The organism is Pseudomonas paracarnis, from assembly GCF_904063055.1.
GTDB classification, from domain to species: domain Bacteria; phylum Pseudomonadota; class Gammaproteobacteria; order Pseudomonadales; family Pseudomonadaceae; genus Aquipseudomonas; species Aquipseudomonas paracarnis.
Genome location: NZ_CAJFCN010000010.1, coordinates 113,942 through 200,581, shown reverse-complemented (window position 1 = coordinate 200,581; position 86,640 = coordinate 113,942). Strand labels below are relative to the sequence as shown.

Sequence of the window (86,640 nt, the reverse complement as noted above, 5' to 3'; positions counted from 1 at the left end):
GACCATAGAGCATTGGAACCACCTGATCCCATCCCGAACTCAGCAGTGAAACGATGCATCGCCGATGGTAGTGTGGGGTTTCCCCATGTGAGAGTAGGTCATCGTCAAGATTAAATTCCGAAACCCCAATTGCGAAAGCAGTTGGGGTTTTGTTTTGCGCGCTCGAAAAGTGTCCGCCTTGTCCCCGCACGCCTGTCAGGCTGTGCCCGCCCCGTGCGCCACAGTGCTAAAGTCCACCCCTCGATTTTGCTTTTCCCAAGGAAGCCGTTATGCCGGACGCGACGTCCCTCAGCCCTGGATTCATGGTGGTTCACGGCAACCGCCTGGACGAACTGCGCAGCCTGGTGGTCAGTTGGATGCGCCGTTACCCACTGGCGCCTTTGGAAAACGAAATCGCCCTGGTACAAAGTAACGGCATCGCCCAGTGGCTGAAGCTGGCCTTGGCTGAAGATCCGCAAGAAGATGATATGGGCGGCTGTGGCATTGCCGCAGCCATCGACGTACAACTGCCTGGCAGCTTTATGTGGCAGCTCTATCGCATGGTCCTGGGCCGCGACGAAATCCCGCCCAAGTCCCTGCTTGATAAAGCCCCGCTGACCTGGCGCCTCATGCGTCTGTTACCCGAGCTGATCGACCAACCGCACTTCGAACCTCTGCAACGCTTCCTGACGCAAGACACCGACCTGCGCAAACGCTACCAACTCGCCGAGCGCCTGGCTGACCTCTTCGACCAATACCAAGTCTACCGTGCCGACTGGTTGGAAGATTGGGCCGCAGGTCGGCACCAACTGCGCAATGGTCGAGGTGAGTCCAAACCGCTCAACCCAGCCAACTGCTGGCAAGCCGAGCTGTGGCGCGCGCTGCTGCTGGATGTGGGTGAAGCAGGCATGGCCGAAAGTCGGGCCGGTGTACATCAGCGTTTCATCGAGCGCATCAACAGCCTTGAACAAGCACCGCCCGGCTTGCCTCCCCGGGTGATCGTCTTCGGCATCTCATCGCTGCCGGCCCAGGCGCTGGAAGCCTTGGCGGGTCTGGCCCGTTTCAGCCAGGTCCTGCTCTGCGTGCATAACCCCTGCCGCCATCATTGGTCGGACATCGTCGCTGACAAGGACTTGCTGCGTAACGAATACAAACGCCAGGCGCGCAAAGCGGGCATGCCCGTCACTATCGACCCACAAACTTTGCACCAGCACGCCCATCCGCTGCTCGCTGCCTGGGGCAAGCAGGGCCGTGATTACATCAGTCTGCTGGACAGCTACGATGATCCCAACAGCTACCGCGCCGCATTTCGCGACGGTCGTATCGACCTGTTCAGCGACAGCGAACCCACCACGCTGCTCAACCAACTCCAGGACGATATCCTTGAACTGCGCCCGTTGAATGAAACCCGTGAACGGTGGCCCGCTGTCGACTTGCAACGCGATACTTCGATCCGTTTCCATATCGCCCACAGCGCCCAGCGCGAAGTAGAAATCCTCCACGACCAATTACTTCATCGCTTCAGCGCCGACCCCACCTTGCGCCCTCGGGATATCATCGTCATGGTCCCCGACGTCGACAGCTACGCACCGCATATTCGCGCGGTCTTCGGCCAGCTCGAACGCCATGACCCACGCTTTATCCCCTTCACCCTCACAGACCAAGGTCAACGTGGCCGCGACCCGCTGTTGATTGCTGTGGAGCACCTGCTCAAACTCCCCGACAGCCGCTTCCCCGTCAGCGAAATCCTCGATCTGCTCGACGTCCCGGCCCTGCGCGAACGCTTCGCCATCAAAGAGCGTGACCTGCCCACCTTGCATCGCTGGATCGAAGGGGCCGGCATCCGCTGGGGCCTGAATGCCGAGCAACGCGCCGGTTTGGGTCTGCCCGCGGAACTGGAGCAGAACAGCTGGCGATTCGGCCTGCGCCGTATGCTGCTGGGCTATGCCGTCGGCACCGGCACGGCCTGCGACGGTATTGAACCTTATGACGAAATCGGTGGCCTCGATGCGGCCTTGATCGGCCCGCTGGTCGGCTTGCTCGACGCCTTGCACGATGCCCATCAAGCGCTATCGGAACCCGCCGCGCCACAGGCCTGGGGCGAGCGTCTACAACGGTTGATGCAGCTGTTTTTCCTGCCCAGCAGCGAGCACGATGACTACCTGCTGGGCCAGCTCGAACAGCTAAGAGAAACCTGGCTGGAAACCTGCGAATCCGTCGGCTTGCAAGACGAGTTACCCCTTACGGTAGTACGTGAGGCATGGCTTGCCGGATTGGATCAGGGGCGCCTGTCCCAGCGCTTCCTGGCGGGAGCGGTCAATTTCTGTACGCTCATGCCCATGCGTGCGATCCCGTTCAAGCTGGTCTGCCTGCTCGGCATGAACGACGGCGATTACCCGCGGGCCCAGCCACCCCTGGATTTTGACCTGATGGGCAGCGATTACCGCCCCGGCGACCGTTCTCGCCGTGAAGACGACCGCTACTTACTGCTCGAAGCGCTGCTGTCAGCCCGTGACCAGCTGTATATCAGCTGGGTAGGCCGCAGCATCCGTGACAACAGTGATCGCCCGGCCTCGGTACTGATCGGCCAACTGCGCGACCACTTGGCCAGCGGCTGGCAGCACGCCAACAATGATCAGCCGCTGCTCGACGCAATGACCCAAGAGCACCCGCTGCAACCCTTCAGCGCACGCTACTTCCACGAAGGCGATTCGCTGTTCAGCTATGCCCGCGAATGGCAATTGCTGCATCAGGCACCGGCGGTCATCACCCAAGAGCAAGGCTTGACCCCTCACCAACAGGAAGAACCCCTGAGCCTTGGCCAGTTACAGGACTTCCTGCGCAATCCGGTCAAACACTTCTTCAGCCAGCGCCTGAAAGTATTCTTCGAAGCCGCTGAAGTGCCCCTGGCTGATGAAGAACCCTTCGTGCTGGACGCATTGCAACGCTACAGCTTAAGCGACAGCCTGCTGAACGCGGCACTCACCCAACCCGACCAACTCGATCAGGCGCTCAACGCCCAGGCCCTGCGCCTGCAAGGCAGCGGCCTGCTGCCGATGGTCGGTTTCGGTGAATGCCTGCGTAACGAGTTGATCGAGCCGTTGCCGGACCTGGTGCAACGCTATCAACACCTTCTAGCGCTGTGGCCCACCCCGCATACTGGCGCTGAACCGATCAGCTTTGCGTACCAAGGTATCCAGCTGGAAGGTTGGATCAGCGGTCTGCACCGACGCAGTGATGGCGGACTGTTAAGCGTCACCACCATCCCCAACAGTATTGGCTCGATCAAGACACGCAAGTGGCACCGCCTCATCCGCCCTTGGGTCAATCACGTGGTGGCCTGCGCCTGTGGCCTGCCCTTGAGCACCGGCCTGGTAGCCAGTGACGACACCTTGTTGTTGGCCCCACTGGACAAGGCCGGCGCCGAGGACATCCTCGGTAACCTGCTGTTGGCCTGGCACACGGGAATGAGCGCGCCGCTACCGGTCGCGGTGAAAACCGCGTTCGCCTGGCTCGGCCAGACTGACCCCGCCAAGGCCCAAGCGGCAGCGAGCAAAGCCTATGAAGGCGATGGCATCACCACAGACGGCGAACGCCGCGAAACGCCTGCCCTTACGCGGCAATTTCCCGACTACGCGGCCCTGGTCGCCAGTGAAGAGTTCGAAGGCTGGTGCGAAACCCTGTATCGCCCGCTGATCAACGCCCCCTGGCGATCGCTTTCCAGCACGGAGGCTGACGCATGATCGGCAAACCCTTGGCCCTGGCGTTCCCGCTCAAAGGCAGCCAGTTGATTGAAGCCAGTGCCGGCACCGGCAAGACCTTCACCATCTCCGCCTTGTACCTGCGCTTGGTGCTCGGCCACGGCGGCGGTGAGTCCGGTTTCGGCCGCGAACTGCTGCCACCGCAAATCCTCGTGGTGACGTTCACCGACGCCGCCACCAAGGAGCTGCGTGAACGCATCCGCATCCGCCTGGCCGAAGCCGCGCGCTTTTTCCGTGACGAAATCGAGCAGCCTGATGCGCTGATTGCCGACCTGCGTGAGCAATATGAACCGCAGCAATGGCCCGCCTGCGCTAACCGGCTGGACATCGCCGCCCAATGGATGGATGAAGCCGCCGTCTCGACGATCCACAGTTGGTGCCAGCGCATGCTGCGCGAACATGCGTTCGACAGCGGCAGCCTGTTCACCCAGACCCTGGAAACTGACCATAGCGACCTGCTGGGCGAAGTGCTGCGCGACTACTGGCGATTGTTCTGCTACCCAATGCACGACGATGCCCTCAACTGGGTGCGCAACCATTGGGGCGGCCCCGCGGCGCTGATGCCACGGGTGCGTGCGTTGTTCGGCAGCGAGCGGCCCACCGACGAAACCCGCGAGCCAGCCGAACTGATCACCGCCTGCCTGCAAGAACGTCGTGCCGCGCTGGTTGCTCTCAAGGCACCCTGGCAACAATGGGCCGCCGAGCTGCGGGATATCTGCCTGCAAGCCGTGGCCGCCAAGGCGGTCGATGGGCGCAAGATGCAAGCGCGCTACTTCGAGCCCTGGTTCGAAAAGATCAGCGCCTGGGCCGCTGACGAAACCCTGGAACAACTGGACATCGGCACCGGCTTCACCCGCCTGACGCCTGACGGCATGGCCGAAGCGTGGAAAGGCGAGCCGCCGCAGCACCCTGGCATCGAGGCCATGACCAGCCTCAAAGCCAGCCTCGACGCCTTGCCAACGCCCGACGCGGCGGTGCTGCAACACGCTGCCGGCTGGGTCGGCAAACGCTTCGAGGAAGAGAAACGTCGCCGCGCCGAGATGGGGTTTGACGACATGCTGATCCGCCTCAACGCCGCCCTCCAGGCAGACGGTGGCGAGCGCCTGGCCAGCGTGATCCGCGAGCAATTCCCGGTGGCCCTGATCGATGAATTCCAGGACACCGACCCGGTGCAATACAGCATCTTCGACAGCATCTACCGCATCGAAGAAAACCACCTCGACAGCGGCCTGTTCCTGATCGGCGACCCCAAGCAGGCGATCTACGCCTTTCGCGGCGCCGACATCTACACCTACCTGCGCGCCCGGCAATCCACCACCGGCCGTCATCACACCCTGGGCACCAACTTCCGCTCCAGCCATGCGATGGTCGAGGCGGTGAATCACGTGTTCCAGCGTGCGGAAACCGGTCGTGGTGCGTTCCTGTTCCGTGAGCCCAATGGGGATAACCCGGTGCCGTTTCACCCGGTGCTGTCCCAAGGCCGCAGCGAACACCTGCAGGTCGACGGCCAACCAATGCCGGCCATGAACCTTTGGCACCTGCCCACCGACCAGCCGATTTCCAACGTGGTTTACCGTCAACACCTGGCCGCCGCCTGCGCCACGCAAATCGTTGCGCTGCTCAACGGTGGGCAGCAAGGCACGGCGGGCTTTGTAAAAGAGGGTAACCTCAAGGGCGTGTTGCCGTCAGACATCGCCATCCTCGTGCGCGATGGCAAGGAAGCCCAAGCCGTACGGGCGGAACTGGCCCGCCGTGGCGTGCGCAGTGTGTACCTGTCGGATAAAGACTCGGTGTTTGCCGCCCAGGAAGCCCATGACCTGTTGGCCTGGTTGAAGGCTTGCGCCGAACCCGATGTCGAACGCCCGCTGCGTGCCGCCCTGGCCTGCGTCACCCTGAACCTGTCCCTATCGGAGCTGGAGCGTCTGAATCAGGACGAACTGGCATGGGAATCACGGGTGATGCAGTTCCGTGGCTACCGTGCCATCTGGCGTACCCAAGGCGTGTTGCCGATGCTGCGTCGCCTGCTCCACGACTTCAAGCTGCCGCAAACCCTCATCGCCCGCAGTGATGGCGAGCGGGTGCTGACCAACCTGTTGCACCTCAGTGAATTGTTGCAACAGGCCGCCTCGGAACTGGATGGCGAGCAGGCGTTGATCCGTCATTTGGCCGAGCATCTGGCGCTGTCGGGACAGGCCGGTGAAGAGCAGATCCTGCGCCTGGAAAGCGACGAGCAACTGGTCAAAGTGGTGACCATCCACAAATCCAAGGGCCTGGAATACGACCTGGTGTTCTTGCCGTTCATCTGTTCGGCCAAGCCTGTGGACGGCAGTCGCTTGCCGCTGCATTACCACGATGGACAGGGCAAGTCCCACGTCAGCCTGCGACCCACGGCCGAGCTGATCGCCCAAGCCGACGATGAGCGCCTGGCCGAAGACCTGCGTTTGTTCTATGTGGCCTTGACCCGCGCCAAACACGCCTGCTGGCTAGGCATCGCCGACCTCAAGCGCGGCAATAACAGCAGCTCGGTCTTGCACCTGTCGGCGTTGGGCTATTTGCTTGGTGCTGGCGCGTCGTTAGGCGAATCAGCGGGTCTGGCGCGCTGGTTGCTGGACTTGCAGCAAGGCTGCGCGGCCATCGGTTATGACCATGTGCCGGACGCCCAAGACATCCTGTTCCACCCGCCGCGCAATCAAGCGACCCTGCTCGCACCATTGCTGCCTGAACGTAAGGCCACGGAAAACTGGTGGATTGCTTCCTACAGTGCCTTGCGCATTGGCGACAGCATGAGCGCCGCCAGTCTTGAAGCACCGGAAAGCCCCCAGGCCCAGAAACTGTTCGATGACGAACGCCTCGACCCCGATGCGCCACGGGAAGTGGTGGCGTCCGGCGGTGATATTCATCGTTTCCCACGCGGTCCTAATCCAGGCACCTTCCTCCACGGCTTGTTGGAGTGGGCCGGTGAAGAGGGTTTCAACGTGACGCCCGAGGCCATCGAAAAAGCCGTGGGCGCACGTTGTAACCGCCGCAACTGGGAAGGCTGGATCGTCACCCTCAGCGGCTGGCTGGGTCATCTGTTGCAAACGCCGTTGCCGCTGTACAACGACCACGTGACCTTAAGCGGCCTTCAGCAGTACCAGATCGAAATGGAGTTCTGGTTCGCCAGTCACACAGTCGATGTGCTGGCCCTCGACATACTGGTGTGCCAGCACACCCACGGCGGTGTTTCCCGTGTGGCCGCTGAGCCGGTGCTGCTCAACGGCATGTTCAAGGGGTTTATCGACCTGACGTTCGAACACGATGGCCGCTACTACGTGGCGGACTACAAATCCAATTGGCTCGGCCCCGACGATTCGGCCTACACCCAGCAAGCCATGGAGCACTCGATTCTTGAGCATCGGTACGACCTGCAATACGTACTTTACCTGCTGGCCCTGCACCGCCAGCTCAAGGCGCGCCTGCCTGATTATGACTACGACCAGCACGTCGGCGGCGCCCTGTACCTGTTTCTGCGTGGCACCCAGTCGGTGAGCCAGGGGGCGTATTTTACCCGGCCGCCCCGCGAGCTGATCGAAAGTCTGGATCTGCTGTTCCAGGGCAAGCCTATCCCGCCCAAGGTCGAGCCCGTCTGGGAACAAGGAGTGTTGCTATGAGCCTGTCGCCGTTACCGCTAGAGGAGCTGGCACCGCTGAGTCGCGCCACCGACCTGGTGCAGTTGCTTGAGCGTTGGGTCGAGCGTGGCTGGTTGCGGGCCCTGGACAAAGCCTTCGTCGGCTTCCTGCATGAGCTTGACGCCCAGGCCGACCCCTTGGTCTTGTTGGCGGCCGCCTTGACCAGCCATCAACTGGGCCATGGTCACGTCTGCCTTGACCTGTTCGAAACCCTCAAGGCGCCGGACTTCGCCCTGTCATTGCCGCCCGAAGGCGACCTGCACACTGGCGCCATGCTGCTGCCGTCGCAATTGCTGCACGACCTGGACGGTGCCCATTGGTGCCATGCCCTGGCGTGCAGCCCATTGGTAGCGCTGGCGGTCGATGGCAGCGACGCGGCCCAGAGTCGTCCGTTGGTGTTGTCTGGCAAGCGCCTGTACCTGCGCCGCTACTGGACCTACGAGCGACGTATCGACCGCGCCCTGCGCCTGCGCCTTGCGAACGTGGAGCCCGCAGCTGCCGATTTGCCACAACGCCTCAACCGCCTGTTCGACCAACCGGCGCCCGACGGTGTAATTGACTGGCAAAAGCTTGCCTGTGCCCTGGCAACCCGCGGCGCCTTCAGTATCGTCACCGGCGGCCCCGGCACCGGCAAGACCACCACCGTGGTGCGCCTGCTCGCGTTGTTGCAGGCACCCGCTGTGGAGTCCGGCAGCCCGTTGCGTATTCGCCTGGCTGCGCCCACCGGTAAAGCCGCTGCGCGCCTGACCGAATCCATCAGCCAGCAAGTGCTGTCACTGACAGTGCCCGACGACGTGCGGGAAAAAATCCCGACCCAGGTCACCACGGTTCATCGCCTGTTGGGCAGCCGTCCGGGCACCCGCCACTTCCGGCATCACTTGGGTAATCCATTGCCGCTGGACGTGCTGGTGGTGGATGAAGCCTCGATGATTGACCTGGAAATGATGGCCAACCTGCTCGATGCCTTGCCGCCCCATGCGCGTCTGGTATTGCTGGGCGACAAGGACCAGTTGGCGTCGGTGGAGGCCGGTGCGGTACTCGGCGATTTGTGCCGTGACGCCGAAGCCGGCTGGTACAGCCCGCAGACTCTGCAATGGCTGCAAGCGGTCAGCGGCGAAGACCTCAGTGCCAGCGGCCTGCAAGAAGACCTCGATGCCCGTCATCCCCTGGCCCAGCAGGTGGTGATGCTGCGCTATTCGCGTCGTTTCGGCGAAGGCAGCGGCATCGGCCAGCTGGCGCGCTGGGTCAACCAGCAAAATGCCGAAGAGGCACGTCAGTTGCTGGCCGCGCGCCGTCATGACGACCTGTTTTGCCTAAGCCTCAAGGGCGAGCATGACCACGGCCTTGAGCGCTTGGTGCTGGACGGGCAGGGCGACGGCGCCCAGGGTTATCGCTACTACCTGAACCTGCTGCAATCGGCACGTCCACCTCTGGATACGCCGCGCGATGACCCGGCCTGGACCTATTGGGCGCAACAATTGTTGCAAGCCTTTGATGCGTTCCAATTGCTCTGTGCCGTGCGCAAAGGGCCCTGGGGGGTTGAAGGGCTGAACCAGCGCATCACCGCGGCCCTGCGCAAAGTCCGCCTGATCGAAGGCGACGAGCAGTGGTACGAGGGCCGTCCGGTCTTGATGACCCGTAACGACTATGGCTTGGGCCTGATGAACGGGGACATCGGCATCGCGCTGAAACTGCCCGAAAGCGATGGCGGCCCCCACGTGCTACGCGTGGCCTTCCCACGTAACGATGGCCAGGGTGGCGTACGTTTCGTGCTGCCCAGCCGCTTGAATGATGTCGAAACCGTGTATGCGATGACCGTACACAAATCCCAGGGCTCGGAGTTCATCCATACGGCGCTGATCCTGCCGGATGCTTTGAACCCGGTGCTGACCAAAGAACTGATCTATACCGGTATTACCCGCGCCAAGCGCTGGTTCAGCTTGATCGAGCCCCGGGGTGGCGTGTTTGAAGAGGCGGTACGGCGCAAGGTCAAGCGTTTGAGCGGGTTGATGCTGGAGTTGGACGCCGCACCGGAAAAAACTGACTGATAGGTCATGAAATATTTCTGATTCAGATGTCTGATTTTTCTGAAAAAATAGTAGGCCCCGTGCCAGCCATGCTGCGCGGGGGTTCCCGCCGCTGTGCTATCGTTGCGGCATCACCCTGGAAAATACCTGAGAGAAGTGCTGCATGAACGTGGCTGTCTCGCCCACAGAGCGCAGTTTGAGCTGGAGACGCATGTTGCGGGTGGCGGTTCTGTGCCTGCTCGCGCCGCAGGTATGGGCGCAGACGCCCAGCCTCGCCGAGCAGCGCGCCCAGGCGGTCACCCAGGTCGTGCTGGGTATTCTCAGCTACGCGCGGTGGCCGGTGGAGCCTGCGCAATTGCGGCTGTGCATTGTCGGGCCGACTCAGTACACCGATGACCTGGTCAAAGGCACTACCCAGGCCACCGGTCGTCCGGTGCGGGTGCGGCGCCTGCTGGTCGATCATCCGGATATCGTCAATGCCTGCGACGCCATCTACATCGGCAAAATCACGCCTGACGAACGCAACCGCCTGTTTACTTCGTTGATTGGCCACCCTGTGCTCAGCATCAGCGAAGGGGGCGACCAATGCACGGTGGGCAGCCTGTTCTGCCTGCGGGTCAGCGATGAGCAGGTGTCATTCGAGGTCAATCTGGATTCCGTCGCCCGCAGCGGCGTGCGTATCCATCCCAGTGTGTTGCAGTTGTCTCGCCGTCGAGCGCCTGGCTCATGAGCCGCGATAAAGTGCGGCCGACCCTGCGTTCGGTGATTGCCCGCGGGCATATGATCCTGGCGCTGGTAGCTGTGACCCTGGCCAGTGTTTCCCTGACCCTGCTCGGCGTGCTGGCCCTGCGGGTTTACGCCGAGCACAACCTGCACCTGATCGCCCGCTCCATCAACTACACCGTGGAAGCGGCCGTGGTGTTCAACGATAGCGCGGCGGCCACCGAAGCCCTGAGCCTGATTGCCTCCACCGAAGAAGTGGCCCAGGCAGAAGTATTTGATATCAACGGCAAGCTGCTGGCGCGCTGGGTTCGCCCGGAAACCGGCATGTTGTCACGGGTCGAGCTGCAAATAGCGCACGCCCTGCTCGAACAGCCCATCAGCCAGCCGATTCTGCGCCAGGGGCAAACTGTCGGCAGCATCCACCTGGTCGGCCACGGTGGCAGCCTGTTGCGCTTTTTGCTCAGCGGTCTGGTCGGGATTTTGATCTGCACAGCGCTCAGCGCCTGGGTGGCATTGCACCTGTCGCGGCGTCTATTGAATGGCATCACCGTGCCATTGCAACGCTTGGCCGCCGTCGCCCACGCCGCCCGCAGCGAACGAGACTTCGACCGCCGCGTACCCTCGGCGCAGATCGCCGAGCTCGACAGCCTGGGCAGCGACTTCAATGCCCTGCTCGGTGAGATGGAGGCTTGGCAAAGCCACCTGCAAAGCGAAAACGAAACCCTGGCCCACCAGGCCAGCCACGACAGCCTCACCGGCCTGCCCAACCGCGCGTTCTTCGAAGGCCGGCTGATCCGCGCCTTGCGCAGCGCCGCCAAGGTCAACGAGCGGGTGGCGGTGTTGTTCCTCGACAGCGACCGCTTCAAAGACATCAACGACAGCTTCGGTCACGCCGCTGGCGATGCCGTGCTGGTGGCCGTTGCCGACCGCGTGCGGGCGCAACTGCGCGAGGACGACCTGGTGGCGCGCCTGGGCGGTGATGAATTCGCGGTATTACTGGCGCCCCTGCACAAGGCCGAAGACGCCCATCGCATCGCCGACAAAATCATTGCCAGCATGGACATGCCGATCCCCCTGCCAGGTGATACCCAGGTGTCGACCTCCCTCAGCATCGGTATTGCCATTTATCCCGAGCATGGCGCCACTCCCGGCACCTTGCTCAACGCCGCCGACGCGGCGATGTACCAGGCCAAACGATTGTCCTCGGGCGGCCAGCAAACGGCGGAGTCGGAGCATCCCGTCGTCAACGTTCAACACAGGAGTTGATTCCCTTGTTCGCTAACACACGCATTTTATTTGTTTCTTTACTCGTCGCTTTCCTGGCCCTCAGCGGCTGCCAGACGCCACCCAAAGGCCTGACCCCGGCGCAAGTCGCCGTGCTCAAACAACAAGGCTTCGAGCTGACCGATGAAGGCTGGGCCTTCGGCCTGTCCGGCAAAGTGCTGTTTGGCAGTGACGTCGAAACCCTCAACAAACCCAGCACCGACATCGTCGAACGCATCGGCCAGGCCCTGGTAGGCGCGGGTATCGAGCGTGTGCGTGTCGACGGCCACACTGACGCCTCCGGCAAAGAACCCTACAACGTGGCACTGTCCCTGCGCCGCGCCAAAAGCGTGGGCAAGGTGCTGACCCGCGTGGGCATGAAAGAAGAAAACATCCAACTGCGCGGCCTGGGCAGCAGCGAGCCGGTGGCGCCGAATACGACCACAGCAGGCCGCACCGAGAATCGCCGGGTGTCAATTGTAGTAATCGCAGACTAAGCGGGTTCTGCTTCCCCCAGCTGAAATGCATTCAATATGTGGGAGCTGGCTTGCCTGCGATGGCGGTTGATCGGTAGATATAGCTTTTGCTGATGCACCGCTATCGCAGGCAAGCCAGCTCCCACATTCAGTCTGCAAACCTGATCTCCCGCGTCTCCCCCATCAACAACCCCTGATTCTGCTCCGTCACTTCCCGGATGTAATCCCACAACAACGTAATCCGCTTCAACTTCCTCAAATCCTCCCGGCAATACATCCAGAACTGTCGCGTAATCGCGATCTGCTCCCCCAGCACCGGCAACAACCGCGGGTCCTGCGCTGCCAGAAAGCACGGCAATATCGCCATCGACCGGCCTTGCTGCGCCGCCACGTACTGCGCGATCACGCTGGTGCTGCGCAAACTCGCGCTGGCGCCGGGCACGACGTTGGCCAGGTACAGCAGCTCCGAGCTGAACGCCAGGTCATCCACGTAGCTGATAAATGGATGCTCGGCCAAGTCCGCAGGTGTGCGGATCGGCGGGTGTTGGTCGAGGTAGTCCTGGGTGGCGTACAGCTGCAGTTTGTAGTCGCACAGTTTGCAGCACACATACGGTCCGTGTTCCGGGCGTTCCAGGGCGATGACGATGTCGGCTTCGCGCTTGGACAGGCTGATGAAGTGGGGCAGGGGCAGGATGTCCACCGAGATCGCGGGATAAGTGTCGACGAAATGGCTCAGTTGCGGGGTGACGAAAAAGCTGCCGAAGCCTTCGGTGCAACCCATGCGCACATGGCCGGACAGTGCCACACCGGACCCGGACACCTGTTCGCAGGCCATGTGCAGTGTGCTTTCGATGGATTCGGCATAACCCAGCAACCGCTGGCCTTCGCTGGTGAGCACGAAGCCGTTGGTCCGGGATTTTTCGAACAGCAGCGTGCCGAGGGACACTTCCAGTGAACTGATGCGTCGCGACACGGTGGTGTAGTCCACCGCCAGGCGCTTGGCGGCCACGCTGGCCTTGCGGGTGCGCGCCACTTCGAGGAAAAACTTCAGGTCATCCCAGTTCAGGGCGCCCAGTGAGGTGATGTTTTTTTGCATATTGGACCGGCTTTTATGTACGTTCTTATTAGAGATTTGCACATCTATACTCCAAAAACAGTCCGAACGCCTCATTCTTCAAGGCGATTCAACGCCTTGGTTCTCTGCATAACGACAAGATTCTGGAGACCATATGAACGCATCTGCCGATATTTCCGTGCAACAGGTCAAGTTGCTGATCAACGGCGAGTGGGTCGAGTCCAAAACCACCGAGTGGCAAGACATCGTCAACCCGGCCACTCAGCAAGTGCTGGCCAAAGTCCCGTTCGCCACTGCCGATGAAGTCAACGCCGCCATTGACGCTGCCCATCGCGCTTTCCAGACCTGGAAGCTGACACCGATCGGCGCGCGCATGCGCATCATGCTCAAGCTGCAAGCCTTGATCCGCGAACATTCCAAGCGCATTGCTGTAGTCCTCAGCGCCGAGCAGGGCAAAACCATTGCCGATGCCGAGGGCGATATTTTCCGTGGCCTGGAAGTGGTCGAACACGCCTGTTCCATCGGCACCCTGCAAATGGGCGAGTTCGCCGAGAACGTGGCCGGCGGCGTGGATACCTACACCCTGCGCCAGCCTATCGGCGTGTGCGCCGGTATCACCCCGTTCAACTTCCCGGCGATGATTCCGCTGTGGATGTTCCCGATGGCGATTGCCTGCGGTAACACCTTCGTACTCAAGCCTTCCGAGCAAGACCCGTTGTCGACCATGCTCCTGGTGGAGCTGGCGCTGGAAGCCGGCGTACCGGCGGGCGTGCTCAACGTGGTGCACGGCGGCAAGAGCGTGGTGGATGCACTGTGCACCCACAAAGACATCAAGGCGGTGTCCTTCGTCGGCTCGACGGCCGTCGGCACCCATGTCTATGACCTGGCAGGCAAGCACGGCAAACGCGTCCAATCGATGATGGGCGCCAAGAACCACGCGGTGGTGCTGCCGGATGCCAACCGCGAGCACACCCTCAACGCCCTGGTCGGCGCCGGTTTCGGCGCGGCGGGCCAGCGTTGCATGGCCACCTCGGTGGTGGTGCTGGTGGGTGCGGCCAAGCAGTGGCTGCCAGATCTCAAGGCGTTGGCACAAAAGCTCAAGGTCAATGCAGGCAGCGAAGCCGGCACGGATGTCGGCCCGGTGATTTCCAAGCGCGCCAAGGCACGCATCCTTGAACTGATCGAAAGCGGCGTGAAAGAAGGCGCCAAGCTGGAGCTGGATGGCCGCGATATCAAGGTGCCGGGCTTCGAACAAGGTAACTTTGTCGGCCCGACTCTTTTTTCGGGCGTGACCACCGACATGCGCATCTACACCGAGGAAATCTTCGGCCCGGTGCTGGTGGTGCTGGAAGTCGACACCCTCGATCAAGCCATCGCCCTGGTCAACGCCAACCCGTTCGGCAACGGCACAGGTCTGTTCACCCAGAGCGGTGCGGCGGCGCGTAAATTCCAGAGCGAAATCGATGTGGGCCAGGTCGGCATCAACATCCCCATCCCGGTGCCAGTGCCGTTCTTCAGCTTCACCGGCTCCCGCGGTTCCAAGCTCGGCGACCTGGGCCCTTACGGCAAGCAAGTGGTGCAGTTCTACACTCAGACCAAAACCGTCACCAGCCGCTGGTTCGACGATGACACGGTCAACGATGGCGTCAACACCACCATTAACCTGCGCTGAACCTGGGAGACGATCATGAAGATTGCATTTATCGGCCTGGGCAACATGGGTGCGCCCATGGCCCGCAACCTGATCAAGGCTGGGCACGCGCTTAACCTGTTCGACCTGAACCAGGCGGTACTCAAGGAACTCGCCGAACTGGGCGGCACCATCAGCCACTCACCGCGTGATGCGGCCCAAGGTGCCGAACTTGTGATTACCATGCTGCCGGCCGCCGCCCATGTGCGCAGCGTGTGGCTGAATGAAGACGGTGTACTCGCCGGCATCGGCAAAGGCATCCCCGCCGTGGATTGCAGCACCATTGACCCGCAAACCATCCGTGAAGTAGCGGCTGCGGCAGCCAAACAAGGCGTGGACGTGGCCGATGCGCCGGTCTCCGGTGGCACCGGCGGTGCCCAGGCGGGGACGCTGACCTTCATGGTCGGAGCCAACCCGGAATTGTTCGCCACCCTGCAACCGGTGCTGGCGCAGATGGGCCGCAACATCGTGCACTGTGGTGATGTCGGCACGGGGCAAATCGCCAAGATCTGCAACAACCTGCTGCTGGGTATCAGCATGGTCGGCGTCAGTGAAGCCATGGCCCTGGGCGATGCACTTGGCATTGATACACAAGTGCTGGCCGGCATCATCAACAGCTCCACGGGGCGCTGCTGGAGTTCCGATACCTACAATCCTTGGCCAGGCGTGATCGAGACCGCGCCATCATCGCGTGGCTATACCGGTGGTTTTGGTGCCGACCTGATGCTCAAGGATTTAGGCCTGGCCACCGAAGCTGCACGCCAGGTGCACCAGCCGGTGATCCTCGGCGCAGTGGCCCAGCAGCTGTATCAATCGATGAGCCAGCGTGGGGAAGGGGGCAAGGACTTCTCGGCGATCATCAACAGCTATCGCAAACCCAAATAAAAACCTGTGGCGAGGGAGCAAGCTCCCTCGCCACAGGTTTTGCTGGGTCAGGCAAACACAAAATACTTACGCACCGTCTCGACCACTTCCCACGTTCCTTTCATCCCCGGTTCCACCACAAAGATATCCCCAGCCCGCAAGTGGATCGGCTCCATGCCTTCAGGCGTGATCACGCAGTAGCCTTCCTGGAAATGGCAGTATTCCCACTTCACGTATTCCACGTACCACTTGCCCGGTGTGCAGATCCAGGTGCCCATGATCTTGCTGCCGTCTTCGCTGGTGTAGGCGTTGAGGTTGACAGTGTGCGGGTCGCCTTCGAGCTTTTCCCATTTGCAGGCATCCAGGACCGGCAGTGGGTGGGTGTCGCGCAGTACGGTGATGGGCTTGGTCATGATGACTCCGAGGCAGGGAAGGGAAAGCTCAACCCTAAGGCCTCGGGCGTTGCGCCAGTGGTCTGAACTCGACATTGGGATGCCCAGAAGCGCAGTCACCTGAACACCGCAGTCCCCTGTGGGAGCCGGGCTTGCCCGCGATGACGCTGGCACAACAAGCATCTCCATTGCCTGACACTCCGCTATCGCGGGCAAGCCCGGCTCCCACAGGAGGTCTTGGTGTATCTGAGCGACAGATCTGTGCATCAAACCGCTGTTTCCTCGCAGTAACTGCGAAATATTTCCCGTGGCGCGCCAGAATTCGCAAGAAAATTCAGAGCTGGCCCTCGTATCATTCACCCCAGTACCCCGTGAGAGCCTTGCAATGAAACCAATAAAAACGTGGTGGGATATCAGCCCGCCCTTGAGCACGGCCACCCCGACCTGGCCGGGCGATACACCGTTCCAGGAAGAGCGCGTGTGGCAGTTCGGCCCGGAGTGTCCGGTAAATGTGGGGCGCGTCACCCTGTCGCCGCACACCGGTGCCCATGTGGATGCGCCGCTGCATTACAGCGCCGATGGGGCGCCGATTGGCGAGGTATCGCTGGATGTGTACATGGGCCCTTGCCGGGTATTGCATTGCCTGGGCAGCGGCGCGTTGGTTGAGCCCCATCAGTTGCAAGGGCGTTTGGATAACCTGCCCGAGCGCGTGCTGCTGCGTACTTATCCACAAGCGCCACTGACTGAATGGGATTCGAATTTCACTGCCATCGCCCCGCGAACCATTGAGCTGCTCGCCGGCCTGGGTGTGCGTCTGATCGGTATCGATACGCCGTCCCTGGACCCGCAGCAATCCAAGACCATGGATTCGCACAACGCCGTGGCGCGCCATGGCATGGCGATCCTCGAAGGCATCGTGCTCGATGACGTACCGGAGGGCGACTATGAACTGATCGCGCTGCCGCTGCGCTTCGCCAACCTGGACGCGAGCCCCGTGCGCGCCATTCTCCGCCCGCTCAAGGAGCCCACGCGATGAGCCAATGTCCTTTCTCAGCTGATTACCAACCGCCGGAAGAATGGCATAACGCCGAACTGAATTTTTCCGAGTCCATGAGCTATGGCGATTACCTGGACCTGGGCAAAGTCCTCAGCGCCCAGCACCCGCTGTCGCCGGATCACAACGAAATGCTCTTCATCATCCAGCACCAGACCTCGGAGCTGTGGATGAAATTGATGCTGCACGAACTCAAGGCCGCCCGCGAACATGTGCGCCTGGGTGAGCTGCCACCGGCGTTCAAGATGCTGGCGAGGGTGTCGCGGATCTTCGATCAACTGGTGCACGCCTGGGCGGTGCTGGCGACCATGACCCCGTCGGAATACAAGGCGATTCGCCCGTTCCTGGGGCAGTCGTCGGGGTTCCAGTCGTTTCAGTACCGCGAGATCGAATTCATCCTCGGCAACAAAAGCCCGGCGCTGCTGCGGCCCCATGCCCATCGCCCGGAGTTGCTGCAGCAATTGCAGGTGGCGATTGCCACGCCGTCGTTGTATGACGAGGCCGTAAACCTGATGGTCAAGGCGGGGTTGGCGATTGATCCCAAACGCGCCGAGCGCGACCCGACCGCCGCCACGGTGCACGATGACTCGGTGGAAGCTGCCTGGCGCGAGGTATATCGCGACCCGAGCCGTTACTGGGATTTGTATCAGTTGGCCGAGAAGTTTATCGACCTGGAAGATTCGTTCCGCCAATGGCGCTTCCGGCATGTCACCACGGTGGAGCGCATCATCGGCTTTCAGCCGGGTACTGGTGGTACTGAAGGCGTGGGGTACCTGCGCAAGATGCTCGACACGGTACTGTTCCCTGAACTCTGGCGAGTACGTTCCACGCTCTAATAAAAAAGCCCCGGATTACCGGGGCTTTTTTCTAGGTGAAATACAGTCAATTGTGGGAGCTGGCTTGTCGGGTCGCCGCATCGCTGCGATGGCGGTGTATCAGTCGGCTCATCCATTGGCTGACACGCCGCAATCGCGGGCAAGCCCGCTCCCACAGGGGTTACTGCGCCACGGCAACCTTCCCGTTTCTGATCCGAAACCGATAGGCGATGTAGATAATCCCTACCCACACCGGCATCGCATACACCGACTCGCGAATCCCCGGAATCGCCAGCATCACGCCAATGATCATCACCATGAACGCCAGGCACAGGTAGTTGCTGAACGGGAACCAGAAGGTCTTGAACGACGGCGTCACGCCTTGCTCGCCCATGGCCTTGCGGAACTTGATATGGGTCAGGCTGATCAATGCCCAGTTGATCATCAACGAAGCAACCACCAGCGCGAACAGCAACTCCAGTGCACTGTGCGGCGCCACGTAGTTGACCACCACGCACAGCATGGTCACCAGCGCCGAAATCGCCAGGGCCCGCAGCGGCACGCCTTGTTTGTTGAGCTTCATCAGCGCCTTGGGCGCATCCCCTTGTTCGGCCAGGCCGAACAGCATGCGGCTGTTGCAGTACACGCCGCTGTTGTACACCGACAACGCCGCGGTCAGCACCACGAAGTTGAGGATGTGGGCGGCGGTGTCGTTGCCGATCAGCGAGAAAATCTGCACAAACGGGCTGCCGCTGTAGGCATCGCCCGACGCGCTGAGGGTTTGCAGCAGTTGATCCCACGGGTACAGCGACAACAGCACGGTCAGCGCACCGACGTAGAAAATCAGAATGCGGTACACCACCTGGTTGATCGCTTTGGGGATCACCTTGCGTGGTTCGCTGGCTTCGGCGGCGGTGATGCCGACCAGTTCCAGGCCACCGAACGAGAACATGATGAAGGCCATGGACATCAACAGCCCCATGCCGCCATTGGGGAAGAACCCACCGTGGCTCCACAGGTTGCTGACCGAGGCTTGCGGGCCGCCGGTGCCGCTGAACAGCAGGTAGCAGCCGAGCACGATCATGCCGACAATCGCCACCACCTTGATGATCGCAAACCAGAATTCGGCTTCACCGAAGAACTTCACGTTCAGGGTGTTGATCAGGTTCACCGCGACGAAGAACACCAGCGCGCTGACCCAGGTTGGGATCTCCGGCCACCAGAACTGGATGTACTTACCCACCGCCGTCAACTCGGCCATGCCCACCAGCACGTAGAGCACCCAGTAGTTCCAGCCCGCCAGGAAGCCTGCGTAACCGCCCCAGTATTTATGTGCGAAGTGGCTGAAGGAACCGGCCACCGGCTCTTCGACGATCATCTCGCCGAGCTGGCGCATGATCAGGAACGCGATAAACCCGGCCACCGCATAGCCCAGGATCATCGACGGCCCCGCCGACTTGAGTACCCCGGCCGAGCCGAGGAACAAGCCTGTACCAATCGCACCTCCCAAGGCGATCAGCTGAATGTGCCGGTTCTTCAGGCCTCGCTTGAGGCCCACCGGGTTAACCATGTCATCCGCCATTAACATTCCCTTCTACTTGTTTTTCTCAAGGGTGATTGCACGCCGCATCGGCCCCTCAGAACTGCTGAGGGTCAGATATTACTCTGCGTAAACTTTTCGTAATACAGCTGAACGCCATCAAGTGTCTGATCCGCCAGCCATTGTTGGATGGATTCGACCATTGGAGGGGGGCCGCACACGTACATATCCGCCGATCTGTCCCGCAATTCGGCCAGGTCGAAATGTTCGGTCAGGTAGCCGCGTTTGCCCGTCCACTCGGCTGAGGCGTCGCTCAGCACTTCGGTGTAGCGAAAGTTCGGGATTTTCGTCGCGTAGGCTTGGATACGTGCCGCTTCACATAAGTCTTCGGCGCCGCGCACGCCGTAGTACAGGTGCACAGGTTGTGTGCAGCCGTTGACGACCAGCTCATCGAGCATGCCCAACAACGCCGACAACCCGGTGCCGCCCGCCACCAGTACCAGCGGTTGGGTGACGTGCCGCAGATAAAACGCACCCAAGGGCGCCTCCATCAGCATTTCATCACCTACCTGGCAGCGTTCACGCAGGTAGTTGCTCATGACTCCGTCGGGCAGCAGGCGTACCAGGAACTGCAACTGATTACCCGGCCGGTTGGCGAAGGAGTAGGAGCGCCAGCTATCGGTGCCGGGCACTGACAGACGCGCATATTGGCCCGGCAAAAAATCCAGTGGCTGGTCCAGTTGCACCTGCAAGATGGCGGTGCTGGTCGAGACCTGCTGCACCGCGCTCACCGTGCCGCGTACCTGCACGGGCCCGGGGGCGTTGCACAGGCTCGAATCAAAGTCGAAATAAAAGGTGGCGTCGGACTTCACCCGAGTCTGGCAACTGAGCATCTTGCGCTGTTGCAGGTCGAGGCTGGAGAGCGCTTCCTCGTCGACGTAGTCCTGGGTGTACTCACCGGATTCGCAACGCCCCTGGCAGGTGCCGCACACACCTTCGCGGCAATCGAGCGGGATCTTGATGCCGTTGCGCAGGGCCGCGTCCAACAGGATTTCATGGGCGCCCACCGGGAAGAACAGGGTCTTGCCATCGGCAAAGCTGAAGGCCACTTTGTGATTCATTCACATGACTCCGTGGATAGGTATGAGCCCCTTGTAGGCGCGAGCAAGCTCGCTCCTACAAGGGATGCGGCACCATTACAGGTGATAGAAATCCAGCACCGAATTGATGGTGTCGTTGAGCAGCAAGGCGTGCTTGCGCATGATCAGCCAGCTGTCGCCCGCAGGCTTGAGGCGGTACGTGGCATGCCCATAGAACTGCTCGGACGTGGCGAGGCGATAGAAGAGCGTGTGCCAGTTCAAACGCACCTCCAACGTGTCGTCGGCCTGCTCGGCAATGCGTACGTTATTGATCAGGTGCAAGGTGCGCGGCATCGGCGTGGCAGAGGCGGCTTTGCCGGTGCGCAGGCGGAACACACGGTCCTCCAGGCCCGAGCGGTTGGCGTAGTAGATCAACGACATCTCGCGCTTGGGGTCTTGGGTGTAGACGTGTTCGGAATCCCATTGCGGCAGGTGAAACTCACTCTGCGGGTCGAACAACTGCACGTAGGCATCCCAGTCCTGGGCGTCGCACAGTTCGGATTTGCGGTAGAAAAACTGCTCGATCTGGTACTGCAATTGCGCATTCATCACTTCACCTCCCGCAGTGTCAGCGCTTGTCGCTCCAGGCCCTGGAGCAGGAACTGCTGCCAGTTGCGATGCTGGTTGACGTACAAACCTTCGTGGGTGAACTCGGTGCCGGTCATGGCTGGTTGGATGCCAATGGCTTCGCTGTTGGGCGTCGGCCCAGTCTCCCAGCGATGGCTGCCTCGTGAGATATCGCTCCAGCGCTCCAGGCGGCCCTGGAAACCGCGCTGGGCTTCGCGAAACTCCACCAGGTCATCGGGCGTGCCCATGCCCGAAACGTTGAAGAAGTCCTCGAACTGGCGAATCCGGTTTTCGCGGTCGGCGTCGGACTCACCCTTGACCCCCAGGCACTGGCTGATGATCTCGGTCTTGTTCCAGGCCACCGGGCGGATGATGCGCAACTGCGAGCTGATCTGGTCGAGAAAGAACAGGCTGGGGTAGATATTCAGGTTGCGCAGGCGGTGCATCATCCACTCGGCCTTCTGCTGGCCGTGTTCTTCTACCAGACGCGGCATGATGGTGGCGTAGCCGGAGCGTACGCTGGGGTTGGGCATGTCGCTGAACAACACGCTGTGGCCATTGTTGAAGGCGAACCAGCCGTCGTCGGTATTTGCGTCGCCGGCGCCGAGCTTGCTGTAGTCCAGCGTCGTGCTGGAACCTGCGCCGTTCTCGGTGTTGACCTGCTGGCGATGCTGCACGGTGGCCACGTAGTTGTAGTGCACGGTGCTGACGTGATAACCGTCCAGGCCGTTTTCGTTTTGCAGCTTCCAGTTGCCGTCATAGGTGTAGGCGGACTTGCCCGGCAGCACCTCCAACTCTCCGGTGGCCGATTGCGCCACCATCATGTCGAAGAACACTTTGGCGTCGCCGAGGAAATCTTCCAGGCTGTCGGTGCCGTTCACGTCCAGGCTGATAAACACAAAGCCCTTGTAGCTGTCGATGCGCGCTTTTTTCAGGCCGCGGGTGGCCTTGTCGAAACCTTCCGGGTATTCCCCCGGCGCCTTGACCTTCACCAGTCGGCCATCGCTCTTGTAGCACCAGGCGTGGAACGGGCAGGTGAAGGTGGATTGATTGCCCTTGCCCACGCGGGTGAGGGTAGTGCCGCGATGCTGGCAGGCATTGATCAGCGCGTTGAGCCGGCCTTCGCCGTCGCGGGTGATGATCATCGGCTGGCGCCCGGCGCGCATCGTCACGAAGTCGTGGTTATGGGCCAGTTCGCTTTCGTGGCAGGCGTAGATCCAGTTCTTCTCGAAGATCAGTTCCATCTCCAGGTCGAACAGCTCGGGCTCGGTGAACATGTCGCGGGCGATGCGGAACACTTCATCCGCCGGGCGAAAGTCCAGGCAACTTTCGATAAAGGATTTCCACTGCTCGACGGTTCTTGCACCACTCATGGGAGGCACCTTTTGATCATGGCTAAACGGTGAGCCATTAAGCGGCTGCGATGCGGTGGCGGGCTATCCGCTTAATGGGGGAACGCAGGCCGCAAAGTTGGGCAGCAAATACCCATGGCGGTGCGCGCAGGTGACGGCATGCGCTACTGTGATGGTGGGCGATGGTCGTAAACCCCTGGGATTTATCCACATAGTCGACCGTTACTATCCACCCAGTGGTCACGCTGCTGGCGTGGCCTGGAACTTGCTGTCGAGGTTCAACGACGCGCCGCCAGAGCGCGCAAATGCCTAACCGCCGTGGGTGCACCCTGATGAGTAGCCAGACACGCGATATTCATATTCAACGCTTCGACCTGGAAGGCGCGCGCAGCTGGATGTCCGGCATCTGCGGGCCCCATCGCCTGGCGACGGCCACCCCCGAGCGCCTGCGCTTTCACCACAGCGCCAACGTGTTCAAGTCCCGCGCCACCACCCTGGGCGTGATCGAATACGGTACCGATGTGACCATCGACATCGAAGACGCCGAGCACTTTCGCAGCTACAGCTTGAGCCTGCCGCTGGTGGGCGAGCAGGAGCTGAGCAAGAACGGTGAGCGCCTCAGTTCCAACCGCGACCAGGGCGTGATCATTTCGCCCAACGAGCATCAGGTGCTGGCGATTTCCGGTGACTGTCGCAAGTTGCAGGTGGTGATCACACGGGCGGCGATGAGCGAGTCACTGGAAGGCTTGCTGCAACGGCCCATCGATGCACCGCTGCGGTTTGAGTCGGTGATGGATGCTGTGGACGGCGCCCCGGCTTCGTGGTGGCGCATGGCGCGATACTTCATCGCCGAACTGGAATGCAGCAGTGAGTTATACGAGCAGGCGGCGTTTACCCGTGACCTGGAAAGCTCGCTGATCAAGGGGCTGATCCTGGCCCAACCGAATAACTACTCTGAAGAGTTGCGCGAGGTGTTGGGGGTAAAACTGCCGCACTACTTGATCCGTGCGCGGCAATTCATCCATGACAACGCCCGTGAAGTGCTGCACCTGGAAGACCTGGAAGCGGCGGCGGGCGTGTCGCGGTTCAAACTGTTCGATGCGTTTCGCAAGTACTTCGCACTGTCGCCCATGGCGTATCTGAAGAAGCATCGGCTGGGGGCGGTGCGCCAGGAAATACTGGAGCAGGGCTCAATGCGCACTATTTCTGAAATCGCCCTGGGCTGGGGGTTTACGCACCTGGGGCGGTTTTCGGCGGAATACCGCAAGCTGTTCGATGAGTCGCCCAGCCAGACATTGCAACGCAAGCGCCTGCGCATTACTTGAACTCGGGTGAGGATCAACAGGTGGGAGCTGGCTTGCCTGCGATAGCGGCCGGCCGATCAACACGATGCCAACTGATCCGCCGCCATCGCAGGCAAGCCAGCTCCCACATGGAGTATGGGGTGCCTGGAGGATCTCAGATCAACTCCTCAACCAGTTGCAGGCAATGAGTCAGCCCCGGCGACCGGTCATTCACCCGCCGGCTGAGGATGATCGGCGAACTCGCCGTCGCCTCCACCACCGGCGTATAGCCAATATCCGCCCGATGCAGCACCTGCACCGACGCCGGCACCAGCGTCACGCCCATACCGGCGCCCACCAGGCCGATAGCGGTCTGCAATTCGTTGGTCCACTGCGCCACCTTCACGCTCAAGCCATGGGCGTCGAACAGCGCGATCACATGGTCGGCATAACTGGGGCGCGGGTTGCCGGGGTAGAGCACGAAGGGTTCGCCGGCCAACTGGGCGAGAGTGGCCGGAGCGCCCAGCAACGGGTGACCGCTGGGCAGTACGGCCACCAGGCGGTCTTCCACCAGTACGCGCTGGACAATGGCCGGGTCATCGATATGAATCCGCCCGAAGCCCACGTCAATGCGGCCAGCCTTGAGCGCTTCGACCTGCTGCAAGGTGGTCATCTCCGACAAACCCAGCTCCAGCTCCAGGGCGTCGTGGGTGCGCAGGCGCCGAATCAGCTCCGGCAGCACGCCATACAAGGTCGACGGCGCGAAGCCGATACCCAGCCAGGTTTTCTCGCCTTGGCCGATGCGCCGAGTGGTGTCGCAGACCTTGTCCAGTTGTTCGAGCAGTACATTGGCGTGCTCATAGAAAAAACGCCCGGCTTCGGTCAGGCGCAAAGGCCGACTGCGCTCCAGCAGCACCACCCCCAGTTCATCCTCCAGCTGCTGGATCTGCCGGCTCAAGGGCGGCTGGGCGATGTGCAGGCGTTCGGCAGCCCGGGTGAAGTTAAGGGTTTCGCCCAGCACCTGGAAATAGCGCAAGTGACGCAGTTCCATATCGACTCCTTTCATACCTTGAGGGTATCGCACCAGACCAATTCTATATTGGAACCCCAAAAAAATGCGGCACAGAATCGACGCAAATCTATAAAGAACCCAACGGGTATTGCCATGCCGATTTGCGCCATCGAATCGATCGACACGCTTATTGTTGATCTGCCCACCATTCGCCCGCACAAGCTGGCGATGCACACCATGCAAAACCAGACCCTGGTGATCATCCGCCTGCGTTGCGCCGACGGCATTGAAGGCATCGGCGAAGCCACCACCATTGGCGGCCTGAGCTACGGCAATGAAAGCCCCGACAGCATCAAAATCAATATCGACCGCCACTTTGCGCCGCTATTGATCGGTCAGGACGCGAGCAACGTCAATGCGGCCATGTTGCGCCTGGAACGCAGTATTCGCGGCAACACCTTTGCCAAGTCCGGTATCGAAAGCGCCTTGCTCGACGCCCTCGGCAAACGTCTGGGGCTGCCGGTCAGCGAATTGCTGGGCGGGCGGGTGCGTGATGCATTGCCGGTGGCCTGGACCCTGGCCAGCGGTAATACCGAACAGGACATCAACGAGGCCGAGAAAATGCTCGACCTGCGCCGCCACCGTCTCTTCAAATTGAAGATCGGCGCAGGCGAGGTCAACCGCGACCTAGCCCATGTGATCGCGATCAAAAAAGCCCTGGGCGAGCGCGCCAGTGTGCGCGTCGACGTCAACCAGGCCTGGGATGAAGCCGTGGCCCTGCGGGCATGCAAGGTGCTCGGCGACCACGGTATCGATCTGATCGAACAACCGATCTCGCGCAACAACCGTGGCGGCATGGCCCGGCTCAACCTGTCGAGCCCGGTGCCGATCATGGCCGATGAATCTATCGAATGTGTAGAAGACGCCTTTAACCTGGCCCGTGAAGGCGCGGCCACGGTGTTCGCCCTCAAGATCGCCAAGAACGGTGGCCCTCGCGCTGTATTGCGCACGGCGGCGATTGCCGAAGCGGCCGGCATCGGCTTGTACGGCGGCACCATGCTCGAAGGCGGCATTGGCACCCTGGCCTCGGCCCATGCCTTTCTCACGCTGAACACCCTGGCGTGGGGCACCGAATTGTTCGGCCCGCTGTTGCTCACCGAAGACATCCTCACCGAGCCACCGGTGTACCGCGATTTCCAGCTGCATGTGTCCACTGCGCCGGGCCTGGGCCTGACGCTCGATGAAGAGCGCCTGGCGTTCTTTCGCCGTGACAAACACTAAGAGGCCTCTGCCATGTTGTTCCACGTAAAAATGACCGTGAACCTGCCCCTCGATATGCACCCCGAGCGTGCCGCCAGCCTCAAGGCCGAGGAGAAAGCCTTGGCGCAGCGCCTGCAACAAGAGGGCAAATGGCGCCACCTGTGGCGCATCGCCGGGCATTACGCCAACTACAGCGTGTTCGATGTCGACAGCGTCCAGGACCTGCACGACCTGCTGATGCAACTGCCATTGTTCCCCTACATGGCCATCGAAGTGAATGCGCTGTGCCGCCATCCGTCGTCGATCCATGCGGACGACCGCTGAGCCGGCTTGCACCTATAACTACAAGATGAGGAATGCACCATGTCCATCCGCCTGTCCCAGACTGCCCATGCTCAACGCTTTCTCGAAGAAGCCAGCGGCAACCTCAATGACGCGGGCAACCCACGTACCAAGGCGCTGACTTACCGGATCCTGCGCGACACCGTGAACATTATCGAAGACCTGGAAGTGACCCCGGAAGAATTCTGGAAGGCGGTCAACTACCTCAATGAGCTGGGCAAAAACCAGGAGGCCGGTCTGCTCGCTGCCGGCCTGGGCCTAGAGCATTATCTGGACCTGTTGATGGACGCCGCCGATGAGCAGGCAGGCAAGTCCGGCGGTACACCGCGCACCATCGAAGGCCCGTTGTATGTGGCCGGCGCGCCGCTGTCCAAATACGAAGCACGGCTGGATGATGGTCAGGACGACGCGGTGCCGTTGTTCATGCGCGGGCAAGTGCGCGATACCGCAGGCAAGCCATTGGCGGGGGCGATTGTCGATGTCTGGCAGGCCAATACCGGCGGCACTTACTCGTGGTTCGACCCGAATCAATCTGAATTCAACCTGCGTCGCCGTATCGAGACCGACGCCCAGGGCAACTACCGTTTTCGCAGCATCGTACCTTCGGGCTACGGTTGCCCGCCGAGCGGGCCGACGCAACAGTTGCTCGACCAATTGGGGCGCCACGGGCAACGGCCGGCGCATATCCACTTCTTCATCTCGGCGCCTGGGCACCGGCACCTGACCACGCAGATCAACCTGTCGGATGACCCGTACCTGCATGATGACTTCGCCTATGCCACCCGCGATGAACTGATTGCCGAGATCCGCTTCAGCGACGATCCGCAACTGGCGCGGGAATTTGGCGTGCAAGGACGGTTTGCGCAGATTGATTTTGACTTTGAGTTGCAGGTGGCGGATGCGCCAATAGAACAGCAGCGCATGCAACGAGTGCGTGCTCTGGAAGACTGATCAACTCGGTCAACTGTGGGAGCTGGCTTGCCTGCGATAGCGGTGGAACATTCACCACCGCTATCGCAGGCAAGCCAGCTCCCACATTGGTTTTGGGGTGTTTGTGTTATTTGCGCACGACCAGGTCCAACACCTCATCCCGGTCCTTGATCTTCTGCAGCACTATCTCCGAACGGATATCCATCACCCCCGCCGTGCGGTTCAGGTGGTTCACGATAAAGTCCGAAAAGTGCTTGAGGTTACGCGCCTGCACCCGCAGCACATAGTTGCTGGCGCCGGTGATCACATAGGCGCTCGCCACCTCTGGCCAGCCTTGCACCTTCTTGATGAACGTCTCATGCCAGTCCTCCACATCCTGGCGCAACGACAGGTGCACGATGGCTTCCAGCTCGATCCCCAACTGCTCGGCGTTCAATACCGCGCGGTAGCCGCTGATGATTCCCTCGCTCTCCAGCAGGCGCAAACGGCGCAGGCATGCAGACGGCGACAGCGCGACTTTTTCCGCCAATTCCTGGTTGCTGATGCGGCCATCCTGTTGCAGGAAATGCAGGAGGCGCAGGTCGGTGGCGTCGAGAATCATGCTTGGAAGATATCCGCGTGTTTGGAGGTTAAATTCGAATTTCCTACAGCTTAAATAGCCGTTTACCCACCACTTTGCACGAAAATTCTCTAAAAGTTCGTTCATTATTTGGTCCATCCTCACCTATAAAAACCAGGACGACCCATGACCACTCGAAGCCATTGCCAAGCCCTCGACGCACAGGACCCTTTGGCCCCCCTGCGTGCCCAATTCGCCTTGCCCGAGGGCGTGATCTACCTCGACGGCAACTCCCTCGGCGCTCGCCCGGTGGCGGCGCTGGAACGCGCACAACAGGTGATCGCCGAGGAGTGGGGCAACGGCTTGATTCGTAGCTGGAACAGCGCTGGCTGGGCGCAGTTGTCCCAGCGCCTGGGCAATCGCCTGGCGCCATTGATTGGTGCGCGTGACGGCGAGGTAGTGATCACCGACACCACCTCGATCAACCTGTTCAAAGTGCTCAGCGCCGCCTTGAGTGTGCAGCGCCAACGTACACCTGCGCGCAAGGTCATCGTCAGCGAAGCGAGCAACTTTCCCACCGACTTGTACATCGCCGAAGGCTTGGCCGAATTGCTGCAACAAGGCTATTCCCTGCGCCTGGTGAACAGCCCGGCCGAACTGCCCCAGGCCATTGATGCGGACGTGGCGGTGGTGATGCTCACCCACGTCAACTACAAGACCGGCTATATGTACGACATGGCGGCCCTGACCGCGCTGAGCCACGAGTGCGGCGCGCTGAGCATCTGGGACCTGGCGCATTCGGCGGGCGCGGTGCCTGTCGACCTGCATCAGGCCAATGCGGATTATGCGATTGGCTGCACCTACAAATACCTCAACGGCGGACCGGGCTCCCAGGCGTTTGTGTGGGTCAACCCGGCGTTGGTGGATGTGGTGCGCCAGCCGTTGTCCGGGTGGTTCGGGCATACCCGCCAGTTCGCCATGGAGTCCACCTACGCCCCCAGCGCCGGCATTGCCCGCTACCTCTGCGGTACGCAGCCGATTACCTCGTTGGCCATGGTGGAATGCGGCCTGGAGATTTTCGCCCAGACCGACATGGCCAGCCTGCGCCGCAAATCCCTGGCCTTGACCGACCTGTTTATTGCGTTGGTCGAAAGCCGTTGCGCCGCCCATGGCCTGGAACTGATAACCCCGCGTGAACACACCCGGCGCGGCAGCCACGTCAGCTTTGAACACCCCGAAGGTTACGCCGTGATCCAGGCCTTGATCGCCCGAGGCGTGATCGGCGATTACCGTGAACCGCGGATCATGCGTTTTGGCTTCACGCCGTTGTATAGCAGCTTTACCGAGGTGTGGGACGCCGTGGAAATTCTCGGTGAAATTCTCGACAACGCCACCTGGGACCAGCCGCAATTCAAAGTCCGCAACAGCGTTACTTAAGAGCAACACAGAGCAAATGTGGGAGCTGGCTTGCCTGCGATAGCGTCGGTGCATTCACTACCGTTATCGCAGGCAAGCCAGCTCCCACAGGTTCAGCGTCAGCCACTATCACAATAATAAAGGGGCACACCCGTGACCACGCCAGACAACGGCTTTGCAGAGATTACCCACCGTGAACTGGGCCTGAGGCGCCAGCTCACTTCCGGCCAGATGAGCATGATCGCCATCGGTGGCGCCATCGGCACCGGGCTGTTCATGGGCAGCGCCTACGCCATCGGTTATGCCGGGCCGAGCGTGCTGGTGAGCTACGCCATCGGCGCATTGATTACCTTGCTGCTGATGGGCTGCCTGGCGGAGATGACGGTGGCCCATTCCACCTCCGGCTCCTTTGGCGCCTATGCCGAGTTCTACATCAGCCCGTTGGCCGGGTTCCTGGTGCGGTATGCCTACTGGGCGGCGATTGTGCTGGCGGTGGGGGCCGAGGTCACGGCGGTGGCGATGTACATGAAGTACTGGTTTGCCAACGTGCCGGAGTGGGTGTGGATCGTGTCGTTTTCCAGTGTGCTGATCCTGCTCAACGCGATCAGCGTGAAGACCTTCGGCAACTTCGAATACTGGTTCTCGACGATCAAGATCAGCGCTATTGTCGGTTTCATCATACTGGCAGTGTATGTGGTGTTCGGCTCTGGTAACCCCGACTACGGCGTGCAGAACTACACGGCCCACGACGGCTTTTTCCCCCATGGCTTGAGTGGCATGTGGATCGCGGTGATCGTGTCGATCTTCAGCTACCTCAGTGTCGAGATGATCGCCGTGGCCGCCGGTGAAGCTGCCGACCCGGAGCAGGCAGTGAAGAAAGCCTTCCTCGCTACCATCGTGCGGCTGGTGGTGTTCTATCTGCTGACCCTGGCGCTGATGCTCGCCATCGTACCGTGGAACCAGGCCGGCCAGGCCCAGAGCCCGTTTGTCACAGTGATGCAGACTATCGGCATTCCCGGTGCCACCGGGGTGATGAATTTCGTGATCCTGATCGCGGCGCTGTCGGCCATGAACAGTCAGCTCTACATCACCACGCGCATGATGTTCAGCCTGTCCCGCGCCGGCTTTGCGCCCAAGTCCATGGGCGCGCTGAGCAAGAACGGCATCCCGCTCAACGCATTGCTGCTGTCCAGCTCGGGCATTGCCCTGGCGACGTTGCTCAACGTGGTGTACCCGGAAAGTTCGTTCACCCTGATGATGGCGATCTCGATGTTTGGCGCGATCTTCACCTGGTTCATGATCTTCCTCACTCACCTGTTTTTCCGCCGCTATCGCAAGCGTCATGGCGGGGCGAAGTTGTCGTTCCAGTTGCGCCTGTTTCCCTACAGCACGTTGCTGGGGTTGGTGCTGATGGGGGCGGTGATGATCACCACCTATTTCACCGACGCCTTCAAGATGACACTGGTGTTTGGCGTGCCGTTCCTGCTGATTCTGTCGGCTGTGTATTACGGGTTCTTCCGCAAGGGCAGGGCCAAGGCCTCGAACAAAGCCCTGGCATAACCCGGCAGTTGCTCGAACGAGCGTGCGCATAACAGCAACGTGCGGCAGGCCCACTCCTCTTGCAGGAGGTGGGCCTTGAAACGGCGTTCTGACGGCCAGCGGTCCAAGGCGGCCTGAGGCACGATGCCCAGGCCCGCACCGCCGACGACCATGCGAATCAACCCCTCAAAACCGTCGGCGCGAATGCGCGTCTGCAAGCGAAAGCCAGCGTGCAGTGCCTGTTCTTCCAGGTAAACCGCCAACGCGCTGTTCGCCCCCAGGCCCACGTAGTCGTATTGCAGGCTCTCGATAAAACTCGGGTTGGTCAACGGGTGGTCCAGGGGCATGATCAGCACCAGCGGGTCGTCGCGAAACGCCAGGGTCTGCAAGCCGTGGGTGTCTACCGCATCGGAAATAATCCCCAGGTCGGCGGTGCCCTGGCGCAAGGCGTGGGTGATGCGCAGGCTGGGCAACTCTTGCAGGTCGATATCGAGGTTGGGATGCTCGCGCAAAAACTGCGCGAGCAGCTCCGGCAGGTATTCGCTGAGGGCGGTGGTGTTGCACAGCAGGCGTACCTGGCCTTTGACGCCATTGGCGTATTCGGCCAGGTCTTGCTGCAGATGGTCGGCCTGCTGCAACAGCAGGCGAGCATGCCGGGCCAGGGCTTTGCCCGCGGGTGTTGAGGTTACGCCACGGCGGCCGCGCTCGAGAAACGCGACGCCCAGTGAAGACTCCATGGCTCGGATGCGTGCGCTGGCGGCAGCCAGGGACAGGTGGCTGCGGGCCGCGCCGGCGGTGATATTGCCGCTGTCCAGGATGTGCAGGTAGAGGCGCAGGTCGATGAGGTCAAAGTGCATGAAGTTTCCCAGTGACTGGAAGGGCCTCATCGCAGGCAAGCCAGCTCCCACACTTGAATGTATTCACAATTCCAAATGTGGGAGCTGGCTTGCCTGCGATAGCGTCATCAGCCTCACGCAAAACAAGAGGCTGCCTCAGTATATGGCGAATTTTCAGCCACTCTCCAGCCCTGCACAATCGGTGCATGAATACCTTCCTCTCCTTCTACCAAAACCTAGGCCCCGCACTGACAGCGCTGGTCATCACTACCTTCCTGCTGGCCGGTACGGTGAAGGGCGTCATCGGCCTGGGCTTGCCCACTGTAGCCATGGGCATGCTTGGCCTGGCTATGCTGCCGGCGCAGGCTGCGGTATTGCTGATCATTCCTTCGACGGTAACCAACCTCTGGCAACTGTCCTTTGGCGGGCACTTGGGTGCCTTGCTCAAACGCCTGTGGCCGATGCTGTTGCTGATTTTCCTCGGCACCGGGCTGGGCACCTTGTGGCTAGGCATGGGTAGCGGACCTTGGGTGGTGCGTGCCCTGGGCGCGGCTTTACTGGTGTATGCGCTGAGCGGGTTATTCCTGCCGACCTTCAAGGTCGCGCCCCGAACCGAGCGCTGGCTGGGCCCCATGTGCGGGGTGATCACCGGCATCATTACCTCGGCCACCGGTGTCTTCGTGATCCCTGCGGTGCCGTACCTGCAGGCGCTGGGCTTGAGCCGTGACCAGTTGGTGCAGGCGCTGGGGCTGTCGTTCACCGTATCGACGTTGGCACTTGCCGCCGGGTTGGCTTGGCGCGGTGTGCTGGGCGGGGGTGAAATGGGGGCGTCGGTGTTGGCGCTGGTGCCGGCCTTGCTGGGGATGTGGCTGGGCCAGGTGGTGCGTCGGCGTATCAGTGCCGTGTGGTTCAAACGTGGATTTTTTACCGGCATGGCGTTGTTGGGAGGCCATTTGTTGCTGGCTGGTTAATAATGAGCGGGCATTTTTCAGCCGTTAATGAAGGACTGCCCGTGAAAGCCCGTTCCGATGAGCTACAGATCTTCGTCAGCGTGATTGAATGCGGCTCGATTTCTGCCGCCGCCGAAAAGGTCGGGCAAACGCCGTCTGCGGTCAGCCGCACGCTGTCGCGCCTGGAAGCCAAGCTCGATACCACGCTGATCAACCGCACCACGCGACGCATGGACTTGACCGAGGAGGGCAAGTACTTCTTCGAGCAGGCCAAGCTGATCCTGGCGCAGATGGATGAGCTGGAAGAGCGCCTGTCCTCGCGCCAGAAAAAGCCGGCCGGGCGCCTGCGTATCAACGCCGCCGTGCCGTTCATGCTGCATGGGATCGTGCCGTACATCGCTGAATTTCGCAGCCTCTACCCGGATATCCAGTTGGAGCTCAACAGCGATGATTTGATCATCGACCTGCTGGAGCAAAGCACCGACATCGCCATTCGCATCGGCGCCCTTGCCGACTCGACCCTGCATGCGCGGTTCCTGGGCAGCACGCCGCTGCATGTCCTGGCCAGCCCCGACTACCTCAAGCAGTACGGCACGCCGACGACCGTTGCCGAGTTGGCTGATCACACCTTGCTGGGCTTCACCCACACCGAGACCCTCAACCACTGGCCGCTGCGTCACGGCGAAGGTGACCGCTGGCTGATTCAGCCCGGCGTCAGTGCATCCAGTGGCGAAACCCTGCGCCAGTTGGCGCTGCAGGGGCAGGGCATTTGTTGCCTGTCGAATTTCATGACCGTCGCTGACATCGACGCCGGCCGCCTGGTGCCCATGCTGGAGGCGTCCAACAGCGGTTATCGCCAGCCGATCCACGCGGTGTTCTATCGCAACTCGCAATTGGCACTACGCATCCAGTGCTTCCTGGACTTTATTCAGGCCAAGCTGGCGCGCTATGCGCGCTGATTCGTGACCTGAGCGCAAGAGTGAATTGGGCCGCACGGGCTTATTCGGCAGCAGTGGGAGCTGGATACTGGGCGCATCACTTACCCAGTCAGGAGCAACCTCCATGAATGTATTCGTTACCGGTGCAGCAGGGTTTATCGGCGGTTCGATCGCCACCGGCCTGGTCAACGCCGGCCATCACGTCACCGGCCTCGTGCGCAGCGCCGAACAAGCCGCCGAAATGACCGCCCTGGGCATTACGCCGGTGATCGGCACCCTCGACGACGCAACCGTATTGACCGAGCAGGCACAGAAGGCCGATGCGGTGATCAACGCCGCCAGCAGCGACCATCGCGCCGCTGTGGAAACCTTGCTGGCCGCCTTGAAAGGCTCGAACAAGCCGTTCCTGCATACCAGCGGGTCGAGCATTGTCGGTGATGCGTCGGGCGGCAAGGCCAGTGAGGTCATCTACTTCGAAAGCAATCTGCCTGAGCCGACCGTCGACAAGGCTGCCCGCGTGGCTATCGACAACCTGATCCTCGCGGCGGCCACTGACGGCATCAATTCGGCGGTGATCTGCAACACCCTGATCTACGGCCACAGCCTGGGCGTGAAGCGTGACAGCGTGCAATTGCCGCGCTTGCTCAAGCAGGCGCGCAAAAGCGGGGTAGTGCGCCATGTGGGCAGCGGGCAGAACATCTGGTCCAACGTGCATATTGAAGATGTGGTCGCCCTGTATCTGCTGGCGCTGACCAAAAACGTCCCGGGTACTTTCTACTTCGTGGAAAGCAGCGAAGCAGCATTCATCGACATGACCACGGCGATTGCCCAAGCGCTGAACCTAGGCAAACCACAGGATTGGCCATTGGCCGAGGCTGAGGCCGAGTGGGGCTATGAAATGGCCAACTACGGGTTGGGCTCCAATAGCCGAGTGCGCGGCAAACACGCCCGTGAACTGTTGGGTTGGGGGCCCAAGCGTACTTCGGTGGTGGAGTGGATTCGCAACGAGATGATTTGATGTTCGCTTAGCACCGCGGCGTGGCCATCGCGGGCAAGCCCGGCTCCCACATTTTTAAGGTGTGACCCCTATCAAATGTGGGAGCTGGCTTGCCTGCGAAAGAGGCGACTCGGTACCTCGGAGCTGACACTTCACTAGCCCCACCCGCCGCAATTCCGTACCATTCCCCGCCTTATCCCCCGCAACTCCCTGGTACTCCATGAACCTCACCCGTCTGCGCGCCGACGCCCTGGCCGGCCTCACCACGTCTTTCGCCTTGCTGCCCGAATGCATCGCCTTTGCCCTGGTGGCCCACCTCAACCCGCTGATGGGCCTCTACGGTGCTTTCATCATTTGCACCCTCACCGCCTTGTTCGGCGGCCGCCCGGGCATGGTCTCGGGCGCCGCCGGTTCGATGGCGGTGGTGATCGTTGCGCTGGTGGTGCAACACGGCGTGGAATATCTGCTGGCGACGGTACTGCTGGGCGGGTTGATCATGGTCGTCTTCGGCCTGCTGCGCCTGGGCAAGCTGGTGCGCATGGTGCCGCATTCGGTAATGCTCGGCTTCGTCAACGGCCTGGCGATCATTATTGCGCTGGCACAACTGGAGCATTTCAAGAGCGGCGAACAGTGGCTCAGCGGTACGCCTCTGTATGTGATGGCGGGGTTGGTGGCGGTGACCATGGCGATTGTCTACCTGCTGCCACGCCTGACCCGCGCCGTGCCGCCCGCATTGGTGGCGATCCTTGGCGTTGGTCTGGCGGTGTACCTGCTGGGCCTGCCGACCCGCACGTTGGGCGATATGGCACATATCGCCGGTGGCTTGCCGACCTTCGCCCTGCCGCAGATTCCCTGGACCCTGGACACCCTCGGCATCATTGCGCCCTACGCGTTCCTGATGGCGATGGTCGGCCTGCTGGAAACCCTGCTGACCCTCAACCTCACCGACGAAATCACCGAGACCCGTGGCTACCCCGACCGTGAAAGCATGGCCCTGGGCGCGGCGAATATGGTCTCGGGCCTGTTCGGCGGCATGGGCGGTTGCGCAATGATCGGGCAAACCGTGATCAACCTCAGCTCCGGCGGGCGCGGGCGTTTCTCCGGGGTGTTTGCCGGGGTGATGATCCTGCTGTTCATTCTGTTTCTGTCACCGCTGATCGAGCGTATTCCGCTGGCGGCGCTGGTGGGGGTGATGTTTGTGGTGTCGCAACAGACCTTCGCCTGGGCGTCGCTGCGGGTGATCAACAAGGTGCCGCTCAACGACGTGCTGGTGATCATGGCGGTGACGATCATTACGGTGTTCACCGACCTGGCCACTGCGGTGCTGTGCGGTATCGTTATCGCCGCGCTGAACTTCGCCTGGCAGCAGGCGCGCGAGCTGTACGCCGATGAACATCTGGAGGCTGATGGCAGCAAGCTCTATCGGCTGCATGGCACGTTGTTCTTTGCCTCAACCACGCCGTTTTTGAATCAGTTCGATCCGGCCAACGACCCGGCTCAGGTCACGCTGGATTGCCGTCACCTGAGCTTTGTCGACTATTCGGCGATTGCCGCCCTGATGACCCTGCGCGAGCGCTACACCAAGGCTGGCAAGCACCTGCGGGTACTGCATTTATCCGAGCGCTGCAAAAAACTCCTCAAGCGCGCCAAGGTTCATCACGACTGACGCCTTCTTCTGTAGGAGCGAGGTTGTTATTACGGCCCGACCAGGTCTTCCAGCTCCTGGGCGCGGGTCTGGGTCATGTCCAGCACGCAGCCTGAGCCGTTGACCTGATCAAGGGTGCCGCCGGTGGCACTGCCAGCGAAGGCGCAATTGGCGTCGCGGTATTTGATCCACAGGCGCTGCACGTCTTGCAGTTGCTGTTTGCGCGGGCCTTCCTGGGCGGCGAGGGCGGTTTTGTAGGCACGGTTCAGGCGGTCGTCCTGCACCTTGGTTTGCCTGGCGTTGCAATTGACCATGTCGGCGGTGGTATTGGCGCTGTCCATGCATTTTTTCAAGGCAGGGTTGTCGGCGGCATAAGCGCTGCTGCACAAGAGCAGGACGCTGGCGGCAATTGTGGTGCGAATCATGATCGGGTTCCTGGGCAATGGATGCGCATTCTATGACTCAAGGGCAGCGACTGAGTTTCCGCCTTCTCTGATCTTCATGTAAGAACACCCTCCGGATTTTCATCCACCCACGTCGGGCATATCCCCAAGCGACAACGCTTATCCGTGGGCGAAAATTACTTTCATAAAAATTGAAAATGCTCCTCGGGAATGATTTATGAGTTTCACAACCAATTCGACGTGACCCTTTCCGAGGAGTACCGCATGGCCGCATCACCGGGCTTCTGGCTATTGGCATACGCTGCCATCGCCATCATTGCATTGATCGTGCTGATTGCACGCTACCGACTCAACCCCTTTATCGTGATTACACTGGTGTCCATCGGCCTGGCGCTGATGGCCGGAATGCCGGCGGACACCATCATGGGTTCGTACGAGGCGGGTGTCGGCAAGACCCTGGGGCATATCGCCCTGGTGGTGGCGCTGGGTACCATGCTCGGCAAGATGATGGCCGAGTCCGGTGGCGCCGAGCAGGTGGCGCGCACGCTGATCAACCGCTTCGGTGAACGCAATGCCCACTGGGCGATGGTGTGTATCGCGTTCCTGGTGGGGCTGCCGCTGTTTTTCGAAGTCGGCTTTGTGTTGCTGGTGCCGATTGCCTTTACCGTGGCGCGGCGCGTGGGCGTGTCGATCCTGATGGTCGGGCTGCCGATGGTCGCTGGCCTGTCGGTGGTGCATGCGTTGGTGCCGCCGCACCCGGCGGCAATGATGGCGGTGCTGGCCTATAACGCCTCGGTCGGGCAAACGGTGCTGTATGCGATCCTGATTGGCATCCCCACGGCGATCATTGCCGGGCCCGTCTACGCCAAGTTCATCGTGCCGCACATTCAGTTGCCGGCGCAAAACCCGCTGGAGCGCCAGTTTATCGAGCGTGAACCGCGTACACGCCTGCCCAGCTTTGCGCTGACCATGGGCACCATCCTGCTGCCGGTGGTGTTGATGATGATCGGCGGCTGGGCCAACGTGATTTCTACGCCGGGCAGCGGTTTCAACCAGTTCCTGTTGTTTATCGGCAACTCGGTGATCGCCCTGTTGGTGGCGACCCTGGTGAGTTTCTGGACCTTGGGCCTGGCCCAGGGCTTCAACCGCGAGTCGATCCTCAAGTTCACCAACGAATGCCTGGCGCCGACCGCCAGCATTACCTTGCTGGTGGGCGCGGGCGGTGGGTTGAATCGCATCCTGGTGGACGCTGGTGTTACTCATGAAATCCTTGGCCTGGCTCATGCGTTCCAGTTGTCGCCGCTGGTGATGGGCTGGCTGTTCGCCGCGTTGATGCGCGTCGCCACCGGCTCGGCCACGGTGGCCATGACCACCGCGTCCGGGGTGGTCGCGCCGGTCGCCTTGGGCCTGGGTTATCCACACCCTGAATTGCTGGTGCTAGCGACTGGTGCGGGCTCGGTGATCTTTTCCCACGTTAACGACGGCGGCTTCTGGCTGATCAAGGAATACTTCAATATGACGGTCATCCAGACCTTCAAGACCTGGACCGTACTGGAGACCCTGATTTCGCTGGTCGCCTTCGGTCTGACCTACGGCTTGTCCCTGGTGTTATGAGCCTGATTCTATAACCGGAGCCTGCATGGACATCCTCTACCAGATCCGCGCCCGCCAGGACTCGTTCAGCGCCGGCGAAGGGCGTATCGCCAAGTTGATGCTTGAAGATGTGGGCTTTGCCGCCTCGGCCAGCCTGGAGGCGTTGTCCCAGCGGGCCGAGGTCAGCACCGCGACCTTGTCGCGTTTTGCCCGCAGCGTTGGCTGCCGTGACTTGCGCGATTTGCGCCTGCAGCTGGCCCAGGCCAGTGGTGTGGGCAGCCGCTTCCTGGACCCGGCGGGGTTGCCGGAGCAGTCGGCCTTTCATCGGCAAATTCTGGGCGATATCGAAGCGACGCTGCGCCAGCATTTGTCAGGTTTTAACCAGCACAGCTTTGTCGATGCGGTCAGTTTGCTGGGCAAGGCGCGGATGATTCATGCGTTCGGCATGGGCGGCCCCTCCAGCCTGTGCAGCGATGAATTGCAGGTGCGCCTGGTGCGTCTGGGCTACCCGATTGCGGCCTGCCATGACCCGGTGATGATGCGCGTCACGGCCGCGACCCTGGGCCCGCAACATGCCTTGATTGTCTGTTCCCTCACCGGCCGCACACCTGAATTACTGGATGTGGTGAAACTGGCGCGCAACTACGACGCACGGATCATTGCCATCACCCTCGCGGACTCTCCCCTGGCCGAATTGGCGGATGTCCTGCTGCCGCTGCAACCGGCGGAAACCAGTTTTATCTACAAACCCACCGCCGCCCGCTACGGCATGCTGCTGGCCATCGACCTGCTCGCCACCGAGCTGGCGCTGGCCCTGCCGGACGACAACCAGGAACGCCTGCGCCGGATCAAGCTGGCCCTGGATGATTACCGCGGCGGCCCTGACAGCCTGCCGCTTGGAGACTGATATGACGTACGACACGCTGATTCGCCAGGCGCTGATCATCGATGGCAGTAACACCCCAGGGTATGTCGCCGATGTGGGCGTGCACGCAGGGCGTATCCGCACGATTGGCGACTTGTCCACAGCCCGGGCCGAGCAAGTCATCGACGCCCATGGCCGCGTATTGGCGCCGGGTTTTATCGACGTGCACACCCACGATGACACGGTGGTGATCCGCCAGCCGCAGATGCTGCCCAAGCTCAGCCAAGGCGTGACCACGGTGATTGTCGGCAACTGTGGCATCAGCGCCTCGCCGGTGAGTTTGCGCAGCGACCCGCCGGACCCAATGAACTTATTGGGCAAGCGTGAGCAGTTCTGTTATCCGCGGTTCAGCGATTATCGCAACGCAGTGCAAGGCGCCGATCCGGCAGTGAACGTTGCCGCCCTGATCGGCCACACGGCGCTGCGCAGCAACCATATGGATGACCTGCATCGCACCGCCACGCCCTATGAAATCGCGGCCATGCGCGTGCAGTTGCAAGAGAGCCTGGAGGCCGGTGCCCTTGGGTTATCCACAGGCCTGGCCTACGCCAGCGCATTCAACGCCGAGACTGATGAGGTGTTGCAGCTTGTTGAAGAACTGACGGCCTACGGTGCGGTGTACACCACGCATTTGCGCAGCGAGTTCGAGCCGGTACTGGAGGCAATGGATGAGGCGTTTCTGATCGGCCGACATGCCAGGGTGCCGGTGATTATTTCCCACCTTAAATGCGCGGGTGCCGGTAATTGGGGGCGCAGTCCGCAGTTGTTGGCGGCTCTGCAAGCTGCAGCGGAAAATCATCCGGTGGGCTGTGATTGCTATCCCTATGCTGCCAGTTCCTCGACCCTGGACCTCAAACAGGTCACCGACGCGTTTCGCATCACCATCACCTGGTCGACACCGCACCCGCACATGGGCGGGCGCGATTTGCAGGACATCGCTGGCGAGTGGAACGTTTCGCTGTTGGAGGCCGCTCGCCGTTTACAGCCGGCAGGGGCGGTGTATTACGGGATGGATGAAGCCGACGTTCGGCGCATCCTTGCGCATCCGTTGTCGATGGTGGGCTCGGACGGCTTGCCTGAAGACCCGTTTCCTCATCCCCGCTTGTGGGGGGCCTTCCCACGGGTACTCGGGCATTTCAGTCGGGATGTCGGCTTGTTCCCTTTGCACACGGCGGTGCACAAGATGACCGGCTTGTCGGCGGCGCGCTTTGGGCTGGCCGAGCGTGGCGAGATCCGTGAAGGCTACTGGGCTGACCTGGTGTTGTTCGACCCCCTGCGGGTGCGGGATGTGGCGGATTTCACCGCACCGCAGCGCGCAGCTGAAGGGATTGATGGCGTGTGGGTCAATGGCGTATTGAGCTATCGCGATGGGCAGGCGAACGGCGCGAGAGCAGGCCGGTTCCTGGCGCGTAGCGGGGATTTGCGTGGTGGGTTTACGGCTCTATAGTGGGGCTTCTTTTATACGGAGCTGTCGCCATGCACTTAGGAAAAGTCGTCCCCATTCTGCGGATTTTCGACGAGGTCAAAGCCTTGGAATTCTACGTCGACTTCCTGGGGTTCAAGGTCGATTGGCAGCATCGTTTCGAGGCGAATTTCCCGTTGTACCTTCAGGTCTCGCTGGGGGAGTGCGTGCTGCATTTGTCCGAGCATCATGGTGATGCTTCGCCGGGGGCGGCGGTGCGAATTCAGGCCCAAGGGGTCGATGCGTATCAGCAGCAGTTGCTGGGCAAAGAGTACCGATATGCCAAGCCTGGGGTTGAGGACACGCCCTGGGGTTCGCGGGAGATGAGTATCCGTGACCCGTTTGGGAATCGGCTGGTGTTTGTCGAGGACAGCGAGGTCTGAAGGGTAAATGGCAGGCAAAAAAAAACCGCCTTAGTAGGGCGGTTTTTTATTGCAAACCCAGTGAGTGGCTGGGGTTTGCTATCTCAAAGGACGCATTGACCCGCAGGTGGATACTAACTGCCGGTCACGTCGTCACGCAAGACGGAACGATGGCCGGCATGGATCCTTTAGGCATCTTCTCTTGCCTGATTTTGACTGCAAAAGCTTGCAATGAATCTATCGGCGATACTGGATATTTGACCACTGTTAGACACACCTTAGACGGGAATGTTGGTTAGGATCTTCCCCGTTCTGCGTTTGTCGCTTTTGGGGGGCCGGGTACGCGCGCGAATTCTGGACTGACCGCCACGGGCTAGTAATCCGTGCCGGATTGATGCGGAAGGCCTACTAGCCCGGCCACCTCAAAGGACGCATTGACCCGCGTCCAAAGGCTCACGTGTTCCGGTAAGTGCGCTGGAGGTAAGGCCCAACTCTAGGAGGGCCGAGTATGTCTAAGTTTGCACGACGTACGTGGAACCTCGTAGTGAATGCTTTACGTGTTTATCACGTGTGGACATTCCTGCGGGACAGCTTTGATGATCAATAAGGTCTGAGAAGTGGAGCCGCCTCGGCTTAAATTGAGGCGGCTTTTTTTGGTTTTTTAAACCCGGAAATGACTGACCATCTGCTGTAACTGGCTACCCAATCGAGCCAGTTCCACACTCGACTTGGCCGTCTCATCACTGGCAGTCGCGGTCTGCTCGGACACATCCCGCACATTCACGATACTGCGGCTGATCTCTTCCGCCACGGCGCTTTGCTGTTCGGCGGCCGCTGCAATCTGCTGGTTCATCGACTGGATATTCGACACGGTGCGGGTGATGTTTTCCAGGGATACCCCAGCCTTGCGCGTCAGTTCGACGCTGCTGTCGGTGAGGCTGCGGCTGTTGTTCATCACGCTGGCCACTTGTTGGGTGCCGTTCTGCAAGCCGGCCACCAGGCCTTCGATTTCCTCGGTGGATTTCTGTGTACGCTGGGCCAGGCCGCGTACTTCGTCGGCGACCACCGCGAAGCCACGCCCGGCCTCACCGGCACGCGCGGCTTCAATCGCGGCGTTCAGGGCCAGCAGGTTGGTCTGTTCGGCCACCGCCTTGATTACGTCCATCACGCTGCCGATCTTGTTGCTCTCTTGTTGCAGGTGCGTCATGGCGTCGGTAGAGCGGGCGACTTCAGCCGCCAGGCGTTCGATCTGGGCGATGGCTTCGGCCACCACCTTGTCGCCTTCGCGGGCCTGGCCGTCGGCGTCGGAGGCGGCTTGGGACGCCTGCTCGGCATTGCGCGCAACTTCCTGCACGGTGGCGGTCATTTCATGCATGGCGGTGGCGACCTGATCGGTCTCGATCTTCTGGCTGTTTACCCCGGCGCTGGTTTGCTCGGTTACGGCCGATAGCTCTTCAGCGGCGCTGGCGATCTGGGTCACGCCATCGCGGATGCCGCTGATCAACTCGCGCAGGGTCGTGCCCATGCGCTGGATGCCTTGTTGCAGCACGCCCAGCTCATCACGGCGGGTTACCTGGATGTTGTGGCTCAAGTCGCCCGAAGCGATGCGCTCTACCACCGCCAGGGTGTCCTGGATCGGGCGGGTGATCTGTCGGGTGATGACCCAGGCGGCAATTACGCCAACCAGCAAAGCCAGCAAGGTGCTGATCAATTGCAGGCTGCGGGCCTGGGTGCTTTCAGCGTCGCGACGTTCCAGTTGAATGTCGTACAGCTTGTCGCTGATGGTCACGATATCGGCGCCCTGGGTGGTCATTTCGGCGCGGGCGGTGACGATGTTGGCGTTGGCTGCCTTGTAGCTCTGCACGGCGCTGCGGTAGGCACCGAGGGCGGTTTCCAGGGCCGACAATGCGCTTTGCTGACCGGTACCGAACGCCGCGCTGAGGTCCTTCAAACCGGCGACGGCTTTTTCCAGTTGCGCCGCAGCGCGGGCTTCGGTTTCTGCGTTGGGACTATTGGTATAGCCGCGCACTTCGTAGCGAGCTTGCTGGAACTCATTCTTGGCTTGGGTCACGGCCAGAAATTGCGTGAAGCGTTCCGGGCTATCCGGCGCCTGTTGCACACTGGTTTGCAGCGCATTGATTTGCGCGTTGGCGATATCGGCCTTGGCGCCCATGACGTCGCGCGCAGCGTTGCCATTGCGGTAGGCCTCGCGCATTTTGTTCAAGGACTGGCGGTAGGCGGTAATGACGGCTTTCTGGTCATTGAGCAGCTTGAGGTTTTCCGGGCTCTTGAAGCTATCCAGCAGCTTCTGTTGCTGAGCGGCGAAGGCATCGAGGCTGGTCTGTACGTTCTGCGCCACGGCTTCGTCGCCATTGGCCAGCATGTATTGCAAGCGCACGATGCGCAGCTTGGTCAGCGAGGCGTTGAGCTGGGTGATATCGCTCATCCAATTGCTACGGTCGATCAAGCCGCCGAGGCTGGTCCAGCCCGTGAGCGCCAGGACTGAAGTGAGGACCAACACCAGGCCGAAGCCCAGGCCGAGTTTGAGATTGACGCTGATGTTACCGAACCAGCTGTTCATCGAAAGCTCCTTGAAGAGTGATGTCTGTCTGCTGGACGGTGTGTTGTTGTTTGAGCCAGCCAAGATGTGTAGGGCTGTATCGGCGGCAAGGGACAATTCTGAAATACTTTTATTGCCGGGCGACGAAGGGTCATCGGCACGCTAAGGCGATGCCGGGGTGGGGCTGATCATGGGCCGCTCTTGTGTGCTAGTCTGCGGGCCCTTTTAGTTCTGGGCAGCGCGGGAAACCGTGGTGTCCTACAGCGGAGCCTCTTCATGTCCGAAGTTAATCTGTCCACCGACGAAACCCGCGTCAGCTACGGTATCGGCCGTCAGTTGGGCGACCAACTGCGCGACAACCCGCCACCGGGCGTGAGCCTGGACGCAATCCTGGCCGGTCTGACCGACGCGTTTGCAGGCCAGCCAAGCCGTGTTGACCAAGAGCAAATGGCAGCCAGCTTCAAAGTGATCCGCGAAATCATGCAAGCCGAAGCCGCTGCCAAGGCTGAAGCTGCTGCGGGCGCTGGCCTGGCTTTCCTGGCAGAAAACGCCAAGCGTGATGGCATCACCACCCTGGCTTCCGGCCTGCAATTTGAAGTGCTGACCGCCGGTACCGGCGCGAAGCCGACCCGTGAAGACCAAGTGCGCACCCACTACCACGGTACCCTGATCGACGGCACTGTGTTCGACAGTTCCTACGAGCGCGGCCAACCTGCGGAATTCCCGGTGGGTGGCGTGATCGCCGGCTGGACCGAAGCCCTGCAACTGATGAATGCCGGCAGCAAATGGCGCCTGTACGTGCCGAGCGAACTGGCTTACGGCGCTCAAGGCGTTGGCAGCATCCCGCCGCACAGCGTTCTGGTATTCGACGTCGAGCTGCTCGACGTTCTGTAAGACCTGCTGATTACCTGTTGGGACGAACGCGTTCGCCCCAACAGGCATTTGCCAGTTTCTTCATGGATGGAACTTGCCATTCAAGTCGGTCGCCGGGCGCAACGCTCGTGCATAGCAGAACAGAAACAGATTCCTTACCACCTCCTTCAGCACCCCAGGCTCACTGGAACTCAGGCCATTCACGTCCAGATCGCCTTGGTCCTGTAGCTCGTTCAGCGCTTCTTCCTCAAGCACCGCACAGACTTCACCGGTTTCCCGATGCAGGATTCGCAGGTAAGGGTGGGGGCGATCCAGCCAGGCATCTATCAAATAAGTCATGGTCGTTCTCCTTGATGGGTTTCAATGAGAATAATTCTTATTCGTAGAATAGCAAGCGTCTATTGGCAGTTTCTGGGTTTTTCTGTGTGGGTATTGCGTTCGATCAACGCAGAGGGCGAAACGCCATCCCGCGGCGGGCGCGGGATGGAATGCAGCAGGATCAGACTTTGCGTACGAACTCGGACTTGAGTTTCATCGGGCCGATCCCGTCGATCTTGCAGTCGATATCGTGGTCGCCGTCGCACAGGCGGATGTTCTTGACCTTGGTGCCGACCTTGACCACCAGGGAAGTGCCCTTGACCTTGAGGTCCTTGATCACGGTGATGGTGTCGCCGTCCTGCAGGACATTGCCCACAGCGTCTTTCTTCACGGTTTCATCACCAGCCACTTCGGCCTCGCCAGTGGCGGACCATTCATGGGCGCATTCCGGGCAGATCAGCTGGGCGCCGTCTTCGTAGGTGTATTCGGAATTGCATTTCGGGCAGGGAGGCAACGTGCTCACTAAAGCTCCTAGAAAGTCAGGGATGGCTAAAAGTCGCACATTATATAGGGTTTTAAACGCGGATGGGGTTGGACTCGTCCTAATGTGGGAGCTGGCTTGCCTGCGATAGCGGCAGTGAGTTCACTCCAGTCATCGCAGGCAAGCCAGCTCCCACATCAAACAGCGCGGAATCAGTGAGTACGGGCGACCGCAAACTCACTCAGCTCAACCAGGGCATCCCGGTATTCACTGGCCGGCAGCGCTTGCAGGCATGTGATCGCCCGCGCCACGTAGTCACGCGCCAGTTGCGCGGTGTACTCCAGGGAACCCGAAGCTTCTACAGCGGCACGGATGGCTTCCAGGTCTTCGATCCCGCCTTTCTGGATCGCCTTGCGCACCAAGGCGGCCTGTTCCGGCGTGCCTTCGCGCATGGTGTAGATCAGCGGCAAGGTCGGCTTGCCCTCGGCCAGGTCGTCACCGACGTTCTTGCCCAGGGTTTCGGCGTCGCCCTTGTAGTCGAGCAGGTCATCCACCAGTTGGAACGCCACGCCCAGATGATCACCAAAGGTACGCAGGGCTTCGGCCTGTTCGGCGGTGGCGCCACACAGCGCGGCAGCACTGTGGGTAGAGGCTTCGAAGAGCATCGCGGTTTTGCCGCGAATTACTTCCATATAGGTTTCTTCGGTGGTGCTGGCGTCGCGCACCTTGGACAGCTGCAACACTTCGCCTTCGGCGATGATGCGCGTGGCCTGTGAAAGAATCTTCATCACCGGCATCGAGCCCAGCTCGACCATCATTTCGAACGAGCGCGAATACAGGAAGTCGCCCACCAACACGCTGGGCGCATTGCCCCACATCGCGTTTGCAGTCTCGCGACCACGGCGCATGCCGGACATGTCGACCACGTCATCATGCAGCAAGGTGGCGGTGTGCAGGAATTCGATCGTGGCGGCCAGCAGGCGCAGGTCATCGCCTTGGCGGCCCAGGGCCTTGCCGCACAGCAACACTAATAAAGGACGCAGGCGTTTGCCGCCCGCCGACGTAATATAGTCGCCAATTTTGGAGACCAGCGGCACTTTAGACGTCAGCTGCTGTTTGATGATGCCGTCGACGGCGCTAAAATCGTCCGCGACCGCGCGGTAGAAAGCTTGGGGTTGCATCAGCGACAGTCGCTCCAGAAGGGTTGCGCGGCATGCTAGGACCCTGACCCCCGGGTGTCAAGGCGCGATAGACGGCCCCTTGCAAGCCTCCCATAGCTTGCGTACAATCGCGCACCCTGAACTTCCTGGGCAGCACCTGCCTTACGCAATTGCATTCGGGACGTCCATCCCATGCAGCCATGCCAGCCAATACCTCTTCTTATAAAGCGCTGGGTGAGCAGGATTATCGGAGAAATACCATGTCGTACGCAGTAATTGTTACTGGTGGCAAGCAATACAAAGTCGCCCCAGGTGAATACCTGAAGATCGAGAAATTGGAAGTCGCTACTGGCGAATCCGTTACTTTTGATCGCGTTCTGTTGGTCGCCAATGGCGATGACGTGAACATCGGCGCTCCAGTTGTTGCTGGCGCTACCGTTGTGGCTGAAGTGATCTCCCAAGGTCGTCACGATAAAGTCCGCATCATCAAGTTCCGTCGTCGTAAGCACCACATGAAGCGTATGGGCCACCGCCAGTGGTACACCGAGATCAAAATCACCGGTATTCAGGCTTAATTTCAGCCTAATTCCTCACTAGGAGAATTGACTCATGGCACACAAAAAAGCTGGTGGTAGTACCCGTAACGGTCGCGACTCAGAAGCCAAACGCCTTGGCGTGAAGATGTATGGCGGCCAGAAAATCATTCCGGGCAACATCATCGTGCGTCAGCGCGGCACCCAATTCCACGCCGGTTACGGTGTTGGCATGGGTAAAGATCACACCCTCTTCGCTAAAATCGAAGGCGTGATCAAGTTCGAAGTAAAGGGCGCGTTCAACCGCCGTTACGTGAGCGTTGTCGCAGCTTAATTGCGAGATCGCTGGAAAAGCCCTGTCTTGCGACGGGGCTTTTTCGTTTGTGGAGTGAGTCTCTTGCAAAGCTGTCTGTGATGAGCTCAGGCGCTGGTTTGCGGTCGCTGATTGAGGTCGCTGCGCTCATTTTTGCAAGAGTCTTATGTCTTGGTTTCTTAAGCTCGTCCATGCGGCGAGAGGCGTTTTGTTATGAAGTTCGTTGATGAAGTTTCCATCCGAGTAAAAGCAGGCGACGGCGGTAACGGTTGCATGAGTTTCCGTCGCGAAAAATTCATCGAAAACGGTGGCCCGAACGGCGGTGACGGCGGTGACGGCGGTTCCATCTACATGATGGCCGACGAAAACCTCAACACCCTGGTCGACTACCGTTACACCCGGCACTTCGATGCCGAGCGTGGCTCCAACGGCGGCAGCACCGACTGCACCGGTAAAAAAGGTGAAGACCTGGTACTGCGCGTACCGGTCGGCACCACGATCATCGACTCCGCGACCCAGGAAGTGATTGGCGACCTGACCAAGGCCGGCCAGAAACTGATGGTTGTGCAGGGCGGCTGGCACGGTTTGGGTAACACCCGATTCAAGTCCAGTACCAACCGTGCACCACGCCAGACCACGCCGGGCAAGCCGGGCGAGCAGCGCGACCTGAAGCTGGAAATGAAAGTACTGGCGGACGTGGGCCTGCTGGGCCTGCCGAACGCGGGTAAAAGTACCTTCATTCGTTCGGTATCGGCCGCCAAGCCGAAAGTGGCCGACTACCCGTTCACGACCCTGGTGCCAAACCTGGGCGTGGTCAGCGTAGACCGCTGGAAAAGCTTCGTAGTCGCCGACATTCCTGGCTTGATCGAAGGCGCTTCCGACGGCGCGGGTCTGGGTATTCGCTTCCTCAAGCACTTGTCCCGTACCCGTTTGCTGCTGCACCTCGTCGACATGGCACCGCTGGATGACACCAGTGCCGCCGATGCCGCCGAAGTCATCGTCAGCGAACTGACCAAGTTCAGCCCGGCCCTGGCCGAGCGCGATCGCTGGTTGGTACTGAACAAGTGCGACCAGATCCTTGAAGAAGAGCACGAAGAGCGCGTCAAGGAGATCGTTGATCGCCTGGAGTGGGAAGGCCCGGTCTACGTCATCTCGGCCATCGCCAAAGAAGGCACCGAGCGCCTGACCCGCGACATCATGCGTTACCTGGAAGACCGTGCCGACCGCCTGGCGGCCGACCCGGTGTACAAGGCCGAACTCGCCGAACTCGACCAGCAGATCGAAGACGAAGCCCGTGCCCAGTTGCAGGCCCTGGACGACCAGCGCGCCCTGCGCCGCAGCGGCGTGAAGTCAGTCCACGACATCGGCGACGATGATTGGGACGAAGAAGACGTGGATGATGAAGATGGCCCGGAAATCATTTACGTGCGTGACTGATCCGTTGCGATAAACTTGAACGCCGCTCCCTGGAGCGGCGTTTTGGTATCCGGGTATAACGTTATGGGCAGCGCTGGGTCGCGCGGCCCTCACTCTAAGGTTGAAGATGATGCGGAGCAAAGTGACAGGTGCGCAGCGCTGGGTCGTGAAAATCGGCAGTGCGCTGTTGACGGCGGATGGCAAGGGTCTGGACCGCGCAGCCATGAGCGTCTGGGTCGAGCAGATGGTGGCCTTGCATGAGGCAGGCGTTGAGTTGGTATTGGTGTCGTCCGGAGCGGTTGCCGCCGGGATGAGCCGTCTCGGCTGGACCGCGCGACCCAGCGCGATGCACGAACTGCAAGCCGCTGCCGCCATCGGCCAGATGGGCCTGGTGCAAGCCTGGGAGTCCAGCTTTGCCGAGCACGGTCGCCACACGGCGCAGGTGCTGCTGACCCACGACGACCTGTCCGACCGCAAGCGCTACCTCAACGCCCGCAGCACCTTGCGCGCGCTGGTGGAACTCAAGGTCATCCCGGTCATCAACGAGAACGACACCGTGGTCACCGACGAAATCCGCTTCGGTGACAACGACACCCTGGCCGCCCTGGTGGCTAACCTGGTAGAGGCCGACCTGTTGGTGATCCTCACCGACCGCGATGGCATGTTCGACGCCGACCCGCGTAACAACCCCGATGCCCAGCTTATCTACGAAGCCCGCGCCGACGACCCGGCGCTGGATGCGGTCGCCGGCAGTGTCGGCGGTGCCCTGGGCCGCGGTGGCATGCAGACCAAACTGCGCGCCGCTCGCCTGGCCGCGCGTTCCGGTGCCCACACCATCATCGTCGGCGGGCGCCTGGAGCGCGTGCTGGATCGCCTCAAGGCCGGTGAGCGCATTGGTACGCTGCTGTCGCCGGAACGCGGCATGTTGGCCGCGCGCAAGCAGTGGCTGGCCGGTCACCTGCAAACCCGTGGCACCTTGGTGTTGGACGCGGGAGCCGTATCGGCCTTGTCCCAGGGCAACAAGAGCCTGCTGCCGGTGGGTGTGAAGTTGGTACAGGGCAGCTTCCGCCGTGGCGAGATGGTGGTGTGCGTTGCGCCAGACGGTCGCGAGATCGCGCGCGGCCTGGCCAACTACAGCGCTCTGGAAGCACAGAAGATTATTGGACAATCCTCCGACGCCATTGTCGGACTCTTGGGTTATATGGCGGAACCGGAACTGGTTCACCGCGACAACCTGATCCTGGTTTAACCATAGGAAATACACGATGCGCGTGATAAAGGGATTGCTCGGCCTGCTGTTGGCCATGCCGCTGCTGGCTTCGGCCGAAGAAGTCGGCCAGGTGTCGACAGTGTTCAAGTTCGTCGGCCCCAACGACCGGATTGTGGTTGAAGCGTTTGACGACCCCAAGGTCGATGGCGTGACGTGCTACTTGTCCCGCGCCAAGACCGGCGGGGTAAAGGGCGGGCTGGGTCTGGCCGAAGACCGTGCCGAGGCCTCGATCGCTTGCCGCCAGGTGGGCCCGATCCACTTCAAGGGTGAACTCAAAGACGGCGACGAAGTGTTCAAGGAGCGCACCTCGCTGGTGTTCAAGACCATGCAGGTGGTGCGTTTCCTCGACAAGAAGCGCAACACCCTGGTGTATCTGGTCTACAGCGACCGCTTGATCGAAGGCAGCCCGCAGAATGCGGTGACGGCGATCCCGATTTTGCCCTGGCCGACCGCTCAGTAACCTGCAGGCGAGTTTCGTCACCGGCGTCTATGATTGCAGCCTTTCGGGTTGTAAGCTCCGAAGGGCTGCAATGCAAAGAACATGGGATATCTGGAGTTCGTCATGAGTGCTTTCCACGATCTGAAACTCAAAGCCTTGGACGGACAAGCGCTACCGCTGGCGCCTTTCAAGGGCCAAGTCGTGCTGGTGGTGAATGTGGCGTCCAAATGTGGTTTGACCCCGCAATACGCGGCGCTGGAAAACCTCTACCAGCAGTACAGGGACCAAGGGTTCACAGTGCTCGGCTTGCCATGCAACCAGTTTGCAGGCCAGGAGCCCGGCACCGAGCAGGAGATTCAGCAGTTCTGCAGCCTGAACTACGGCGTGACCTTTCCACTGGGCAGCAAGATCGAGGTCAACGGCCCTGATCGGCACCAGCTGTACCGCTTGCTGGCGGGCGAGGGCGCTGAGTTTCCTGGGGATATCACCTGGAACTTCGAGAAATTCCTGTTGGGTAAGGATGGCCGGGTACTTGCGCGTTTCTCGCCCCGTACGCCCCCAGAAGATCCCTCCATCATCCAGGCCATCGAAAAAGCCCTGAGTTGACGCCTACAGGTATTCGGGCGCTTCTATACCTTAATCATTTAGATCAATAGTGCTTTGAGAGACGCTCTGCTCTCCATATTATCCACGTCATAAATTTCTTAGCCGTGGAGCGCTCCATGCCCGTCCAAGCCTTGTTCAAACCCTTCCAGCTCGGTGCATTGCAATTGTCGACCCGCGTGGTCATGGCGCCCATGACCCGCTCGTTCTCCCCAGGTGGCGTACCCAACTCGAAAGTCATTGAGTACTACCGTCGCCGTGCCGCTGCCGGTGTGGGCTTGATCATCACTGAAGGCACCGTGGTCGGGCACCCAGCCTCCAACGGCTACCCCAACGTGCCGCATTTTTACGGTGAAGCCGCCTTGGCCGGCTGGAAGAAAGTGGTCGATGCAGTCCACGCCGAAGGCGGCAAGATTGTCCCGCAACTGTGGCATGTGGGCAGTGTGCGCCGTATCGGCACTGAACCTGACGCCAGCGTGCCGGCTTATGGCCCGATGGAAAAGCTCAAGGACGGCAATGTCGTTGTGCACGGCATGACCAAACAGGACATCACGCAGGTGATCAACGCCTTCGCCCAAGCGGCCAAGGATGCCCAGGCGATCGGCATGGACGGCGTGGAAATCCACGGTGCCCACGGCTACCTCGTCGACCAGTTTTTCTGGGAAGGCAGCAACCAGCGCACTGACGAATACGGTGGCAGCCTGGCCAACCGCTCGCGCTTTGCCATCGAACTGATCCAGGCGACCCGCGCCGCTGTCGGCCCGGATTTTCCGATCATCTTGCGTTTCTCCCAGTGGAAGCAGCAGGACTACACCGCGCGCCTGGTACAAAGCCCTGAAGCGTTGGGTGAGTTCCTCAAGCCATTGTCTGACGCTGGCGTGGATATTTTCCACTGTTCCACCCGTCGTTTCTGGGAGCCGGAATTTGAAGGCTCGGACCTCAACCTGGCCGGCTGGACGCGTCAGCTCACCGGCAAGCCAACCATCACGGTGGGCAGCGTGGGCCTGGATGGCGAGTTCCTGCAGTTCATGGTCAACACCGACAAAGTCGCCCAGCCTGCCAGCCTGGAGAAACTGCTGGAGCGCCTGAACAACGATGAGTTCGACCTCGTGGCAGTGGGCCGTGCATTGCTGGTGGACCCGGATTGGGCGGTGAAGGTGCGCGAAGGGCGTGAAGGCGACATCCTGCCCTTCAGTCGTGAGGCGTTGACGACCTTAGTGTAAGGACTCGGACTCCCTGTGATGGGGCACAGGGAGTTCTGTTGCTTTAGTGATTAATACTCTGGCCGCTTATTCAGCTCTTTGTGATGATCAGTCTTGAGCCCATCTTTGTGCCCAGGCTGGCCGTAGGTTGGCGGTTCTGCACGGGATTGATCCAGCCATTGTTGCTGGCGTGTCCACTCCGCGGTTGGCATGTTGACGCCATTGCGTACACCCATTCCATAAATTGGCATTGTTCATTATCTCCATATTCAAAGGGCCTGCTTGATCGGCAGGTCTCTATGATTGGCGTTACGCAACCGTTGGTTCCCGGTTTAAATACCAGGCAAAACTTGAGTGGCCGGTAGCAGGCTCGCCATGCGTTTGATCATTGACCGATTGTTCAGCGCACGTAAGGTTGCGTTGGAAGGTCAAAACTCTCCCCGCACACCCCACGTAACTGATGCTCGAATTGCTCGACAATCGCTGGCCAGCCTTGGCGGCTTGCGTGTTGACGGGCATTGAGGCGCATACGGCGTAAACCTTCTGCGTCCTCCAGCAGCCAATTGGCGGCATCGCAAAACGCATTTTCATCCCCCGGCATCGCCAGCACCCCGTTATAGCCATGACGAATATGCTGGGTGGCGGCTGCCTGGTCGTAGGCCACAACTCCCAGTCCTGAAGCCATGGCCTCCAAAACCACATTACCGAATGTTTCGGTCAGGCTGGGGAACAGGAACACATCGCCGGATGCGTAATGACGAGCCAGTTCTTCACCGCGCAAGGCACCGCAGAAAATGGCGTCGGGAAGGTCTTTCTCCAGCATGGCTCGTTGCGGCCCATCACCAACGATGATCAGTTTCATCTGACGCAGTGGGTATCTGTCTTGCAAGGTCTCGAAACAGCGCTTGAGCAGTCCCAGGTTCTTTTCCTGAGCCAGTCGTCCTACATGCAGTACTGCGATTTGCTCATTATTCAATGCCCAGCGTTCGCGCAGAGTGCTGTCGCGTTTGGCGGGGTGGAACAGTTGGCTGTCGACGCCTCTGGCCAACATCCCCAAGCGCTCAAAATGCCGACGCTCCAGTTCCAGACGCTGACTGGCGCTCGGTACCAGGGTCAGGCTCGAGCGGTTGTGAAACCAGCGCAGGTAATGGGTGACCACGCGACTGAGCAGGCTCAAGCCGTACTGGTTCGAATACTGCTGAAAGTTGGTATGAAAGCCGCTGACGACGCTGATTCCCAACCGCCGCGCCGCCCGCAAAGCGGACAATCCCAGCGGCCCTTCGGTGGCGATATACAACACATCCGGGCGCTGCCGGCTCCAGCGTCGGAGCAGTTTTCGCATCGACGATTGGCCCCATTGCAGCCCTGGGTAACCGGGTAATGGCCAGCCGCGGCACAGCAGCAGTTGATCGTCACTTGATCGGCTCTTATCGGTGTTCTGACGTGGGCGCACCAGTTCGACCTGATGGCCGCGTGAGCGCAAACCCTCGCACAGGCGGCCAAGGGTATTGGCCACCCCGTTGATTTCCGGCGGGAAGGTTTCGGTAATGAGGGTGATGTGAAGCGAGGCTGTCGTCATGACCCACAGTGTCGGCGTGGGCCATGTCGCCATTGTGTCAGTGCGATGATGGATTTATGACTTGGCCACCGCTTGCTGCGCCATCGCCTCGGCGCCTTGTTCACGCACCCAGAACAACGTTGCGCCGGCCACCGCCGCTGGCATCATCAACAGGTTGACCACCGGCACCAGCAGTACCAGGTAGACAATGCCGCCAAAACTCATGCTCTGCCAGCGTTTCTGGCGCAGCCATGCGAGCATCTCGTTCCAGCCCAGCTTATGGTTATCGGCCGGGTAGTCGATGTACTGGATCGCCATCATCCAGACGCCAAACAGCAGCCACAACGGCGCCGCGATCAGGTTGACCACCGGGATGAACGACAGGATAAACAGGCCGATGGCACGTGGCAGGAAGTAACCCAGCTTGCGCATCTCCCGCGCCAGGGTGCGTGGGACCATGGCGGCCAGTTCGGTCCAACTGAACGGCGGGAAGTCGTCGGTGCCACGTACCACGACCTCGACCTTCTCGGCGAGAAACCCGTTGAACGGCGCGGCGATGATATTGGCGAGCATGGTGAACGTGAAAAACACCATCAGCACCACCAGCACAACAAACAGCGGCCACAACAGGTAATTCAAAAAGCCTAGCCAGTGGGGCAGCGTCGGCATCAAGCTATCGACCCACAGGCTGAACTGATGGCCGGCGAAATAGATCAACCCGACGAACAGCACCAGGTTGATCGCCAACGGCAGCAACACGAACAGGCGCAGGCCAGGGCTCAACACCAGTTTGAGGCCTTCACGCAGGTATTGCGGGCCGGAAAGAGCAGGGGCGGGCATGGAATACTCCGAGCAAAATGGCGAACGCGCCGACCTTACCGGCTTTGCACCTGTTGTGAAAGCGCGGGCAGGTAGGCGACATCCAGGGTTACAAAGGTGTCGATTAACTTAATTGCGCACATAGAGAACACCTATGAGCTGGATTGTTAATGCGTATTTCCTTAATCTTGCCCCCCTCGATACGCTGCACCCATTATTTTCAGGACCTGGCGAGTCAAAGCCTTCCCCAAGTGCTTCGCGGTCCTTTTTTATTCCCGCCGCCCTGTGGTTTGGGCGGTCGGTAGGAGTGAGTCATGTCTGATACCCGTCATTCCCGAGTGATTATTCTCGGTTCCGGCCCTGCCGGTTACAGCGCCGCTGTCTACGCTGCCCGGGCCAATCTCAAGCCGCTGCTGATCACCGGCATGCAGGCGGGCGGTCAGTTGACCACCACTACTGAAGTCGACAACTGGCCTGGCGATGTCCACGGCTTGACCGGCCCGGTGCTGATGGAGCGGATGAAAGAGCACGCCGAGCGCTTTGAAACCGAGATTGTCTTCGACCATATCAACAAGGTCGACTTCTCGAAAAAGCCTTACAGCCTGACCGGTGACAGCGGTGTGTATACCTGCGACGCGCTGATCATCGCCACCGGCGCCAGTGCGCGTTACCTGGGCCTGCCTTCGGAAGAAGCGTTCATGGGCAAGGGCGTTTCGGCCTGCGCCACTTGCGATGGTTTCTTCTACCGCAACAAGCCGGTTGCCGTGGTCGGCGGTGGCAACACTGCTGTGGAAGAGGCGCTGTACCTGGCCAACATCGCCAGCACCGTGACCCTGGTTCACCGCCGCGAGACCTTCCGCGCCGAGAAGATCCTGATCGACAAGCTGCACGCCCGTGTCGCCGAAGGCAAGATCATCCTCAAGCTCAACGCCACCCTGGATGAAGTCCTGGGCGACAACATGGGTGTGACCGGTGCCCGTCTGAAAAACAACGACGGCAGCTTCGACGAGCTGAAAGTCGACGGTGTGTTCATCGCCATCGGCCACACCCCGAACACCTCGCTGTTCGAAGGCGTGCTGGAAGCCAAAGACGGGTACCTGGTGGTGCAAGGTGGCCGTGAAGGCAATGCGACCGCGACCAACATCGAAGGTATCTTCGCTGCCGGCGACGTGGCAGACCACGTCTACCGCCAGGCCATCACCTCGGCCGGCGCCGGTTGCATGGCGGCCCTGGATGCCGAGCGTTACCTCGACGGTTTGAAGGACGCTTCGTTCTAAACCTGTGAAATTGAAAAAACCGGCGAAAGCCGGTTTTTTTATGCCTGCGATCTAGCCGAGACACCGCAAAACAAATGTGGGAGCTGGCTTGCCTGCGATAGCGGTGTGATAGTCACCACCGCCCTCGCGGGCAAGCCCGGTTCCTACATTGAGCGGGGTTGATTATTAAATCAGCGGCGAGTCAGAGGCTGTTCAGCAAACTTCACTGCGGCCAGCCCATGGGCAATCAACGCTCGGATATTGCCATGGTCACTGCCCTCAGGCGTCGCCACCACCGACCGATAATGCTCACCAAACGCTAGCAGTGCTTCCTTATCACTCAACCCTTCCAGCAGCGCCAAACCCAGGGTCTTGCACGAACCTTCGTTCTGTCCGGCAGCGTTTTCCACACCGCCGTTGGTGAAAGCTTGCGGCTGGTAGTTGTAACCGGCCGCGACGAACGCCAGGGTGTCGGCAAAGAGGTGTTCGCCACTGTTGAGGCTGGCGCGCAGGGTGTTCAAATCAGTCATGAGGCTTTCCTTTGGCAAACGCGGCCTGTTGGTCGGCGTTGGCTTCTTGCTGGTATTGGGCTTTCCACTCGGCGTACGGCATGCCGTACACCACTTCACGGGCCTCATCGAGGCTGACCTCGATCTGGCGTTCGTCGGCCTCGGCCTTGTACCACTTGGACAGGCAGTTGCGGCAGAAGCCGGCGAGGTTCATCAGGTCGATATTCTGCACATCCTTGCGGCTGTCCAGGTGGGCCACCAATCGGCGAAAGGCGGCGGCTTCGAGTTCGAGGCGTTGTTGGTCGTTCATAGGGCTCACTTAGTATCAGCGGCTGGCGGCCAGAGTGATCGAAACCGACTCGGCAAAGCGCAGCGCGTGGGGCTTGTCCACTTCGACTTCGGCGTACAGCACCGATTCGTTGCTCATCACCAGGTCCAGCAGTTCCTGGGTCAGGCGCTCCAGCAGGGCAAAGCGATTGCCTTCGACGTGAGCGATGATGGCCTTGGTGATGGTGCGGTAGTTCAGGGCGTGGTCGATGTCGTTGTCACGCACGGCTTCCTGGGCGGCATACAGGATGGTCAGGTTGATCAGCACATCCTGTTTGTTGAGGATTTCGTCCTCGTTGATGCCGATAAAGGTGCGCAGGCACAGGTCCTTGACCCGGATACGCGCCATGCCTGGTTGAAGTTGTGGCATTGCTACTTGCTCCGTCCAATCAGTTGCAGGAACTCCATGCGGGTGGTGTTCGACTCGCGAAAGGCGCCGAGCATCACCGAGGTGTTCATGGTTGAATTCTGTTTCTCCACGCCGCGCATCATCATGCACATGTGCTTGGCTTCGATCACCACCGCCACGCCGGCGGCCTGGGTCACGTCCTGGATGGCGTCGGCGATTTGCCGCGTGAGGTTTTCCTGGATCTGCAGGCGCCGGGCGAACATGTCGACAATGCGCGCCAGTTTTGACAGGCCCAGCACCTTGCCGGTTGGAATATAGGCCACATGGGCCTTGCCGATGAAGGGCAGCAGGTGATGCTCGCACAACGAATACAACTCGATGTCCTTGAGGATCACCATCTCGTCATTGTCGGACGCGAACAGTGCGCCGTTGACGATTTCTTCCAGGTTCTGCTCATAGCCATGACACAGGTACTGCATGGCCTTGGCGGCACGCTTGGGCGTGTCGAGCAGGCCCTCGCGCTGCGGGTCTTCGCCCAGGCCCTTGAGGATCTCGCGGTAGTGGTGGGGCAGGGATAAGGTCATACAACATCCTCGCAAACGGCTTACTTGATATGCCGCCCGCCGTTGACGGTCAGGGTGGTACCGGTGACATAGGGATTGTCCAGCAGGTAACGCACGCTCTGGTAGATCACCTCGGGTCCGGGCTCGATGCCCAGGGCCGACTTGGCCAGGACTTTGGCGCGATAGGCCGCGTCATCGCCTTCGTTGAACATCACCATCGCCGGTGCGATGCCGTTGACCTTGATCAGCGGCGCGAACTGTGCGGCAAACGATAACGTGAGGCTGTCCAGCCCGGCCTTGGTGGCGCCATAGGCGATGTGCTGCCGGCTGCCCTTGCGCACCACGTCGTCGCTGATATGCACGATATCGGCGGGTGTCGAGCGTTGCAGCAAAGGTGAACAATGCAGGTTGATCAGGTACGGCGCAAGCATGTGCACGCTGAACATGTCGATAAAGGCACGGCTTTCGTCGCCCGGGGTTTCGGCGACCCAGGCTGAAGCGTTGTGGATGATTGCTCGCAGGCTTTGAGTATGGGTTTTCACTGCGCCAATGAAAGCCAGCACTCCGGCTTCGCTGGAGAAATCGGCAAACACGCCGATGGCACCGCGCTCACGCAGCGCCTGCACGCCGGGGCGTTCGCTGCGGTAGCTGAAAATCACGGCTTGGCCTTCATCCAACAGGCGCTCGGCGCAATGCAGGCCGACACGCTGGCCGGCACCGGTGATCAGGATCGGAGCGTTGGTTGCATTCATGGGAGGCTCAAGTCGCTGGCAGGCTCAAACTATACCAGCGCCCCGGCCTCCCTGTACTCAAGCGGCTGCTTCGGTGACCTTGCGAGGGGGCGAAGGGTGCAGCCAGTTCGCCAGCAGATGGGTCGACAGCGGTATAAAGAGGTAAACCATCAACGGGGTCAGGGCAGCGGTGCTGACCAGTACGCGGCTGAACAGGTCTAACTCGCTGAGCAGCGAGCCCAGGCCGAAGTTGAACAGCAGCGATACCGGGAAAAAAGCCAACCAGATGGCCACCGCCTGTTTCCAGCGTGGCGGGCGGGCACCCACTGCGCCAAACCAGCCATCGATACCGCTGACGCGGTGTTCCGACGGGTCGGCAAACAGCTCGCTGCCTCGGCTCAGCCACGCGCTGCGCGACGCGGAGAATTCCCAGGCATGCAGGGTTTTTTCATCGGCAAAGCGGAAGATGATCTGGAACTCATCATCATGGGGTGGCGGGGCCAGCACGCCGGAACCCAGGTAACCGGGGAAGTCAGTCGCCAATTGCTCGCCTTCACGCAGCCAGGCCATCAGTTCTTCGTAGCGACCTTTGGCCACGCGGCGCGCAACCATCAAGGTGACGGGTGAGGTAGACATCGTATATCTCCAAATCAGCAAGTGCGCCGAGCCGGGTAGGCTGTGCACGAACGAGGCTGCGGGGTGGTGCAGCGACGCAAAAGAACAGGCAAGGATTATTCCGGATTTGCCCAAATACGCCAGAAACTTCGGATGGATCGCCGTAGATCTTGAATCATGCAGTTCAATCGGCGTTAAATGGTGTTCAAATTCATACAAGTTTTTTGACCGCTGATGCCCGAAATCACTGCGCCTCTTCGCGAAACGACAGCCGACAGCCACTCTGACTGCGAGGGGCTGTTTCCGATTCGTGAAGTGGCAAGACTCACAGGTGTAAACCCGGTGACGTTGCGTGCGTGGGAGCGTCGCTACGGTTTGATCCAGCCTGTACGCACCGAAAGTGGGCACAGGCTTTACTCACGCACCGATATTGAAACCGTGCACCGCATCCTCGACTGGATCGAGCGGGGCGTGGCGGTGAGCAAAGTCGGCAAGCTTTTGGCGCGCGACCCACAGCCCAACGAGCCGGCTACCGCGTCACGCAGCGATACCGAACTGGAGTGGCGCCAATGGCAGGCGCAACTGCGGCAGGCCATCAGTGCTTTTGATGATCGTGAGCTCGACCGGTTGTACGGCCAGATCTTCAGCGTCTATTCGACAACCGTGGTGTTCCAAGACATTTTGGTCCCGCTGTGGCAGCAGTTGTTACGTCACCAAGGCCGCTTTGGCCAAGCCAGCGAGTGGCTGTTCTTCGATAATTTCCTGCGCTCGCGTGTCGCACGGTGCCTGCAAATGGCCTGTGCCTCGCCAGCGCCCAGGGTATTGCTGTCAGCCATTGCCGGAGAGTGCCGTGAGCTGGAGTTGCTGGTGGCGGGCTTGTTGATGTCGAGCGAGAAACTGGCGGTCAAGGTCCTGGGCGTTGGCCAGCCACTGGATGAGTTGACGCTGATCTGTGAGCGCACTCGGCCGCAAGCCCTGGTGCTGTTTTCCAACCATGCCCCTGGCGCAGAGCTGGCGTCGCGGCTCAATCGCCTGGCCTTCACCCTCGACTGCCCGTTGCTGCTGGCTGGAGAGGCGTCAGAGCTGGCAGAACACAGCCTGGAGGGGGCATCGATTGGTTGTCTGGGCAATGACGGGCGCTTGATGCCGCGCCGCTTGCAGCAACTGCTCAGCGGCCATCTGGAGTCTCAGGCATGAACGTGAGGATGAACCAGGCGATGCTGGTGCAGGATGAACTGGCGTAACCGTTCGATCTCATCGGCATCGCTCTGGCTGAGGCGATAAGCGAACAGGCCGCGGGCGGTTTCCCGCTCCAGCGTACCGCGCAGGGCGATGCGTTCGTAGCCGGAAGGGCTGAACCACAGGGAAAACGTCTTTGGCGGTTTGACCCGGCCACGCACTCCTACCAGCACCCCTTTGAATGACACTTCGTGCACCCACAGCGCGCTGGAGTAGCCCTTGATGTTTTCCAGCGCCACCGGCGTTTCAAGCGCCAGGCGCCACGGGCGGATCATCGGCCCATCTTCAAAAATGCTCGGTACGCCCAGGCGCAAATGCACGGCATGAAACTCATCTTCCACCAGGTGCAACGGGAAGGTGAGTTGCTGGTTGTCGAACTGCGCCTGGATGGTGACCTGGTCGTGAGCCGCTAGCCGCGTGAGCAAATCGCGAATCTGTGCGCCGCCATTAACCGTCAGGCTCGACCATGCATCCCGCAGGTTGAGCTGCGGGTTGTGCTGCATGTCCTGGATAAAATCCAGCTCGTCCTGCGTCAATAGCGTGTCGCGTTGCATTGATCTAGCTCAAGGCTGAGGCATTAAAAAGCCATTATCGCTCTAAAGACCGCGTTTTTTACAGTTTGTTAATTCCACTCGTCGCCTTGAGTGCCGCGAGCTCACTTTTGAGCTCGGCTAACTGGGCTTCCAGCTGGGCGACGCGCTGTTGGGCTTTGACTTGAGTGGTGACGTCTTTTTGCACGCCGACGAAATACGTTTGCTTGTCGACCTCGTTGTACACGGTCGAAAGCGACAGTTCGTTCCAGAAAGGCGTGCCGTCTTTGCGAAAGTTGCGCAGGATCTCCCGGCAGGCGCCGCCGCTGTCGAGCGCGTCACGGATGGCGATCAAGGCCGGTTGGTCGCGGTCGCCCGACTGCAGGAAGCGGCAGTCCTGATACAGGATCTCGTCGAGGGTATAGCCGGTCAGCCGTTCGAAGGCCGGGTTGACGTAGATCAGCGGTTTGTCGTTGCCTTCGCGCTCGGCAACAACGATTCCGTCGTTGGACGCATTGACGACCATTTGCAACAGTTTGGCGTTAATCATAGAGCGGTCCATGGCCTGGTTTTGACCTTGCCAGTTTATGGCAAGTCTGGAATGTTGCACGGTGCGCACTGAAATATTGGCACAGGCTGCTAATATCCCACGCTTTCACTCAACCACAGGATCAGATTGATGAAAGTCGCCATCCTCTCCGGCTCGGTCTACGGTACGGCTGAAGAAGTCGCTCGCCACGCGGAAGAAATCCTCAAGGACGCAGGTTTCAACGCCTGGCACAACGCACGTGCCACGCTGGCAGACGTGCAGGCCTTTGCTCCCGATGCATTCCTGGCAGTGACCTCGACCACCGGCATGGGCGAGTTGCCCGACAATCTGCAGCCTCTGTACTCAACCATCCGCGACCAACTGCCCGCCGCCTGGCGCGGCCTGCCGGGAGCGGTCATCGGCCTGGGCGACGCCAGCTATGGCGATACTTTCTGTGGCGGCGGTGAACAAATGCGCGAATTGTTCGCCGAACTGGGCATCCGCGAAGTGCAGCCGATGCTGCGCCTGGACGCCAGCGAAAGCGTCACCCCGGAAGCTGACGCCGAGCCTTGGCTGGCCGATTTGATCACCGCGCTGCGCGGTTGAGCCCCAGGGAGCGCCGTTATTGACGGCGCTTGTTTGACACGTATTTGTACTATTCTCTTGACTGACTCGCTCAGTCATCAAGCTGGCTGCCAAGGAAACTCCTTGCGCCTCGGCGTCTGACTAGACTGGCTCTCACTTTAGACACCATAAGAAGTGCGCCAAGGAGGTCATTGCCATGAGCCTAGCCCCTGCTCCATCGCCACAAAACGTCAAAGCCCAGGTCAGCGCCGCCGAATGGCAAACCCGCGTGGACCTTGCGGCCTGCTATCGCCTGGTGGCCATGCACGGTTGGGATGACCTGATCTTCACGCATATTTCGGCCAAGGTGCCGGGTACTGAAGATTTCCTGATCAACCCCTATGGGCTGATGTTCCATGAGATCACCGCGTCGAGCCTGGTCAAGGTTGACCAGGCCGGCAATAAGCAAATGGAGAGCCCCTACGAGATCAACCCTGCGGGCTACACCATCCACAGCGCCATCCACGAAGTGCGCCACGACGTGACCTGCGTGCTGCACACTCACACTGCTGCGGGCGTGGCGGTGTGTGCGCAAAAGCAGGGTGTATTGCCCATCAGCCAGCAATCGCTGTTTGTACTGTCCAGCCTGGGCTATCACGCCTATGAGGGCGTGGCGCTCAATCACGAGGAAAAGGCCCGCCTGCAAGCGGATTTGGGCCAGAACAATTTCCTGATGCTGCATAACCACGGCCTGCTGACCTGCGCCGGCACCATCGCCGATACCTTCCTGATGATGTTCACCTTCCAGCGCGCCTGCGAGATCCAGGTGCTGGCCCAGAGCGGCGGCACCGAGTTGATCGCCATCGAGCCGCAGATTCTCGCCGGTGCCAAGGCGATGGTGGCAGCTGTCACAAAAAGCGCCCAAGGTATGGGTGGTGCGCTGGCCTGGCCGGCGCTGCTACGCAAATTGGACCACCAGGACCCCGGGTATAAAAGCTGATGCCACTCGCCGAGATACCGCTCAGAGCCTGGCGCAAGCGCGGCCAGGACTTCGTCTTTCGTGGCCACACCGTGCGGTATTGGGTGGCCGGGCAGGGCGAGCCGTTGCTGCTGATTCATGGTTTCCCCACGGCCAGTTGGGACTGGCACTACCTGTGGCAACCCCTGGCCCAGCGCAATCTGGTGATTGCCTGCGACATGCTCGGCTTTGGCGACTCGGCCAAACCCTTGGACCACGACTATTGCCTGTTGGAACAGGCCGATCTGCAACAGGCGCTGCTTGAGCACCTGCGCGTAGAGCAGCCGGTGCATGTGTTGGCTCATGACTACGGCGACAGTGTCGCCCAGGAATTATTGGCTCGGCATTACGAGGGCCGGTTCCCGATGGCGAGTTGTGTATTTCTCAACGGCGGACTGTTTCCGGAAACCCATCGGCCGGCGCTGGTGCAAAAGCTGCTGCTCAGCCCGTTGGGCTGGATGATCGGTCGGGCCTTTGGGCGCAATGCCTTGGCCAGCAGTTTCAACCAGATCTTCGGCCCCCAGACGCGGCCCAGTGAAAGCGTGCTGGATGATTTCTGGAGTTTGATCAGTTGCAACGACGGCCCGCGTATCCTGCACAAACTCATCGCCTACATCCCCCAGCGCCGTCGTCTGCGCGAGCGCTGGCTCACGGCCATGCAGCGAGGTGAAGTGCCGCTGCGGGTGATCGACGGCGAAGTAGACCCGATTTCCGGGGCTCATATGGTCGAGCGCTATCGCCAACTGGTGCCCGCGCCCGACACGATAAGGCTGGCCAATATCGGCCACTACCCGCAGATCGAGGCGCCGGTCCAGGTGCTCAAGCATTACCAGGCGTTTCGTGAGCGCATCAGCCAGCCTTCACCGCGCGCGGCCTATTCCTGATTCCGCGCATCATCCCGCTGCCTTATCAAGCACCATTCAGCCCCGGCCGTCTTTATTGTGACCAAAGGCTGCGTGCGTGACACTCTGCCTATCCCATTGTCGCCAGCGGAGTTCGGTATGAGTGAGTCAGTGCAGTTCCAGGATAAGGTCGTGATCGTCACCGGCGCCGGTGGTGGCTTGGGCCAGGCCCATGCGCTGCTGTTCGCCAAGCACGGGGCCAAAGTGCTGGTCAACGACCTCGGTGGCTCAACCCAAGGCGAGGGCGCCAACGCCTCGGCGGCCGACCGGGTGGTGGCGCAGATCCGCGCGGCAGGCGGTATTGCCGAGGCCAACCATGACTCCGTCACCGACGGCGACAAGATCGTACAGAACGCCCTGGATGTTTTCGGCCGGGTCGACGTGGTGGTCAACAACGCCGGCATCCTGCGCGACAAGACCTTTCACAAAATGGACGACAACGACTGGGACCTGGTTTACCGGGTGCATGTCGAAGGCGCCTACAAAGTCACCCGCGCCGCCTGGCCGCATTTGCGCGAGCAGGGTTATGGCCGGGTGATCTTCACGGCGTCGACGTCAGGCATTTACGGCAACTTCGGCCAGTCCAACTACGGCATGGCCAAGTTGGGCCTGTATGGCTTGACCCGCACCTTGGCGCTGGAAGGGCGCAAGAACAACATTCTGGTCAACGCGATTGCCCCCACCGGTGGCACACGCATGACCGAAGGGCTGATCCCGCCGCAGGTGTTCGAGCGCCTCAAGCCGGAACTGGTCAGCCCGCTGGTGGTGTACCTGGGCAGTGACGCCTGTGAAGAAACCGCAGGCTTGTTTGAAGTGGGTGGCGGCTGGATCGGCAAGACCCGTTGGGAGCGCAGCCTGGGTGTGGGTTTTGATCCCGAGGCCGGTTTTTCGCCGGAGGACGTGGCCGCGCACTGGCAGCAGATCTGCGATTTCGAAGGGGCTGCGCACCCCAAGGACAATATCGAGGCACTGAAGGAAATGATGGCCAACTTGCAGAAGTTCAGCCTCTGATCATTGCCGGTAAATCAATGAATCCCACGGGGCGTCGATGACGCCCCGTTTTATTGCAGGCATAAAAAAGGCCGCTGCATAGGCAGCGGCCGAAGTAAGACGTTGGATCAAGGAGCGACAAATCAACGTCAGTGAACACCGGGAACAGACTGATTACGGGATCAATCCGTTATAAATCAGCTTTTCTCCCCAATGCGGGAGCGGGCTGTTTGCCCTGAAAGCCAGGCTAGAATAGTCGGTTGTAACAAAATGAGTAATAGCGAATCAGGACAAGGACTATTACCAGATCGGCAATAATTACAGGGCGCCATCGATCCTTCTGATAACCCTTCATCCATCGCATGCATGTCACCAAGCCAACGCCCGGCCAGAGAACCCCGTCATCCTTTCGAGCGACAACACGAATACCTCCTTGGTGCGCTTATCGCTCCTCAAGGGCGGCAGTAGGGTGGGGCCTTCTGTCACTCACCGGGGAAGACGCATGACAAAAACAATAATGCGCGCCATCTTCACGCCACAGGCGCTGGCCACTGCGGTTGCGCTGGGCTGCTGTGCCCAGGCGCAGGCTGTTTCGTTCAACATCGGCGAGATCGAAGGGCAATTCGACTCCTCGCTGTCGGTCGGCGCCAGTTGGGGCATGCGCGATGCCGATAAAAGCCTGGTCGGCACGGTCAATGGCGGGACGGGCCAGGCGTCCACCGGGGATGACGGGCGCCTCAACTTCAAGAAGGGCGAGACCTTCTCCAAGATCTTCAAGGGCCTGCACGACCTTGAGTTGAAGTACGGCGACACCGGCGTATTCGTGCGTGGCAAGTATTGGTACGACTTCGAGCTCAAGGACGAAGACCGCGAGTTCAAGCCCATCAGCGATCACAACCGCAAGGAAGGCGCCAAGTCCAGCGGTGCGCAGATCCTCGATGCCTTCGTCTACCACAACTACTCCCTGGGCGACCTGCCCGGCACCGTGCGCGCCGGCAAGCAGGTGGTCAGTTGGGGCGAAAGTACCTTCATCGGTAACTCCATCAACAGCATCAACCCGATCGACGTGTCGGCGTTTCGCAGGCCCGGTGCCGAGATCAAGGAAGGCTTGATCCCGGTGAACATGCTGTTTGCCTCCCAGAGCCTGACCAATCAACTGACAGTGGAAGGTTTCTACCAACTGGAATGGGACCAGACGGTGCTCGACAACTGCGGCACCTTCTTCGGTGGGGACGTGGCGGCGGACGGCTGCACCAATAACTACACCGTGGGCAGCCCGGCGATCCGACCGCTGCAACCGGTGGCCGCTGCCTTTGGTCAAGGGTTTGGCGTGACCAATGAAGGCGTGATCGTGCGGCGTGCCGGTGACCGCGATGCGCGTGACTCCGGCCAGTTCGGCGCGGCCCTGCGCTGGCTGGGCGATGACACTGAATACGGCCTGTATTTCATGAACTACCACAGCCGTACACCGACCGTCGGCACCCTGACCGCCAATACCAACCTGGCCACAATCGGGCGCATCATCAACACCGCCAACGCCCTAGCACCCGGTTCCGGGGGCGGTTTGGCGCAAAGCACCATGCTTGGCCGCGGCCAGTACTACCTGGATTACCCGGAAGACATCCGCCTGTTCGGCGCCAGTTTCTCCACCACCTTGCCCACGGGCACGGCGTGGACCGGCGAAATCAGCTATCGGCCCAATGCGCCGGTGCAGCTCAACACCACTGACCTGACCCTGGCCCTGGTCAATCCCATTGCGGGCCAACTCGCCTCACCCATCCGCAGCAATTTCGGCGATGACAACAAAGGCTATCGCCGCAAGGAAATCACCCAGATCCAGAGCACCATGACCCAGTTCTTCGACCAGGTACTGGGCGCCGAGCGCCTGACCCTGGTGGGCGAAGCGGCGGTGGTGCACGTCGCCGGCCTGGAAGACAAAACCAAACTGCGTTACGGCCGAGACTCGGTGTACGGCGCCTACGGTTTTCAAGGTGACACCGACGGTTTTGTCACCTCCACCTCGTGGGGCTACCGGGCGCGGGCGATCCTTGACTACAACAACGCCATTGCCGGTGTGAACCTCAAGCCCAACCTGTCCTGGTCCCACGACGTGGCGGGCTACGGCCCCAACGGCCTGTTCAACAAAGGCGCCAAGGCCATCAGCGTCGGCGTGGATGCGGACTATCGCAGCACCTACACCGCAAGCCTGAGCTACACCGACTTTTTTGGCGGTGACTACAACACCCTGACCGACCGCGACTTCCTCGCCCTCAGCTTCGGCGTGAACTTCTGATCTGGCTTAAAAGAAGGACAAGACCCTATGCGTAAGATGATTGCAATGTTGGCCCTGAGCGTATTGGCCGCCAACGTAATGGCGGCGGTATCGCCCGAAGAAGCAGCCAAGCTCGGCACTTCCCTGACCCCGGTCGGCGCGGAAAAAGCCGGCAACGCCGATGGCTCGATTCCGGCCTGGACCGGCGGCATCCCCAAGAATGCAGGCGCGGTGGACAGCAAGGGGTTTCTCGCCGACCCCTTCGCCAGTGAAAAACCACTGTTCGTGATCACCGCTGCCACGGTGGACAAGTACAAGGACAAGCTCTCCGACGGCCAGGTAGCGATGTTCAAGCGCTATCCCGAGACCTACAAGATCCCGGTGTACCCCAGCCACCGTACGGTCAACTTGCCGGCGGACATTTACGAGTCGATCAAGCGCAGCGCCTTGAATGTGAAGGCGATCAACGATGGCAACGGCCTGGAGAACTTCACCGGCAACCGTTACTACGCGTTCCCTATCCCTAAAAATGGCGTCGAGGTGCTGTGGAATCACATCACCCGTTACCACGGCGGCAACCTGCGGCGCATCATCACTCAGGCCACGCCCCAGACCAATGGCAGCTACACGCCGATCCGTTTCGAAGAAGAAGTAGCGGTGCCGCAAGCCATTCCGGATATCGACCCGGCCAAGGCCGCCAACGTGCTCAGCTATTTCAAGCAATCGGTCACCGCCCCGGCGCGGCTGGCGGGCAACGTACTGCTGGTGCATGAAACCCTCGACCAGGTGGAGGAACCGCGCCTGGCCTGGATCTACAACGCCGGCCAGCGCCGGGTGCGGCGCGCGCCGCAGGTGTCCTACGACGGCCCAGGCACCGCCTCCGACGGCCTGCGCACCACCGACAACTTCGACATGTTCTCCGGCGCGCCCGACCGTTATGACTGGAAACTGGTGGGCAAGAAGGAGATGTACATTCCCTACAACAGCTACAAGCTCGATTCGCCAAGCCTCAAGTACGACGACATCATCAAGGCCGGGCATATCAACCAGGACCTGACCCGTTACGAGTTGCACCGCGTGTGGGAAGTGGTCGGCACCGTCAAGCCCAGCGAGCGGCACATCTATGCCAAACGCCATATGTTCATCGACGAAGACAGCTGGCAAGTCGCCCTGGTGGACCACTACGACGGCCGCGGCCAACTGTGGCGCGTTGCCGAAGGCCATGCGCAGTTCTACTACGACCACCAGGTGCCGGCCTACACCGTGGAAACCCTGTACGACCTGATTGCCGGACGCTACATCGCGCTGGGCATGAAGAACGAGGAGAAAAGCAGTTTCGTGTTCGGTTTCGCAGCCAAGGCGGCGGACTACACCCCGGCCGCACTGAGGTCGGCGGGCGTTCGCTGATTCCACACTGAAATGAGGTTGAAAATGTGGGAGCTGGCTTGCCTGCGATAGCGGTGGGCCAGGCCGCTCATCGATTGCTGTTGCACCGCCATCGCAGGCAAGCCAGCTCCCACACTGAAGGACGTATACCTTGGTTTTTATGGTCTTCAATCAACCCGCTGAATACTTCTTCAACAACCGCCAACCACAGGTCTAGGGTGACGCAACAATAAAAACAGCAGGATGCAGCAATGACCGCCATGACCCGCTGCCTGGACCGTTCTGGATTTATGCCACGGCTGTCCGCCCACCATGTGTTGCGTGCGCGGCTGACTGTGCCGCTGCTGACGGCGCAGGCGCGGGTAAGGTTGCTGTGCGCGCCGGGTGGCAGTGGCAAGAGCGCGTTGCTCGCCGAGTGTGCGTTGCAGGCGCCGAAGGGGTGTCAGGTGGTGTGGATGCCACTCAACGGTGCCGCGCTCAGCCCCTTGGAATTCTGCGCACGGCTGGCGCAGCAGCTTGGCTTGCCGTTTGTGGATGAAGCCACGTTATTGCTCGACTTGGGCCGTTGGCCACACACCACGTGGTTGTTTCTGGATGATTTCTGTCGCTCACCTGCGCCTGAGCTGGATGCGCTGCTGGACCGTTTGCTCGCCGCTGGCAGCCCGCAGTTGACCTGGTGGCTGGGCGCGCGACGGCGCCCGTTGTGCAATTGGCCACGCCTGTTGCTCGACGATGAGTTGCTGGAGTGCAGCGAGTTGTTTTTCAGCGCCGAGGAAGTCGAGCAACTGCTCGCCCCGGGGCATACCGTCGACAGCCTGATGCAGTTCAGCGCCGGTTGGTGCGCCGGTGTGCGTATCGCCTTGTTGGGCGACGGCCACCCCGACAAAACCCTGTTCGATTACCTGCAGCATGAGCTATTCAACACCTTGTCGGCGCCATTGGCTGAGGCCTGGCGGGTGTTGGCCCATCTGCCGCGTTTCAACCTGAACCTGTGTGAGTACTTGTTCGGTGGTGGTGACGGCGCTGAGCATTTGCGCGAATTGCAGGCACTGGGTGCGTTTATCCAGCCCTGGGAAGACACCAGCGACTGGCTCCACATTTTCCCACCGTTGGCGCGACTGCTGCGCGATGAGCCCTGGCCGGCCAAACGCTCCTGGCACCGACGCGCGTGCCAATGGTTCAGCGCCGAGGGTGACTGGCAGGCCGCGTTCGAGCAGGCGTTGCTGGCGCAGGAATATGAAGTGGCGGTGAGCCTGTTGCAGCACTTCAGTTTCGAGGATTTGTTTCGCCAGCAGAACGCCGTGCTGCTGTTGCGCCTGCATGAACAGCAGGGCGATGAATTGATGTTGGGGTCGGCGCAACTGGTGGGGCTGCTCACGGCCGCGTTGTTGTTTGCCGGGCGCTTCGAACAGGCGGCCTTGTGTATCGACCAACTGGCCCGGTTCGCCCCGCAACCGACGCCCGCCGCGCAGCGCTATCTGCTGGCGCGCTGGCAGGCGCAGTGGGGTTGGTTGCTGCATTTGAGCGGTGATGCCGAGCGTTCCCGCGAACACTTGCTCGAAGCGCTGCAAGCCTTGCCTGACAGCGCCTGGACCTCACGCCTGATGTGCCTGTCGGGCCTGACCCAGCAAGCCCTGCTGCGCGGTGAGTTGGATGTCGCCCAGAGCTTGAGCCGCGAAGCATTGTGCCTGGCACGTGCTCACGGTTCGCTGGTGCTCGAATCCCTGCTGGAATTGGACCACGCCCAGTTACTGGAGCAGCGCGGCGCGCCGTATCGGGCGCAGAGCCTGCTGGAAACGGTGCAGGCGATGCTGGCTCGCCAGCGGCTCAGGGCCGGGCCATTGGTGGGGCGCATCGTCCTGCGCCGTGGGCACCTGGCCTTGCGGCAAGGCCAGGACGCCCTGGCGTGCGAATGCTTTGAGACCGGCTTGACGCTGTGCCTGCAGAGCCAGGACAAGCGCGTGCTATATGGCTATCTCGGCCTGGCGCTGCTGGCGGCCAACCGTGGCGACTACGCCCAGGCGTTCATTCAATTGCGCGACGCCGAGCGCCTGATGCAGCAGCGCCATGTCCCGGAGACGGTGTATCGCGCGGTGTTGTTGTTGGTCAGCGGACACCTGTGGCTACAACAGGGCCGGGCTGAATTGACGGTACAAGCGGTGCGCCGGGTGTTGCGCCATTTCCGTGGGCCCAGTGCCAAGCAGGCACCGCCGGCGACCCTGGAACTGATCCCGCGTCTGGAGTATTTGCTGGTGCTGGCCGAGGTCAGGCTGGGCTGTGCCGAGCAACCTATCGCACGGCTCAATGCCTTGCTCGAAACCTCCCGGCAGCGCGGCATGCTGTGTCTGGAAACCGAACTGCACCTGGTGTTGGGTGAGGTGACCTGGCAACTCGGTGACCCGGCGTTGGCCCGTCGTGCATTGCAGGCCGGGCTGGCGCTGGCGGCTCGTTGCCAGGTACAGCAGGCGATTCGCGAACTGCGCTTGCGTGCACCCGGGCTATTGAGTGAGCTGGGCCTGGAGCCTCAGGTCACGCCTGCCGGTGCGACGCAAAACCCTCTGAGCCAGCGCGAACTCGAAGTGTTGCAGTTGATCGCCCTGGGCAACTCCAATCTGGAAATCGCCGACCGCCTGTATATCTCCTTGCACACCGTCAAGACCCATGCACGGCGCATCCACAGCAAACTCGGGGTGGAGCGCCGCACTCAGGCGGTGGCCAAGGCCAAGACGCTGGGCTTGATGGCCTAGGCGCGCAGTGCCTGGCGATATTCACCCGGGGTGGCGCCCATGGCTTGGCGAAAGCGTTGGTTGAAATGGCTGGCGCTGGAAAAACCGCACCTCAAGGCGACCTCACCCAAGGGCAACGAGCTGCTGCGCAGCAAAGTTTGCGCGCGTGCCAGGCGGCGTGCCAGCAGGTATTGATGGGGCGGCACGCCGAAGCTCTGACGGAACATCCGGGCGAAATGGTATTCCGACAGCGCGCACATCGACGCCAACTGGCCGAGGCTGATGGGATCTTCAACATGGTGGTCGATGTACTCCACCAAACGCCGCCGTTGGTGCGCCGCCAACCCGCCTTTGAGGCGCAGGCCGTCGCGCACGCCGACCTGGTTGAGCAGGGTGTGGCTGAGCAGTTCATGGGCCAGGCTGCTGGTCAGCAGGCGCTCGCCGGGTTCGAGCCAGTTGAGGCTAATCAACTGGTGAAAGCGTCGGGCCTGACGGGCGTCCTCAAGGAAGGTCGTCTCACGCAACTGCAACTCCCGCGGCTCGCGGTCCAGCAGGGTGACGCAGCCGAGGGCAAATTGCTCCGGGCTGAAATACACATGGGCCAGGCGTATCTCGCCATTGATCACCCACGCCGACTGGTGCTCGGCCGGCAGTATGCACAATTTGTCGGGGCCGCCCTTGGTGCCTGGCCGGTCACGGCGAAAGGTGCCCGTGCCGCCGCCGATATAACAGGACAAGGTGTGATGGCTGGGCGCCTGGTAGTCCTGGGCATCGTGGTGGTTGCTCCACACGGCCGCAGACAAACCGTCACCGAGCTCGGCGCAGGCTTCCAAGCGTGCGTGAGGCGAGCGGTTGAGGGATTGAAAGACGTGCAGCGATTCCAGCTCTGGCATGGTGTGTTCTCCGACGTCTTGCATCCTACTCCCGGCGGCGGGCGCTGTGAGCCCATCGCCCGACAAAAGCGCAAGAATGTGCAAGAACCTCAGGGTGGTTGAAGGCAACACTGTGGCTCAAACGACGGAGCCTGCTATGAACCTCTTCCTGTATTTACTCACGGTGCTGATTTGGGGCACCACCTGGATTGCGCTCAAGTGGCAGCTGGGCGTGGTGGCGATTCCCGTGTCGATTGTCTATCGCTTCGGCCTGGCGGCGCTGGTGCTGTTTGCGCTGTTGCTGCTCAGCCGCAAGTTGCAGGTGATGAACCGGCGCGGGCACCTGATCTGCCTGGCCCAAGGGCTGTGCCTGTTCTGCGTCAACTTCATGTGCTTTCTCACTGCCAGCCAGTGGATCCCCAGTGGCCTGGTGGCCGTGGTGTTCTCCACGGCGACCTTGTGGAACGCGCTCAATGCCCGAGTGTTTTTCGGCCAGCGGGTGGCGCGTAACGTGTTGATGGGCGGGGCGCTTGGGTTGCTGGGGCTGGGCTTTTTATTCTGGCCGGAGCTGGTTGGGCATACCGCTAGCCCGCAAACCCTGTTGGGCCTGGGCTTGGCCCTGCTGGGCACCCTGTGCTTCTCGGCGGGCAACCTGTTGTCCAGCCTGCAACAGAAGGCTGGGCTCAAGCCGTTGACCACCAATGCCTGGGGCATGGCCTATGGGGCGGCGATGCTGGCGACCTATTGTGCGGTGCGTGGCATTCCGTTCGAGATGGACTGGAGTGCGCGGTATATCGGTGCGCTGTGGTACCTGGTGATCCCGGGTTCGGTGATTGGTTTTACCGCTTACCTCACCCTGGTGGGCCGCATGGGCCCGGAGAAGGCGGCGTATTGCACGGTGCTGTTTCCGGTGGTGGCGCTGAATGTGTCGGCCGTGGCCGAGGGCTACCAGTGGACGGCGCCGGCGTTGATGGGGCTGGTGCTGGTGATGCTGGGGAATGTGCTGGTGTTTGGTAAACCCCGGTCCATCTTGGCGGGCCTCAAGGCTAGCCAAGCCTGAATGTGGGAGCTGGCTTGCCGATAGAAGCAGCACCTGCCACGAATCCCCTGTGGGAGCGGGCTTGCCCGCGAAGGCGGTGTGCCAGTCAATGTGTCTTTAACTGACCCACCGCTTTCGCAGGCAAGCCAGCTCCCACATTGGACTGAGGTGCCTGCTTTATTTGAGGCCTAGCCGCTTGGCCATGCGCCCCAGGTTGGCGCGGTCCAGGCCCAGTTCGCGGGCGGCGCTGGCCCAGTTGCGCTGATGGCGTTCCAGGCAGGCGCTGATGAGTTGGCGCTGGTAGTGCTCGGTGGCCTGGCGCAGGTCGCCGCTGACCATGGGCAGGGCTTGGGCCGGTGCTTGTTCGGCCACCGCCGTACTCACGTCGGGCAAGTCCAGGTCCAGGGCGCTCAGGCTGAGAATTTTCGGGCGCTCGCGGCAGTTGCCCAGGGCTTTCAACGCGCTGCGGCCGATCAAGTGCTCCAGCTCGCGCACATTGCCGGGCCAGTTGTAGGCCAGCAACGCCGCCTGGGCATCGCCGGTCAGGCGCAGGCTGCCCAGGCCCATGCGCGAACGGTTCTGTTCAAGGAAGAAGCCAGCCAACAGCAGCACATCACGCCCGCGTTCACGCAATGCCGACACTTGCAGCGGGTACACGCTCAGGCGGTGGTAAAAATCGGCACGGTAGCGGCCATTGCGCACTTCTTCGGCAAGGTCGCGGTTGGTGGCGGCAATCAGGCGCACGTCCACCTGGTGTTCCTTGTCCGAACCCAGGCGCTGCAACTGGCCGCTTTGCAGCACGCGCAGCAGCTTGGCCTGTACGCTCAATGACAGTTCACCGACTTCGTCCAGGAACAACGTGCCGCCGTTGGCCAGTTCAAACTTGCCTCGGCGCTCATTCAGCGCTCCGGTGAAAGCGCCGCGTACATGGCCGAACAGCTCGCTTTCTACCAGGGTTTCCGGCAGTGCGGCGCAATTGAGGCTGATCATCGGCTTGTCGGCACGCGATGACGCGGCATGGATCGCCTGGGCCACCAGCTCCTTGCCGACCCCGGTTTCGCCGGTGATCAGCACGGTCAGGTCGCTGCCGCCTACCAGCTTGATTTCCTCGACCAGCCGTTTATGCGCCTTGCTCTGGCCGATCATTTCCTTGTGCTGCTGGCCGCTGGCCTGGCGATAGATTTCGGCGCGCTGGTGCTCGTCTTCGGCCCGCAGCGCCAGGCGCTCAATGCGTTCAGCCACATTGACCGTGGCCGCGGCCAGGCTGGCGAAGGCCTGCAGCGCGTCCAGTTCGACCCGTTCAAAGCGCTCGTTGTCGAGAGCGTCAAGGGTCAGCAGGCCCCACGGCTGGTCGTCGATAAACAGCGGGCAGCCCATGCAGTCGTGGACTTCGAGGTGGCCGTGTAAACCGGCGACCAGGCCGTCATAGGGGTCGGGCAATTGGCTGTCGCTGTCGAAGCGGGTAGGGCCGGGGCTGCTCAGCAGTATTTCAAAGCGCGGGTGTTCGCTGATCTTGAAACGTCGGCCCAATGTGTCAGGGCTCAAGCCATCCACCGCCAGCGGCACCAGCCACTCGCCATTCAGCCGCAGCAGCGCGGCGGCATCGCAGGGCAACAGGGCGCGCATGGTTTGCAGTAGGCGGCGGTAGCGCTCGCCTTCGGGCAGTTCCCGGGACAGATCGGCGACCAGCGGCAGCAGGGCGGTGAGCAGCGGTTTTGCAGTCATAATGACTCCTTATAGTCGATATGACTATAAAGCGTAGGAGGTCATACTGACTACATAATGTTTAAGCTATTGAAAAACATGGGTTTATTAGTTGGCACGAATACTGACTACCTAAGGGTAATGAGTAAAAAGACCGAGGAGTCTCCCATGCTGAGTGCCCAAGACCGTGCCATCGTTAAATCCACTGTGCCCCTGCTGGAAAGCGGCGGTGAAGCACTGATCACCCATTTTTACCGCATGATGCTGTCCGAGTATCCCGAAGTCCGTCCGCTGTTCAACCAGGCCCACCAAGCCAGTGGTGACCAGCCTCGCGCCCTGGCCAATGGCGTGCTGATGTACGCGCGGCATATCGACCAGTTGGACCAACTGGGCGACCTGGTGGCCAAGATCATCAACAAGCACGTGGCCTTGCAGATTCTGCCGGAGCATTACCCCATCGTTGGGGCCTGCCTGCTGCGGGCTATTTCCGAAGTGCTGGGCAGCGAGATTGCCACCCCCGAGGTCATGAGTGCCTGGGGCGCGGCCTACGGCCAGTTGGCGGACATTCTGATCGGCGCCGAAGCGGCCATCTACGACGAAAAAGCCCAGGCGCCCGGCGGCTGGCGGGGTGCGCGGGCGTTCCTGCTGGTCAAGCGCGTGGAGGAGAGCGACGAGATCATCTCCTTCTACTTCGCCCCGGTGGACAACGGCCCGATCCTGGCCGCAGCCCCCGGCCAGTACATCGGCCTGAAACTGGTGCTCGATGGCGAAGAAGTGCGCCGCAACTATTCCCTGTCGGCCCTCACCGACACCGGGCTGTACCGCATCAGCGTCAAGCGCGAAGTGGGCGGGCGGGTCTCCAATTACCTGCACGACCAGATGCACGTCGGCGCGACCATTGACCTGTTCCCGCCGTCGGGTGAGTTCACCCTGGCCGCCAGTGATAAACCGCTGGTGTTGATCAGCGGCGGGGTAGGCATTACGCCCACACTGCCGATGCTCGAAGCCGCCCTGGCAACCGAACGCCCGGTGCACTTCATCCATTGCGCCCGTAACGGCGGGGTGCATGCGTTCCGTGATTGGGTGGACACGCTGGCGGCCCAGCATCCGCAGCTCAAGCGTTTCTACTGCTATGCCGAGGATGACGGTATCAGCCCGGCGGCAGACCAGGTCGGGATGCTCAACCAGGAGCAACTGGCAGCCTGGTTGCCTGAGCAGCGTGATATTGATGCCTACTTCTTGGGCCCCAAGGGTTTCATGGCGGCGGTCAAGCGCCATCTCAAGGCGCTGGGTGTGCCGGAGAAGCAGGCGCGCTATGAGTTCTTTGGCCCGGCGGCGGCGTTGGAATAGAATTTGGCCAATTGACCGTATCGGCATCATCGCGGGCAAGCCCGGCTCCCACAGAGGATTGCATTCCAATGTGGGAGCCGGGCTTGCCCGCGATGGCGTCCGCACGATCATTACATTTGCCACGATTAATCCGCTGTTAACCCCCCTCTGTTTTAACCACTGCCTGTGTGTAAACTCGTTGCCATCAGGCACAACCATAATCAGAGAAAGGGAAAGACGGGGATGATTGACGACATGCGTTTAGGCAGGGAGCGGCGCTTTCTGGTGTTGCTGGGCATCATCTGCCTGGCGCTGATTGGCGGGGCGCTGTACATGCAAGTGGTGCTGGGCGAAGCGCCGTGCCCGCTGTGCATTCTGCAGCGCTACGCCTTGCTGCTGATTGCGCTCTTTGCGTTCATCGGCGCCGCCATGCGCACCAAGGGCGCGCTGACGTTCTTTGAAGGGTGGGTGGTGCTCAGCGCCTTGGGTGGCGTGGCTGCGGCCGGCCACCATGTGTACACCCAGTTTTTCCCCCAGGTCAGCTGCGGCATCGATGTGTTGCAGCCGATCGTCGACGACCTGCCCCTGGCCAAGGTGTTTCCCCTGGGCTTCCAGGTCGACGGCTTTTGCAGCACTCCCTACCCGCCGATCCTCGGCCTGTCCCTGGCCCAATGGGCACTGGTGGCATTCGTGCTGACGGCGATCCTGGTGCCCCTGTGCATCTATCGCAACCGTCACCCCAAAGCCTGAGTCACTGCGGTTGCCAAACGCTCCGTTCCTTCTGAATGAAGGCCGGAGCGTTTTTGTTTGTAGGGATTTGTGAAAGCACCGTGACGAGGGGCAACGGAAGGTGCGCGCAGCGTGCGACATGTTGTCACACGGACGCTGTCGCAGGGCGTTTCTGACCCGCCAAATCGGCCCTTTAATTTGCACCCGGCGCACAAATTGTGCTGTCAGTTCGTGGTTCGTGCAGTGGCCCGATTTGTGTGCGGCTCCAACCCCTGCTGCCTCTATGAATGCCTTGTTTTATGGGGACTTGGACGGCATCCGCATGCCCTTACAAGCCGTAAGGGAAGTGGCACTGTGCCCAATAACACGGCAATTTTTGTGGTTTTTGTTGAGAATCGAACACGATAAGATCGCGAATCTTTGCAACTTTGGTGAAGGATTGTTGCTGGAATCGATAAAAATTATTTCTTTATAAGACATGGTTTATACATCGCTAGCTAACTACAATCGCCCGCACTGAATGTCCGGTGCTGTTCAATATTTGAGCATTGGAGCGGTCGAGGAGCAGATGGAAGGCTCAATGCGACCCCAGGTTCCGGCAGCCTTTCAACTATCCGCACCAAATGGAATTGGTCTGTAACAAGGCCTTTAGCCACGAAATCGAATAAGAACTCACTGCAGGTCCGTGAAACGTACAGTCATGACGTGTCGGGCAGGCTCTTATTCAATCGAAGAGAAATGCCAACCCTTGGCAGGGTGAAGTGTTGGCGATCAAAACCCAACTGCATTGCGCAAGCTGCTTTAGAGGTCGTGAGATGAGTAAAAACAGGTACCCCCGATTACTAGGCTTTTTGCCGCTGCTTGGCATGATGTTAATGCTGGGAGGCTGCAAGTGGACCTTGCTCGACCCAAAAGGACAGGTCGGTCTGGATGAACGAAACCTGATCATCACCGCTACCCTGCTGATGCTGCTGGTTGTGGTGCCTGTGATCGTGATGACCTTCGCCTTCGCCTGGAAATACCGCGCGTCCAACACCAGCGCTACCTACGCGCCGAAGTGGTCGCACTCCACCAAGATCGAGATCGCGGTGTGGCTGGTTCCGATCCTCATCATCATCGCCCTGGGTTACATCACCTATAAGTCGACCCACGCGCTGGACCCGTACCGTCCGCTGGAGTCCGACGTCAAGCCTGTGAACATCCAAGTGGTCGCGCTGGATTGGAAGTGGCTGTTCATCTACCCGGACCTGGGTATCGCCACTGTCAACGAGATCCGCTTCCCGGAGCACACCCCGCTTAACTTCCGGATCACCTCCGACGCCGTGATGAACTCGTTCTTCATCCCTGCACTGGGCGGCCAGATCTACGCGATGGCAGGCATGCAGACCCGCCTGCACCTGATCGCCAACCAGAAAGCTGAAATGGAAGGCATCTCCGCCAACTACAGCGGCGCTGGCTTCACCGGCATGAAATTCAAAGCGATCTCGACAAGCCAGGAAGATTTCGACGCCTGGGTAGCTGCAGTCAAGGCCGCACCTAAACAGCTTGATCAAGCTGAATACGACGCTCTGACCAAACCGAGCCAGAACAACCCTGTCGCCTTGTACTCCGCGTATGAGCCGGACCTGTTTCAGAAAATCGTCGACAAGTACGAAGGTATGAAGCCAGGCAAGCCGGTCAAGCACGAGAAGAAAGAAGTGGCCGTGGTTGAAGGTTCTGATACGGGCGCGCATTCAACTGCTGGGGCAGAGGAGTAAACGATGTTTGGTAAATTAAGTTGGGACGCGGTCCCATTCCACGAGCCGATCGTAATGGTGACTATCGCCATGATCGCGCTGGGTGGTTTGGCGCTGGTTGCGGGTATCACCTATTTCAAGAAGTGGTCCTACTTGTGGACCGAGTGGTTGACCTCGGTCGACCACAAGAAAATCGGCGTCATGTACGTCATCGTTGCCATGGTCATGCTGCTGCGTGGTTTTGCCGACGCCATCATGATGCGTACCCAGTTGGCCATGGCCACCGAGGGTTCGCCTGGCTACCTGCCACCTGAACACTATGACCAGATCTTCACCGCTCACGGTGTGATCATGATCATCTTCATGGCGATGCCATTCTTCACCGGCTTGATGAACCTTGCCTTGCCGCTGCAGATTGGTGCGCGTGACGTTGCCTACCCGTTCCTGAACTCCCTGAGCTTCTGGCTGCTGGTTTCCGGCGTGGTGCTGATCAACGTTTCCCTGGGCGTCGGCGAATTCGCCAAGACCGGCTGGGTTGCGTATCCGCCATTGTCGGGCTTGCAATACAGTCCGGGCGTGGGTGTGGACTACTACATCTGGGCGCTACAGTTATCAGGGCTCGGGACGACATTGACGGGGGTCAACTTCCTGGCCACCGTCCTGAAAATGCGCGCCCCTGGCATGAAACTGATGGACATGCCGATCTTCACCTGGACCTGCACCTGGGCAAACGTGCTGATCGTGGCTTCGTTCCCGATCCTGGCCGCTACCATGGCGCTGCTGTCGCTTGACCGTTACCTGGATTTCCACATTTTCACCAATGAACTTGGTGGCAATCCAATGATGTACGTGAACCTGTTCTGGGCATGGGGTCACCCTGAGGTGTACATCCTGATCCTGCCGGCGTTCGGTATCTTCTCCGAAGTGATCTCGACCTTTACCGGCAAGCGCCTGTTCGGTCACCACTCGATGGTCTACGCCTCGGGCGCAATCTCCGTACTGGGCTTCATGGTATGGCTGCACCACTTCTTCACCATGGGCTCGGGGGCCAGCGTCAACGCCTTCTTCGGCCTGGCGACGATGCTGATTTCCATCCCGACGGGGGTGAAGCTATTCAACTGGCTGTTCACCATCTACCACGGTCGTCTGCGCATGACCAGCCAGGTTCTGTGGACCCTGGGCTTCATGGTGACCTTCGCCATCGGCGGCATGACCGGCGTACTGCTGGCCATCCCGGGTGCTGACTTCGTGCTGCACAACAGCCTGTTCGTGATCGCTCACTTCCACAACGTGATCATCGGTGGTGCGGTATTCGGCTACATCGCTGGTTTCAGCTTCTACTTCCCGAAAGCGTTCGGCTTCAAGCTGCACGAAGGTTGGGGCAAGGCTGCGTTCTGGTTCTGGATCTCGGGCTTCTTCGTCGCGTTCATGCCGCTCTATGCACTGGGCTTCATGGGCATGACCCGTCGTCTGAACGCCACCACCAACCCTGAGTGGGTACCATACCTGTACGTTGCCATGTTCGGTGCGGTGATGATCGCTGTGGGTATCGCCTGCCAGCTGATCCAGCTGTACGTCAGCGTGCGTGATCGCAAGCAGAACATGTGCGAATCCGGCGACCCATGGAACGGCCACACCCTGGAATGGTCGACCTCGTCGCCACCACCGTTCTACAACTTCGCCGTGATCCCTACTGCGAACACCATTGATGCGTTCACCGAAGCCAAGGAAGACGGTACTGCGTACCAGAAGCCCAAGCACTACGAGCCGATCCACATGCCAAACAACACCGCCACTGGCGTGGTGATGGGTGCGCTGTTGACCGTGTTCGGTTTCGCGATGATCTGGCACATCTGGTGGCTGGCAATCGCGAGCCTGGTGGGCACTATCGGTTACTTCATCATTCACGCTGCCCGTGATGATCAAGGCTACATGGTGCCGGTCGAAACGATCGAACGCATCGAAGCCGAGCAGCACGCTCGCCTGGTAGCCGAGAAGAAGATCCCGGCCAACCGTGTAGAAACCTCGTTGGAACAGGCTTAAACCATGTCGAACTTAGTGACCAATGCTGGACACGCCCATGTCGATGACCATGGGCACGATGACCACCACCACGACTCGGGGCCAATAACCGTCTACGGTTTCTGGCTCTACCTGATGACCGACTGCATCTTGTTTGCGTCGATCTTCGCGGTGTACGCGGTACTGGTAAACAACGTAGCGGGTGGCCCGTCGGGCCACGACATCTTCGAACTGCCTTACGTGCTCGGCGAAACCGCCTTGCTGTTGTTCAGTTCGATCACCTACGGCTTCGCCATGTTGGCCTTCTACAAGGGCAACAAGAAGGGCGTACTGAGCTGGCTGGGCCTGACCTTCCTGTTCGGCCTGGGCTTCATCGGCATGGAGATCAACGAGTTCCACCTGCTGATCTCCGAAGGCTACGGCCCGCACCGTTCCGGTTTCCTGTCGGCGTTCTTCACGCTGGTCGGCACCCACGGTCTGCACGTATCCGCTGGCCTGCTGTGGATGGCAGTGATGATGTATCAGGTCAATAAGCACGGCCTGACCAACACCAACAAGACCCGCCTGAGCTGCCTGAGCCTGTTCTGGCACTTCCTGGACGTGGTCTGGATCTGCGTATTCACCGTCGTTTACTTGATGGGGACTCTGTAATGGCTAATGCACACTCCCATGACAGCCACGATTCAAGCCACGGCAGCGTAAAGTCTTACGCCATCGGCTTCATCCTGTCGGTCATCCTGACCCTGATCCCGTTCGGCCTGGTGATGTACCCAACCTTGCCGAAGTCGATCACCTTGATGATCGTCCTGGCGTTCGCGGTGATTCAGGTTCTGGTTCACCTGGTGTACTTCCTGCACCTGGACCGCTCCAAAGAGCAGCGCGAGAACGTGATCGCGTTTGTGTTCGCAGGCCTGGTGATCGTTCTGCTGGTTGGTCTGTCGCTGTGGATCATGTTCAGCATCCACACCTACATGATGGCGAAGTGAGGTAAGACCCGATGTCGCTTAAGCACTTTATCCAAATCACCAAACCGGGGATCATTTTCGGTAACGTGCTTTCTGTGGCGGGCGGTTTCTTCCTGGCCTCCAAGGGACATGTCGATCTGGCCATCTTCCTGGCAGCAATGATCGGTACGTCCCTGGTGGTTGCTTCCGGTTGCGTATTCAACAACTGCATCGACCGTGACATCGATATCAAGATGGAGCGCACCAAGAATCGCGTGCTGGTCCAGGGGCTTATTTCCCTGAAGCTGGCACTGATCTTTGCGACCGTCCTGGGTGTTGCCGGTGTGGCCCTGTTGTACAAGGTGGCCAACCCGTTGGCGGCGCTGTTTGCCGTGATTGGCTTTGTCATCTACGTCGGTCTCTACAGCCTGTACCTCAAGCGCAAGTCGGTTCACGGCACGCTGGTGGGCAGTCTGTCGGGGGCGATGCCGCCGGTGATTGGTTATGTGGCTGTGACCAATAGCTTCGACATGGCCGCGCTGGTGCTGCTGGTGATGTTCAGCCTGTGGCAGATGCCGCATTCCTACGCCATCGCGATTTTCCGCTTCAATGACTACCTGGCTGCGTCGATTCCGGTATTGCCGGTCAAGCGTGGCATCCAGGTGGCCAAGAAACACATCCTGCTCTACATCCTGGCCTTCCTCGTGGCGACCTTGATGTTGACCTTCAGTGGCTACGCCGGCATGAGCTACCTCGCCGTCGCCGCCGCGATGGGTATGTACTGGTTGTACATGGCCTGGACCGGCTACAAGGCGGTGGATGACACCGTCTGGGCGCGCAAGCTGTTCGTGTTCTCGATTTTCACCATCACCGCGCTCAGCGTGATGATGTCCCTGGATTTCCAAGTGCCGAAAGAGCTGTTGCTGACCTACGCCCACTGAGTGGTCTTGCGGTAAAAAAGCCCCGCCTTCGAAAGTCGCGCGGGGTTTTTTATTGAGCGCTGCGCTAAACCGGATACGCTGCGTTATCGTTGACGTTTTTGGCGAGCGAGCGCACTCCTACATCCCAATTCTACAAATGCAGGAAGCAATGCAATGAGTAAAAAAGCCGTGATGGTCTTCAGTGGCGGGCAGGATTCGACCACCTGTCTGATCCAGGCCCTGCCGCTGTATGACGAAGTGCACTGCATTACCTTTGATTACGGCCAGCGCCATGTGGCAGAAATCGAAGTGGCCCAGAAGCTGGCCAAGCAGTTGGGGGCCACTGTGCACAAAGTGATGGATGTGTCCCTGCTCAATGAGCTGGCGATCAGCAGCCTGACGCGCGACAACATCCCGGTACCGACCGTGAACAGCTCGGGTGAAAGCCTGCCGAGTACCTTTGTGCCGGGGCGCAACATCCTGTTCCTGACCCTGGCTGCGATCTACGCCTATCAAGTGAAGGCCGAGACCGTCATCACCGGTGTGTGCGAAACCGACTTCTCAGGCTACCCAGATTGCCGGGATGAGTTTGTCAAAGCACTCAACCAGGCCCTCAAACTGGGCATGGAATACGACGTGCGCCTCGACACCCCGTTGATGTGGCTGAACAAGGCCGAAACCTGGGCCCTGGCCGACTACCACGGGCAACTGGAGCTGGTGCGCGAGCAGACGCTGACTTGCTACAACGGCATCATCGGTACCGGCTGTGGCGAGTGTGACGCGTGCAACCTGCGCGCTCGGGGCTTGAATGACTACCTGCAGAACAAGACAACTGTCATGCAGAGCCTCAAGCACAAGTTGCAGCTGAAATAACCCTTGTAGGAGCGAGCTTGCTCGCGAAGAACGTCAACGATAACGCAGCGCATCGGGTTGAACGCGGCGCGCTCGGGTTCTTCGCGAGCAAGCTCGCTCTTACAGGATTATTGATAGCGCTTGAACAATGAACGTGCCCCGTAGGCAGGCAGGATGTTGAAGAACGCAAAGCCGACTTTGATCGCGATCTGTACATAGATCATGCTGAGTATGTCGCTGGTCTGCATCGCCCCGTAGAAGGCGATAAAGCAGAACAGGAAGCTGTCGATAATCACTGCAAAGAACGTACTGAGGAATATCCGCAGGTATAGGTACCTGGAGTTGGTCAGCTCCTTGATCTTGCACAGCAAATAGGAATTTATATTCTCCGACACCAGGAACGACACCGAAGAGGCCACCAGCACCGACGACACTTGCAGGATCACGTCGGTATAAGGCCCATCCAGCTTCCAGCCCGGTAGCCCCGGCAGGAACGTGGAGCCATACAGCAGGATGATGATCATCGCGTTGCTGGCAAACGCAAACAGAATGGCTCGCCTGGCCAGGCGCAAGCCAAAATTCTCGTTGAGCAAGTCCACGATCAAGAAGGTCAGCGGGTACAGGAACGTGCCCGGCGTGACGATGATGCCCAACGACTCCAGGTAAATCGGTTTGGTCGCGGCAATGCTGGTGAAGATATAGAAGGTGAACAGCAGCAAGTTCAGGATGATGTAGATCATCCAGGAGTTTTCATTGCGGTCGTTTATATCGTAGGCGGTCAGTGTCCCGCCTTGGGAGTAGAACTTTTTGTACAGGTTCTTGATTTCCATCTTGTTGAAGTTGTCCATCATTTCACTGCTGAGCACTTCACTCAGCTTGATCTTGAGGACCTTGCCCGTGGCGATCACCATGATCACCGCCAGGCGTTTGTCGTTTTCAAAGCCCAGTAACTTGTATTTGCTGTTTTCCACGGCGCCCTCAGACGTTGTCATTGAAGCGCTCCTCAAGGATGTCGCCGATGACACACAAACGCTCTGAGTTCCCGCAGGGTTCGAGGGTGATGAACAGCTTCTTGGTGGCGCGGTCGTACACCAGCTTTTCTTTATCGTCGCTCGACGAGCCTTTCTGCACGATCAGCAAGTCCCCCGGTTCATTGAGGCCCGGAATCCCGTGCTCCAGGCGCACGCCGATCAAGTTGCAGGCGCTGCCGAAGTAGTACGTCAGCGGATGAAGCGTGGCCAGTTCACCGATGCGCTTGCCCAGGTTCTGCATGAGCAGGCTTTCCTTGAGCACAGGCACTGCCGCCGGGTTCTTGTTACCCAGTGGGGAAACATTGCTCTCGATGACTTCCTTGGCCTCAAAACTGATGGTCTCGATTTCTTCGTAGGAGACGCCGAAGAAGTCCGAGATTTTGCGAATGGTCGACTGCTGTACGTTAACGACCTTGCCTTCCAGGATGTTGTAGATGGTGGTCCTGGTCAGGCCGGCGGCACTGCTTAACGAAAGCTGGGTTTCGCCACGACTCTTGATCAAGTACTTGATGTTGCTCTTCAAGTGCTCGGTTTTTTCCCGTCTGTGTATCAAGTGCTCACCACTTCCATTTAGTCATCAGTCCATGCCGGCAGAACCCGTTCTTGAAGGTTCGCGGCAGTGAAAGTGTTGCATGCGCCCGCTATAACAATAAAGTGCTGAGTGCAGGGATACGCCTTGGTGGTAAATCAGGCAACGGCTTTCTCGTCATAGTCTTCTATACGGCCTGCGCGAATCCCTCGCGCCTCTACAAGGAGTAGTCACCATGGTGCGTGTCAGTCGTCGATCCCTTCTCGCGCTGGGCGCGGCCCTGCCTGTGATGGGGCAGCTCAAATGGGCCCTCGCCAGCCCAGCGCCGACAAAATCTGACCAGGTGCTGCTCAATTACAACGAAAGCCCCTACGGCCCTTCAGACGCGGCTCGCCAGGCAATGCAGCGCGCGATTGCAGCGTCCGGACGTTACCCTTACCCCGATATGTACGCATTGGCCGCGCTGTTCGCCCAACAACAGGGTATAGCCGAAGACAACGTCGGGGTGTTTGCCGGCTCGATGGCTGCCTTGCGTTACGCAGTGCTGGCGTTTGCCAGCCAGACCCGCGGCCTGGTGATGGCCACGCCGTCCTACGAAGTCCCGCGCCAGGCGGCCGAGTCGATCAAGGCGCCGGTGCATGAAGTGAACCTGGATGCCCAGCATGCCCATGATGTGCCCGCCATGCTCGCGGCTGACCCACAGGCCGGCATGTTGTACCTGTGTAACCCGAACAACCCGACCGGCACCCTGACCTCGACCGATGCCATCCGGCGGGCCCTGGCGCACAAACCCAAGGGCAGCGTGCTGGTGGTGGACGAGGCTTATATCGAATTCTGCGATACCCCCAGTTGCGTGAGTTGGGTCAACGACCACGACGACCTGCTGGTGCTGCGCACCTTCTCCAAGATCTACGGCATGGCCGGTGCGCGCCTGGGCCTGGCGATCGGCCACCCGGCGTTGCTGGAGCGGTTGGCGGTGTTTGGCGGCGACAACGTCCCGGCCGGCGCCAGCTTGCTGGCCGCCCGTGCCAGCCTGGAAGACGCGCAACTGGTGGGCCAACGCAAAGCGCTCAATGCCAGGTTGCGCGATGAAACAATCGCGTGGCTCAAGGGCCGGGGCTTTAGCTGCACCGTCTCCCACAGCAACTGCTTCATGATCGACGTGAAGCGGCCGGCAGAGCAGGTGATTGAGCAGTTGGCGGCGCAGAATGTGTTGGTTGGGCGGGTATGGAAGGACTGGCCGCATTGGGTGCGGGTGACGGTGGGCAACTCGCGGGAGATGGAGCGTTTTCGCGAGGCCTTTGCGACGCAGGTGGTCTGATCAGGCGGCGCTATAGCTGCTCACGGTCGGTTCGCCATCGGAAGCACTGGACAAGGCCGTCAGGCGTGTTTCATTCTTTCCCCTGTTTAGAGAAATTTCCTACGGAGTGGGTCGGCTCTGATCAGAAGCTTCCGGATTGAAGCACTTCCGTCAGATCGCTAGCTTCACCCCGTTGTCACTCATCAGGGATGATATTCATGCGAAGCGATGGTCAAGCCAATAACAACACGCTCATTCAGCCCGCTGATGTGCGTCAATTGCTCGATGCCGAGCTGAGTCGACGTGGCCTCGGGCATTTCGAGGTTTATCAATGCGGGCCGACGCTGGACGAAGCGGAAATCATCACCAATTACCCCGATGCGCTGGACCGCGGTGACGCGGCGGATGATTTTTACCAACGCGGTCATTTGTTGTCCTTGTCCAAGCGCCGCATAAAACCGTTTTTCTGGAGCGATGAAAACATCCTGGCCCCTGCGGCAGAAGCGGTGCCGGTGCCGGGGCCGTGTGCGCCTGTGGGCGAGGGCGCCAGTTTTATTGTGCATGGCAACCAGGGTTTTTATTCCATTCTCAACCTGTGCAGTTTCGGAGAGCATCAACAGTTTCGCGAAAGAGTGCTGGCCAACAAAAGCGAACTGCAGATGCTGCTGGTCTCGGTTTACGACGAGGCGCTGGAAAGTGGTGCAACCTCGCCTGCCCCTGTTGTACGCGAAACCGTGCTGACGC

The 86,640-nt window shown here is 60.4% G+C and carries 80 protein-coding genes, 1 rRNA gene and 1 pseudogene (1 of these 82 running past the window's edge); 53 read left to right on the top strand and 29 right to left on the bottom strand.

What is annotated here, in order from left to right; all coding sequences use genetic code 11:
• The 7 genes from rrf to JMV15_RS21105 all read left to right on the top strand — a co-directional run.
• A 5S ribosomal RNA gene (gene rrf, locus JMV15_RS21135) occupies nucleotides 1-110 on the top strand; the annotation flags it as partial.
• Between the two features lie 159 nt (nucleotides 111-269).
• Nucleotides 270-3,722: an exodeoxyribonuclease V subunit gamma gene (gene recC, locus JMV15_RS21130; RefSeq protein ID WP_020302528.1), complete on the top strand. Its 3,453-nt coding sequence runs from the start codon at nucleotides 270-272 to the stop codon at nucleotides 3,720-3,722.
• Nucleotides 3,719-7,390 (top strand): exodeoxyribonuclease V subunit beta, encoded by a 3,672-nt coding sequence (gene recB / locus JMV15_RS21125; protein ID WP_038451487.1) that lies wholly within the window; start codon nucleotides 3,719-3,721, stop codon nucleotides 7,388-7,390. Before recC ends, recB begins: the two co-directional genes overlap by 4 nt.
• Entirely contained in the window at nucleotides 7,387-9,456 is a 2,070-nt protein-coding gene (gene recD / locus JMV15_RS21120) for an exodeoxyribonuclease V subunit alpha (protein ID WP_038451484.1), read from the top strand. Before recB ends, recD begins: the two co-directional genes overlap by 4 nt.
• 142 nt (nucleotides 9,457-9,598) lie before the next feature.
• On the top strand, nucleotides 9,599-10,165 hold the full coding sequence (locus tag JMV15_RS21115; protein ID WP_014719921.1) for a YfiR family protein: 567 nt from the start codon (nucleotides 9,599-9,601) through the stop codon (nucleotides 10,163-10,165).
• Complete coding sequence (locus JMV15_RS21110; protein ID WP_014719920.1) at nucleotides 10,162-11,424, top strand: diguanylate cyclase domain-containing protein; 1,263 nt, start codon at nucleotides 10,162-10,164, stop codon at nucleotides 11,422-11,424. Before JMV15_RS21115 ends, JMV15_RS21110 begins: the two co-directional genes overlap by 4 nt.
• 5 nt (nucleotides 11,425-11,429) lie before the next feature.
• Nucleotides 11,430-11,918, top strand: coding sequence for an OmpA family protein (locus tag JMV15_RS21105; protein ID WP_014719919.1), 489 nt, complete (start codon nucleotides 11,430-11,432; stop codon nucleotides 11,916-11,918).
• Between the two features lie 127 nt (nucleotides 11,919-12,045).
• Here JMV15_RS21105 and JMV15_RS21100 read toward each other — a convergent pair whose 3' ends face one another.
• A complete protein-coding gene (locus JMV15_RS21100; RefSeq protein WP_014719918.1) occupies nucleotides 12,046-12,993 on the bottom strand; it encodes a LysR family transcriptional regulator in 948 nt (315 codons plus the stop codon).
• Nucleotides 12,994-13,126: 133 nt separating this feature from the next.
• Between JMV15_RS21100 and JMV15_RS21095 the strand changes: the two genes are divergently transcribed.
• Together JMV15_RS21095 and mmsB are read left to right on the top strand one after the other, a co-directional pair.
• Nucleotides 13,127-14,644 carry a CoA-acylating methylmalonate-semialdehyde dehydrogenase gene (locus tag JMV15_RS21095; protein WP_014719917.1) on the top strand — a complete coding sequence of 506 codons (1,518 nt, stop codon included), beginning with the start codon at nucleotides 13,127-13,129 and terminating at the stop codon, nucleotides 14,642-14,644.
• 15 nt (nucleotides 14,645-14,659) lie between these two features.
• Nucleotides 14,660-15,547: a 3-hydroxyisobutyrate dehydrogenase gene (gene mmsB, locus JMV15_RS21090; RefSeq protein WP_014719916.1), complete on the top strand. Its 888-nt coding sequence runs from the start codon at nucleotides 14,660-14,662 to the stop codon at nucleotides 15,545-15,547.
• 47 nt (nucleotides 15,548-15,594) lie between these two features.
• Here the strand turns inward: mmsB and JMV15_RS21085 are convergent, their stop codons facing one another.
• Nucleotides 15,595-15,939 (bottom strand): cupin domain-containing protein, encoded by a 345-nt coding sequence (locus JMV15_RS21085; protein WP_019817873.1) that lies wholly within the window; start codon nucleotides 15,937-15,939, stop codon nucleotides 15,595-15,597.
• A gap of 364 nt (nucleotides 15,940-16,303) precedes the next feature.
• Here JMV15_RS21085 and kynB point away from each other — a divergent pair, with 364 nt between their 5' ends.
• Both kynB and kynA read left to right on the top strand, forming a co-directional pair.
• Nucleotides 16,304-16,954, top strand: a complete 651-nt coding sequence (kynB, locus tag JMV15_RS21080) for an arylformamidase (protein WP_014719915.1) — start codon at nucleotides 16,304-16,306, stop codon at nucleotides 16,952-16,954.
• On the top strand, nucleotides 16,951-17,808 hold the full coding sequence (kynA, locus tag JMV15_RS21075; protein WP_014719914.1) for a tryptophan 2,3-dioxygenase: 858 nt from the start codon (nucleotides 16,951-16,953) through the stop codon (nucleotides 17,806-17,808). Before kynB ends, kynA begins: the two co-directional genes overlap by 4 nt.
• A 160-nt stretch (nucleotides 17,809-17,968) precedes the next feature.
• Here the strand turns inward: kynA and JMV15_RS21070 are convergent, their stop codons facing one another.
• From JMV15_RS21070 to antA, 4 genes are all read right to left on the bottom strand, one after another.
• Nucleotides 17,969-19,369 carry an amino acid permease gene (locus JMV15_RS21070; RefSeq protein WP_014719913.1) on the bottom strand — a complete coding sequence of 467 codons (1,401 nt, stop codon included), beginning with the start codon at nucleotides 19,367-19,369 and terminating at the stop codon, nucleotides 17,969-17,971.
• A gap of 71 nt (nucleotides 19,370-19,440) precedes the next feature.
• Entirely contained in the window at nucleotides 19,441-20,448 is a 1,008-nt protein-coding gene (gene antC, locus JMV15_RS21065; RefSeq protein ID WP_014719912.1) for an anthranilate 1,2-dioxygenase electron transfer component AntC, read from the bottom strand.
• 75 nt (nucleotides 20,449-20,523) lie between these two features.
• On the bottom strand, nucleotides 20,524-21,015 hold the full coding sequence (gene antB, locus JMV15_RS21060) for an anthranilate 1,2-dioxygenase small subunit (RefSeq protein WP_014719911.1): 492 nt from the start codon (nucleotides 21,013-21,015) through the stop codon (nucleotides 20,524-20,526).
• The gene (gene antA, locus JMV15_RS21055; RefSeq protein ID WP_014719910.1) at nucleotides 21,015-22,406 is read right to left on the bottom strand and encodes an anthranilate 1,2-dioxygenase large subunit; all 1,392 of its coding nucleotides are present in this window, start codon (nucleotides 22,404-22,406) and stop codon (nucleotides 21,015-21,017) included. The genes antB and antA overlap by 1 nt, the downstream gene beginning before the upstream one ends.
• A gap of 311 nt (nucleotides 22,407-22,717) precedes the next feature.
• On the opposite strand from antA, the gene JMV15_RS21050 reads away from it, so the two are divergent.
• Entirely contained in the window at nucleotides 22,718-23,710 is a 993-nt protein-coding gene (locus JMV15_RS21050) for an AraC family transcriptional regulator (RefSeq protein WP_014719909.1), read from the top strand.
• Between the two features lie 133 nt (nucleotides 23,711-23,843).
• Here the strand turns inward: JMV15_RS21050 and JMV15_RS21045 are convergent, their stop codons facing one another.
• Nucleotides 23,844-24,719 carry a LysR family transcriptional regulator gene (locus JMV15_RS21045; RefSeq protein ID WP_014719908.1) on the bottom strand — a complete coding sequence of 292 codons (876 nt, stop codon included), beginning with the start codon at nucleotides 24,717-24,719 and terminating at the stop codon, nucleotides 23,844-23,846.
• 114 nt (nucleotides 24,720-24,833) lie between these two features.
• Here JMV15_RS21045 and JMV15_RS21040 point away from each other — a divergent pair, with 114 nt between their 5' ends.
• The 3 genes from JMV15_RS21040 to catA are packed head-to-tail and all read left to right on the top strand — an operon-like array spanning nucleotide 24,834 to nucleotide 27,233.
• Nucleotides 24,834-25,961: a muconate cycloisomerase family protein gene (locus tag JMV15_RS21040; RefSeq protein WP_014719907.1), complete on the top strand. Its 1,128-nt coding sequence runs from the start codon at nucleotides 24,834-24,836 to the stop codon at nucleotides 25,959-25,961.
• A 12-nt stretch (nucleotides 25,962-25,973) separates the two neighbouring features.
• Nucleotides 25,974-26,264, top strand: coding sequence for a muconolactone Delta-isomerase (gene catC, locus JMV15_RS21035; RefSeq protein WP_014719906.1), 291 nt, complete (start codon nucleotides 25,974-25,976; stop codon nucleotides 26,262-26,264).
• A gap of 39 nt (nucleotides 26,265-26,303) precedes the next feature.
• Entirely contained in the window at nucleotides 26,304-27,233 is a 930-nt protein-coding gene (catA, locus tag JMV15_RS21030) for a catechol 1,2-dioxygenase (protein WP_201491894.1), read from the top strand.
• 106 nt (nucleotides 27,234-27,339) lie between these two features.
• Here catA and JMV15_RS21025 read toward each other — a convergent pair whose 3' ends face one another.
• Entirely contained in the window at nucleotides 27,340-27,813 is a 474-nt protein-coding gene (locus JMV15_RS21025; protein ID WP_003176072.1) for an Lrp/AsnC family transcriptional regulator, read from the bottom strand.
• A 144-nt stretch (nucleotides 27,814-27,957) separates the two neighbouring features.
• Here JMV15_RS21025 and kynU point away from each other — a divergent pair, with 144 nt between their 5' ends.
• On the top strand, nucleotides 27,958-29,208 hold the full coding sequence (gene kynU / locus JMV15_RS21020; RefSeq protein WP_014719904.1) for a kynureninase: 1,251 nt from the start codon (nucleotides 27,958-27,960) through the stop codon (nucleotides 29,206-29,208).
• A 132-nt stretch (nucleotides 29,209-29,340) separates the two neighbouring features.
• Nucleotides 29,341-30,747 carry an amino acid permease gene (locus tag JMV15_RS21015; protein WP_201491893.1) on the top strand — a complete coding sequence of 469 codons (1,407 nt, stop codon included), beginning with the start codon at nucleotides 29,341-29,343 and terminating at the stop codon, nucleotides 30,745-30,747.
• On the opposite strand, the gene JMV15_RS21010 is transcribed toward JMV15_RS21015, so the two are convergent.
• Entirely contained in the window at nucleotides 30,693-31,583 is an 891-nt protein-coding gene (locus tag JMV15_RS21010) for a LysR substrate-binding domain-containing protein (protein ID WP_019817472.1), read from the bottom strand. The genes JMV15_RS21015 and JMV15_RS21010 overlap by 55 nt on opposite strands.
• Before the next feature lie 185 nt (nucleotides 31,584-31,768).
• Between JMV15_RS21010 and JMV15_RS21005 the strand changes: the two genes are divergently transcribed.
• From JMV15_RS21005 to JMV15_RS20990, 4 genes are all read left to right on the top strand, one after another.
• Nucleotides 31,769-32,533, top strand: a complete 765-nt coding sequence (locus JMV15_RS21005; RefSeq protein ID WP_014719902.1) for a sulfite exporter TauE/SafE family protein — start codon at nucleotides 31,769-31,771, stop codon at nucleotides 32,531-32,533.
• Between the two features lie 41 nt (nucleotides 32,534-32,574).
• Nucleotides 32,575-33,471: a LysR family transcriptional regulator gene (locus tag JMV15_RS21000; protein WP_014719901.1), complete on the top strand. Its 897-nt coding sequence runs from the start codon at nucleotides 32,575-32,577 to the stop codon at nucleotides 33,469-33,471.
• A 103-nt stretch (nucleotides 33,472-33,574) separates the two neighbouring features.
• Nucleotides 33,575-34,468, top strand: coding sequence for an NAD-dependent epimerase/dehydratase family protein (locus JMV15_RS20995; protein WP_014719900.1), 894 nt, complete (start codon nucleotides 33,575-33,577; stop codon nucleotides 34,466-34,468).
• Between the two features lie 199 nt (nucleotides 34,469-34,667).
• Nucleotides 34,668-36,113 (top strand): SulP family inorganic anion transporter, encoded by a 1,446-nt coding sequence (locus JMV15_RS20990; protein ID WP_014719899.1) that lies wholly within the window; start codon nucleotides 34,668-34,670, stop codon nucleotides 36,111-36,113.
• A gap of 29 nt (nucleotides 36,114-36,142) precedes the next feature.
• On the opposite strand, the gene JMV15_RS20985 is transcribed toward JMV15_RS20990, so the two are convergent.
• Complete coding sequence (locus JMV15_RS20985; RefSeq protein ID WP_014719898.1) at nucleotides 36,143-36,517, bottom strand: lysozyme inhibitor LprI family protein; 375 nt, start codon at nucleotides 36,515-36,517, stop codon at nucleotides 36,143-36,145.
• A gap of 189 nt (nucleotides 36,518-36,706) precedes the next feature.
• Here JMV15_RS20985 and JMV15_RS20980 point away from each other — a divergent pair, with 189 nt between their 5' ends.
• From JMV15_RS20980 to JMV15_RS20965, 4 genes are read left to right on the top strand one after another with little or no spacing between them, the layout of a single operon-like run.
• Nucleotides 36,707-38,110, top strand: a complete 1,404-nt coding sequence (locus JMV15_RS20980) for a GntT/GntP/DsdX family permease (protein ID WP_014719897.1) — start codon at nucleotides 36,707-36,709, stop codon at nucleotides 38,108-38,110.
• Between the two features lie 25 nt (nucleotides 38,111-38,135).
• A complete protein-coding gene (locus JMV15_RS20975) occupies nucleotides 38,136-38,996 on the top strand; it encodes a MurR/RpiR family transcriptional regulator (RefSeq protein WP_014719896.1) in 861 nt (286 codons plus the stop codon).
• A 1-nt stretch (nucleotide 38,997) separates the two neighbouring features.
• The gene (locus tag JMV15_RS20970) at nucleotides 38,998-40,461 is read left to right on the top strand and encodes an N-acyl-D-amino-acid deacylase family protein (protein ID WP_020302506.1); all 1,464 of its coding nucleotides are present in this window, start codon (nucleotides 38,998-39,000) and stop codon (nucleotides 40,459-40,461) included.
• Between the two features lie 29 nt (nucleotides 40,462-40,490).
• Nucleotides 40,491-40,859: a glyoxalase superfamily protein gene (locus JMV15_RS20965; protein WP_014719894.1), complete on the top strand. Its 369-nt coding sequence runs from the start codon at nucleotides 40,491-40,493 to the stop codon at nucleotides 40,857-40,859.
• A gap of 640 nt (nucleotides 40,860-41,499) precedes the next feature.
• Here the strand turns inward: JMV15_RS20965 and JMV15_RS28790 are convergent.
• Nucleotides 41,500-42,363: a methyl-accepting chemotaxis protein gene (locus JMV15_RS28790; RefSeq protein ID WP_370706066.1), complete on the bottom strand. Its 864-nt coding sequence runs from the start codon at nucleotides 42,361-42,363 to the stop codon at nucleotides 41,500-41,502.
• Nucleotides 42,355-43,284: pseudogene (locus JMV15_RS28785) on the bottom strand (methyl-accepting chemotaxis protein); the annotation flags it as partial. The pseudogene JMV15_RS28785 and the gene JMV15_RS28790, both read right to left, overlap by 9 nt.
• 390 nt (nucleotides 43,285-43,674) lie before the next feature.
• Here JMV15_RS28785 and JMV15_RS20955 point away from each other — a divergent pair.
• The gene (locus JMV15_RS20955) at nucleotides 43,675-44,292 is read left to right on the top strand and encodes an FKBP-type peptidyl-prolyl cis-trans isomerase (protein ID WP_014719893.1); all 618 of its coding nucleotides are present in this window, start codon (nucleotides 43,675-43,677) and stop codon (nucleotides 44,290-44,292) included.
• A gap of 60 nt (nucleotides 44,293-44,352) precedes the next feature.
• Here JMV15_RS20955 and JMV15_RS20950 read toward each other — a convergent pair whose 3' ends face one another.
• From JMV15_RS20950 to JMV15_RS20940, 3 genes are all read right to left on the bottom strand, one after another.
• Nucleotides 44,353-44,610 carry a PA4570 family protein gene (locus JMV15_RS20950; protein ID WP_005791321.1) on the bottom strand — a complete coding sequence of 86 codons (258 nt, stop codon included), beginning with the start codon at nucleotides 44,608-44,610 and terminating at the stop codon, nucleotides 44,353-44,355.
• 160 nt (nucleotides 44,611-44,770) lie between these two features.
• Nucleotides 44,771-45,112, bottom strand: coding sequence for a zinc ribbon domain-containing protein YjdM (locus tag JMV15_RS20945; protein ID WP_014719892.1), 342 nt, complete (start codon nucleotides 45,110-45,112; stop codon nucleotides 44,771-44,773).
• A gap of 170 nt (nucleotides 45,113-45,282) precedes the next feature.
• Nucleotides 45,283-46,251, bottom strand: a complete 969-nt coding sequence (locus tag JMV15_RS20940) for a polyprenyl synthetase family protein (RefSeq protein ID WP_014719891.1) — start codon at nucleotides 46,249-46,251, stop codon at nucleotides 45,283-45,285.
• A 239-nt stretch (nucleotides 46,252-46,490) separates the two neighbouring features.
• Between JMV15_RS20940 and rplU the strand changes: the two genes are divergently transcribed.
• The 7 genes from rplU to JMV15_RS20905 all read left to right on the top strand — a co-directional run bounded on the left by rplU (nucleotide 46,491) and on the right by JMV15_RS20905 (nucleotide 52,027).
• Nucleotides 46,491-46,805, top strand: coding sequence for a 50S ribosomal protein L21 (rplU, locus tag JMV15_RS20935; protein WP_007950961.1), 315 nt, complete (start codon nucleotides 46,491-46,493; stop codon nucleotides 46,803-46,805).
• 34 nt (nucleotides 46,806-46,839) lie between these two features.
• A complete protein-coding gene (gene rpmA / locus JMV15_RS20930; RefSeq protein WP_003176049.1) occupies nucleotides 46,840-47,097 on the top strand; it encodes a 50S ribosomal protein L27 in 258 nt (85 codons plus the stop codon).
• A 192-nt stretch (nucleotides 47,098-47,289) separates the two neighbouring features.
• Nucleotides 47,290-48,513 (top strand): Obg family GTPase CgtA, encoded by a 1,224-nt coding sequence (cgtA, locus tag JMV15_RS20925; protein WP_003194084.1) that lies wholly within the window; start codon nucleotides 47,290-47,292, stop codon nucleotides 48,511-48,513.
• Nucleotides 48,514-48,622: 109 nt separating this feature from the next.
• Nucleotides 48,623-49,741, top strand: a complete 1,119-nt coding sequence (gene proB / locus JMV15_RS20920) for a glutamate 5-kinase (protein ID WP_019817476.1) — start codon at nucleotides 48,623-48,625, stop codon at nucleotides 49,739-49,741.
• 16 nt (nucleotides 49,742-49,757) lie between these two features.
• Nucleotides 49,758-50,222 carry a CreA family protein gene (locus tag JMV15_RS20915; protein ID WP_014719889.1) on the top strand — a complete coding sequence of 155 codons (465 nt, stop codon included), beginning with the start codon at nucleotides 49,758-49,760 and terminating at the stop codon, nucleotides 50,220-50,222.
• 102 nt (nucleotides 50,223-50,324) lie between these two features.
• Nucleotides 50,325-50,807 carry a glutathione peroxidase gene (locus JMV15_RS20910; RefSeq protein WP_014719888.1) on the top strand — a complete coding sequence of 161 codons (483 nt, stop codon included), beginning with the start codon at nucleotides 50,325-50,327 and terminating at the stop codon, nucleotides 50,805-50,807.
• Nucleotides 50,808-50,923: 116 nt separating this feature from the next.
• On the top strand, nucleotides 50,924-52,027 hold the full coding sequence (locus JMV15_RS20905) for an NADH:flavin oxidoreductase (protein WP_014719887.1): 1,104 nt from the start codon (nucleotides 50,924-50,926) through the stop codon (nucleotides 52,025-52,027).
• A gap of 379 nt (nucleotides 52,028-52,406) precedes the next feature.
• Here the strand turns inward: JMV15_RS20905 and JMV15_RS20900 are convergent, their stop codons facing one another.
• Nucleotides 52,407-53,585 carry a glycosyltransferase family 4 protein gene (locus JMV15_RS20900; RefSeq protein ID WP_019817477.1) on the bottom strand — a complete coding sequence of 393 codons (1,179 nt, stop codon included), beginning with the start codon at nucleotides 53,583-53,585 and terminating at the stop codon, nucleotides 52,407-52,409.
• 54 nt (nucleotides 53,586-53,639) lie between these two features.
• A complete protein-coding gene (gene cysZ / locus JMV15_RS20895; protein ID WP_014719884.1) occupies nucleotides 53,640-54,404 on the bottom strand; it encodes a sulfate transporter CysZ in 765 nt (254 codons plus the stop codon).
• A 293-nt stretch (nucleotides 54,405-54,697) separates the two neighbouring features.
• Here cysZ and trxB point away from each other — a divergent pair, with 293 nt between their 5' ends.
• Nucleotides 54,698-55,660, top strand: coding sequence for a thioredoxin-disulfide reductase (trxB, locus tag JMV15_RS20890; RefSeq protein ID WP_003194076.1), 963 nt, complete (start codon nucleotides 54,698-54,700; stop codon nucleotides 55,658-55,660).
• A gap of 170 nt (nucleotides 55,661-55,830) precedes the next feature.
• On the opposite strand, the gene JMV15_RS20885 is transcribed toward trxB, so the two are convergent.
• From JMV15_RS20885 to JMV15_RS20860, 6 genes are read right to left on the bottom strand one after another with little or no spacing between them, the layout of a single operon-like run.
• Nucleotides 55,831-56,169, bottom strand: coding sequence for a HopJ type III effector protein (locus tag JMV15_RS20885; RefSeq protein WP_014719883.1), 339 nt, complete (start codon nucleotides 56,167-56,169; stop codon nucleotides 55,831-55,833).
• A complete protein-coding gene (locus JMV15_RS20880; protein ID WP_014719882.1) occupies nucleotides 56,162-56,458 on the bottom strand; it encodes a DUF1244 domain-containing protein in 297 nt (98 codons plus the stop codon). Before JMV15_RS20880 ends, JMV15_RS20885 begins: the two co-directional genes overlap by 8 nt.
• 15 nt (nucleotides 56,459-56,473) lie before the next feature.
• A complete protein-coding gene (folX, locus tag JMV15_RS20875) occupies nucleotides 56,474-56,845 on the bottom strand; it encodes a dihydroneopterin triphosphate 2'-epimerase (protein WP_003194073.1) in 372 nt (123 codons plus the stop codon).
• Between the two features lie 2 nt (nucleotides 56,846-56,847).
• Entirely contained in the window at nucleotides 56,848-57,408 is a 561-nt protein-coding gene (gene folE, locus JMV15_RS20870) for a GTP cyclohydrolase I FolE (RefSeq protein WP_003194072.1), read from the bottom strand.
• 20 nt (nucleotides 57,409-57,428) lie between these two features.
• Entirely contained in the window at nucleotides 57,429-58,139 is a 711-nt protein-coding gene (folM, locus tag JMV15_RS20865) for a dihydromonapterin reductase (protein ID WP_014719881.1), read from the bottom strand.
• A 57-nt stretch (nucleotides 58,140-58,196) separates the two neighbouring features.
• Nucleotides 58,197-58,754 (bottom strand): antibiotic biosynthesis monooxygenase, encoded by a 558-nt coding sequence (locus tag JMV15_RS20860; RefSeq protein ID WP_014719880.1) that lies wholly within the window; start codon nucleotides 58,752-58,754, stop codon nucleotides 58,197-58,199.
• Between the two features lie 213 nt (nucleotides 58,755-58,967).
• Here JMV15_RS20860 and JMV15_RS20855 point away from each other — a divergent pair, with 213 nt between their 5' ends.
• Complete coding sequence (locus JMV15_RS20855; protein ID WP_014719879.1) at nucleotides 58,968-59,930, top strand: MerR family transcriptional regulator; 963 nt, start codon at nucleotides 58,968-58,970, stop codon at nucleotides 59,928-59,930.
• Here the strand turns inward: JMV15_RS20855 and JMV15_RS20850 are convergent.
• Together JMV15_RS20850 and JMV15_RS20845 are read right to left on the bottom strand one after the other, a co-directional pair.
• Nucleotides 59,921-60,526 (bottom strand): hypothetical protein, encoded by a 606-nt coding sequence (locus JMV15_RS20850; protein ID WP_014719878.1) that lies wholly within the window; start codon nucleotides 60,524-60,526, stop codon nucleotides 59,921-59,923. The two genes, JMV15_RS20855 and JMV15_RS20850, sit on opposite strands and share 10 nt — an antisense overlap.
• Before the next feature lie 58 nt (nucleotides 60,527-60,584).
• On the bottom strand, nucleotides 60,585-61,052 hold the full coding sequence (locus JMV15_RS20845; protein WP_014719877.1) for a PAS domain-containing protein: 468 nt from the start codon (nucleotides 61,050-61,052) through the stop codon (nucleotides 60,585-60,587).
• A 129-nt stretch (nucleotides 61,053-61,181) separates the two neighbouring features.
• On the opposite strand from JMV15_RS20845, the gene JMV15_RS20840 reads away from it, so the two are divergent.
• The 7 genes from JMV15_RS20840 (at nucleotide 61,182) to JMV15_RS20810 (ending at nucleotide 70,910) form a co-directional block, all read left to right on the top strand.
• The gene (locus JMV15_RS20840; protein ID WP_014719876.1) at nucleotides 61,182-61,637 is read left to right on the top strand and encodes a flavodoxin; all 456 of its coding nucleotides are present in this window, start codon (nucleotides 61,182-61,184) and stop codon (nucleotides 61,635-61,637) included.
• Nucleotides 61,638-61,812: 175 nt separating this feature from the next.
• Nucleotides 61,813-62,595: a class II aldolase/adducin family protein gene (locus JMV15_RS20835; protein WP_014719875.1), complete on the top strand. Its 783-nt coding sequence runs from the start codon at nucleotides 61,813-61,815 to the stop codon at nucleotides 62,593-62,595.
• A complete protein-coding gene (locus JMV15_RS20830) occupies nucleotides 62,595-63,497 on the top strand; it encodes an alpha/beta fold hydrolase (RefSeq protein ID WP_014719874.1) in 903 nt (300 codons plus the stop codon). The genes JMV15_RS20835 and JMV15_RS20830 overlap by 1 nt, the downstream gene beginning before the upstream one ends.
• Before the next feature lie 117 nt (nucleotides 63,498-63,614).
• A complete protein-coding gene (locus JMV15_RS20825) occupies nucleotides 63,615-64,526 on the top strand; it encodes an SDR family oxidoreductase (protein ID WP_014719873.1) in 912 nt (303 codons plus the stop codon).
• Nucleotides 64,527-65,007: 481 nt separating this feature from the next.
• Nucleotides 65,008-66,798, top strand: a complete 1,791-nt coding sequence (locus JMV15_RS20820; RefSeq protein ID WP_014719872.1) for a DUF1302 domain-containing protein — start codon at nucleotides 65,008-65,010, stop codon at nucleotides 66,796-66,798.
• A gap of 27 nt (nucleotides 66,799-66,825) precedes the next feature.
• Nucleotides 66,826-68,184 (top strand): DUF1329 domain-containing protein, encoded by a 1,359-nt coding sequence (locus JMV15_RS20815; RefSeq protein ID WP_201491892.1) that lies wholly within the window; start codon nucleotides 66,826-66,828, stop codon nucleotides 68,182-68,184.
• A gap of 230 nt (nucleotides 68,185-68,414) precedes the next feature.
• Complete coding sequence (locus JMV15_RS20810; protein ID WP_019817481.1) at nucleotides 68,415-70,910, top strand: helix-turn-helix transcriptional regulator; 2,496 nt, start codon at nucleotides 68,415-68,417, stop codon at nucleotides 70,908-70,910.
• On the opposite strand, the gene JMV15_RS20805 is transcribed toward JMV15_RS20810, so the two are convergent.
• A complete protein-coding gene (locus JMV15_RS20805; protein ID WP_014719869.1) occupies nucleotides 70,907-71,782 on the bottom strand; it encodes a helix-turn-helix domain-containing protein in 876 nt (291 codons plus the stop codon). The genes JMV15_RS20810 and JMV15_RS20805 overlap by 4 nt on opposite strands.
• Nucleotides 71,783-71,918: 136 nt before the next feature.
• Here JMV15_RS20805 and JMV15_RS20800 point away from each other — a divergent pair, with 136 nt between their 5' ends.
• Nucleotides 71,919-72,821 carry a DMT family transporter gene (locus tag JMV15_RS20800; protein ID WP_014719868.1) on the top strand — a complete coding sequence of 301 codons (903 nt, stop codon included), beginning with the start codon at nucleotides 71,919-71,921 and terminating at the stop codon, nucleotides 72,819-72,821.
• Nucleotides 72,822-72,977: 156 nt separating this feature from the next.
• On the opposite strand, the gene norR is transcribed toward JMV15_RS20800, so the two are convergent.
• Entirely contained in the window at nucleotides 72,978-74,525 is a 1,548-nt protein-coding gene (norR, locus tag JMV15_RS20795) for a nitric oxide reductase transcriptional regulator NorR (RefSeq protein ID WP_019817482.1), read from the bottom strand.
• 147 nt (nucleotides 74,526-74,672) lie between these two features.
• Between norR and hmpA the strand changes: the two genes are divergently transcribed.
• The 8 genes from hmpA (at nucleotide 74,673) to queC (ending at nucleotide 83,057) form a co-directional block, all read left to right on the top strand.
• Nucleotides 74,673-75,854, top strand: a complete 1,182-nt coding sequence (gene hmpA, locus JMV15_RS20790) for an NO-inducible flavohemoprotein (RefSeq protein ID WP_014719866.1) — start codon at nucleotides 74,673-74,675, stop codon at nucleotides 75,852-75,854.
• Nucleotides 75,855-76,076: 222 nt separating this feature from the next.
• A complete protein-coding gene (locus JMV15_RS20785) occupies nucleotides 76,077-76,583 on the top strand; it encodes a disulfide bond formation protein B (protein WP_014719865.1) in 507 nt (168 codons plus the stop codon).
• Nucleotides 76,584-77,377: 794 nt separating this feature from the next.
• Entirely contained in the window at nucleotides 77,378-78,319 is a 942-nt protein-coding gene (cyoA, locus tag JMV15_RS20780; RefSeq protein WP_003194054.1) for a ubiquinol oxidase subunit II, read from the top strand.
• 3 nt (nucleotides 78,320-78,322) lie between these two features.
• On the top strand, nucleotides 78,323-80,341 hold the full coding sequence (gene cyoB, locus JMV15_RS20775; RefSeq protein ID WP_003194053.1) for a cytochrome o ubiquinol oxidase subunit I: 2,019 nt from the start codon (nucleotides 78,323-78,325) through the stop codon (nucleotides 80,339-80,341).
• A 3-nt stretch (nucleotides 80,342-80,344) separates the two neighbouring features.
• A complete protein-coding gene (locus JMV15_RS20770; protein WP_003194052.1) occupies nucleotides 80,345-80,971 on the top strand; it encodes a cytochrome o ubiquinol oxidase subunit III in 627 nt (208 codons plus the stop codon).
• Nucleotides 80,971-81,306, top strand: coding sequence for a cytochrome o ubiquinol oxidase subunit IV (gene cyoD, locus JMV15_RS20765; RefSeq protein WP_003194051.1), 336 nt, complete (start codon nucleotides 80,971-80,973; stop codon nucleotides 81,304-81,306). Before JMV15_RS20770 ends, cyoD begins: the two co-directional genes overlap by 1 nt.
• Before the next feature lie 11 nt (nucleotides 81,307-81,317).
• On the top strand, nucleotides 81,318-82,205 hold the full coding sequence (cyoE, locus tag JMV15_RS20760) for a heme o synthase (protein WP_019817484.1): 888 nt from the start codon (nucleotides 81,318-81,320) through the stop codon (nucleotides 82,203-82,205).
• Between the two features lie 153 nt (nucleotides 82,206-82,358).
• Complete coding sequence (gene queC / locus JMV15_RS20755; protein ID WP_014719863.1) at nucleotides 82,359-83,057, top strand: 7-cyano-7-deazaguanine synthase QueC; 699 nt, start codon at nucleotides 82,359-82,361, stop codon at nucleotides 83,055-83,057.
• 107 nt (nucleotides 83,058-83,164) lie between these two features.
• Here the strand turns inward: queC and JMV15_RS20750 are convergent, their stop codons facing one another.
• Both JMV15_RS20750 and JMV15_RS20745 read right to left on the bottom strand, forming a co-directional pair.
• Complete coding sequence (locus tag JMV15_RS20750; protein ID WP_014719862.1) at nucleotides 83,165-84,028, bottom strand: queuosine precursor transporter; 864 nt, start codon at nucleotides 84,026-84,028, stop codon at nucleotides 83,165-83,167.
• The gene (locus JMV15_RS20745; RefSeq protein ID WP_003194047.1) at nucleotides 84,015-84,620 is read right to left on the bottom strand and encodes a helix-turn-helix transcriptional regulator; all 606 of its coding nucleotides are present in this window, start codon (nucleotides 84,618-84,620) and stop codon (nucleotides 84,015-84,017) included. The genes JMV15_RS20750 and JMV15_RS20745 overlap by 14 nt, the downstream gene beginning before the upstream one ends.
• Nucleotides 84,621-84,831: 211 nt before the next feature.
• On the opposite strand from JMV15_RS20745, the gene ptaA reads away from it, so the two are divergent.
• A complete protein-coding gene (ptaA, locus tag JMV15_RS20740; protein ID WP_014719861.1) occupies nucleotides 84,832-85,917 on the top strand; it encodes a pyoverdine biosynthesis transaminase PtaA in 1,086 nt (361 codons plus the stop codon).
• 197 nt (nucleotides 85,918-86,114) lie between these two features.
• A protein-coding gene (locus tag JMV15_RS20735) for a helix-turn-helix transcriptional regulator (protein WP_014719860.1) crosses the window boundary here: on the top strand, nucleotides 86,115-86,640 show its 5' portion. 191 nt of this gene lie beyond the right edge of the window; only the first 526 of its 717 coding nucleotides appear in the window; the start codon lies at nucleotides 86,115-86,117; the stop codon falls past the right edge of the window.

Coding starts and splice junctions, on each gene's coding strand:
- recC (WP_020302528.1), top strand. CDS start 270: ATGCCGGACGCGACGTCCCTCAGCCCTGGATTCATGGTGGTTCACGGC.
- recB (WP_038451487.1), top strand. CDS start 3,719: ATGATCGGCAAACCCTTGGCCCTGGCGTTCCCGCTCAAAGGCAGCCAG.
- recD (WP_038451484.1), top strand. CDS start 7,387: ATGAGCCTGTCGCCGTTACCGCTAGAGGAGCTGGCACCGCTGAGTCGC.
- JMV15_RS21115 (WP_014719921.1), top strand. CDS start 9,599: ATGAACGTGGCTGTCTCGCCCACAGAGCGCAGTTTGAGCTGGAGACGC.
- JMV15_RS21110 (WP_014719920.1), top strand. CDS start 10,162: ATGAGCCGCGATAAAGTGCGGCCGACCCTGCGTTCGGTGATTGCCCGC.
- JMV15_RS21100 (WP_014719918.1), bottom strand. CDS start 12,993: ATGCAAAAAAACATCACCTCACTGGGCGCCCTGAACTGGGATGACCTG.
- JMV15_RS21095 (WP_014719917.1), top strand. CDS start 13,127: ATGAACGCATCTGCCGATATTTCCGTGCAACAGGTCAAGTTGCTGATC.
- mmsB (WP_014719916.1), top strand. CDS start 14,660: ATGAAGATTGCATTTATCGGCCTGGGCAACATGGGTGCGCCCATGGCC.
- JMV15_RS21085 (WP_019817873.1), bottom strand. CDS start 15,939: ATGACCAAGCCCATCACCGTACTGCGCGACACCCACCCACTGCCGGTC.
- kynB (WP_014719915.1), top strand. CDS start 16,304: ATGAAACCAATAAAAACGTGGTGGGATATCAGCCCGCCCTTGAGCACG.
- kynA (WP_014719914.1), top strand. CDS start 16,951: ATGAGCCAATGTCCTTTCTCAGCTGATTACCAACCGCCGGAAGAATGG.
- JMV15_RS21070 (WP_014719913.1), bottom strand. CDS start 19,369: ATGGCGGATGACATGGTTAACCCGGTGGGCCTCAAGCGAGGCCTGAAG.
- antC (WP_014719912.1), bottom strand. CDS start 20,448: ATGAATCACAAAGTGGCCTTCAGCTTTGCCGATGGCAAGACCCTGTTC.
- antB (WP_014719911.1), bottom strand. CDS start 21,015: ATGAATGCGCAATTGCAGTACCAGATCGAGCAGTTTTTCTACCGCAAA.
- antA (WP_014719910.1), bottom strand. CDS start 22,406: ATGAGTGGTGCAAGAACCGTCGAGCAGTGGAAATCCTTTATCGAAAGT.
- JMV15_RS21050 (WP_014719909.1), top strand. CDS start 22,718: ATGAGTAGCCAGACACGCGATATTCATATTCAACGCTTCGACCTGGAA.
- JMV15_RS21045 (WP_014719908.1), bottom strand. CDS start 24,719: ATGGAACTGCGTCACTTGCGCTATTTCCAGGTGCTGGGCGAAACCCTT.
- JMV15_RS21040 (WP_014719907.1), top strand. CDS start 24,834: ATGCCGATTTGCGCCATCGAATCGATCGACACGCTTATTGTTGATCTG.
- catC (WP_014719906.1), top strand. CDS start 25,974: ATGTTGTTCCACGTAAAAATGACCGTGAACCTGCCCCTCGATATGCAC.
- catA (WP_201491894.1), top strand. CDS start 26,304: ATGTCCATCCGCCTGTCCCAGACTGCCCATGCTCAACGCTTTCTCGAA.
- JMV15_RS21025 (WP_003176072.1), bottom strand. CDS start 27,813: ATGATTCTCGACGCCACCGACCTGCGCCTCCTGCATTTCCTGCAACAG.
- kynU (WP_014719904.1), top strand. CDS start 27,958: ATGACCACTCGAAGCCATTGCCAAGCCCTCGACGCACAGGACCCTTTG.
- JMV15_RS21010 (WP_019817472.1), bottom strand. CDS start 31,583: ATGCACTTTGACCTCATCGACCTGCGCCTCTACCTGCACATCCTGGAC.
- JMV15_RS21005 (WP_014719902.1), top strand. CDS start 31,769: ATGAATACCTTCCTCTCCTTCTACCAAAACCTAGGCCCCGCACTGACA.
- JMV15_RS20995 (WP_014719900.1), top strand. CDS start 33,575: ATGAATGTATTCGTTACCGGTGCAGCAGGGTTTATCGGCGGTTCGATC.
- JMV15_RS20990 (WP_014719899.1), top strand. CDS start 34,668: ATGAACCTCACCCGTCTGCGCGCCGACGCCCTGGCCGGCCTCACCACG.
- JMV15_RS20985 (WP_014719898.1), bottom strand. CDS start 36,517: ATGATTCGCACCACAATTGCCGCCAGCGTCCTGCTCTTGTGCAGCAGC.
- JMV15_RS20980 (WP_014719897.1), top strand. CDS start 36,707: ATGATTTATGAGTTTCACAACCAATTCGACGTGACCCTTTCCGAGGAG.
- JMV15_RS20975 (WP_014719896.1), top strand. CDS start 38,136: ATGGACATCCTCTACCAGATCCGCGCCCGCCAGGACTCGTTCAGCGCC.
- JMV15_RS20970 (WP_020302506.1), top strand. CDS start 38,998: ATGACGTACGACACGCTGATTCGCCAGGCGCTGATCATCGATGGCAGT.
- JMV15_RS20965 (WP_014719894.1), top strand. CDS start 40,491: ATGCACTTAGGAAAAGTCGTCCCCATTCTGCGGATTTTCGACGAGGTC.
- JMV15_RS28790 (WP_370706066.1), bottom strand. CDS start 42,363: ATGGGCACGACCCTGCGCGAGTTGATCAGCGGCATCCGCGATGGCGTG.
- JMV15_RS20955 (WP_014719893.1), top strand. CDS start 43,675: ATGTCCGAAGTTAATCTGTCCACCGACGAAACCCGCGTCAGCTACGGT.
- JMV15_RS20950 (WP_005791321.1), bottom strand. CDS start 44,610: ATGACTTATTTGATAGATGCCTGGCTGGATCGCCCCCACCCTTACCTG.
- JMV15_RS20940 (WP_014719891.1), bottom strand. CDS start 46,251: ATGCAACCCCAAGCTTTCTACCGCGCGGTCGCGGACGATTTTAGCGCC.
- rplU (WP_007950961.1), top strand. CDS start 46,491: ATGTCGTACGCAGTAATTGTTACTGGTGGCAAGCAATACAAAGTCGCC.
- rpmA (WP_003176049.1), top strand. CDS start 46,840: ATGGCACACAAAAAAGCTGGTGGTAGTACCCGTAACGGTCGCGACTCA.
- cgtA (WP_003194084.1), top strand. CDS start 47,290: ATGAAGTTCGTTGATGAAGTTTCCATCCGAGTAAAAGCAGGCGACGGC.
- proB (WP_019817476.1), top strand. CDS start 48,623: ATGCGGAGCAAAGTGACAGGTGCGCAGCGCTGGGTCGTGAAAATCGGC.
- JMV15_RS20915 (WP_014719889.1), top strand. CDS start 49,758: ATGCGCGTGATAAAGGGATTGCTCGGCCTGCTGTTGGCCATGCCGCTG.
- JMV15_RS20910 (WP_014719888.1), top strand. CDS start 50,325: ATGAGTGCTTTCCACGATCTGAAACTCAAAGCCTTGGACGGACAAGCG.
- JMV15_RS20905 (WP_014719887.1), top strand. CDS start 50,924: ATGCCCGTCCAAGCCTTGTTCAAACCCTTCCAGCTCGGTGCATTGCAA.
- JMV15_RS20900 (WP_019817477.1), bottom strand. CDS start 53,585: ATGACGACAGCCTCGCTTCACATCACCCTCATTACCGAAACCTTCCCG.
- cysZ (WP_014719884.1), bottom strand. CDS start 54,404: ATGCCCGCCCCTGCTCTTTCCGGCCCGCAATACCTGCGTGAAGGCCTC.
- trxB (WP_003194076.1), top strand. CDS start 54,698: ATGTCTGATACCCGTCATTCCCGAGTGATTATTCTCGGTTCCGGCCCT.
- JMV15_RS20885 (WP_014719883.1), bottom strand. CDS start 56,169: ATGACTGATTTGAACACCCTGCGCGCCAGCCTCAACAGTGGCGAACAC.
- JMV15_RS20880 (WP_014719882.1), bottom strand. CDS start 56,458: ATGAACGACCAACAACGCCTCGAACTCGAAGCCGCCGCCTTTCGCCGA.
- folX (WP_003194073.1), bottom strand. CDS start 56,845: ATGCCACAACTTCAACCAGGCATGGCGCGTATCCGGGTCAAGGACCTG.
- folE (WP_003194072.1), bottom strand. CDS start 57,408: ATGACCTTATCCCTGCCCCACCACTACCGCGAGATCCTCAAGGGCCTG.
- folM (WP_014719881.1), bottom strand. CDS start 58,139: ATGAATGCAACCAACGCTCCGATCCTGATCACCGGTGCCGGCCAGCGT.
- JMV15_RS20860 (WP_014719880.1), bottom strand. CDS start 58,754: ATGTCTACCTCACCCGTCACCTTGATGGTTGCGCGCCGCGTGGCCAAA.
- JMV15_RS20855 (WP_014719879.1), top strand. CDS start 58,968: ATGCCCGAAATCACTGCGCCTCTTCGCGAAACGACAGCCGACAGCCAC.
- JMV15_RS20850 (WP_014719878.1), bottom strand. CDS start 60,526: ATGCAACGCGACACGCTATTGACGCAGGACGAGCTGGATTTTATCCAG.
- JMV15_RS20845 (WP_014719877.1), bottom strand. CDS start 61,052: ATGATTAACGCCAAACTGTTGCAAATGGTCGTCAATGCGTCCAACGAC.
- JMV15_RS20840 (WP_014719876.1), top strand. CDS start 61,182: ATGAAAGTCGCCATCCTCTCCGGCTCGGTCTACGGTACGGCTGAAGAA.
- JMV15_RS20835 (WP_014719875.1), top strand. CDS start 61,813: ATGAGCCTAGCCCCTGCTCCATCGCCACAAAACGTCAAAGCCCAGGTC.
- JMV15_RS20830 (WP_014719874.1), top strand. CDS start 62,595: ATGCCACTCGCCGAGATACCGCTCAGAGCCTGGCGCAAGCGCGGCCAG.
- JMV15_RS20825 (WP_014719873.1), top strand. CDS start 63,615: ATGAGTGAGTCAGTGCAGTTCCAGGATAAGGTCGTGATCGTCACCGGC.
- JMV15_RS20820 (WP_014719872.1), top strand. CDS start 65,008: ATGACAAAAACAATAATGCGCGCCATCTTCACGCCACAGGCGCTGGCC.
- JMV15_RS20815 (WP_201491892.1), top strand. CDS start 66,826: ATGCGTAAGATGATTGCAATGTTGGCCCTGAGCGTATTGGCCGCCAAC.
- JMV15_RS20810 (WP_019817481.1), top strand. CDS start 68,415: ATGACCGCCATGACCCGCTGCCTGGACCGTTCTGGATTTATGCCACGG.
- JMV15_RS20805 (WP_014719869.1), bottom strand. CDS start 71,782: ATGCCAGAGCTGGAATCGCTGCACGTCTTTCAATCCCTCAACCGCTCG.
- JMV15_RS20800 (WP_014719868.1), top strand. CDS start 71,919: ATGAACCTCTTCCTGTATTTACTCACGGTGCTGATTTGGGGCACCACC.
- norR (WP_019817482.1), bottom strand. CDS start 74,525: ATGACTGCAAAACCGCTGCTCACCGCCCTGCTGCCGCTGGTCGCCGAT.
- hmpA (WP_014719866.1), top strand. CDS start 74,673: ATGCTGAGTGCCCAAGACCGTGCCATCGTTAAATCCACTGTGCCCCTG.
- JMV15_RS20785 (WP_014719865.1), top strand. CDS start 76,077: ATGATTGACGACATGCGTTTAGGCAGGGAGCGGCGCTTTCTGGTGTTG.
- cyoA (WP_003194054.1), top strand. CDS start 77,378: ATGAGTAAAAACAGGTACCCCCGATTACTAGGCTTTTTGCCGCTGCTT.
- cyoB (WP_003194053.1), top strand. CDS start 78,323: ATGTTTGGTAAATTAAGTTGGGACGCGGTCCCATTCCACGAGCCGATC.
- JMV15_RS20770 (WP_003194052.1), top strand. CDS start 80,345: ATGTCGAACTTAGTGACCAATGCTGGACACGCCCATGTCGATGACCAT.
- cyoD (WP_003194051.1), top strand. CDS start 80,971: ATGGCTAATGCACACTCCCATGACAGCCACGATTCAAGCCACGGCAGC.
- cyoE (WP_019817484.1), top strand. CDS start 81,318: ATGTCGCTTAAGCACTTTATCCAAATCACCAAACCGGGGATCATTTTC.
- queC (WP_014719863.1), top strand. CDS start 82,359: ATGAGTAAAAAAGCCGTGATGGTCTTCAGTGGCGGGCAGGATTCGACC.
- JMV15_RS20750 (WP_014719862.1), bottom strand. CDS start 84,028: ATGACAACGTCTGAGGGCGCCGTGGAAAACAGCAAATACAAGTTACTG.
- ptaA (WP_014719861.1), top strand. CDS start 84,832: ATGGTGCGTGTCAGTCGTCGATCCCTTCTCGCGCTGGGCGCGGCCCTG.